Raw genomic sequence first — 113330 nt, forward strand, 5'->3', positions numbered from 1 at the left:
GCAAATCGCCGCTGATCGTGTTCGAAGACGCCGACCTGGATCGTGCCGCCGACATCGCGATGATGGCCAACTTCTACAGCTCCGGCCAGGTCTGCACCAACGGCACTCGCGTGTTCGTGCCCAAGCACCTGCAAGCGGCGTTCGAAGCCAAGATCGTTGAGCGTGTTGCCCGTATCCGCGTCGGCGACCCGCAAGACGCCAACACCAACTTCGGTCCGCTGGTCAGCTTCGCCCACATGGAAAGCGTGCTGGGCTACATCGCCAAAGGTAAGGAAGAAGGTGCCCGCGTACTGTGCGGCGGCGACCGCCTGACCGACGGCGATTTCGCCAAAGGCGCCTTCGTGGCCCCGACCGTGTTCACCGACTGCACCGACGAGATGACCATCGTCCGTGAAGAAATCTTCGGCCCGGTGATGAGCATCCTCACCTACGAAACCGAAGAAGAAGTGATCCGCCGCGCCAACGACACCGACTTCGGCCTGGCCGCGGGCCTGGTGACCAAGGACCTGAACCGCGCCCACCGCGTGATTCATCAGCTGGAAGCGGGCATCTGCTGGATCAACGCCTGGGGCGAATCCGACGCGAAGATGCCGGTCGGTGGCTACAAGCAATCCGGTGTGGGCCGTGAGAACGGCATCAGCTCGCTGAACAACTTTACCCGCATCAAATCGGTACAGGTTGAGCTGGGCGACTACGCCTCGGTGTTCTAAGACCCGAGCCTTGCGTTGCCTTTGAGGCCGCCATCGGGGGCGAGCCCCCTCCCACCTTTGACTGTGTAAACCCGATCAAATGTGGAAGGGGGCTCGCCCCCGATGAGGCCCGACCTGACCACACTTCAAAGAGGGTGCATTTATGTCCCAAGAATACGACTACATCATTGTGGGTGCCGGCTCCGCCGGTAACACCCTGGCGACCCGTCTGACCGAAGACGAAGGCGTCACCGTCCTGCTGCTGGAAGCCGGCGGCCCCGACTACCGCCTCGATTTCCGTACCCAAATGCCGGCCGCCCTGGCCTTTCCGCTGCAAGGCCGCCGCTACAACTGGGCCTACGAAACCGATCCGGAGCCACACATGGACGGCCGTCGGATGGAATGCGGTCGCGGCAAGGGCCTGGGTGGCTCTTCGCTGATCAACGGCATGTGCTACATCCGTGGCAACGCCATGGACTACGACAACTGGTCGAAGCTTCCGGGCCTGGAAGACTGGAGCTACCTCGATTGCCTGCCGTATTTCCGCAAGGCCGAAACCCGCGACATCGGCCCGAACGACTGGCACGGCGGCGATGGCCCGGTGAGCGTGACCACGCCTAAAGCGGGCAATAACCCGCTGTTCCACGCCATGGTTGAAGCAGGCGTGCAGGCCGGTTACCCGCGCACCGAAGACTTGAACGGCTACCAGCAGGAAGGCTTCGGCCCGATGGACCGTACCGTCACGCCTAACGGCCGTCGCGCCAGCACCGCGCGCGGTTACCTGGACATAGCCAAGAAGCGCTCCACACTGACCATCGTCACCCACGCCCTCACCGACAAAGTGTTGTTCGAAGGCAAGCGTGCCGTTGGCGTGCGTTACCTGATCGGTGCCGCCGAAGAGCGCGTTGAAGCCCGTGCGCGTAAAGAAGTGCTGGTGTGCAGCGGCGCAATCGCTTCGCCGCAACTGCTGCAACGCTCCGGCGTGGGCCCGGCCAAACTGCTGGAAAGCCTCGACATCCAGGTGGTCCACGACCTGCCTGGCGTCGGCGAAAACCTGCAGGACCACCTTGAGCTGTATCTGCAATATGCGTGCACCCAGCCGGTGTCGCTGTACCCGTCGCTGCTCTGGTACAACCAGCCGGCCATCGGTGCCGAATGGCTGTTCAACGGCACCGGCATCGGCGCCAGCAACCAGTTCGAAGCGGGCGGTTTTATCCGGACCCGTGAAGAATTCGAATGGCCGAACATCCAGTACCACTTCCTGCCGGTCGCGATTAACTACAACGGCAGCAACGGTGTGAAAGAGCACGGTTTCCAGGCGCACATGGGCTCCATGCGCTCGCCGAGCCGTGGCCGCGTGCAACTGAAGTCGAAGAACCCACGGGACTACCCGAGCATCCTCTTCAACTACATGGCCACCGAGCAGGACTGGCAGGAATTCCGCGACGGCATCCGCCTGACCCGTGAAATCATGCAGCAGCCGGCACTCGATCCCTACCGTGGCCGCGAAATCAGCCCGGGCATCGAGGTGCAAACCGATGAGCAGTTGGACAAGTTCATCCGCGAGCACGCCGAAACCGCGTTCCACCCGTCCTGCTCGTGCAAGATGGGCGACGACGAGATGGCCGTGGTCGATGGCGAAGGCCGCGTGCACGGCATGCAGGGTCTGCGCGTAGTCGATGCGTCGATCATGCCGATCATCACCACCGGCAACCTGAACGCGCCGACGATCATGATCGCCGAGAAAATCGCCGACAAGATCCGTGGCCGCCAGCCGCTGCCGCGCAGCACTGCCGACTACTACGTGGCCGGCGATGCGCCGGTGCGTGGCAAGCCGTTGCGTGAAGTGGGGCCGACTGCGCAGTAACTGATTCACTGCGGTGCCTTCATCGGGGGCAAGCCCCCTCCCACATTTGAATGTATTCACAAATCAAGTGTGGGAGGGGGCTTGCCCCCGATAGGGCCCGATCAGGCACTGCAAACCTTGCCTCTACACTTTCCTTGATCAGCCCCCAGCCCAGGCCTACTCTGTTTGCCTGCCCGCGCTGAGCCGCCCACAAGGAAGGCCCCATGTTCGAACACCACGCCACACTCAAAAAGCATTTCAGTGCCCTGCGCACCACCGCCGACTTCTTCTCCCTGCGCTACGTGCGCGAATCCGGCCAGTACCTGTCGGTGCGCAAGAACGTCGCCGAACCGCCCCACCTGAACCACGACGAAGGCGTCATGCTCACCGTGCGTGTCAACGGTGCGGAGGCCTACGCCGCCACCCACGATATTTCCCTTGCCGGCCTGCAAGCCGCCCTTGGACGCGCCGAGCAGCAAGCCCGCCTGATAAAACCGCACGCCCTGCTCGACCTGCGCGACCAACAGGTGTCCAGCGACGTCGCCGACTACCTGTCGCCCAATATTGAGCAAGCCTTCCCGTCCCTGAGCGACTGCTACCAACTGCTCGGCGATGAGTCCTCTGCCGTGCCCCAGGACGAGCGCCTGGTGAACTGGGAAGTCAGCCTCGGCCTGACCCATGTCGAGCAGATCTACCTCAACAGTGCCGGCGCCGAACTGCGCCAGGCCCAGCGGTTTGTGTTCCCCGGCGTCAATGTCACGGCCTACGACGGCAACGACAGCCAGTCGCGCACCCTCGGCGGCAGCAACTTCGGCCAGCAAGGCGGGTTTGACGTGATCAGCCGCTTCGGCCTGGTCGGCGCCGCGCCGCGCATTGCCGACGAAGCCCTGCAACTGCTGCTGGCGCCAAATACGCCCCAGGGCCCGCGCGACCTGCTGCTGATGCCCGACCAGATGATCCTGCAGATCCACGAGTCCATCGGCCACCCGCTGGAACTCGACCGTATCCTCGGCGATGAGCGCAATTACGCCGGTACCAGTTTTGTGAAGGCCAGCGACTTCGGCCAGCTGCAATACGGCTCCAAGCTGTTGAACGTGACGTTCGACCCGGACATTCCCGAGCAACTGGCCAGCTACGGCCATGACGACGACGGCACCGCGGCCAGCAAGCAATTCCTGATCCGCGAAGGACTGCTGCTCAAGCCGCTGGGTGGGGCGTTGTCGCAGTTCCGCTCGGGCATGGGCGGCGTGGCCAACAGCCGCGCCAGCAGCTGGAACCGCCCGCCGATCGACCGCATGGCCAACCTGAATATCGAAGCCGGCGATAAGAGCCTGGCGCAACTGATTGTCGGCATCGAACACGGCATCCTGATGTCGACCAACCGTTCGTGGTCCATCGACGATGCCCGCAACAAGTTCCAGTTCGGCTGCGAGTGGGGCCAGTTGATTGAAAACGGCGAACTCAAGGGCGTGGTGAAAAACCCCAACTACCGGGCGATTTCCGCGCAGTTCTGGCGCAACCTCAGCGCCGTGGGCGACACCAGCACCTTCAAGGTATTGGGCACGCCGAACTGCGGCAAGGGCGAGCCCAACCAGGTGATCCGCGTCGGCCATGCGTCGCCGGCCTGTGTATTCAGCAACGTTGACGTATTTGGGGGAGATGCCTGATGAACACCTTCAAGGCATTGGTGCAGTGGCTCAAGCAGGCCATCACCGAAAAGGAACAATTTCACCTGGGCTACGCGGCGGAATCGTCCGAGTTCGTGCGCTTCAACCACGCCAAGGTGCGTCAGGCCGGCCAAGTGCAGCAGGCCAGCCTCAACCTCAAGCTGATCAACGATGGCCGCCATGCCGACCTCGGCATCACCCTGGCCGGCGAGCCCGAGCTGGATCGCCAGCGCCTCGCCGACGGCCTGCAGCAACTGCGCGAAACCCTGCCGCTGCTGCCGCATGACCCTTACCTGTTGCTCAACCACAACGCCTGGCAAAGCCACAACGAACAGGCCCGCCCCCTGCCCGACCTGGCCCAGGTGCTGGAAGAAATCAGCCAGGCGGCCGATGGCGTCGACCTGGTCGGCTTCTATGCCGCCGGCCCGATCAGCCGGGGCTTTGCCAGTTCGGACGGCGCGTTTGGCTGGCATCAGGCCAATAGCTTCAACTTCGATTTCAGCCTGTTCCACGCCAATGGCGAGGCGGTAAAAGCCAGCTACGCCGGCGACGCCTGGGACAGCGCCGAGTTCGCCCGACGCTTCCAGCTGGCGCGTGAACAGCTGGAATTCCTCGGCCGCCCGCTGCACCCATTGGCGCCCGGACAGTACCGCGCCTACCTCGCCCCGGCGGCATTGGAAGAAATCATTAGCATCATCACCTGGGGCGGTTTTTCCGCCCAGGCCATCGCCAGCAAAGGCAGCTCGTTGCAACGGCTGTATGCCGGCGAGCAGTCCTTGAGCCCGCTGGTGACGGTGAAAGAACACATCACCGACTCCCTGAGCCAGGCGTTCTCCAGCGAAGGCTACCCGCGCAGTGACGTCACGCTGATCAACGCCGGCCAGGCCGACGGCCAACTGGTGAACTCGCGCAGCGCCGCCGAATATGGCCTCAGCGCCAACGGCGCCAGCGGCGACGAATCACCCAGCGCCTTGCAGATCGCAGCGGGCAACCTGGCCCAGGCCGATATCCTCAAGCAACTGGGCACCGGGCTCTACATCAGCAACCTGTGGTACCTGAACTACTCCGACCTGCCCGCCGCACGCCTGACCGGCATGACGCGCTTCGCCACGTTCTGGGTGGAAGACGGCGAGATCAAGGCGCCGGTCAGCACCATGCGTTTTGATGACAGCGTCTACCAGTTGCTCGGTTCGCAACTGGAAGCGCTGACCGCTGAGCGCGAACTGCTGCTGTCGGCCAGCACCTATAGCCAGCGCAATACCGCCTCCAACCTGTTGCCGGGGGCCTTGGTAAAACGCCTGACCCTGACCCTGTAAATACAAACCCCCTGTGGGAAGGGGCCTTGCCCCCTCCCACATTGTCCTGTGCTGATTTCAGACACCTCGGTTTCGGCCCTTCCTACCGTAAATTCTCTTCCTCCCAGTCTGCACGGGCAGCCTGTTGTCGCCTGTGAAAAACCTCGTTATAACGGTTAGTGGCCCCCCGCCACCCCACCCACGAGAGCATGACCTTGCCCGGGAAGGGCAAGCTGGAGCGTTGACATGAACCATGGAAGTTTTGTCATAGAAAAGCTGTTCAAGCACTACAACGTTCATGTTGAGCAGCTGGGAAACGATTCGGAAAAGAAGACCATCCTGATGGTCAATGGCGCACTCTCCACCACACGTTCATTCGCGCGTACCAGCAAGTGCCTGGCCAAGCATTTCAATGTGCTGTTGTTCGACCTGCCCTTCTCGGGTTATTCCCGCGAACACAACACCGACCTGGACCTGGTGACCAAGGACGACGAGGTGCAAATCCTGCGCGCCCTGGTCGAACGCTTTCAGGTCAATCACCTGGTCTCGGCCTCCTGGGGTGGCATCTCGACGCTGCTGACCCTGGCACACAACCCGCCGTCCATCGAAAGCTCGGTGGTGATGGCCCTGGCGCCCAACCTCAACCAGGCAATGCTCGACTATGTAGAGCGCGTGCGGGTGCTGATCGAGGCCGATGACAAATCCGCTGTCGGGCACCTGCTCAACGAGACCGTGGGCAAATACCTGTCGCCCCGGCTCAAGCGCAACAACCACCGGCACCTGTCGAACATGGCCACCACCGAGTACCGCCAGGCGCGCTTTCATATCCACCAGGTGCTGGCGTTGGGCGATGGCAACTACCTGCCGGCGCTGCGGCAGATCGAAACCCCGGTGCACTTTCTCAATGGTGCGCTGGACGAATACACCCCCGCCGCCGAGGCCCGACTGTTCAAACACTACGTCGACCGCAGCAGCTTTGCGGTGGCCGAACACACCGGGCATTTACTCGACCTGGAGTCCCGCGAGGCGGCTTTGGCGGTGCACCGTGCGTTGTTGGATTTCCTGGTGGGAGAGCACGCGAACTTGTCGGACTTAGACGAACCGCCAGTGGGAAAAGGAGCGACGAATGGCGCATAATCGCCGACACATAGCCGGCTAACAAAAAGGTACCCCATGCCAGATCGTGCCCCTCTCGATGCCAAGACCGCCCGCTGGCTCCCCTGGGTGGTAGCGATTGCCTTCTTCATGCAATCGCTGGATGGGACGATTCTCAACACTGCACTGCCGGCCATGGCCCGAGACCTGGCGGAAAACCCGCTGCGCATGCAAGGGGTGGTGATCGCCTACATGCTCACCGTCGCCTTGCTGATCCCGGCCTCGGGCTGGATCGCCGACCGCTTCGGCACCAAGAAAATCTTCTTCGGCGCGATCATGCTGTTCAGCATCGGCTCCTTGCTGTGCGCGCTGTCCAGCAGCCTGACCATGCTGGTGGGCGCACGGGTCATCCAGGGGCTGGGTGGTGCGCTGATGCTGCCGGTCGGCCGACTCGTGGTTCTACGCGCCTACCCCCGCTCCGAGCTGGTGCGGATCATGGGCTTCATCACCATCCCCGGCCTGCTCGGGCCCTTGCTCGGCCCGACCATGGGCGGCTGGATGGTGCAGTACCTGACGTGGCACTGGATCTTCCTGATCAACCTGCCGGTGGGCATGATCGGTTGCTACGCCGTGTGGAAGTTCATCCCCGACCTGCGCGGCAGCGAGCGCACGCGCTTCGATGGCATCGGTTTTCTATTGTTCGGTGCGGCGATGGTGCTGATCACCATTGCCATGGAAGGCTTGGGCGAGCTGCACCTGCCGCACCTGCGGGTGATGTTGCTGCTGTTCGGCGGGTTGGCGTGCCTGGCGGCGTATTGGCTGCGCGCCGGGCATATCGATAACCCACTGTTCTCACCGGCGCTGTTCAAGACCCGCACCTTTGCCGTGGGCATCCTCGGCAACCTGTTCGCGCGCCTGGGCAGCGGCGCCTTGCCGTTCCTGGTGCCGTTGCTGCTGCAAGTGGCCCTGGGTTATTCACCGTCCCAGGCCGGCATGAGCATGCTGCCCCTGGCGGCGGCGGCGATGTTCGCCAAGTCGGTGGCGCGCCCGTTGATCGAACGTCTGGGTTATCGCGTGGTGCTGACCGGCAACACCCTGGCCCTGGGCATCATGCTGGCGAGCATGGGCCTGGTCAGCGAACAGACGCCCTACCCGCTGCTGCTGGCCATGCTGGCGGTGCTGGGGGCGATCAACTCGCTGCAATTTACCGCGATGAACACCGTCACCCTGATCGACCTCGACGACGCCCAGGCCAGCAGCGGCAACAGTTTGCTGTCGGTGGTGGCGCAACTGTCCCTGAGCCTGGGGGTGGCCTGCGCCGGTGCGCTGCTCGGCGGGTTTACCGCCGAAGCGGGCAACGACGGCGTGAGCACGGTGCTCGGCGCGTTCCAGCTGACCTTCCTCACCGTGGGCATCATGGCGATGCTGGCGGCGGCGATCTTCCTGCAACTGTCGCCCCAAGACGGCAAACGGGCGGCCAACCCGGAACAGCATATCGAGCATTAACGGGCGTCTCGTCTAGAACTTGCAGGGAAATTCCCACAGGGCTGGTACACTGCGCGACATTTTGTTTTGCAGAGCCAGTCCCGTGACTACCATCGCCACCGCTTTTAATACTTTGCCCCTGTCCGCCGCCATGCTGGCTAACCTCGACTCGCTGGGTTATGTCGAGATGACGCAGATCCAGGCGCAAAGCTTGCCGGTGATCCTCAAGGGGCTGGACCTGATTGCCCAGGCCAAGACCGGCAGCGGCAAGACCGCTGCGTTCGGCATCGGCCTGCTGAACCCGATCAACCCGCGCTACTTCGGCTGCCAGGCCCTGGTGATGTGCCCGACCCGTGAGCTGGCCGACCAGGTCGCCAAGGAAATCCGCCGCCTGGCCCGCGCCGAAGACAACATCAAGGTCCTGACCCTGTGCGGCGGCGTGTCCCTCGGCCCGCAGATCGCCTCCCTTGAGCACGGCGCCCACGTGATCGTCGGCACCCCGGGCCGTATCCAGCAACACCTGCGCAAAGGTTCGCTGGTGCTGGACGGCTTGAACACCCTGATCCTCGACGAAGCCGACCGCATGCTTGACATGGGCTTCTACGACGCCATCGAAGACATCATCAGCAAGACCCCGCCGCGCCGCCAGACCCTGCTGTTCTCGGCCACCTACCCGGTGAGCATCAAGCAGCTGGCCTCGAAGTTCATGCGCGCGCCGCAGCAAGTGAAAGCCGAAGCGTTCCACTCCGACGACCAGATCGAGCAGCGTTTCTACGAGATCTCCCCGGAAGAGCGCATGGACGCCGTGACCAAGGTGCTGGCGCATTTCCGCCCGGCTTCCTGCGTGGCGTTCTGCTTCACCAAGCAGCAAGTGCAGGAAACCGTGGATCACCTGACGTCCAAGGGCATTTCCGCCGTCGGCCTGCATGGCGACCTGGAACAGCGCGACCGTGACCAGGTGTTGGCGATGTTTGCCAACCGCAGCACCTCGGTGCTGGTGGCCACCGACGTCGCCGCCCGCGGCCTGGACATTGACGCGCTGGACATGGTGATCAACGTCGAACTGGCCCGCGACTCGGAAATCCACATTCACCGCGTGGGCCGTACCGGTCGCGCCGGTGAGACCGGCATCGCTATCAGCCTGGTGGCGCCGTCCGAAGCGCACCGCGCCCAGGCCATCGAGCAACTGCAGAAGTCGCCGCTGAACTGGGACCAACTGGACAACCTCAAGCCGCAAAGCGGTGGCCCGCTGCTGCCGGTGATGAGCACCCTGTGCATCGCCGCCGGCCGTAAAGACAAGGTGCGCCCAGGCGACATCCTCGGCGCATTGACCGGCGAAGCCGGCATCCCCGGTGCCCAGGTCGGCAAGATCGCGATCTTCGACTTCCAGGCCTTCGTGGCCGTGGAACGCGGCATCGCCAAGCAGGCGTTGCAGCGTTTGAACGACGGCAAGATCAAAGGCCGTTCGTTGCGTGTGCGGATCCTGTAACACGATCTCCGACCTATATGGAGATCCAATGTGGGAGGGGGCTTGCCCCCGATTGCAGTGTGTCAGTCAGTACATCTGTCACTGATACACCGCCATCGGGGGCAAGCCCCCTCCCACATTTGACTGTATTCCAATTCAGAATTTGTATGAGGACATTGCTGTGCGCTCGACCGAAGTTGTGATCATTGGCGCCGGCGCCGCAGGCTTGATGTGCGCACTGACCGCCGCCGGGCGTGGGCGCAAGGTGATGTTGCTCGACCATGCGAACAAGGCCGGCAAGAAGATCCTGATGTCCGGCGGTGGCCGCTGCAATTTCACCAACCTGTACACCGAGCCGGCCAACTTCCTGTCGCACAACGCGCACTTCTGCAAGTCGGCCCTGGCCCGCTATACCCAGTGGGACTTTATCGGGCTGGTGGCCAAGCACGGCGTGCCGTACCACGAGAAGAAACTCGGCCAGCTGTTCTGCGATAACAAATCCAGTGACATCCTCGGCATGCTGTTGGACGAGTGCATCCAGACCGGCGTAAGCCTGCACCTGGACACCTCGATTGAAGAAATCGCCAAGGTCGACAGCGGCTACCAGTTGCAGACCACCTTGGGTGAACTGCGCTGCGAATCCCTGGTGATCGCCACTGGCGGCCTGTCGATCCCGACTCTGGGCGCCACCGGTTTTGGCTATCAAGTCGCCAGGCAGTTCGGCCATGAGCTGTTACCGACCCGCGCCGGGCTGGTGCCGTTCACCATCACCGACCAGCTCAAGGACTTGTGCGGCGAGCTGTCCGGGACCTCGGTGGATTGCCTGGTCAGCTGTAACGGCCAGAGCTTTCGCGAGAACCTCCTGTTTACCCATCGCGGCCTCAGCGGCCCGGCGATTCTGCAGATTTCCTCCTACTGGGAGTCCGGCGACACGGTGGAGATCAACCTGCTGCCCGACCACGACGCCCACACCTGGCTGCAACAGCAGCAGGTCGAACGCCCCAACAGCGAGCTGAAAACCCTGCTGGGTGAAATCTTCACCAAGAAGATGGCCAACCTGCTAGCGGAAACCTGGTTCGTGTCCAAGCCCATGAAGCAGTACACCCACGCCGAAGTGGCCGACATCGCGCAAAAACTCTCGAGCTGGCAACTGGTGCCGGCCGGCACCGAGGGCTACCGCACGGCCGAGGTGACCTTGGGCGGGGTAGATACGCGGGAAGTGTCGTCCAAGACCATGGAGTCGCTGAAAAGCCCGGGCTTGTACTTTATTGGCGAAGTGCTGGATGTGACCGGGCACCTGGGCGGGTTTAACTTCCAGTGGGCGTGGGCGTCGGGTTACGCCGCAGCGCAGTACGCCTGAAGAATGTGGGAAGGGGCTTGCTCCCTCCCACATTTTGATTTGCGGTATGCCTGAGAATAATTTGCTGTCAGATGTGATCACCACCCTTGCCGTGGCGTCACTGATGGCTCAATTTAGCGGCATCGTCCCGGAAGACTCCAGACTTCATGTCATCGACCTCGTTCAAGCAGTCCATGCGGCGCCTGTGGGCGCTGGATAAATTCAGCTACAGCATCCGGGTGTTCATCGCCCTCACCGGCAGCATGACGCTGTGCTGGTATCAGGATGAGATGACCCTGCTGATCCCGCTGTTCCTGGGGATTATCGCCAGCGCCCTGGCCGAGACCGACGACAGCTGGCAAGGCCGCCTCAACGCCCTGGCAGTGACGCTGGTGTGTTTCAGCATTGCCGCGCTGTCGGTGGAGCTGCTGTTCCCCTACCCCTGGATTTTCGCCATCTCCCTGGCCCTGGCCACGTTCTGCCTGACCATGCTCGGCGCCTTGGGCGAACGCTATGGTGCGATTGCTTCTGCCACCTTGATCCTGTCGGTCTACACCATGATCGGTGTGGACCAGCGCGGCGGCGCCGTCAGTGATTTCTGGCATGAGCCGTTGCTGCTGGTGGCCGGTGCCGCCTGGTACGGCGCGTTGTCGGTGCTGTGGCAGGCGCTGTTTTCCAACCAGCCGGTGCAGCAGAGCCTGGCGCGGTTGTTCCGCGAGCTGGGGCGTTACCTCAAGCTCAAATCATCGTTGTTCGAACCGATTCGCCAACTGGACGTGGAAGCTCGCCGCCTGGAACTGGCCCAGCAAAATGGCCGGGTGGTGGCGGCGCTGAATGCGGCGAAGGAAATCATCCTGCACCGTGTAGGCAATGGCCGACCGGGCTCGAAGGTCAGTCGCTACCTCAAGCTGTACTTCCTGGCCCAGGACATCCACGAACGTGCCAGCTCGTCCCACTATCCTTACAACGCCCTGGCCGATGCGTTCTTCCACAGCGATGTGCTGTTCCGCTGCCAACGCCTGCTACGCCAGCAAGGCAAGGCCTGCCAGGCCCTGGCCGAGTCGATCCAGCTGCGCCAGCCGTTCATCTATGACGACAGCTTCGCCGAAGCCCTCAGCGACCTGAATGCTTCCCTGGAACACCTGCGCATCCAGAGCAACCCGGCATGGCGCGGCCTGCTGCGTTCGTTGCGCGCCCTGGCGGCCAACCTGTCCACACTCGACCGCCTGCTCGGCGACGCGAGCAACCCCGATGCCCTGGCCGACGCCACCGACAGCAACCTGCTGGACCGCGCCCCACGTAACCTGAAGGAAATGTGGACGCGCCTGCGTACGCAACTGACGCCGACGTCGCTGCTGTTCCGCCATGCGCTGCGCCTGTCCCTGGCGCTGACCGTCGGCTACGGCATGCTGCATGCGATCCACGCCTCCCAGGGCTACTGGATCATCCTCACCACGCTGTTTGTTTGCCAACCGAACTACGGCGCCACGCGGCGCAAGCTCGGCCAGCGGATCATCGGCACCGCCATCGGCCTCACCGTGGCGTGGGCGCTGTTCGATCTGTTCCCAAGCCCGCTGGTGCAGTCGATGTTCGCCATCGCCGCCGGCCTGGTGTTCTTTATCAACCGCACCACCCGCTACACCCTGGCCACGGCAGCCATCACCCTGATGGTGTTGTTCTGCTTCAACCAGGTGGGCGATGGCTACGGGCTGTTTTTACCAAGGCTGTTCGATACCTTGCTCGGCAGTTTGATTGCAGGCCTGGCGGTCTTCCTGTTCCTGCCGGACTGGCAAGGTCGGCGCCTGAACAAGGTGCTGGCCAACACTCTGACCTGCAACAGCATTTACCTGCGCCAGATCATGCAGCAATACGCCGCCGGCAAGAGCGACGACCTGGCTTACCGCCTGGCCCGGCGCAATGCCCACAACGCCGATGCGGCGCTGTCCACCACCCTGGCGAATATGCTGATGGAACCTGGTCATTTCCGTAAGGAAGCGGATGTGGGCTTCCGCTTCCTGGTGCTGTCGCACACATTGCTCAGCTACCTGTCGGGGCTCGGCGCACACCGCGAAACCCAGCTGCCGGCCGAGGTGCGTGAACACTTGATCGATGGCGCCGGCAATAGCCTGGCGGCGAGCATTGATGAAATCGCCACGGGGCTGGCGAACAAGCAGCCGATTGCGATTCAGAGCGATGCCGAGGAGGCCTTGGCGGCGGATCTGGAGCAGATGCCGGATGAGATTGATGAAGGGCAGCGGTTGGTGCAGACGCAGTTGGCGTTGATATGCCGGCAGTTGGGACCGCTGCGCACCTTGGCGGCGCATTTGATCAAGGACACCAGCGCGGCTTAGTCCGCTATCGGGGGCAAGCCCCCTCCCACATGTTGACTGTGTTCACAAATCAAAACTGTGGGAGGGGGCTTGCTCCCGATGAGGCCCACAGGCATTACATGCCATGGGCCTTCATCAACCGCGCATAACTGCCATCGGCCTTCATCCTGGCAATCTCGCGGTCAAAACCGGCAACGATCTGCGCATGCTCAGGGTGCTTCAGGCTGACCAGAATATGCAGGCTGTTTTCGCTCAGCGGCGTGGGTAAGAATTCCACCGAATTGCGCACCCGCGCCGATTCCCGCGACAGGTAATAGCGCGCCACATACTCATCCTCCACCGTCAGCCGCACCCGCTGCGCCGCCAGCATGCGCACCGCCATGGCGAAGTTATGCACCGGCACTTTCTGCAACTGCACATCCCCATCGAACGCCGCCGAATAGGCATAACCGCGCACCACGGCAATGGGATAGTCGTGCAACTGTTCCAGGTTCTGAAATTCAATGGGATCGTCACGGCGCTTGATGAAACGCACGCGATTGAGCAGGTATTCACCGGAGAACTGCCCCAAATGCGTACGCGCCTCGTCGTACCAGGCGTTGACCAGCACGTCATAACGCCCGTCGCCCACGCCCATCAGCGCCCGCGCCCAGGGCACCTGTTCGAAGTCACTGGCGTAACCCGCGCGGGCCAAGGCCGTGGTGACAATGTCGGTCGCCAACCCACCATTGATCAAGGTGGAATCGGTAAAGGGTGGCCAGGCATCCGCGACCAGGCGCAAACGCTGTGCGTACACAGGCATCGCCAGCAAAAACACTCCAATCAAAGCAACGGCACGAGACAATCGCGGCATGCTCAACGTCCTTGGGGGGCAGGCGGTGGCCTTAGCTCAGGCAGTGCCTGAGGTTCTAACATTAGCTCAGATTACACAAAGAAACGGACGTCGAGAGCACTCAATGATGGCAAATTGATTTCATTCACAAAAATAGTTGATTTAGACACCGCTGCCCGTCGCGCTTACTATCCAGAACAGACATTTACGTGAGAACACACCATGACAGTCGATTGGGTCTGCAAGCATCACACTGACCTGGGCAAGGAGCAGCTGTACGCCATTTTGCGTTTGCGCGGCGAGGTCTTCGTTGTCGAACAGAAGTGCATCTACCAGGACATCGACGGGCAAGACCTGGCGGGCGATACCCACCACCTGATGGCTTGGAAAGACGACGAACTGGTGGCCTACCTGCGCCTGCTGGACCCGGAGTCCCAGGGCGGCGACGTGGTGATCGGCCGGGTGATCGTTGCGCCGGTTGCACGGGGCACCGGGCTGGGGCACCAGATGATGGAAGAAACCCTCAGGCAGATTGAGGATATCTGGCCCGAGACGCCGATCTTCCTGTCAGCCCAGGCACATTTGCAGGGGTATTACGGGCGGTATGGGTTTGTGGTGGCGGGTGAGGAGTACCTGGAGGATGACATTCCACATATCGGAATGCGGCGCGCTTGAGACTGCCATCGGGGCGGTGCGACGATTCGACAAGCCCCCTCCCACATTTTGAATGTATTCACCGTTCAAACTGCGGGAGGGGGCTTGCTCCCGATAGCGTCGGCCCAGCCACCGCTGAACTCAGGGGTAATCCAGAACCCGCTTGATCTGACTGAGATTCCCCTCGATCCACCCCCGATCAATCGCGCCCCAGTCGCGAATCCGATAGTGCCCGGCATGGTTGCGGGCCCCCTCTTCCTGCTCGAACTCACACACGATATCCAAGTCGGCCAGCGCCGCAATCGTGTCCTGCGCGGTGCGCCGGGGCATGCCGGTGACGTCGGTCAATGCCGGGACGCTGCTGGCCAACCCACTGTCGATCAGGTACGCCACGTACAGGCGGCGGTAGAAGCTGCTTTTGGTCTTGCTCACATCCATGGTCAGTCGCCTTGTGCGGTCAGGGTTTGCCCTGCAGGTCGCGATACGTGAGGTACACCCGCAGGTCAAATTCCACCTGGTGGTAGCCGGGCATCATGTAGTCGCAGAGTTTGTAGAACGCTTTGTTGTGGTCCGATTCCTTGAAGTGCGCCAGCTCGTGAACCACGATCATGCGCAGGAATTGCGGTGCGGCCTCTTTGAACAGCGAGGCAATGCGGATCTCTTTCTTGGATTTGAGGTTGCCGCCCTGCACCCGTGAAATTGTGGTGTGCAGGCCAAGGGCGCGGTGGGTCAGGTCCAGGCGGTTATCGAACAGCACTTTGTCGATGGCCGGCGCGTTGCGCAGGTGTTCCTGCTTCAAGGCCTGGGCATAGGCGTACAGGGCTTTGTCGCTCTGCACCCCATGGCGGTCGGGGTAACGCTGCTCCAGATAGGCGCCCAACTGGTCCTTGGCGATCAGTTGGCGTACTTGCTCCTGGAGGGCTGCGGGGTAGGCCTGGAGGTATTTCAGCGCGGTCATTGGGGTCTGCAACAGGATTCGAATGGCGCCAGTGTAGCGAATTCAGCGCACGCGAGCGCGCGACCAGTCGAGCACTTCTTCGGCTATCAACGGCTGCGCCGCCCACGGCCCCTGGATAAACGGGCAACCCTGGGCCTTGAGCCACTGGGCCTGCTCCTGGGTTTCTACACCCTCGGCCACCACGACCACCTCAAAATGCCCGCACAGCTCGATAATGCTGCGCGCCATCGCCGCATCCCGCACCGAGCCCGGCAGCCGCGCAACCAATTGCGGATCAAGCTTGAGCGTGTCGAACGCCAGGTCGCGCAAATGCGCCAGGGAACACTGCCCCGAACCGAAGTCATCCAGGGCGATACGCACCCCGATACGGCGCAGCAACTTGAGCTGCTTGGCGGCCTCTTCCAGGTTACTCATCAGGCAGTCCTCGCTGATTTCCACCTCCAGCTGACGCCCCTGCAGCCCATGTCGCTCCAACACCTGCTGCAACTGATTGGCCAGGTTAGGCGTATTGAATTGGCTGCTGCTCAGGCTCACGCTCAGCACCAATTCATCGTCGAACGTCGCCTGCCAGGCCTGGCGCTGGGCCGCAACCTGCTGGTAAATCCAGGCGCTCAGTTGGCTGATCAGCCGCGCCTCTTCCAGCAACGGCAAAAAAAGCCCCGGCGGCACATCGCCGACGCTGGGGTGTTGCCAGCGCAACAACACCTCAACGCCGCGCAGGCGGCCATCCACCAGCGAGACCTGAGGTTGATAGACCAAGGTGAAATCCTTGTTCTGAATCGCCGTGCGCACGCTGTCTTCGAGCATCAGCCGCGAGCGGGCGCGCCCGTTCATTTCCTGGTCGTAATAGCGATACTGTTGACGGCCTGCGCGTTTGGCTTCGTACATGGCGATGTCGGCCGCACGCAACAACCCATTCAAATCCGAGCCACAGTCCGGGAAGGTGGCGATGCCGATACTGACGCCGAGCATGACATCCAAACCATCGACCTGCTGGCACGCAGAAACTCGCTCGATCAGTTTTTCCGAAATTTTTGCCGCCTGCTCCGGGAACTCAAGCTCCAGCAACGCCGTGAATTCGTCGCCGCCCATGCGGCCGAGAATGTCGTAGGAACGCAGACAGCCCTGCAATTGCTCCGAGACCCAGCGCAGAACCCGGTCGCCGGCATCATGGCCCAGGGAATCGTTGACCCGTTTGAAGCCGTCAAGGTCCAGGTACAGCAGCACCAGGGCCTGCTCTGTCCGCTCGCTGCGCAATAACGTGTTTTCCACCGCCTGGTAAAAACCGCGCCGGTTCAGCAGCCCCGTCAGCGGGTCGGTCACGGCCTGGAACTCCAGCTGCTGGTGCAGGTGGCGCACTTCGGACATATCCAGCACCGTCACCACCATGGCCTTCTGCTCAGCCGGCAGCGGCGCGCAGGACAACGCCACCGGCACTTGCTGGCCACGGCCGGTACGCAGGAGCGCATCGTGCAGGCGCCAGGTTTCACCCCGGCGATAGCCGGCGAACATCTGCGACTCCAGCCAGACGGGCACATGGGGTTTTTGCAGGAACCTCAGGAAGTCCTGGCCTTGCAGTTCCTGGATCGTGGCATTGAGCAGGCGCGAAATCGCCGGGTTGGCGTATTCGATCACGCCCTCTTCACTCACCACCAGGATGCCCTCGGCGGCGTTATCCAACACCGACGCATTGAACGCCCGGGCGGACTCCAGGTCATGGCTCAGGCGCTGCAAGGCCCGACGGTTGCGCTGGTGCTCCAGCAACGCCTGGACCTTAGGCTTGAGAATGTGCGGGTCGAAGGGTTTGAACAGGTAGTCGATGGCGCCGCTGGCGTAGCCTTCCAGCACGGCGGCGGGAGATTGGGCGTTGGCGCTTAGAAAGATGATCGGGGTCATGCGCGTGCGGTGACTGCCGCGCATCAAGCGGGCAACTTCGAAGCCGTCCATGCCGGGCATCATCACATCCAGCAGCACCAGGTCGACATCATGCTGCAGCAGCAACTCCAGGGCTTCCACCCCGGACGCAGCGGTCACCACCAGCCAATCATCGCGTTGTAGAAGCGCACACATGCTGATCAGATTTTCAGGGTAGTCATCGACCACCAGAAGAACCGAACTGCCATCGCCATGAGGTGGAGCGCATTCCATGCTAGGTCTCTTCCTTAGGTCTACTCCGGTCACTTCTGAGAGAAAACCCGGACAAACATTGAGGCCTCACTCTAGCCCCGGTTCCTGAAAATCAGAAGTGACGTGGATGCCATCATTGCGCCAAAGTTCAGTCAGCCGACTAACGGTCAACCTCTACAGCCCACGTTTCATGGGAAACATGGCTTTTTGGCATTCCTTTGGCGCCAATAAATTGCCAGTAAATGTTTAACAACTGGCCGACCACCGCCTATAAAGAACCTGTCAGGCCCCCGGGCCAAAGCCTTCACCCCCTGTAAAAGGCCAACGCCATGATCGACCTCTCCACCTGGAACCTGAGCATTCCGGTCGGCTCCCCGCCCGCCACCATCGACACCCCAAAACTGATGAGCGGTTTCAACGACCAATACTTCCAGGCCGAAGGCAGCAACGTGCAATTCTGGACACCGGTCACCGGCACCCGCACCGAAAACGCCGTGTACCCACGCAGCGAACTGCGCGAAACCTACGCCGACGGCCGCCTGCGCAACTGGACCTACCCCGAAGCCGATAACTTCCTGCGCGCCACCCTCGCGGTCAACCAGGTGCCCTCCAGCGGCAAGATCGTCATCGGCCAGATCCACGCCTACGACAGCCAGAAACCGCTGATCAAACTCGAATACCAGTTCAAGGAAAAGACCCAGACCGGCAACATCGTCGCCAAGGTGCGCATGCGCCCGGATGAAAATGAAAGCCGCGTGATCATCGTCGCGTCCAATGTGCCGCTGGAGAAAAGCTTTACCTACGTGATCAACCTCAACAAAGCCGGGCTGCTCAGCGTGTACGCCGCCGACAGTGAGTGGAACGAACGCATCGGTGCAGCGTGGGCGGCCAAGCCGCTGTACTTCAAGGCGGGCGCTTATGTGCAGGACAACAGCGGGGACAGCAAGGAAGGCGCAAAGGTGACGTTTGCGAAGTTGGATATTGATCACGAGTGAAGGGACTGGCCTCATTTCGAGCAGGGATTGTCTGATCAGCACTAGGACCATTCCTTGGTAAACGCCCTCCAACACCTTAGGACTCGGTGCTGGTCCTACACGCCTGCAAGCTGATCAAATTCCAGCGACAAAAAAGCCCGCATCGCTGCGGGCTTCTTTTGTAACGCCTGAGGCTTAGTTCACCTTAGCGTTCAACTCACCTTTCAGGTAACGCTGGTACATCGCTTCCAACGAAACCGGCTTGATCTTCGACGCATTACCGGCAGTGCCGAAGGCTTCGTAGCGAGCGATACACACATCACGCATCGCGGTCACGGTTGCGCCGAAGAATTTACGTGGGTCGAACTCGCTCGGGTTGGTGGCCATCAGGCGACGCATCGCGCCGGTGGACGCCAGGCGCAGGTCGGTGTCGATGTTGACCTTGCGCACGCCGTACTTGATGCCTTCGACGATTTCTTCAACCGGTACGCCGTAGGTTTCTTTGATGTCGCCGCCGTACTGGTTGATGATCGCCAGCCATTCTTGCGGTACCGAGGAAGAGCCGTGCATCACCAGGTGGGTGTTAGGGATGCGCTTGTGGATTTCCTTGATGCGGTCGATGGCCAGTACGTCGCCGGTCGGTGGCTTGGTGAACTTGTAGGCGCCGTGGCTGGTGCCGATGGCGATTGCCAGGGCGTCCACTTGGGTCTTCTTGACGAAGTCGGCAGCTTCTTCCGGGTCGGTCAGCATCTGACTGTGATCCAGCACGCCTTCGGCGCCGATGCCGTCTTCTTCACCGGCCATGCCGGTTTCCAGGGAACCCAGGCAACCCAGTTCGCCTTCAACCGAAACGCCGCAGGCATGGGCCATGGCCACGGTTTGTTGGGTTACGCGCACGTTGTACTCGTAGTCGGTCGGGGTCTTGCCGTCTTCACCGAGGGAGCCGTCCATCATTACCGAGCTGAAACCCAGTTGAATGGAGCGCTGGCACACGTCAGGGCTGGTGCCGTGGTCCTGGTGCATGCACACCGGGATATGTGGGAATTCTTCGATCGCAGCGAGGATCAGGTGACGCAGGAAAGGAGCACCGGCGTATTTGCGCGCACCGGCCGAAGCCTGGACGATCACTGGGGAGTCGGTCTTGTCAGCGGCTTCCATGATGGCGCGCATCTGCTCAAGGTTGTTGACGTTAAAGGCTGGGACGCCGTAGCCGAACTCGGCTGCGTGGTCCAGCATTTGACGCATGCTGATAAGTGCCATTGTGTTGTCTCTCCCGGTCGAGGGTCGTTAATCGTGCAAGCCTGCCGTAGCGGCGGCTGCTATTCAAGTTATTGCAGGTCAGGCTTTGCATGCCTGGCGTGCTGAATCGTTATTGCTGATGTGGGAGGGGGGCTTGCCCCCGATGACAGCCTGTCAGTGATGACTCTGTTGGCTGATCCACCGCTATCGGGGGCAAGCCCCCTCCCACACATTTTGGTCTCATCGATGGTGAGGCCGCGTTCTATTTACTGGGCCTTGCAGCCGCGCCCGATCAAATCGTCGGTGGCAACCCAGTAAACCAGGCCTTCCTCACCTTTTGTGTGAAACGCCAACTGGTCGTTGCTGTACAGCACGCCCGAAGCCGCCACATCCTGTTTGAGGCGATAAACCTGGTCGGAACCGCCGAGGCGTACATCCACCTCACTGCGGGCCTGGTTGGCGAAGCGCCAGTTGACCTCGGCCTTGCTGTCGCAGGTCCAGGTGGTCCACTTACCTTCCGGCTCTGCTTTGTTGAACATGTTCATGCTGCTGCAACCGGCCAATAGGGCCAGGGCTGCCAGGGCGAAAACGCCTTTCATAGCCAATCCTCGCAGCGGGGCCAAAGGCCGCCGATGCCGTCGGTTAGTTGATCAGACCCGTCAAGGGCAACCCTGTTCCTGACCGTTGGGCGCAGAGTCATATCTCTCCAGCCGTTCGTTGCCGATACGCTTGTTGATCACCGGCATGGTCTCGGCTTGCCAGTCAGCCTGGTAGCAGGTTTTTTTCTGCTCCGGGGCAGGTTTCCCTGCCTGCGGCGCTGCGCTTGGCGTGCTGCCGCAGCCGGCCAACAGGCCCGCTGCGATCACCATTGCCAACGACTTGATCATGGGAATGCTCCTTTTCCGGATCACGAGCCTTAGCCTTTGGCTCGGGTTTCCAGCACTTCAACGGCCGGCAGGACTTTGCCTTCGACGAATTCGAGGAATGCGCCGCCACCGGTGGAAATGTAGGAGATCTGGTCAGCGACGCCATATTTATCGATGGCCGCCAGGGTGTCGCCGCCACCGGCGATGGAGAATGCCGAGCTTTCTGCGATGGCCTTGGCCAACACTTTGGTGCCATTGCCGAACTGGTCGAACTCGAACACGCCGACCGGGCCATTCCACAGGATGGTCTGGGAGGCTTTCAACAATTCAGCGAAGTTGGCTGCGGTTTGCGGGCCGATGTCGAGGATCATGTCGTCGGCGGCCACGTCGGCGATGAGCTTGACGGTGGCCTCGGCTGTTTCAGCGAATTCCTTGGCCACCACCACGTCCACCGGCAGCGGCACGCTGACCTTGGCGGCAATGGCGCGGGCGGTATCGAGCAGGTCCGGCTCGTACAGGGACTTGCCCACCGGGTGGCCTGCTGCAGCCAGGAAGGTGTTTGCAATGCCGCCGCCGACGATCAACTGGTTGCAGATCTGGCTCAGGCTGTTGAGCACGTCCAACTTGGTGGACACCTTGGAGCCGGCAACGATGGCAGCCATCGGTTGGGCCGGAGCGCCCAGGGCTTTGCCCAGTGCATCCAGTTCAGCCGCCAGCAATGGGCCGGCAGCCGCCACCTTGGCGAACTTGGCCACGCCGTGGGTCGAACCCTCGGCACGGTGGGCAGTGCCGAAAGCGTCCATCACAAACACGTCGCACAGGGCGGCGTATTGCTGGGCCAGTTCGTCGCTGTTCTTTTTCTCGCCTTTGTTGAAGCGCACGTTTTCAAACAGCACGATGTCGCCAGACTTAACGTCAACGCCGTCCAGGTAGTCAGCCACCAACGGCACGTCACGGCCCAGGGCCTTGCTCAGGTAGTCGGCTACCGGCTTGAGGCTGTTTTCGGCGGAGAACTCACCTTCGGTCGGGCGACCCAGGTGGGAGCAGACCATCACGGCCGCGCCTTTTTCCAGGGCCAGCTTGATGGTCGGCAGCGAGGCCAGGATTCGCGCATCGCTGGTGACAACACCGTCCTTGACGGGGACGTTGAGGTCTTCGCGGATCAGTACGCGCTTACCTTGCAGATCGAGGTCGGTCATCTTCAACACGGTCATGGGTGGCAGTTCCTGAATTACTGTTGAGGTTGTTTAGAGGCGATATGCAGATAATGTTCCGCAACGTCGAGCATTCGGTTGGCAAAGCCCCATTCGTTGTCGAACCAGGCCAGGATGTTCACCAGCCTCGGGCCGGAAACGCGGGTCTGGCTGGCATCGACAATTGCCGAATGCGGGTCATGGTTGAAATCACAACTGGCGTGGGGCAACTCGGTGTAGGCCAGCAAGCCTTTGAGCGGGCCGCTGGTGGCGGCGTCGCGCAGGATCCGGTTGACCTCCACGGCATCGGTGTCGCTGACGGTTTGCATGGTGATGTCCAGGCAGGACACGTTCACCGTCGGCACCCGTACGGCTTTGGCCTGGATTCGCCCGGCAAGTTCCGGCAGCAGGCGTTCAATGCCGCGGGCGAGGCCTGTGGACACCGGAATCACCGACTGGAACGCCGAGCGCGTGCGGCGCAGGTCTTCATGGTGATAGGCGTCGATCACCGGCTGGTCGTTCATCGCCGAGTGGATGGTGGTGATCGACACGTAGTCCAGGCCGATCGCCTGATCCAGCAGGCGCAACAGCGGCACGCTGCAATTGGTGGTGCAGGAGGCGTTGGACACCAGCAGCTCATTGCCGGTCAGGCAATCCTGGTTGATGCCGAAGACGATGGTGGCGTCGACATCCGCCTCGCTGGCCATCGGCTGGGAAAACAGCACACGCGGAGCGCCGGCATCGAGGAAACGCTGGCCATCGGCACGGGTGTTGTAGGCACCGGAGCATTCCAACACCAGGTCGACACCCAGCGCCGCCCAGTCGATGCCCTCGGGGGTGGCACTGCGCAATACTTTCACGCAGTCGCCGTTGATATGCAGACAATCGCCTTCGACCCGCACTTCGCCGGGGAAACGGCCGTGGGTGGAGTCAAAGCGTGTCAGGTATTCGATGCTGGCCATGTCAGCCAGATCGTTGATCGCGACAATTTCAAACCCGGCTGCCGCCCCTCGCTCGAACAGAGCACGCAAGACGCAACGACCAATGCGGCCGTAGCCGTTGAGTGCAACTTTGTAGGGACGCGGTTGGGGCATGGGGTTCTCGATCAAGGTTAGTTCGGTGTTGAATGCAGTATCGCCATCGCGGGCAAGCCCGCTCCCACAGTAGACCGAGATCCAAATGTGGGAGCGGGCTTGCCCGCGATAGCGCCAGTACAGACAACGCAGACTGACTTAGTCTTCCAGCAGCTCTTCAGCCTGACCCAGGATGTTTTCCAGGGTGAAACCGAACTCTTCGAACAACGCTGGCGCCGGCGCCGACTCACCGTAGGTGGTCATGCCGATCACGCGGCCTTCCAGGCCCACGTACTTGTACCAGTAGTCGGCGTGAGCCGCTTCGATGGCGATACGCGCGCTGACCTGCAACGGCAGCACCGATTGCTTGTAGTCGGCGTCCTGGGCTTCGAACACGCTGGTGCACGGCATGGACACAACGCGCACGTTACGGCCTTGGGCAGTCAGCTTGTCGTACGCCTGAACGGTCAGGCCCACTTCGGAACCGGTGGAGATCAGGATCAGCTCCGGCTCGCCGATGCAGTCCTTGAGCACGTAGCCGCCACGGCTGATGTCGGCGATCTGCGCGTCGGTACGCACCTGGTGTTGCAGGTTCTGACGGGAGAAGATCAGCGCCGAAGGACCGTTCTTGCGCTCGATCGCGTGCTTCCAGGCCACCGCGGATTCCACCGCGTCGGCTGGGCGCCAGCAATCCAGGTTCGGCGTGGTACGCAGGCTGGTCAGTTGCTCGACCGGCTGGTGCGTCGGGCCGTCTTCGCCGAGGCCGATGGAGTCGTGGGTGTACACATGGATCACACGCTTCTTCATCAGCGCGGCCATACGCACGGCATTACGTGCGTACTCCATGAACATCAGGAACGTCGCGCCGTAAGGCACCAGGCCGCCGTGCAGGGACACGCCGTTCATGATGGCGCTCATGCCGAATTCGCGCACGCCGTAGTACATGTAGTTGCCGCTGGCGTCTTCGGCCGAGACACCTTTGCAGCCCTTCCACAGGGTCAGGTTGGAACCGGCCAGGTCAGCCGAACCGCCGAGGAACTCAGGCAGCAGCGGGCCAAAGGCGTTCAGGGTGTTCTGGCTGGCTTTACGGCTGGCGATGGTCTCGCCCTTGGCCGCGACTTCGGCGATGTAGGCCGAGGCTTTTTCCGAGAAGTCGGCAGGCAGATCACCGGCCAGGCGGCGCACCAGCTCATTGGCCAATTCAGGGAACTCAGCGGAGTAGGCAGCGAAGCGCTGGTCCCACTCGGCTTCGGTGGCCAGGCCTTTTTCCTTGGCATCCCATTCGGCGTAGATGTCGGCCGGGATTTCGAACGGGCCGTGGTTCCACTTCAGCGCTTCGCGGGTCAGGGCGATTTCCGCGTCACCCAGTGGGGCGCCGTGGCAGTCTTCTTTACCTTGCTTGTTCGGCGAGCCGAAGCCGATGGTGGTCTTGCAGCAGATCAGGGTCGGCTGCGCGCTCTTGCGGGCGGTGTCGATGGCGGTCTTGATTTCTTCCGGATCGTGGCCGTCGACATTGCGGATTACCTGCCAGTTGTAGGCTTCGAAACGCTTAGGGGTGTCGTCGGTGAACCAGCCTTCGACTTCGCCGTCGATGGAGATACCGTTGTCATCGTAGAAGGCGATCAGCTTGCCCAGGCCCAGGGTGCCGGCCAGGGAAGCAACTTCGTGGGAAATGCCTTCCATCATGCAGCCATCACCCAGGAACACGTAGGTGTGGTGATCGACGATGTCGTGGCCAGGGCGGTTGAATTGCGCGCCCAGGACTTTTTCTGCCAGCGCGAAACCTACGGCGTTGGCCAGGCCTTGGCCCAGGGGGCCGGTGGTGGTCTCCACGCCTGGGGTGTAGCCGAATTCAGGGTGACCCGGAGTGCGGCTGTGCAGCTGGCGGAAGCTCTTGAGGTCATCGATGGTGACGTCGTAGCCGGTCAGGTGCAGCAGCGAGTAGATCAGCATCGAGCCGTGGCCGTTGGACAGCACGAAGCGGTCACGATCGGCGAACGACGGGTTGCTCGGGTTGTGCTTCAGGTAATCACGCCAAAGTACCTCGGCGATATCCGCCATGCCCATCGGGGCACCGGGATGGCCGCTGTTGGCTTTTTGCACGGCATCCATGCTGAGGGCACGAATGGCGTTGGCACGCTCACGACGGCTGGGCATCGCTGTTCTCCTGAGGATTTTGAAGAGTGAATGATTAAAAGAAACGGAAAAAAGGACCGGCATTTTCCCTCAGCCACCGCCTGCGGGCAATGACAGATAGTCACTTGCAGGTGTTTTTCCTGTGCTTTGGGCGGCAATCGCTTGCAGAAACCTTTAACCGCTTCGTCTAAAGGTTATAGCGGCTGCTTATAACCGCCACTTATCGACCAATATCAAAACTTTTTGATATTGGCCTTGCGAGGATACCCACCCGTCACTAGACTGCTGGTCTTATGAACCTACCCGTGCCCACCCTGCGTCCTGACGACGGCGAAGACCTGGCAGCCTTGTGCAAGGCCGCTGGCGACCCATTGCGTCTGAACGTACTGCGCGCACTGACCAACGATTCATTCGGCGTGCTGGAACTGGCACAGATCTTCGCCATCGGCCAGTCCGGCATGAGCCACCATCTGAAGGTGCTGTCCCAGGCCGACCTGGTCGCCACCCGCCGCGAAGGCAATGCGATTTTCTACCGCCGCGCCCTGCCCCACACCGACCTGCTCGGCGGCAAGCTGCACGCCGCCTTACTTGAGGAAGTGGACAGCCTGAGCCTGCCAAATGACGTGCAGTCACGCATCGGCCAGGTCCACGGGCAACGGGCCGCCGCGAGCCAGGACTTTTTCGCACGGGTTGCCGACAAATTTCGCGCCCAACAGGACCTGATCGCAGGCCTGACCCAATACCGCGACAGCGTACTGGCGCTGCTGGACAAGCTGAGCTTCAGTGAAGGGGCCACGGCACTGGAAGTTGGGCCTGGGGATGGCGGTTTCCTGCCGGAACTGGCGCGCCGCTTTCAGCAAGTCACGGCGCTGGACAACAGCCCGGCGATGCTCGAACTGGCGCGCCAGCTCTGTGAGCGCGAGGCGTTGGGCAATGTCAGCCTGCAGTTGGCTGATGCTCTGAGCAGCACAACGATCAAGGCCGATTGCGTGGTGCTGAACATGGTCCTGCACCATTTCGCTGCCCCCGCCGACGCCTTAAAGCAAATGGCCGGGTTGCTGCAACCCGGCGGTAGCCTGTTGGTTACGGATTTATGCAGCCACAACCAGAATTGGGCCAGGGAGGCCTGCGGTGATCTCTGGTTGGGTTTTGAACAGGACGATCTGGCCCGTTGGGCCACCGCTGCGGGACTCGTTCCCGGGGAAAGCCTCTATGTAGGTTTACGTAATGGTTTCCAGATCCAGGTCCGCCACTTTCAGCGACCGACTGGCGACACTCACCATCGGTAAATATCAGGAAAACATCGAGATGAGCGAATACTCCCTTTTCACCTCCGAGTCCGTGTCTGAAGGGCATCCGGACAAAATCGCCGACCAGATTTCTGATGCGGTGCTGGACGCCATCATTGCTGAAGACAAGTTCGCCCGTGTGGCGTGCGAGACTCTGGTGAAAACCGGTGTAGCGATCATCGCTGGCGAAGTGACCACTACCGCCTGGGTTGACCTGGAGCAGATCGTCCGTGATGTGATCACCGACATTGGCTACAACAGCTCCGACGTCGGCTTCGACGGCGCGACCTGCGGCGTGATGAACATCATCGGCAAGCAGTCGCCCGACATCAACCAGGGCGTCGACCGTGCCAAGCCGGAAGACCAGGGCGCCGGCGACCAAGGCCTGATGTTCGGCTACGCCAGCAACGAAACCGAGGTGCTGATGCCGGCACCGATCACCTTCTCGCACCAGCTGGTGCAGCGTCAGGCCGAAGCGCGTAAATCCGGCCTGCTGCCTTGGCTGCGCCCGGATGCCAAGTCCCAGGTGACCTGCCGCTACGAAGGCGGAAAAGTGGTCGGTATCGACGCCGTTGTACTGTCGACCCAGCACAACCCGGACGTTTCCTACGCCGACCTGCGCGAAGGCGTAATGGAGCTGATCGTCAAGCACGTGCTGCCGGCCGAACTGCTGAGCAAGGACACCCAGTTCCACATCAATCCCACCGGCCAGTTCATCATTGGCGGCCCGGTAGGTGACTGCGGCCTGACCGGTCGCAAGATCATCGTCGACAGCTACGGCGGCATGGCCCGTCACGGCGGTGGCGCGTTCTCCGGTAAAGACCCATCCAAGGTTGACCGTTCGGCCGCTTATGCCGGTCGCTACGTGGCCAAGAACATCGTAGCTGCCGGCCTCGCCGAGCGTTGCGAGATTCAGGTGTCCTACGCCATCGGCGTGGCCCAGCCTACGTCGATCTCGCTGAATACCTTCGGCACCGGCAAGATCAGCGATGACAAGATCGTCAAGCTGGTGCGCGAGATCTTCGACCTGCGCCCTTACGCGATCACCACCATGCTCGACCTGCTGCACCCGATGTACCAGGAAACCGCAGCCTACGGCCACTTCGGTCGTACCCCTGCGCAGAAGACCGTCGGTGACGACACCTTCACCACCTTCACCTGGGAAAAAACCGACCGCGCCAACGACCTGCGCACTGCCGCCGGCCTGTAAACGCTCACGGTACATAAAGCCTCGCCGGGTTTGCCCGGCGGGGCTTTTTTATTGCGGGACTCTCTTCACATTTTTTGGATCCAATGCTTGCAGGCGAAATAATGGCCCTCTAGAATCCGCGCCCTCTCGGGCCTCTACCTTATTTGGATATTGCCCTGCGCCAGCCCGGGATTCATAAGTGCGCAGGCAATCGAACATTGAGGTTTTTCATGCGCATCTCCCCGCTCGCCCCTGCCGCCCTTCTGATCAGCCTGTTCGCCCTGTCGGCCCACGCCGCCGACCTGAGCGCACTGAGTGGCGCCCTGGGCTCCCAGTTGGGTGTCAGCAACGCTGGCGACTGCCAAAAGCAATCCGCAGACCTGCAAACCAAGATCGATGCGGCCGAAGCCAGCAACGACAGCTTGAAAGTGAAGGCCTTCAAAGCGGCGCAAGACCAGATCAACAAAGGTTGTGACAAACTCTCTGAAGCCCAGGCCAAAGCCGACGCCAAGCAGCAAACCCAGGAAGCCAAGGCTGATAAGCCTGATGCCGTGAAAGCACTGGGCGGTCTGTTCAAGTAAGCCGAAACACCCGGTAAAAAGCCCCGCATCGTCGGGGCTTTTTTGTGGGTGAAGGGATCATTTAGGCTGGGCGCCCCTTTCGAGCAAGGATGCTCATGATGCGTTTATTGATTGCTCTTCTACTCAGCGCTCTACCCTTTTCGGCCTGGGCTGAAAACTGCCCCGATGAGGCCCGGACCCAGGTCGACACCCTGGCCGAACAAATCCGCCTGTGGGACGACAGTTACCACCGCCTCGGCCAATCCCACGTCAGCGATGAACTCTACGACCAGGCCCTCCAGCGCCTGACCCATTGGCGCCAGTGCTTCTCACAAGCCACCACCCAATCTGACAACCCACTGGCCAGCGCCCGGGGCACCTTGCCGCATCCGGTCGCCCATACAGGCCTGAAAAAACTGCTGGATGAACAAGCCGTCGGCGCCTGGCTGAACACACGACAAGACGTGTGGATTCAACCCAAGGTCGACGGCGTGGCGGTGACCCTGGTGTATCGCCAGGGCCAATTGAAGCAGTTGATCAGCCGAGGCGATGGCGCACTCGGCCAGGACTGGTCAGCCTCCGCGCGCAAGATCCCCGCCATTGTCCAGCAACTGCCGGAACCCATCGATCTGGTGCTGCAAGGCGAGCTCTACTGGCGCCTTGACGAGCATGTGCAATCGGCTCGTGGCGGGCTCAACACGCGCAGCAAGGTGGCTGGAATGATGAACCGCCGGCAGTTGAGCGACACCGACGCCGCCGGCATCGGCCTGTTTGTCTGGGCCTGGCCGAACGGCCCCGCTGCCTTTGCCGAACGCCTGGCCACCCTGGCACGCTGGGGGTTCACCGACAGCCAGCGCTATAGCCAGCCAGTCCAGAACATCGCCGAAGCCGGGCACTGGCGCACTTATTGGTACAACCACCCACTGCCCTTCGCCAGCGACGGGGTGGTGCTGCACCAGGCATTACGCGCACCTGCCGAGCGCTGGCAGGTCAGCGCGCCTTATTGGGCGGTCGCCTGGAAGTACCCCGCCTCCAAAGCCCTGGCTCTGGTGCGCCAGGTGCAGTTCAAGATCGGCCGCACCGGACGCATCACCCCCATTCTGGAACTGGAGCCTGTGCGCCTGGACGACCGCCGGATCAGCCGGGTCAACGCTGGCTCCTTGAAGCGCTGGCAGGCCTTGGATATTCGCCCGGGCGACCAAGTGTCCGTGAGCCTGGCGGGCCAAGTGATCCCTCGGCTGGACCAAGTGATCCTGCGCAATACCACCAGGGTCGAGCTGCCAGTGCCCGATCCTCGGGACTTTCACGCGTTGAGTTGCTGGCAGCTGGACCCCGGCTGCGAAGAACAGCTGCTCGCACGCCTTACCTGGCTGAGCGGCAACCAGGGCCTGGCATTGCCGCACATAGGCCGCGAGACGTGGAACATATTGATCCAGGCCGGTCTAATCGCAGGCTTTCTCGATTGGTTAACCCTGGATGCGGCAGAGCTTGCTAACATTGATGGCTTCGGTGAGCGCAGCCGCACGCGGCTGCTCCACAGCCTTCACAGCGCTCGGCAACGCCCCTTTGCACAATGGCTCAAGGCCTTGGGTGTACCGCCTGCGGCACGTAACAACCTGGAAGGCGACTGGCAGACGCTGGTCGCCAGAGACACCCAGGCCTGGCTGGCCATTGATGGCATCGGCCCGGGCCGCGCGGCGCAACTGAGCGCTTTTTTTCGCGACCCACACGTACAGACCCTGGCTGAAACATTACGCGTGGCCGGAATAGACGGTTTTTGAACCCAACCCAGCCACCTTTGAATCACAGCAGAATTCACCCTGCTATTTGCGCACCTGGAGCTCCACATGAAATTCCTCGCCCCTTTCGCCCTGTTGACCGTCGCAAGCTTCATGGCCACGCCACTGCTGGCCGCCGAAGAAGCCACCCCACTCACCGGCTGTGCCGCCAAACGCCAGGCCATCAGCACCCAGATCGAACAGGCCAAGGCCCACGGCAACAGCGACCAGCAAGCCGGCCTGGAAAAAGCCCTGAGCGAAGTCACCGCCAACTGCACGGATGCCTCCTTGAGGAAGGAGCGCGAAAACAAGGTACTCGACGCCAAGCACGAGGTCAGCCGCCGTCAGGCCGACCTCGACAAGGCGATGAAAAAAGGCGACGCGGACAAGATCAACAAGCGTAAGGACAAACTCGCCGAGTCACGCAAGGAACTGCAGGACGCCGTGGAAGAACTCGACCAGTAAAACCGGTCAGTGATCCCGAAATTGTTTATGGCAGGCACTGCAGGCATCTTCGACTTTCTGTACGGCAGGCGTAAGGTTGCTGGCCTTGTAGGGCTGCACCTGGCTGGCGATCACCAACTCACCGGTGGCCGCTTCCAGGTCGCGAGCCAGTTGCTGAAACTGCGCCTGCTTTTGCCACACGTCGTCCTTGGCACTGGTGTGATCCTCTTCGCGTACGCTCGGAAAGTGTTTCCACGGTTCATGGGACAGCGCATCGAGCTTGACCGCGCCTTCGGCGAATTTCGCGCCATCGAAGGGGATGCGCCCACGCAGCATGCCGCCCAGGTCTTCGCCGGTCTTGAGCATCTGCTTGAAGATCGCCTTACGCTGGCCCAGGGGCGAATTCGGGTCGACACCGCCGCAGGCGGACAGCGTCAGGCAGGCCAACAGCACAAGTGTAATTTTTTTAAAAGTCATGGTGGCTCAGGGTCACGGGAAACGGCGGCCAGTATCCTCGCCCCGCCCGTAAAGACCAATAGCCCTATTAATAATAAGGATTGCCCACAGGCGCTGCGGCGCAGGCAATCGCTTCAGGAACTGATTGCATGAATTTCACATTGAAACACTGGAGCCGCCGCCTGGCGTGGGCTCTGCCGATAATTGCACTGCTGGCAGGCTGTGACGCGGGCAAAGACGCCGGCAAAGATGAAACTGTTAAACCCCACGCCGTGGCCACCTACGTGAATGCCCCTTGGGAGGCTTTGCCGAGCGTGTCCGACTCCGACTTGCTGGCCGGTTTTGAATCCTGGCGCAGCGCCTGCCAACGCCTCAAGGCAGACCCGGTATGGGGCGCGACCTGTGCCGCAGCAGCCAGCGTGCCCGGCGATGCCGTAGCGGTGCGCGGGTTTCTCAAAGAGCGCCTGGATGTGTTCGGCCTGCGTTCGGCTGATAACACCCCCAACGGCTTGATCACCGGCTACTACGAACCGGTCTACCCCGGCAGCCTGACCAAGACCGCCACCGCCCATGTTCCCGTGTATGGCGTGCCGGACGACCTGATCATCGTCAATCTGGAAAGCATCTACCCGGAACTCAAGGGCAAGCGCCTGCGCGGTCGCCTTGAAGGCCGTGTGCTCAAGCCCTATGACGATGCCAGCGCGATCAACGGCCAAGGCTCCACCGCCAAGCCGATTGCCTGGCTGACCAACCCGATGGACCTGCAATTTCTGCAGATCCAGGGCTCGGGCCGCATTCAACTCAAGGACGGGCGCCAGCTGCGCGTCGGTTATGGCGACCAAAACGGCTACCCCTACCGCCCTATCGGCCGTTGGCTGGTGGAGCAAGGCGAGTTGAAGAAAGAAGACGTGACCATGGGCGCCATCAGCGCTTGGGCCAAGGCGCACCCGGAACGCATCCCGGAACTGCTGGCGAGCAACCCCAGCTACGTGTTTTTCAGCGCACGCCCCGACAGTAATGAAGGTCCACGCGGTTCGCTGAATGTGCCGTTGACGGCCGGTTACAGCGTGGCGGTGGATCGCAAGGTGATTCCGCTGGGCAGCCTGTTGTGGCTGTCGACTACCAAGCCCGACGGCTCGCCATTGGCACGCCCCGTCGCCGCGCAGGACACCGGCGGTGCAATCACCGGTGAAGTGCGCGCGGATTTGTTCTGGGGCACGGGTGATGCTGCCGGAGAGTTGGCGGGAAACATGAAGCAGCAAGGGCAGATCTGGATGCTGTGGCCCAAGGGCGCGGCATTGCCGCAGGTGCCGGATGCACCTACCGGAACCTGACATTCGCCGAAAACACCCCGTAGGAGCGAGCTTGCTCGCGAAAAACGTCAACGATAACGCAGCGCTTTCTGGCAGCCCGCGTCGTCTGTTCATTCTTCGCGAGCAAGCTCGCTCCTACATAAATCGGGTCAGATCGAGACGAAGAAGAAACTCGCAATCAACGCCATGCCCACCGCCCACACCAGCGAACGCAACATCGCCCAGTCGGCCAGGTAGCAAATGATGTACAGCAGGCGGCTGGTGATAAACAGCACGGCCAGCACATTGATGGTCACCAGTTCGGCCGTGCCGGCCAAATGGGCGATAATCACCGCCGCCGCAAACGCTGGCGTCACTTCAAAGCTGTTGAGCTGCGCACTGTGGGCCCGCTTGGCAAACCCGTCGAGTGTATCCAGGAAAGCACGCGGGTCGTGGTTCTGTCGTGGCCCGAACTTGCCGCCACTGAACTTGGCCACCCCCGTACACAGGTAAGGCAGAAAAATCGCGATCAACACACACCAGAAAGCAGCCGTCATCACTCATTCCTTTTGTAGTTTTATAAAGCGATTAGAGTTCTAGCACTAAAAACCCAATATCGCACCTAACCGCTATGAGCCGCGCGACACCGAAAGGTTCTACCGCACTTTCGCCCAAGACCTTGCAACCTCAAGCCGCCACTGCGGTCCATCCCCCCACTAACACTCCACCACCCACCGTCCAAGGACCCCGGATGCTTGAACTTGTCGCCGCCTTCATTTGCCTCACCACCCTGCTCACCTACGTGAACTTCCGTTTTATCGGCTTGCCGCCCACCATCGGTGTCATGGTCACGGCCCTGCTGTTTTCCCTGATCCTGCAAGGCCTGAGCCTGCTCGGCTACCCAGGCCTGGAGGAGCGCATCCAGCAACTGATCGGCCAGATCGACTTCGGCGACCTGCTGATGAACTGGATGCTGTCATTCCTGCTGTTCGCGGGCGCCTTGCACGTCAACTTGAACGACCTGCGCAGCTACCGCTGGCCCATCGGCCTGCTGGCAACCTTCGGCGTGTTGATCGCCACCGTGGTGATCGGCAGCCTGGCCTATTACATCTTCGCCCTGTTTGGCTGGCACGTGAGCTTCCTTTACTGCCTGCTGTTCGGCGCACTGATCTCGCCCACCGACCCCATTGCGGTGCTGGGCGTGCTGCGAACCGCCAATGCGTCGAAACCGCTGAAGACCACGATTGTGGGCGAGAGCCTGTTCAACGACGGCACGGCGGTGGTGGTGTTTACCGTATTGCTGGGTATCGCGCAGTTGGGCGAGACGCCGACCGTGGGCGCCACGGCCATGCTGTTCGCCCATGAGGCAATTGGCGGCGTGGTCTTCGGCGGGCTGATCGGCTACTTGGTGTACCTGATGATCAAGAGCATCGAACAGCACCAGATCGAAGTGATGCTGACCCTCGCCCTGGTGATCGGCGGCTCGGCGATGGCCACCGAACTGCACGTCTCCGCACCGATCGCGATGGTGGTGGCGGGGCTGATCATCGGCAACCTGGGGCGCAAGCTGGCGATGAACGACATGACCCGGCGCTACCTGGACGGCTTCTGGGAACTGCTCGATGACATGCTCAACGCGCTGCTCTTTGCGCTGATCGGCATGGAGCTGCTGCTGTTGCCGTTCAACTGGCTGCACGTGTTCGCGGCCAGTTTGCTGGCAGTGGCGATGCTGCTGTCTCGCCTACTGACCGTGGCCCCGGCGATCCTGTTGCTGCGCCGCTGGCGCACGGTGCCGCGCGGCACCATCCGTATCCTGACCTGGGGCGGTTTGCGCGGCGGGGTTTCAGTGGCACTGGCGCTGGCCCTGCCACTGGGTCCGGAGCGCGATCTGCTGCTGAGCATCACCTACATCGTGGTGCTGTCGTCGATCCTGGTGCAGGGCTTGACCATTGGCCGAGTCGTAAAGCGCATAGCCGAGCCCCAGTGAAGCTGTGAGCAATTACGTCGCTACATCACACGTTGCCTAAGGGCGCACTGCGATTGCCCAGGTGTTCAAGCAAGTGCCGCATCGCCAGTGGGCGCCGCGGCGTCGAGCTATGCATGACGACCAGATCCCGCGCATAGCGCGGCGCGTCGTCGACCGGCAAGACACACAGGCCATTGCGAGACATCCCTGCCCACTGCGGCACCAGTGATACACCCATGCCTTGGGCGACCAGTATGACGATGGTTTCCAAGGCATCCAGCTCACACAACACCTGCGGATCAAAGGACTGTTCATCGAGAAAACGCTGGGCAATCTGCCCACCCCACGAACGAGCGTCATAGCGGATGAATGGCCGCTCGCGCAGCAATGCTTCTAACGTTTGCGTGCCAAACCCAGCGGGGGCAATCAGTATCAGAGGTTCAGCCCGCAACAAGGTCGTCGCCAAAGCCTTGGGTGGCTGAAAGGGTGGCCTGACAAGAATCGCCGCGTCCAGCTCCTGGGCCAGCAATCTCTCATAGAGGCTTCTGGAGTCACCCGGTGTGATCTTCAGTCTCAGCCCTGGTGCCGAAAGCGCCAGTCGCTCAATCGCCCCCGGCAAGACCCCGGTCAATGCCGTCGAAATGGCACCGATCTTGATCTCTCCCGATAAGCCATCTTGGCTCAGGTCCTCCTGCAACTCGCGCGCCTGTTCAATGACCGCATGAATTTTTGGCAGCAACAGCAGGCACTGGTCTGAGGGCCATGCGGCATGCGCAGTGCGCATAAGCAGCGTGCACCCCAGTGTTCGCTCAAGCGTCTTGACCCGTTGGCTGATCGCCGCTGCGGTACGGTTTTCACGTCGCGCGGCCGCAGCAATGGAGCCGGTTTCAATGACGGCGACCAGACTTCTCAGGAATCGAACATCCATAAGTTTTCCTTTCGCTCAGACCAAGGCGAACCCGTTTTACCCGGGTACACGACCTGTTTAATTTGAGGGTTCTCCCACACAGAGATGCCCCCCATGAACAGACCTTTCCACGCTGCATATCATGTTTATGACCTAAATCAGGCGCGCATTTTTTATCGAGATGTTTTGGGCTGCACGGAAGGCCGTAGCAGCGAGACCTGGATCGACTTCGATTTTTTCGGGAACCAGCTTTCACTGCACTTGGGCACGCCGTTTCCCACCACACGTACCGGGCTGGTCGGTGAGCATCATGTCCTGATGCCGCATCTCGGCGTGGTGTTACCGCTTGAGGAATGGCTGACGCTTGCCGAACGCCTTACCCACCTGGGTACATGTTTCGAGATTCCGCCAGTGATCCGATTCGCTGGCGAGCCAGGCGAGCAACGCACGATGTTTTTTCTTGACCCCAGCGGCAACCCCATCGAGGTGAAAGGGTTCAAGGACTTCGCCGCGCTGTTCGCTCAATAAATCCCTGAAATCTACAACAATAAGGGGCACCTACATGACCACCAAAAAACCAACCAGCCTTGTGACTCGCATCATGATCGGTCTGGCCGCCGGGATAATCGTCGGCATCCTTCTCAACCAGTTTCCCGAACACAAGACGTGGTTCATTGACAATCTGCTGCAACCGGCAGGCGACTTGTTTATCAAGCTGATGAAGATGATCGTCGTACCTTTGGTCTTTGCTTGCATGACCGTCGGCATTGCCGGGATGGGAAATCCTGCCGCCTTGGGACGCGTTGGCGTGAAGACCTTCGTTTACTTCTTCACGATCACCAGTATTGCAATCGTCTTTGGTCTGATCGTTGGAAACGTCGTCGAGCCCGGCTCAGGTGCCGAATTTGGCAGTACGTTGCAGACGCCAGTAACAGAACTGGCCGCCAACGGCAAAACGCAGAATCTGGGGCAAACGCTATTGGCGATCGTGCCGGATAACATCGTCTTGGCCATGTCGCAGGGCAAGCTGCTCTCCGTGCTGTTTTTCGCCATCCTGTTCGGCTGCGCCTTGTCTATGCTGCCCGAGCAGCGCAAGGCCCCCCTGATCAGTGTGATGCAGGGCATCTCCGACACCATGTTCAAAGTCACCCATCTGGTCATGCATTACTCGCCGATCGGCATTTTCGGGCTGATCGCAGTTACCGTCGCCAGCTTTGGCCTCAGTGCCTTGCTGCCGCTGGCCAAACTGATCGGCACAACTTATGTCGCAGTGCTGTTATTTGCATTGTGCGTATTGGGCGCAGTTGCACGATTGGCGGGGGTCGGCTTTTTCCACTTGGTGCAAGAGATACGCAGTGAATTGTTGCTGGCCTACAGCAGCGCCGCGTCAGCAACAGTAATGCCTCAATTGATCGAAAAAATGGAGCGCTACGGTGCTCCGCGCCCTATTACCAGCATGGTTATCCCGCTGGGCTACTCGTTCAACCTGGATGGCGCATCGCTTTTTGCTGCGTTGGGCACGTTGTTCATCGCCCAGGCATATGGCATCGACCTGAGTCTGGCGGATCAGGGGATGCTGGTATTGATCATGGTGTTGACGTCAAAGGGCGCGGCGGGCGTGCCGGGTTTCATGTTTATCATCCTTACCGCGACCTTGACTGCGGCGGGTCTGCCCGTGGAAGGAGTGGCGATCATTGCAGGCGTGTATCGCCTGATGGATATGCCGGTCACAGCGTTGAATGTGCTGGGCAACGCGCTGGCGCCATTGGTGATTGCCCGGTGGGAAGGTCAACTGAAGGCACCTGACCGCACAATTGCCGCCGATTCTGCCAGCACGTCGCTCAAAGCCTGAAAGTCCTGATCCAGGTGCCTCGCAAAGAACGCGTTTGAGTCTTTGCGGGGCAATATCAGGCCTTTTTCTTACTCTGAGAAAGCTGCCCCCGTGCGCCGGAGTGAGTTGCAGAAGGTGCCTTGGTTTCGCTACGAATCTGCGCATGGCTGATCAGCGCAAAGATGAAGCTGCCACCGATGATGTTGCCGGCCAGTGTGGGGCCGGCAAACACGAGCCAGAAGTCTTTCCACGGCAGCTCACCGGCAAACACCAGGTATGACACTTCCGCCGAACCCACCACGATATGGGTGAAATCCCCCAGGGCCATCAGGTAGGTGATCAGAATGATGATCCACATCTTGGCGCTTTCCATCGAAGGGATCATCCACACCATGGTGGCGATCATCCAGCCGGAGACGATGCCCTTGGCGAACATCTGGCCGGCGTCGTTTTCCATGATCTTGCGCCCGATGTCCAGGAAGGCCATGTCGGTCTTGGTGTCGAAGATCGGCAGGTGCAGCATCACATACGCCACCAACAGCGTGCCGCACAGGTTGCCCACCAGTACCACACTCCAGAGCCTTATCAGCCGCCCGGCATTGGCCAGTGTAGGCTTGCTCATCACCGGCAACACGGCGGTCAGGGTGTTTTCGGTGAACAGTTGCTGACGCGCCAGGATCACCGCGAGGAAGCCTGCGCAGTAGCCGAAGCTGGCGATCACCTTGAACGCTTCGCCGTCCGGCAGGCGTGAATTGAGCAGCCCCATGGCCATCAACGACAGGCCCATGGTCAAGCCTGCGGCCAGGGCCGACCACCACAAGGCGGCGACGCTGCGCTCCAACTCCTGGTCGCCCTGGGTACGGATGATTTCGTGGAGCACCGCGGCGCGGGGTGGCTGGTTCTTGTCCACGTCCTGTTGCTCTTCCTGCGACAGGTTGGGGGTCTTGCCGTCTTCGTGGGTAGCCATGATGTTCCAGAGTCCGAGGGGTGCCTGTAGCTACGACATGCTGGCGCGGTAGCTGTTCAGTGACCAGACAACTAAACCGGCATGCGCCAAGCCTTGGCCATCTCCACAGTGGTGGAACTGGAAGGCGTGCTCCAGGGTTTGTTGCGCGCCTGGTATTTTTCGCTGAGGTCATCGAGCACACGGTTGAACGCGAGTGGCGAAGTGGCCTCGGCCAAGTCTCGGGCTGCGCGCTGTAACAGTTCAACATTCGACGCCGGCTGGCCTGGTCGGAACAACGATGGGTAGATGACCTCCCGCGTAAAGCTCTCGGCACTCACCGCGATATCGCGCCGCTTCATTTCAGCGACAGCGCAGGTCATGACCCTGGAAGAGGGTGAAGCATCACCGGCCCCCCGTTTGGCAGCCACTTGCAGCAACGCCTGGAAATTATGCTGGTCAGGGTCATTCAAGCGCCGTCCCAACCATTCGATTTTCTCGGGACTGCGGGCAAGTGCATCCAGATTACGAACTGCCGACGACAGCTTCGGTGTGAACAGCAAGCTATCATGGGACTTCTCGACCGCAGCAATCGCACGGTCCAGGGCGTGCAACACCTGCTTCGCTTCTTCTCGAAACATCAGCACACTGGTAGCGGCCGTGTCTTTCTGCAATGCCGGCTGCACACTGGCCAGTGTTTTATCATCCATCGCCAGCACCGCTTCATCCAGCGTACCGAACGAGTGAGACTCACGCGTCGTGGCACGACGCTGCAGATGCCCCTCCACCGCTTCACGCGCCCTCTCCTGCAGGTGCTGCTTGTACTCATCCTTCATGGTGAAGTTGACCGTACCGTTGAGCAGGCCGCGAAAATCGCCTTTTTCCGTATTAAGTGGCAACGCCAGCGTCTGGTCGGCAAATGCTTCGAGCCTTTTATCCTGGTAAGCCTCGGCGGCCGAGTGGGGTGTTCCCGTGATGCAGTCGACCAGGCTGCTGAAAAAACCGCCACGTTGGGCTGGCGCCCCGACGGGGTCTGACTCGAACTTGATGATCAGCGACTCAGACTTGCTCAGGGGGCTCTCGGAAAACAAACGGTCCACCACGCCTGACGCTGGTGTATTGAGCAGCAGGCCACCGTCCTGAAAGGCCGTGGTTTCAGATGCCATCTGGAAGCCATGCCCTTGTTCCACAGGACTTTTGAACAGTACGGGCAACGAACCCGAAATACGCGCGGCGCGGGCGACATCCATGTCCGGAGTCAAACTGCTGTTGAACACTACCAACTGTGGGCGCCCACCAAACATGCCAGTACCCGTGATATTGAGTTGCTTGACCGCTGGAATATTGCGACTTAACACCTCAAGGTCGGCAAACGTGGGCGCGCCACCTGCACTGAGCTTGTCAGCAATGCACATGACTTCGGCGGGACGGGTTTCTCTGGGAGTGTCGGCAATATGACCAAGAAGCGCCTTGCGCGACTCGTCGCGGATCATTTCCTCCAGCGGAACGGCAGCGGTTTTCAGACGTGGCAGCAGGGTCATCAGCAACTGGGAAATGTTGCCGGCCAGGCCCGGCAAGCGCCCCACATGCTTGCCAAGCGTCGAACTGGCTTCCTGCAACCAGGCCGTCACAGGGTCTTTGCTGTTCAGCAGACTGGGCAGATTGATGTTGTCCGACAGCCCATCGAATGCTGCCGCCCCCATGCCACTGGCAACCAAAGCTGCGGAAATCGCGCCGGCGGAGGAACCGGAGATCACCCGAATGCCTTCCAGTGTCCCTGCGTCTTCAAGTGCCTGCACGCCTCCCGAGAAAGCGACGCCCTTGGCCCCACCACCACTGAGCACCAAATGCGTGACGGGCGGCGGCGATAACACCACCTCCACCCGCCCTTGAGGATCGCGAAGGAGGGTCAGATTGCGCTCGCCGCCACTGTCCACCAACAACGTCTTCGCCGTGTGATCGGCGCTGACTCCGGCATTTCCATGCAAATGAGACTGAACAGGAGTGACCGGATTGAGCACTTTCATGCACTGACTCTCTCTGCGGGGGTGTAATCCTGAGTGACGAGAGAGCCTGGAAAAGATCCACCCGGAACAACCTGGCAACAGAAATCAAACCGGTGGCATGTAATTATTCGCGAATGTCATCTTCCTGGAACTGGTCCTTTACATACTTGATCTCGGTACGGCCGTGGGGCGCGGGCAAGCCGTCTTCGCCGAGGTTGACGAAGACCATCTTCTCTACAGTCAGGATGCTTTTACGGGTGATCTTGTTGCGCACTTCACAGGTGAGGGTGATGGAGGTGCGGCCAAATTCGGTGGCAGTGATCCCGAGTTCGATGATGTCGCCCTGTCGCGAGGCGCTGACAAAGTTGATTTCGGAAATGTATTTGGTCACCACGCGCTGGTTGCCCAGTTGGACGATGGCGTAGATGGCCGCTTCTTCGTCGATCCAGCGCAGCAGGCTGCCGCCGAACAGGGTGCCGTTGGGGTTGAGGTCTTCAGGTTTTACCCATTTGCGGGTGTGGAAGTTCATGGTCACTCCAAAGCGTCTTGCCAAATGATGGGCAACATCATGGCAGAGCCTGCCCCCAAGCTCTATGCGCCGTTGCCTATCAACCCCATGCGCGATCTGCATGCCGCCGACAGAAAGGCTTGGGAAGTATCGCGTACACGGCTATAATCGCCACCGCTTCAAAACGGTCATCTTCAGTTGATACCGTTTCTCCCGCCACCTGTCCGAGGGGCGCTGCAGCAGGTTCAACCTGTCAGGCTCGGATGGGGCGTTGTCCGGCCTGGTTGCCCTGGCCTGATACTAAACGCACAACGGCGCCCATTCGCACACTACGAATGGAGGCTCTTCATGAGCGCTGTAATTACGCCTGCAGATTTCAACGACTACAAAGTCGCCGACATGTCCCTCGCCGCCTGGGGCCGTCGCGAAACCTTTATCGCCGAATCCGAAATGCCAGCCTTGATGGGCCTGCGTCGCAAGTACGCCGCCGAGCAACCGCTCAAGGGCGCTAAGATCCTCGGCTGCATCCACATGACCATCCAGACTGCCGTACTGATCGAAACCCTGGTGGCCCTGGGCGCCGAAGTGCGTTGGTCGTCCTGCAACATCTTCTCGACTCAAGACCAGGCCGCTGCCGCCATCGCCGCCGCCGGTATCCCGGTATTCGCCTGGAAAGGCGAGACCGAAGAAGAGTACGAGTGGTGCCTGGAGCAAACCATCCTGAAAGATGGCGCGCCTTGGGATGCCAACATGATCCTCGACGACGGCGGCGACCTGACCGAGCTGCTGCACAAGAAGTACCCGCAGATCCTCGACCGCGTCCACGGCGTGACCGAAGAGACCACCACCGGCGTGCACCGCCTGCTGGACATGCTGGCCAAGGGCGAGCTGAAAATCCCGGCCATCAACGTCAACGACTCCGTGACCAAGAGCAAGAACGACAACAAGTACGGCTGCCGTCACAGCCTGAACGATGCCATCAAGCGCGGCACCGACCACCTGCTGTCGGGCAAGCAAGCCCTGGTGATCGGCTACGGCGACGTGGGCAAGGGTTCGTCCCAGTCCCTGCGCCAGGAAGGCATGATCGTTAAAGTCTCCGAAGTCGACCCGATCTGCGCCATGCAAGCCTGCATGGACGGTTTCGAAGTGGTTTCGCCGTTCATCGATGGCGTCAATGACGGCACCGAAGCAAGCATCGACAAGGCCCTGCTGGGCAAGATCGACCTGATCGTGACCACCACCGGTAACGTCAACGTCTGCGATGCCAATATGCTCAAGGCCCTGAAAAAGCGTGCCGTGGTGTGCAACATCGGTCACTTCGACAACGAGATCGACACCGCTTTCATGCGCAAGAACTGGGCGTGGGAAGAAGTGAAGCCGCAGGTACACAAGGTTCACCGTACCGGCGCTGGCGCTTTCGACCCACAGAACGACGACTACCTGATCCTGCTGGCTGAAGGCCGCCTGGTTAACCTGGGCAACGCTACAGGCCACCCAAGCCGCATCATGGACGGCTCGTTCGCCAATCAGGTACTGGCCCAGATCTTCCTGTTCGGCCAGAAATACGCCGACCTGTCGCCAGCCCAGAAAGCCGAGCGCCTGACCGTGGAAGTACTACCGAAGAAACTCGACGAAGAAGTGGCCCTGGAAATGGTCCGCGGCTTCGGCGGCGTGGTGACTCAGCTGACCAAGACCCAGGCCGACTACATCGGCGTGACCGTCGAAGGTCCGTTCAAGCCGCACGCTTATCGCTACTAAGTAATCAGCCCAACCTGCTCTACCTGTAGGAGCGAGCCTGCTCGCGAAAAACTCAAGGACACCGCGTACATCCTGTTTCTACGCGTTATCGTTGACGTTCTTCGCGAGCAAGCTCGCGCCTACAGTGCAGATGGGTTGCACAGTCGGCTTCTGAGTTTCAAAGGGTATGACCATGTCCCAAGACCGTCGCTACAGCTTCGAGTTCTTCCCCACCAAGACCGATGCTGGGCATGAAAAACTGATGGCGACTGCCAAGCAGTTGGCCACTTACAACCCCGACTTCTTCTCCTGCACCTACGGCGCGGGCGGTTCGACGCGCGATCGTACGATCAACACCGTGTTGCAACTTGAAAGCGAAGTCAAAATTCCCGCCGCTCCGCATTTGTCCTGCGTGGGCGACAGCAAGGCCGATCTGCGCGGCCTGCTCACCCAATACAAGGCCGCCGGCATCAAGCGCATCGTTGCCCTGCGTGGCGACTTGCCGTCCGGCATGGGCATGGCCAGCGGTGAGCTGCGCCACGCCAATGACCTGGTGAGCTTCATTCGCGAAGAAAGCGGCGATCACTTCCATATCGAAGTGGCCGCTTACCCGGAGATGCACCCCCAGGCGCGCAATTTCGAAGACGATCTGCAGAATTTCGTACGCAAGGCCAACGCCGGCGCCGACAGCGCGATCACCCAGTACTTCTTCAACGCCGACAGCTATTTCTACTTCGTCGAGCGTGTACAGGCCATGGGTGTGAACATCCCGATCGTGCCGGGCATCATGCCGATCACCAACTACAGCAAGCTGGCGCGCTTCTCTGACGCCTGCGGTGCAGAGATCCCACGCTGGGTGCGCAAGCAACTGGAAGCCTATGGCGATGACGTTAAGAGCATCCAGGCGTTCGGCGAGCAGGTGATCAGCAATATGTGTGAAAAATTGTTGCAAGGTGGCGCGCCAGGCCTGCACTTCTATACCCTGAACCAGGCTGAACCAAGCCTCGCGATCTGGAACAACCTTAAACTGCCACGCTAGGCTGGTTTAATCGCTGTACCCGGCCCTCGTTATTACGGGGGTTTTTTTCGTCTATATATCTCCGGAAAGGAAGCCTGCAGTACATGAATACAGCGTCCCCGACTCTCCGCCCGCAACTGGTGTACTTGGTATTCGGCGCCGAGACCTATCATCAGGAAGCCGTATTCAGCATCGCCAGTGCCCTGGCCCAACTGGGCGGCCCCCAGGACATGCCATTGGACATCCAGGTGTTCAGCGACAACCCGGCCCCCTATCGCGGCTTGCCGGTACAGGTTCACACGCTGGACGACGCCACGCGCAGACGCTGGAGCGAGCCCCACGGCTACCACTTCCGCACCAAACATGTGCTGTTGCGCCAGGTGCTGGAAACAGCGGAGCGCGCGCTGTTGATCGACACCGACACTTTTTTCCACGACTCGCCCATGGCGCTGTTCGAACGCGTCGCGCCCGGTACCGTGCTGTGCAATGCCTTCCAGGCCAAGTACGGCGACAACCGCGAAAGCGTGCTGTATGAAACCATGGCCAAGCACCTCGCAGACAAAGGCCTGGCCGACGACGACATGTGGCTGCTCAACTCCGGCGTCATGGGCCTGGCCCGGCAAGACGCGCACATCCTTGATCGCTCGATCGAGTTGATGGACGAACTGTTCCCGATGGCCCGGGGCGCCTACACCCTGGAAGAATTCTGCCTGTCAGTGGCCGTGTACCGCACGCTCAACGTGCGCCAGTGTCCCGACCTGATCCACCATTACTGGAGCCGCAAGCAGCTGTTCCGCGCCAAGGTAAAGGCGTGGATCACCAAGCACGCCGCAGACCCCATCTGCGCCAAGGCCCTGGCCGACACCCGCAATGTGTCTGCCCACCTGCCTCGTCCGCCGCGCCTGCAGCGCTTGATGTACAAGCTGATCACCCTGGCCTTGCCCAAACGCAAGCAGCAGTTCATCCGCGAAATCCTCTACGGCTGCTACGAGCACGAAAATGAATTCGACCAGGCCTGTGGCCCGGTCTGGTGGGACAAGGCCCTGCAGAATCAGGAAGAGCGGCAAAAATGCCCGGTCGACGCGCACCAGCTCGAACATTGGTTCGCCAACCCTGTGGTGCGCCTGATTCTGGGCGAGCGACGTGCAGCCATCTACGCACACCTGATGACTTCACCGACAAAATAGCGCTGCCCGCAGATGCGTGTGCCAGAGCTTCTCTTTAGCGCGCGGGCGTCGTAACCTCGGGGCATGCCCGTCATTCTGAAGCTGTTGACCGCTGCGCTTTTTACTTGCTTGAGCCTGGCCGCTTATGGCGAGAAATTGCGCATTGTCACCGAGCCCTGGGCGCCTTACGTGTATGAAGAACACGGCGCCATGCGCGGGCTGGACTACGAAACCACGGTGATCGTGTTCCAGCGCCTGGGGGTCGATGTGCAATGGCAGTTCCTGCCCTGGAAGCGCTGTCTGGCCATGCTTGACCAGGGCAATGCCGATGGCGCACTGGATATTTTCCACAGTCACGACCGCGACGCGCTGCTGCTGTACCCCAGCGAACCGTTGTCGGAAGTGGAGTTCGTGATGTTCTACGCCAACGAGCGCCCTTACCCGGTCCAAAGCCTTGACGACCTTGGCGGCCTGACTGTCGGCACGTCCCCAGGCTACCTGTACAGCGCCCCCTTCAGCGACTCTGCCGCGTTCAACCGCGAGCCGGCCCCCAGCCATGAGGCCAACTTCGGCAAATTGCTGCTGGGGCGCATCGACCTGGCGATCACCGACCGCCGGGTCGGCCAGCATGTGATCAAGACGCTGGGCCTGGAGGACAAGGTCAGCCAGGCTCCCGTTGTGGTCAGCCGCCAGCAGCAATACCTTGCCGTTCGCCGTGGCGCGGGGATGGACCTGCTGGTGCAACGCTTTGCCGCCGAACTCAAGCGTTTCAAACAGGAGCCGGCCTACGCCGCCTTGAGCGCCAAATATGGTGGAATCCAAGCCAAAACAGCGCCCGGAGGCACCGTTGAGCAGCAGGAAAGCAGCGCGCCGTGATTGCTCTGTTATACTCCGGCCTTTCCGCCAGGCTCACGCCCGGCCGCTGAGGTCCTGAAAAAGGCACCCAACCCCGCTACTGCGCAGCTTTCAGCCCGCGCGAGCCGGTGGAGTGCCCGCCAGACGCAGCAGGACCGGACGGGATTGCGCTCCCCTAAGCGCCATTCACGCCCGGCAAGATTATCCCTTTGGGCCAAGCCCTAACTAAAACAGGATTACTCATGTCCTTTGCTTCCCTCGGTCTCTCCGAGGCTTTAGTCCGCGCCATCGAGGCAGCGGGCTATACCGAGCCTACTCCGGTGCAACAGCGGGCTATTCCCGCCGTGTTGCAAGGTCGCGACCTGATGGTTGCGGCTCAGACAGGTACTGGTAAAACCGGCGGCTTCGCCCTCCCGATTCTGGAGCGGTTGTTCCCCAACGGTCACCCGGACAAATCCCAGCGTCACGGCCCGCGCCAACCGCGCGTACTGGTCCTGACCCCTACCCGCGAACTCGCCGCCCAGGTGCACGACAGCTTCAAGCTGTACGCCCGCGACCTGAAGTTCGTCAGCGCCTGCATCTTCGGCGGCGTCGGCATGAACCCACAGGTTCAGGCCATGTCCCGCGGTGTTGACGTGCTGGTGGCGTGCCCCGGTCGTTTGCTCGACCTGTGCGGCCAAGGCAGCGTCGATTTGTCCCACGTGGAAATCCTCGTGCTGGACGAAGCCGACCGCATGCTCGACATGGGCTTTGTCCATGACGTGAAGAAGGTCCTCGCCCGCCTGCCGGCCAAACGTCAGAACCTGCTGTTCTCGGCAACGTTCTCCCAAGACATCACTGCCCTGGCCGGCAAGCTGCTGCACAACCCGGAACGTATCGAAGTCACGCCGCCGAACACCACGGTCGAGCGTATCGAGCAACGCGTCTTCCGCCTGGCTGCCAGCCACAAGCGTTCATTGCTGGCGCACCTGATCACTGCCGGCGCCTGGGAACAGGTGCTGGTGTTCACCCGCACCAAGCACGGCGCCAACCGCCTGGCCGAGTACCTGGACAAGCACGGCCTCACCGCCGTCGCCATCCACGGCAACAAGAGCCAGAACGCCCGCACCAAAGCCCTGGCCGACTTCAAGGCCGGTGAAGTGCGCATCCTGGTCGCCACCGATATCGCCGCACGCGGCCTGGACATCGACCAGTTGCCACACGTGGTCAACTTCGAGCTGCCAAACGTCGACGAAGACTACGTGCACCGTATCGGCCGTACCGGCCGTGCCGGTCGTTCGGGTGAAGCCATTTCCCTGGTTGCTCCGGACGAAGAGAAACTGCTGAAAAGCATCGAACGCATGACCAAGCAGAAAATCGCCGATGGTGACCTGATGGGCTTCGATGCCAGCGCCGTTGAGGCCGAGAAGCCTGAAGTGCGTGAACGTCCGGACGTGCGCAACCCACGTAACCCACGCGGTCCAAAGGGCGATGGCCCGAATGGCGGCGGTGGTGGCGGTGGTCGTCGCGACAAGGGCAAAGACAAAGGCGGCAAGGAAAAAGCGCCCACCAACGGCCGTGGCGAACGCCCAGCCCGCGAGCAGAAGCCCCGTGAAGGCACCCCGGCCCGCGAACAGCGCCAGCCGAGCCAGCCGCCACGTGCCACAGCCGACCGCGCCCCCGACGAGTTCCTCGACGACGACGTGGATAACTTTGGTAACCGCGTTGACTACGTACCCCAGGCCAAACCAGCCCAGGGCCGTGGCCGTCGTCCAGGTGCTCCGGCGCCGGGCGCAGCTGCCGGGACTGGCGCTCCACGTGGCGGCCAGCCTCAGGGCGGTCGTCAGAACGGCCCGCGCAACAGCAGCGGCGGCACGACCGGCACCCCGCCGGCCAAGCGCAGCGGCCCGCGTAACGGTGCACCGCGTGACGGCCAGGCGCGTCGCGAAGATTCGCGCAGCAACAACCGCCGCCCGGCCCGTGATGACCAGCCGCGGCTGTCCGAGCCAGCGGTGCAAAACCCGCGTGGCGGCCCGGCGCCGAAGATCATCCACAAGGAGTCGAAGGCTGATCGCTTCCCGACACCTGAGCAGTTGGATCAACTGCCAGGCCGTCCTCGTGGTGAAAAACCGGCATTGCTGACCCGCAACCGCGAGGCATAAAAAAAACCCGTATCGCGAGATACGGGTTTTTTTTGCCTGTAGGAGCGAGCTTGCTCGCTCCTGCCTGCGAAGCATTACTTCGCTTTCACGCCTTCCAGCGAGATGTCCAGGTCGACAGTCTGGGAAGTCGGGCCTGGGCCTTTGATGCCGAAGTCGTTCAGGTCCAGCGTGGTCTTGGCGTTGAAGCCAGCACGTTCGCCGCCCCATGGATCCTTGCCTTCACCGTTGAACGTAGCCTTGAAGGTCACAGGCTTGGTCACGCCGTGGAAGGTCAGGTCGCCCGTCACGTCAGCAGTTTTTTCGCCGGTGGATTTAACCGCGGTGGACACGAACTTGGCGTCCGCGAACTTGGCAACGTCCAGGAAATCCTTGCTGGCGATGTGCTTGTCACGTTCAGCGTGGTTGGACCACAGGCTGGCGGTTTTCACGTCGACTGCGATTTTGCTGGCTTCAGGCTTGGCGGCATCCCAGCTGAACGTACCATCCCAGTCCTTGAAGGTACCGTGGATGTAGCTGTAGCCCAGGTGGCTGATTTTCCAGTCGATGAAGGCGTGTTGGCCTTCCTTGTCGATTTTGTAGTCAGCGGCCATCACCTGACCTGCAGACAGCAGCGCTGTACCGATTGCCAGAGCGGCGAGGGTCTTCTTCAACATGCTTTCTATTCCTTGTGAGTCGAGGTTGAACATCAGGCTTTGCGCCCCAGCATTCGCGTGAGGGTCGCATCACGATCGATAAAGTGGTGTTTCAACGCAGCCACGCCGTGCAAGCCGGCGAAGACTACCAACACCCAAGCGAGGTACAGGTGCACCACGCCAGCGGTGTCTGCCTGGTCCGGTAGACCGGAAACCACGGCAGGAATTTCAAACAGGCCAAACACCGGGATACCGACACCGTCTGCGGTGGAAATCAGGTAACCGGCGATCATCACGGCAAACAGCCCGAGATAAAGGAACGCGTGGCCGAACGCGGCACCGATGCGGGTCAAGCGGCTGTAACTGGCCAGCGGCGGAGGCGGCGGGCTGATCAGGCGCCAGACGATTCGTACCAGCATGATGGCGAACAGCGTGATGCCAATGCTCTTGTGCAGGTCCGGCGCTTCTTTGCGCCAGGCGCTGTAATAGTCGAGACCGACCATCCACAAGCCCAGGGCGAACAGGCCGAACACCACCAGGGCCACGCCCCAGTGCAAAACCATACTGACCCAGCCATAACGGGCCGGTGAGTTACGTAGCTGCATGTACTTAATCCCGTAAGAGCTGCGCCCAGACTAGCGATTTACCTATCGAATTAAAGCGGAAAATTTCGCTTTGAAATATCGAGAAATACGATCTGGAGCGTATGCACAGTAAGTTAACCAAGGATTAAGGACTATTCCTAAGAAACGTGACAGTCCGTCCTACGTTTACTCCGAATTCCCCACAATGGCTTGTGACCCGGGCCACCATTGCATAGGCTTGCGCGATTGTTTCACCTGCGCCGCTCGCAGGACCGCTTCGAGGAGATCACCGATGGGCTTGAACAACCAGTGGATGCAACGCGACCTCGCGGTGCTGTGGCATCCCTGCACCCAGATGAAAGACCACCAGCAACTGCCGCTGATCCCGATCAAGCGCGGGGAAGGCGTCTGGCTGGAAGACTTCGAAGGCAAGCGCTACCTCGACGCCGTCAGCTCCTGGTGGGTCAACGTCTTCGGCCACGCCAACCCGCGCATCAACCAGCGCATCAAGGACCAGGTCGACCAACTGGAACACGTGATCCTCGCCGGTTTCAGCCACCAGCCGGTGATCGAGTTGTCCGAGCGCCTGGTAAAGATGACCCCCGAGGGCCTGACCCGCTGCTTCTACGCCGATAACGGTTCGTCGTGCATCGAAGTCGCGCTGAAGATGAGCTTTCACTATTGGCTCAACCGTGGCCTGCCAAACAAAAAACGCTTCGTCACCCTCACCAACAGCTACCACGGCGAAACCATCGCCGCGATGTCGGTGGGCGACGTGCCGCTGTTTACCGAGACCTACAAGGCGCTGCTGCTGGACACCATCAAAGTGCCGAGCCCCGATTGCTACCTGCGCCCCGAGGGCATGAGCTGGGAAGAACACTCGCGCAACCTGTTCATGGCCATGGAGCAGACCCTGGCCGAGCACCACGACACCGTCGCCGCCGTGATCGTCGAGCCGCTGATCCAGGGCGCCGGCGGCATGCGCATGTACCACCCGGTGTACCTCAAGCTGCTGCGCGAGGCCTGCGACCGCTATGGCGTGCACCTGATCCACGATGAAATCGCCGTGGGCTTCGGGCGCACCGGAACCATGTTCGCCTGTGAACAGGCCGGCATCCGTCCGGACTTCCTGTGTTTGTCCAAGGCCCTGACTGGCGGCTACCTGCCGTTGGCCGCCGTGGTCACCACCGATGACGTCTACGACGCGTTCTACGACGACTACCCGACCCTGCGCGCCTTCCTGCACTCCCACAGCTACACCGGCAACCCGCTGGCATGCGCGGCGGCCCTGGCAACCCTGGATATTTTCGAAGAAGACAACGTCATCGAAAACAACAAGGCCCTGGCCCAGCGCATGGCCACCGCAACGGCGCACTTGGTCGACCATCCGCATGTGTCGGAAGTACGCCAGACCGGCATGGTGCTGGCCATCGAAATGGTCCAGGACAAGGCCACCAAGACCGCTTACCCGTGGCAGGAACGCCGTGGCCTGAAGGTATTCGAACACGCCCTGGAACGCGGCGCGCTGCTGCGGCCATTGGGCAGCGTGGTGTATTTCCTGCCGCCCTATGTGATTACGCCGGAGCAAATCGACTTCCTCGCCGAAGTTGCCAGCGAAGGCATCGACATCGCCACCAACAGCAAAGTCAGCGTGGCGGTGCCGAAGGACTTCCATCCCGGCTTCCGCGATCCGGGTTGATTGCCGGCACACCTACACCTTTTTCCAGAGAACAGAAATGAGACTGTCCCGCTTTTTCACCGACACCCCGCTGAGCCTCGGCGATCACGAACTGCCCGAAGCCCAGGCGCACTACATCAGCCGCGTACTGCGCATGGGCGAAGGTGACGCCGTGCAATTGTTCGACGGTTCCGGCCAGGAGTTCCTGGGCAGTCTGCTGGAAGTCGGTAAAAAACGCGTCACCGTGCAACTGACGGAAAGCTTCGCCGGCCAGGCCGAATCGCCGCTGCACATCCACCTCGGCCAGGGCCTGTCCCGGGGCGAGCGCATGGATTGGGCGATCCAGAAAGCCACCGAGCTGGGCGTCAACGCCATCACACCGATCTTCAGTGACCGCTGCGAAGTGCGCCTCAAGGACGAACGCGCCGACAAACGCCTGCTGCACTGGCGCCAGGTGGCGATCAGCGCGTGTGAGCAATGCGGGCGTTCGACGGTGCCGGTGATTCATCCGCCGTTGCTGCTGGCAGACTGGTTGAAGCAGGTCGAGGCGGATCTGAAGCTGGTGCTGCACCCGGTGGCCGAGCCAATGGTCAGCCATGCCAAGCCTGCGAGCCTGGCGTTTCTGATCGGGCCCGAGGGTGGGCTGACCGACAACGAAGTCGACACCGCCCAAGGCGCCGGCTTCCACGCCGCCCGCCTCGGCCCCCGCGTGTTGCGCACCGAGACTGCGCCCGTCGTCGCGTTGGCCGTCGCCCAACAACTCTGGGGCGACTTCTAACTGTGGGAGGTGATCAGTCCACCGGATCGCTGATCGGCTTGGCAATGATCGCCTTCAACTCACTGGTCATCGGGAATTCCAGGTTCAAGCCCTTGGGCGGAATCGGCTGTTCAAACCAGCGCTGGTAAATCCCGTTGATCTCCCCCGAGCGGTACAGGTCGCCGAGGGTCTCGTTGACCACCGCGAGAAACTGCGGGTCATCCTTGCGCACCATGCAGCTGTAGATCTCCCGCGACTGTTCCTCGCCCACCACCACCCAGTTATGCGGGTCGCGGGCTTTGGCGCGTTCGCCGTAGAGCAATGCATCGTCCATATAGAACGCGGCCGCGCGGCCCGTCTCGAGCATCTTGAATGCCTCGCCGTGGTCCTTGGCGCTGATGACGAACATATTGCTCTTGTGCTCGGCGTTGTAACGCTTGAGAAAACGCTCGTTGGTGGTGCCGGCGGTGGTCACCACGTTCTTGCCCCCCAGGTCGGCGAAGCCCTTGATGCCGCTGTCTTTAGCCGTCAGCAACTGGCCTTTCACGTAAATAAACCCGTAGGAAAACGCCACCTGTTTCTGCCGCTCGGCGGTCACCCCGGTGGAACCGCACTCCAGGTCGACAGTGCCGTTCTGCACCAGCGGAATGCGCGTCTGAGAGGTCACCAGGTTGTACTTCACCTTAAGGTCGGCCACCCCGGTTTTCTGCTGGATACGCTCGACGATCTTGCTGGCCAGGTCCACCGAATAGCCCATCGGCTTGCCGCTGTGATCGCCCACGTAGGAAAACGGCACCGACGCGTCGCGATAACCCAGGGTGATGGACTTGGCGTTGGCGATCTTGCCCAGCGTACCGTCCAGCGGCGCCTGATTGGCATGGGCGTGTGCCCCCAGCAAAAGGCCCAGGGTGCAGCCGGTCAACAGGATTTTTTTCATTGTTATTCTCCGTTGGTCTTTAACGTTATTTACGTACAGCTATCACGCTGATTTCCACCAGCACACTCGGCCGTGCCAGTTCCGCCTGCAAGGTGGTGCGCGTCGGCGCCATCCCCGGCGATAGCCAGGCGGCCCATACGTCATTCATCGGCGCGAAACCGCTGCCGATGTCTTTCAAGTAAATGGTCGCGTTCAGCAAATGATCCTTGTCACTGCCGGCCTGGGCCAGCAGCGCATCGACCTTGGCCAGCACTTCGCGGGTTTGCGTCGCCACATCCTGGCCTTCGCCGGGCACCTGGCCCGAAAGGAATACCAGATCCTTGAACGTGACGGCGCCGGACAGTCGGTCGTTGCTGCTGATTCGGTTGATGGTCATGGAAGCATCCTTATGCAGCGCGGGGCGCCAGGCCCTGCATATCAATGGAAGGTAGGTGGTGGTCGATCAGTTCGGCCAGTAATTGGCCGCTGCCACACGCCAGGGTAAAGCCGAGGGCGCCGTGGCCCAGGTTCAGCCACAGGTTGCGATAGACACTGGGGCCAATCAGCGGCACACCGGTCGGGGTGGCCGGGCGCATACCGGCCCATTCCACGGCATGGGCATAGTCGCCAGCTGTAGGAAATGTCTCGATCGCCTGACGTTTCATCAGCGCCAGGCGCTTGGGCTCAAGGCTGGCGTCAAAGCCGACGATATCCACCATAGCCGCCACCCGCAGTTGTTCGCCAATACGCGCGTAGACAATCTTGCGGTCGTAGTCGGTAATGCTCACATTCGGCGCTTGGTGCTGCGCGCCAATCGGCACGCTGAGGCTGTAGCCCTTGAGCGGATACAGTGGCAATGACAACCCCGGCAACGCCAACTCGGCGCTGCGATGACCGGCCGCGAGCACCAGGTGTTCCACTGGCATCACTTCGCCACCCAACTCGATGGCCTGCACCGCGCCACCCGCATGGCGAATCCCGGTGACCTTGCGCCCCAGCAAAAAGGTGCAGCGCCCCGACGCTTCAAGGCGTGCCGCCAGCTGTTGGCAGAAGGCATGACAGTCCGCCACTTCCTCATTCGGCGTGTAGATCCCCCCGACAAACTCCTCCGCCGCCTGCGCCAGCGCCGGCTCCAGGCGCGCACAATCCAGCGTCGACAGTACCTGTTGTTGCAGGATATCGGTGACCTTGCTGCGCGCGCGCTCAAAGGTGTCGGCATTACGAAAGGTCACCAGCTTGCCATTACGCCGCCAGTTGAAAGCGTCCAAGCGATCGTCGACGCGCCATTGCTGCAGGGTGTTTTGACTCAGGCTTGCCAGGCGTAGCAAATGGGCGGCATTACGCTTGTTCACCGAGCCCCGGCAGGCGCCGATAAAGGCGGCCATCCAGCGCCATTGCTGAGGGTCCAGGCGGGGGCGCAGCTTCAGCGGCGAGTCACCGCGCAGTAACCAGCCAATCGCCTGCAGCGGCACTCCCGCATCAGCCAGCGGTGCGACATAGCGGTAGGACAATTGCCCGCCATTGGCGAAACTGGTTTCGCTGCCCAAGGTGTCGCGCGCATCGATCACCGTCACTTCATGGCCGGCACGCACCAGCGCATAAGCACTCGCCAGGCCGATAACCCCACCGCCAATGATGCAAACCTGCCTGGCCATCCCGACCTCCAGCCCTTGAATAAGTAGACTCAAGCGTAGGCGCAGGTGACAGGCCAGCGACAATGAATAAAGATGGACCACCTATAAACAAAGGTTATGGACTTGCCATGCGCTTGCGTCATATCGAAATCTTCCAGGCCATCCGCCAGACCGGCTCCGTCAGTGCGGCTGCGCAGTTGCTGCATGTGTCGCAACCGGCGGTGACCAAGGTGTTGCAGCATGCCGAGTTGCAGCTAGGCTTTCCGCTGTTCCTGCGGGTGCGCGGTAAATTGCAGCCCACGCCGGAAGCCCTGGCGCTGGAAAGCGAGGTCGAGAAAGTCACCGAGAGCCTGCAAGGTGTGCGACGCCTGGCCAAGAGCTTGCGCCGCGCCCCAGGGCAAAGCGTGCGGGTTGGCGCAATCCCGGCGTTGGCGCTGTCGCTGTTGCCACCGGCGATTCTGGAATGGAAGCGCGACTACCCGGACATCGCGTGCGAGCTGTCCAGCGACCATAGCCGCGAGCTGGTGCAAAAACTGCTGATGCGTGAAATCGACCTGGCGTTGACCCTCAACTTCTCCGGCCATCCTGGGTTGACCACACAGGTGCTGGCCAATGGCGTGTTGGTGGCCCTGGCGTCGAAAAACTACTGGCCAGACGCAGCACTGCATCAGGCGCTGCCACTGGCTGAGCTGGCGGGTGCGCCGTTGATTGGCCTGTCCAGCGCTGACCCGCTGGCGGCGAAACTCGACAGCTACCTGGAACATGTCGACCCACCGCCTCGAGTGACGATTTCAGTGCAAACCTATTCCCTGGCCCGGGCGATGGTGGAATCCGGCGCCGGCTTGACGGTCATCGATCCGTTCACGGCGTTGGGCGCCTCAACGGCCACCACCTGCATCCGCACGCTCACACCGCCGCTGCCGATCACCCTCTACGCCCTGACCCGCGCCGATGAACCACCGCCGCATATGCTGGCAAACCTGTTGGAGATCCTGAGCAAGCGCGCAGGCGAGTTATTGGCGCGCCTCTAAGGACACCGCCCCTCCCACATTCAGAGCACGTAATGCATGATTGCCACAAAGTGCAGCAGGCTGCCGCCGATCACAAACAAGTGCCAAATCCCATGGGAATGCCGCAGGCGATCCTCCAGGGCGAAGAAGATGATGCCGACGGTGTACAACACCCCGCCCGCCGCCAGCCAGGTAAACCCCGCCGTCCCCAGCGCGGCAATCAGCGGCTTGACCGCCACCAGCACGATCCAGCCCATCACCGCGTAGATCACGATGGACAGGATGCGCGCCTCGGAGCGCGGCTTGATCTCTTGCAGGATGCCGATCACCGCCAGCCCCCACACGATGCCGAACAACGTCCACCCCCACGGGCCTCTCAGCGTCACCAGGCAAAACGGCGTGTAGCTGCCGGCGATCAACAGGTAGATCGAAAAGTGATCGACCTTCTGCATGATCTCTTTTCGCCGCCCCTGGACGCTGTGGTACACGGTCGACGCGCTGTACAGCACCATCAGCGTAAAGCCATAAATCGCCACGCTGACGATCTTCCAGGGGCTGCCGTCCAGGCTCGCCACCACCAACATCCACACGGCACCAATACACGCCGCGACCGCACCGAGCAAATGGCTCCAGGCGTTGAATCGTTCCCCGTGATACATCTGTCACTGACCTCCTGTAGCCGCTGGGACTGGCTGGCAAGCGTCCAGCCTTGCGCATAAGAGTGCAAGCGTCTTGTGACGTTCCGAGGACGCCGCACGGTTTTGCGGGCACAATCGGACGCATTCGAACAAGAGCCCACGGCCATGCTGATCGACGAAGAATTCACCCTCAAAAAGCTGGAAATCTTCCTGGCATTCATGCGCACCGGCAACCTGGCCCGCGCCGCCGCCGAACTGCAAACCAGCAATGTCAGCGTGCACCGCGCCATCCACTCCCTGGAAAATGCCCTGCGCTGCCCGCTGTTCAAACACGAGGGCCGCAACCTCACCCCGCTGGAAAGCGCCTACGTGTTAGAAGAACGCGCGCAGAAACTGATCGCCGATGTGGTCGACAGCGTACGCCTGACCCGCGAAGCCGCCGGTTTCTCTGCCGAACGCTTCAAGCTCGGCTCGCTGTATTCGCTGACGGTCAAGACCGTGCCGCAACTGATCATGGGCCTGAAAATCAGGCGCAGCGAACTCAATATCGACCTGATCCTCGGCTCCAATTTCGACCTGCTGTACAAGCTCAAGAACATGGAAGTCGACGCGATCCTCATCTCCCTCGACGAACACGCCAACGACCCCGACTGCGAACAGATTGCGCTGTTCTCCGATGACATTTTCCTCGCCACCCCGGCCGACTCGCCCTTCGACCGCGACCAGGAAATCGACCTGGCCGACGTGCGCGATGCCACCTTCATCACCCTCACCCAAGGCTTCGCCACCCACCAGGACGGCAACCGCGTGTTCAAGCAGGCGGGGTTCGAGCCGAAGGTGGCGATGCAGGTGAATGACATCTTCACACTGCTGAGCATGGTCAGTTCGGGGGTGGGTTATGCGTTGCTGCCGGGGCGGATTGCGGCGGTGTATGAAAACCGCGTGAAGCTGATACCGCTGCAACCCCGGTATCGGTTGCAGCAGCATATCGGGGTGGTGTTTCTGAAGGCCAAGGAGCGTGATCCGAACTTACTGGCGTTGTTGGCGGAGTGTCGGATGTATGCCAATCGGCAGGGGACAGCCTGACACTCCGCGATTGGGGGGCAGGTCAGCCCACCAATCCGCGCATCATCAAAAACAACAGCGACGGCCCCAGCAAGCATCCCAGCGCCGTATAGAATGCCGCCGTCAGACAGCCATAAGGCACCAGCTTGGGATCAGTCGCCGCCAACCCGCCCGCCACGCCGCTGGAGGTGCCCATCAACCCGCCAAAAATCACCGCGCTGCGCGGGTTGTTCAAGCCGATCAGGGGCGCCACAAACGGTGTCATCACCATCACCAGAATGGCTTTGATCAACCCTGCGGCAATGGATAACGCCATCACCTCGGAACTGGCACCAATCGCCGCGCCGGTGACCGGGCCGACGATGTAGGTCACGGCACCCGCGCCAATGGTGGTAAGGCTCACCGCATCGGTATAGCCGAACGCCATGGCCACCCCGACCCCCGCCACGAATGAAGACCCCACGCCGACAAACAGCGCCAACACGCCGACGTATCCGGCGCGCTTCAACTCATCGACACTCACGCCAAAAGCGGTGGCAACGATGGCGAAGTCGCGCAGCATCGCCCCACCCAACAGGCCGATGCCCGACAACAATGGAATATCCACTACCCCTTTGGAGCCACCGGTGAAGGCACCGCCCACATACGACAGCACCAGCCCCAGCAAAATGGCGATGGCCGAGCCGTGCAGGCGGCCTTTGGTAAACGTGTCGGAAATCCAGTAGGACACCCACATGGTCAGGCCGATCACCGCGAAACCGCTGATCAGTCCGTAACCGGTGATCACTTTCATCATGGATTCGTACATGGCGATCACCCGGCTTCTTTGGTGGGAACAACTGCGCTCGGCTCATGGTTGCCGATACGCGTCAGTACGGGCACCAGGGCAAATCCCAATACCACGGCAACCGTCCCGGCCAATATCGCCATGGGCCCGCCACTGATGGCGCCATACACGTTCTGCTGGGCAGCCATGGCCACCACGATCGGGATATAAATCGCCGCCCAAAAGCTCACGCCCGGCTCCGATTTGCTGGTAAACCAGCCACGTTTGCTGAGATAACTGCCCAGGCCGATCAACAGCAGCATGGCGATACCCACCCCGCCTACGTTGGCCGGGATACCCATCCATTTACCCAGCAGCTCACCGACAAACAGGCCGGCCAACGTGCAGAGCGCCAAAAACGCCACACCGTAAATAATCATTGTTGTTGTCCTCGAAGTGCTCGATCGAAATTGTTGTTTTTGTGCTTCGACAGCCTTGGGTAGTGCTTTATCGGTGGCGGCGCTCCTCCTCTTCCAGCAGGGCCTGCAAGGTATCCAGGCGTGCGCCTTCGCAGGCGATCACCGTGCCTTGCTCGAACACGCGGCGTGACAGGCCGGTGAGCACGGCGCCCGGGGGCAGTTCGATTTGCAGGCGCACACCGCGCTCGTAGGCGCTTTGCACGGTGCCGCGCCAGTCAACGACGCGGCACATGTTGAAGGCCAGGTCGTCGCGAAGTTGTTCGGGGTTGTGGATCGGACGCGCGCGGGTGCTGCTCAGGTAGCTGATGCGCGGCGCCTTGAGCGGGACAAATGCCTGGGCCAGGGCCTCGGCCGGTTGCGCCAGCAGCGCGCAATGGGACGGCACACTGACGGCCAGGCGTTTGGCGATGCCATTGCCCTTGATGCGCGCGGCAACACGTTTCATGGCCTCGTCGCTGCCGGCGATCACGCTCTGGTTATCGGCGTTGATATTGGCCAGGTACACCGGGGTTTCGGGGCTGTGGATGTCGGCGAGGATTTTTTCGACGGTGGATAACTCCACGCCGATGATCGCGGTCATGCCGTAGCCGTGTGGATAAGCGTTTTGCATCAGTTGGCCGCGCAGGCTCACCAGTTTTACCGCCTCGGCAAACGCCAGGGCACCGGCGATGACCGCAGCCGGGTAGGCACCGATGGACAGGCCCGCCACGTAATCCGGGGTGCGATCCAACAGACGGGCGTGGGCCACGCCGGCAATCAACAGGCACAGTTGCACGGCGCGGGTACTGGCCAGGGCTTGCGCGGAATCGAGCAGGCGCACGTCTTCGCCCAGGGCATCGCTGGCTTCTTCCAGCACAGGTTCGGGCAGCGACTGGAGCATGCCTGGTCGCTGGGCACCCTGCCCCGGAAACACCAGTAGGTTGCTCATGCCACGGCCTGCCAAGGGTCGAGCACAAGATGCGCGCCGCTGGCGGTTTTCAGCAGCACACGGCGTGAGCCGCTGGCCCATTCGCGCAAGGCGACGGCGCCGAACGGGGTTTGCAGTTGCAGGTCGACGGCGCACTCAGCCCTATCAAGCATCGCCAGGAGATCTTCGGCATCACCTCGGGCCAAAGGCTCGGGCGTGCGCAGCATCAAATCCAGATCACTCTGGGCATGCAGCGCTTCAACCCCACAGGCCAACTCGAAACCCGCGCTGCCTGTGACGCCCCACGTCTCCTGCGCCAGCACCGGCCGCAGTTGGTCGAGCGCGCGCAACGCGGGTAAATCCCTCGGAGAGATCACCCCGCGCAACGCTTCCGGTATCACTCGCCGCTGCACTGCCGCCAGCGGCATCCGCGCGGCAAAACGTTGCTCACGCAAACGCCCGCGCACGCCGACCGCCACATAACCCGGTTCGGCAATGGCGCGGCGCACTACCACCGGGTGGCCGGCGCCAAGCGCCTCCAGCACCCAGGCCGGTGCATCGGCGGGCACATGCGCCGGGGTCATGCCCCAGAGCAAGTCGTGGGCGTTCACCATTGTTCCCGCAGCAGTTGGCGAACGTGGCTGGAGGCTGCGCGATTTGTCGCGCCGAGGCGCCCGCGCAAATCGGTGCTGCCGACATCCTTGATCGCATGCACCAGGCAATCAGTGACCCGCGCTACATCATCCGCGGTGGGCTGTTCAATCTGGCTGACCGACAAGGTCTCCCACAGCAAACCGAGGCTGGCATAGCTGTCGATGTCATAGGCCATGGGCGGCACACTGGCGGCCAGGGCTTCCAGCTCTTCGACGCTGCGCAAGGTCACCCGCGCGGCCGACGCCTTGCCCATGGCGTGCACCATCACACCGGGATCGCGCAGGGCGATCAGGCGGTTGGCCTGGTAACCGTGGGCCAGGAACGCACCGGACATGGCCTTGCCCACCAGCAGCGCAATCACCGGGTGGCCGGCGAGGCGAGCGCGGGCATAGCTGTCGGCGGCAGCGGCCAGGGCCTGATGGATGCCGAGGGCCTCTTCGCGACGGCCGTAGGCTTGGCTGGGCACATCGACGATGGCGATGATCGGGCGCTTGTCGCCGCGGGCGATGGCCTCATCGACGGCCTTGGCCAGGCCCCAGCCTTCGAGCAGGCCGACTTCGCCATTGCGCGCTCGAGGGAAGCGGTTTTGCGCGTCGGTAACCACGGCGACAAAGCGCACCTTTTGCTCACCCAATACACCGTCGGCAACCCTCAGCGACGCCGGCAAACCTTCTACAGGTGGAGCGCCGGCGCTCAATGCGTTGAACCACTGCAAGCCTCTCATGAGCGTTCTCCTTGATACAGCTCGCGCACCGTCGCCGGGTCGATTTGCGGTACGGCGTCCAACTCGGCCAAGCGAGTGAGGTAATAATCAGCCTGGCGACTGCGTTGTTGGGCGGGCACACCTTGCTGCAACAACGCGCTGACAGTCTGCTGGATCTGCGCCGCATCGTCGGCCACGTAACGGTCGGCCAGGCCGCTGTTGAAACGCTGTTCGCCGCCCGTGAGGCTCCAGATAAAGGGACGGTCGCGGGAGTCGTATTCTTCCAACCCAGCTTCCTGTTCGATCACCTGCGGACCATTGAGCCCCAGACGCGCTTCGCGGGTCACGACGAGGTAACTGCACAGCCCGGCCGCGATGGACATGCCGCCGAAACAGCCAACGCTGCCCGCCACTACGCCGATCACCGGCTGGTACTGGCGCAGGTCGACAATCGCCGCGTGTATATCGGCAATCGCGGCCAGGCCGAGGTTGGCTTCCTGCAAGCGCACGCCGCCGGTTTCCAGCAGCAGCACCGCGCGGGTCGGGATGCCCTTGCGGTTGTCTTCGGCGGCCAGTTCCAGGGCGCCGGCGATTTTCGCGCCGCCCACTTCACCGAGACTGCCGCCCTGGAAGTTGCCTTCAATGGCTGCAATCACCACAGGCAAGTCGCCGATGCTGCCCTTGGCGATCACCACCCCGTCATCGGCCTGGGGCACCACACCTTGGCGGCTGAGCCAGGGCGACATGACGCGCTGGAACGGGTCGATCAGTTCGCGAAAGGTGCCGGCATCCAACAAGGCCTTGGCCCGCTGCCGCGCACCCAGTTCCACGAAGCTGTGTTTAGCGAGCAAGTCAGTCATGGCCGATCTCCTCGAAACCCTGCTCCAGGCGCAGGCGCACCACGCCGGGGGTGGCGCCGAAATCGTGAATATCAATGTTCAGGGCCGGCGGTGTCTGCTCTTGGAAGATGCGTTCGAACAGGTGTTGCCAGCGTTGTTCGGCGCCATTCACCGAGGTCTGTACCTGGATGGTCAACGTGCCGGCCGTGCCTGGTTCCAGCAGCACTTCCAGGTCGCCCGAGCCGACGCAACCCACCAGCGCACGGCCTTTTGGCGGCTGCCCGGCGGGAAATTCAAAGGATAAGGTTTCCATCACAACGCTCCGTCGAGGCGGTCGATAAACAGGCAGGCGGCCAACAGGTCGGCGGCGCCGCCGGGGGAGGCATTCAGGGCCAGCAGTTGGTGGTCCAGCTCATGCAATTGGCGGCGCCCGGCGAGGCTTGCACTGCCGCCGGCGTCGAGCACGGCCTGGGCACCGCGCTGCATGGCATGCAGGCCTTCCAGGCCGGCGCGATAGAGCACGCAGGTGTCGGCCAGGTCGGTCATGATCGCGAGCAAAGCGTCCAGGCGCGCGTTCTGTTCACCAGCGTTTTGTTGGCGGCTTTTGTGCAGTTGCGGCAGGCCGCGCTGCAGCACCGACGGGAAGCCCAGTTGCGCTTCTTCACGGGCACCGCGTGCGCCGTAGCGCAGGGCAACCTGGGCGCCGTGGCTCGCGGTTTGCGGCGCGTAGCGGTCGTTAAGCAGCGCGAGTCTGGCGGCATTCAGCGGTATGGCGCGGGGTTCCAGCGCCGCCGCTGCGGTCAGCAGGCCGAGGGCCCAGATCGCGCCACGATGGGTGTTCACGCCATGGGTGGTGGCGAGCATCGCTTGTTCACCTTCGCGCCCGATACGGCCGAGGGCTTCGCGCAAGGGCAAGCCGACTTCACCGAACTCAAGCGCGGCCTCCGCCATTTCCTTGAACATCGGCCACAGCGACAGCGCCGACGCGTGCATCAGCCCCAGGTGCAAATCACTGTGGGCGCCGTTGCCGCGACGGTCCACCAGGGCGGGCTTGGGCGACAGGTCGGCTTCATCGATCAGCGCATCGACGGCCATATCCGCCAGGCGATCCGCGAGGCTGAGTTCGTGCAGTTTAAGGGCGCGCATTTACCAGCTCCTGAATTTGGCGGGCGGGTTGTACAGGCCACCGGACCACTCCACCAGGTCGGCCACGCTCTTGGCGGCCAACAACTCGCGGGTGGCGTCGGTGCGGCGGATACCCAAGTCTTCGGGCAAGGCGATCAGGCCTTCGCGGCGCATGCGCGCGGTGTCCTTGGGGTTATGGCGCATGCCGATGGCGGTCACCCCGGCGACGGCGGCGATCATCGCCTGGCGCTCTTCCAGGGACCGCGCCTTGTACAGGTAGGCGATGCCTTCTTCGGTGAGCAGGTGGGTGACGTCGTCGCCATAGATCATGATCGGCGCCAGGGGCATGCCGCTTTTACGCGCCACTTCCACGGCGTCGAGGGTGTCGACGAAGGTGGGCTTGCCGCCTTCCTGGAAGGTCTCGACCATCTGCACCACGAGCTTTTTGCCGCGCTCCAGCAGCGCAACCGGCGCATCGTCGTGACGCATATCCAGCCACGCCGGCGTGCCATGGCGGCGACCGCGCGGGTCGTGGCCCATGTTCGGCGCCCCACCGAAACCGGCGAGGCGGCCACGGGTCACGGTGCTGGAATGGCCGTCGCCGTCGACTTGCAGGGTGGCGCCGATAAACAGGTCCACCGCGTACTGGCCGGCCAATTGGCAGAACATCCGGTTGGAGCGCATCGAACCGTCGCGGCCGGTGAAGAACACATCCGGGCGGGCGGCGATGTAGTTCTCCATGCCCAGTTCGGTGCCGAAGCAATGCACGCTTTCCACCCAACCGCTTTCGATGGCGGGGATCAGCGTGGGGTGCGGGTTGAGGGTCCAGTTGCGGCAGATCTTGCCCTTCAGGCCCAGGGATTCGCCGTAGGTGGGCAGGATCAATTCGATGGCGGCGGTGTTGAAACCGATGCCGTGGTTGAGCGATTGCACATTGTGTTTTTCGTAGATGCCACGGATCGCCATCATCGCCATCAACACATGCACGGGTTTGATATGGCGCGGGTCGCGGGTGAACAGCGGCTCGATGTAGAACGGCTTGTCGGCCACCACCACAAAATCCACCCAACTGGCGGGGATGTCGACGCGGGGCAAGTCGGTGACGTCATCCACCAACTGATTGACCTGCACGATCACGATGCCATCGCTGAAGGCGGCGGGTTCGATCAGCGCGGGAGTGTCTTCGGTGCTGGCGCCGGTGTAGATATTGCCGGCACGGTCGGCCATGAAACCGGCGGAAAGTACGACGTTGGGAATCAGGTCCACCACCAGCCGTGCATAGAGTTCGATGTAGGTATGGATCGCACCGATTTCCAGCAGGCCGTCTTCGAGCAACTGGCTGATGCGCAGGGATTGCGTGCCGGCGAAGGAAAAGTCGAGTTTGCGTGCGATGCCCTTTTCAAACAGGTCCAAGTGCTCGGACCGCCCGACGCTGGGCATGATCATGTGCAAATCGTGGAGCTTGGCCGGGTCGGCCTTGGCCAGGGAGCGCGAGAGGAAGTCGGCTTGCTTCTGGTTGTTGCCCTCCAGCACCACACGGTCGCCGGGAAGGATCAGCGCCTCAAGTGCCTCGACGATCCTGTCGCTGGGTAACACGGCCCCGTCGGCGTACTGCTTGACCCGCCCGAGCCGCCGCTGCTTCTCGTCGCGCCGCCGCGTCCAGCGCGAGTCGGGGTTTATTGTTGTTGTCATGGTCGCTCCACGAGGTTTGCTGTCGTGGGCTGTACCTTAGGAGTGATTCAGGGGGCCATCAATCAAGCTGGGCGACGGATCATTACGGCTGGAGTAATGGAGCATCAGCAAACGCTAAGCTGAGCCCAGTGAAGGGCTGATCTGCTCCAGCGCCCGATCCACCAACAACTGCCCCAACTCGACACCCAGCAGGTCCGAAGACCTCCTGCGCGCAGCCGCCATAAAGCAGCGAGCACAAAAAACGCCCGTTGGTTGGCTGGGCGTTTGTACGCCTAAACAGTTCCGTCGGACTTGCAATTGCGTGTCATCGTTTTTTGCGATGACGGGTACGAAGAGCCGGCGCGCTGACAGCACGCGACAAGTTCATGCACAGCGCAAAATCCTGCTGGGAAAATCCGAGAGCCCACCCACCGGGCTCTCCCTGCGCAGATTGTCAGGCGCGCTTGCGCTGGGCCCAACCCCAACTCAATCCCAGCACGGCCGCCAGGCCGGAAGCGCACAGCACGCTCAGTTTGGCGGCGGAGAGCAGGCTGGCATCGTTGAACGCCAATGAGGCGATAAAGATCGACATGGTAAAGCCGATACCCGCGAGCAAACCCACCAGCACCACGCCGGACCACGTCACACCCTGCGGCAACTGGCACAACCGCGATTTGACCAGCAGCCCGCAGGCCAGGATGACACCGACCGGCTTGCCCACCACCAATGCCAGGATCACCGCGATGAAGACGTGCTGGGACATCACCTCGTCGAGGTTTGCGCCGGCCAGGTTCACCCCGGCGTTGGCCAGGGCAAACAACGGCATGATGCCGAACGCGACCCAGGGATGCAGCGCGGTCTGGATACGCTGCACGGGCGAGAGCATTTCGCGCTGCGCCTGGCGTATCTGCTTGAGGGGTTGATGCACCGCCTGCGGGTCCTGGCCCTTTGCAGAAAACTTGTCGACCAATTCGTGGAAGTTGCGCTGCAGGCTTTCCAGTGGTCGCTCGCGCATCGGCATCGAGCGCACCGGGCTCATCAGGCCGAGCAGCACGCCGGCTAGCGTGGGATGTACGCCGGTCTTGAGCAGACCGTACCAGACGATCGCACCTGGCAGGATGTACAGCACCATCTTGCTGATCCCCATGCGCTGGAACAACAGGACCATCAGCACCCCGCCCAAGGCAATCACGACGCCGCTCAAATCGAGGCTGGCGGTGTAGAACAGCGCGATGATCAGGATGGCGACGATGTCATCGATAATCGCCAAGGCCAGCAACAGAATGCGCACGCCGCCGGGAATTGACTTGCCCAACAACGCCAGCACGCCCACCGCAAAGGCGATGTCCGTCGCGGTCGGCACGGCCCAGCCATGGCTGGCCTCAGTGCCGTGGTTGATCGCCAGGTAAATGAGGGCCGGTACCACCACGCCCCCCAAGGCTGCACCCAGCGGCAAGACGGCCATCTTGAAACTGGCCAAGGCACCTTCGTGGATTTCCTGGCGTATCTCAGCCCCAACCACCAGGAAGAAAATCGTCATCAGACCGTCGTTCACTAGAAAGTGCAGCGACCTGGAAACACTCCACTCGCCAAAACCCAGGGTTATCTGGGTATGCCAAAGGTGTTCATAGCTGGCGGCATAAGGACTGTTGGCCCAGGTCAGGGCCACAAGGGCCGCCACCAGTAGCGCGATACCGCTGACCGCTTCGATATGGGAAAACCGCTCCAGAGCAGACAGGGCACGCTCGGCCAAGACTTGCGGACGGGGAATGGTGGGCGATAGCGGTTTTTTTTCAGGCACGGGTGCACTCCGATGGCGGCCCGACCAACGCTTGAATTTAACCTGCAATGCGCAACACGCGACACCGCACCCGCAGCGATGATATGAAGCCGAGGCAGCGGGTGCAAACCCTATGAGGCGTCTCGAATGCAACGTTGGCGGATGCGCCACTTAATCGGCAACGGATCACAAATGGTAAGGTTGGGAACGTCGGCCATTTGAGACGGCTTTTTTCCCTTACTTTCATCTCCGAGGTTCCATGCAGATCGAGTTACAGGAGATTCGCGACCACCTTCACCGTTTCCCGCCTTTCGATGCGCTGCCGCTTGAATCGCTCGAGGCTATCGCCCGTCGCATCGAGGTCAGTTACTTCAAGGCAGGCGCCGACATTCTTGAAGCGGGCGCGGTTGTCCAGCATCTGCATTACGTGCGCAGCGGCGCCGTGGAAATCTACCGACGCAACGGCGAGCTCTATAACCGCCTGGTCGAGGGCGATCTCTTCGGCCAGGCCGGCTTGTTGCGCAGCAATAAAGTGCGCTTTCCGGCCAAGGCGCTGGAAGACAGCCTGATCTACTTTATCCCCGCCGAGTTGTTCGCCGAATTGTGCGCACAACACGATACCTTTGCGGACTTCGTCGAAGCCGAAGGGCACTCCCGGCTTAAGAGCGCAGTGGAGTCCCAGGGACGGGCGAGCGAGCTGATCCAGCTGAAAAGTCGCGCGCTGATCTCGCGCTCCCTGGTGTGGGTGAGCGCCGACACATCCGTGCACGAAGCCGCCAAGGTGATGACCGAGCAAAGCGTTTCATGCGTCGTCGTGATGGCGCCTGGCGACGGGCCGCACGCCAAGATGGTGGGCCTTGTGACCGACCGCGACCTGCGCACCCGCGTAGTCGCAGCGGCGCGCAGCGACACCGCCACCGCGATCAGCGAGGTCATGACCTCCGATCCCGCAGCGATACAAGCTGACGATTCGGTGTTCGAAGCCATGCTGGTGATGCTGCGCCGCAATATTCATCACCTACCGGTGATGCACAAGGGCCGCACCCTGGGGCTGATCAACTTGTCGGACATCATCCGCTACGAATCCCAGAGCAGCCTGTACCTGGTCAATCGCATCTCCAACCAAACCTCGGTCGAAGGCCTGCGCGAACTGCTGCGCGATCTACGCGGCACTTATATCCGCATGGTGCGTGATGGCGCTACCGCGCACATGATCGGCAGCGCCATTTCCGGTATCGGCCGAGCGTTCACCCAGCGCCTGCTGGAGCTGGCCGAAAAGCGGCTGGGACCGCCGCCGGTACCGTACTGCTTCATGGTGCTGGGCTCGATGGCACGCGATGAGCAATTGCTGGTCACCGATCAGGACAACGCCCTGGTGCTCGACGACAGCTTCGACCCGGCACTGCACGACGAGTATTTTCGCAGCCTCGCCGCCTTTGTCAGCGACGGCCTCGCGGCGTGCGGTTACAGCTATTGCAAAGGTGGCATCATGGCGACTAACGATCAGTGGCGTCAGCCGCTACGCGTGTGGCGTGCCTACTTTGAGCAATGGATAGAAAAGCCCAACCCCGCCACGCTGCTCAATAGCTGCATCTTTTTCGACCTGGACGGCGTGTATGGTCAGCTTGAACTGGTGCAGACACTCAAAACGCTGTGCGCGCAAAAATCCAGTCGACATCCAGCGTTTCTGCATGCCATGGCGCGCATTGCCCTGAACCGCACGCCACCCTTGGGGTTTTTCCGCACGTTCGTGGTCGAAACGGATGGGCGGCAAAAACGCATCATCAATCTCAAGGGGCGCGGCACCGCGCCGCTCACCGACCTGATTCGCATCCATGCCCTGGCCTGTGCCAGCACCGCGCAGAACTCGCTTGACCGGCTTGAGGCGATCAGCAGCACCCAACTGATACAACCGGAAGCCGTCGAGCATCTACGTTATGCCCTGGAGTTTCTTTCCATGGTGCGCATCCGCCACCAGGCTGAAGCCATGGAACAAGGCGAAACGCCAGACAACTACATCGAGCCGGAGCGTTTTTCCTCCAGCGAGCGGCATAACCTCAAGGAAGCTTTCCAAGTGTTGAGCAATGCGCAGAGCTTCCTGCGGTTTCGCTATCCGGCAAAAGGACGGCCAAACCCGTGAAGCATTCTTCAACGCCTGGGCCTTGCACGCATCTGGATTGGGCGAGCCGGTTCCGGACCCTGGCGCAGGAAGCACGCCATCCGAGCCTGCAAAAATTCTATCGCGCCGGGACGGTCGCACCGCAGACGCCGATAGAACAGGTGCAACTGTTGGCCATGGATGTGGAAACCACCGGCCTCAACCCCAACGCTCACAACATTGTGAGCATCGGTCTGATCCCATTTACGCTCAAGCGCATACGCTGTGGGCAAGCGCTCTACTGGGTCATCAAACCGCCGTCAGAGTTGAACGAACACTCGGTGACGTTCCATCACATTACTCATTCGGACGTATTGCATGCGCCCCCGTTGTCCGAGGTGCTGGACGCATTGCTCGAAGCCATGGCCGGCAATGTAATGGTGGTGCATTACCGGAATATCGAACGCGGTTTTCTGGACCAGGCACTGCGCCGCCAGTTGGGCGAGGGCCTGCAATTTCCGGTCATCGATACTATGCAACTGGAAGCGCGCATGCACCGTGGCAACCGAAGCTGGCTTGACCGGCTGCTGCGCCGTGCGCAGCCATCGATCAGGCTCGCCGATAGCCGCGAGCGCTATCATCTGCCCAGCTATCACGCCCACCACGCGCTCACCGATGCGCTGGCCGCGGCGGAATTGCTCCAGGCGCAGATCGCCCATCACTACTCGCCCGACACGCCGATCCAGACGCTATGGGATTGAAGCACCGCGCCCAAAAAAAGGTGCGCCCTGAGCGCACCTTTTATTCACAGCGTTAAATTCAGGACCTTGGTTCCGACATCAGCCCCTTGACCAGGGAAATACAGCCCAGCATCAGCACGATGGCGAACGGCAGGCCCGTGGAAACCGCCATGGCCTGCAGCGCGACCAGACCGCCGCCAAGCAACAAGGCAATGGCGATCACGCCTTCGATGACCGCCCAGAACACGCGCTGCGGTACCGGCGCGTCAACCTTGCCGCCTGCCGTAATGGTGTCAATCACCAACGAACCGGAGTCTGAAGAGGTGATGAAGAACACGATGACCAGGATAATCCCCAGGAACGAGGTGATTTCCTTGAGCGGTAAATGCCCCAGCATGGCGAACAGCTTGAGCTCCAGCACGGCATCCTTGACGCCCATGAAGCCTTGGAGCGTGGTCTGGTCAATGGCGGTGCCGCCGAAGGTGGTCATCCACAATACCGACACCAGCGAAGGCACCAACAGCACCGAGATCAGGAACTCACGCACGGTACGGCCACGGCTCACGCGGGCGATGAACATACCGACAAACGGTGACCAACTGATCCACCAGGCCCAGTAGAACGCAGTCCAACCCTGGGTGAACTCAGTGTCGGTGCGGCCGAAGGGGTTGGACAGCGCAGGCAGGTACTCGGCGTAAGTCACCAGGTTGTGGAAGAAACCGCTGAAGATAGCCAGGGTCGGGCCCACGATGATGATAAACAGCAACAGCAGCAAGGCCAGCCCCATGTTGATCTGGGACAGCATCTTGACGCCCTTGTCGAGGCCGGACAGCACCGACCACAGGGCGATCAGCGTGATGCCGATAATCAGCACCACCTTGCTCAGGTTCGTCGACTGGATACCAAACAGGTATTCGATACCCGCAGCCGCCTGTTCCGCGCCGATCCCCAAGGATGTCGCGAGGCCGAACAAGGTAGCGAACACGGCCAGGATATCAATGATATGCCCCGGCCAGCCCCACACACGCTCACCCAGCAACGGGTAGAAAATCGACCGTATCGACAGCGGCAAACCCTTGTTATACGAAAACAGCGCCAACGACAGCGCGACAATCGCATAGATCGCCCAAGGGTGCAGGCCCCAGTGGAATATGGTCGCGGCCATTGCCAGGTCGGCGGATGCCTTCATATCCCCCGCGGCACCGCCCAGCGGCGCCCAATCGGTGCGCACACCGTTGGGATCAAGGGTCACACCGCCCATCGACGCCGCATAATGCGACATGGGTTCAGCGACCCCGTAGAACATCAAGCCAATGCCCATGCCGGCGGCAAACAGCATTGAAAACCAGCCCACGTACGAATGGTCCGGCTTCGCGTCCCGGCCCCCGAGGCGAACCTTGCCCAGCGGTGAAACGATCAGCGCAAAGCACAGCACCACGAAAATATTGGCCACACTCATGAAGAACCAGGCCAGGTGAGCGGTCAACCAATTGCGTATCGCACTGAACAGCGGCTCGACTTCGTTCTGCAAGGCCAGCGTCAGGATGACGAACAGCACGATCGTCGCCGCCGAAATAATGAAGACCTTGCCATGGATATCCAGCGAAAAAGAAAACTCGCCTTTGATGTTGTCTTGCCCGATTACATAATCGGTATCAATCAGGTTGGCGGCCCCGCTCGGAGCAGGGATACCCTCCTCGCCCGAGGAATGAGGGTTGGCTGGTAGATCAGCCATAGGTTTTTCAGCCATACAGGCCTCCTTGAAAGTGGTGTGCGGTCGCGCGCACCCTTATCTGCTCCGCTGTTCCTATGGTTAACGAGAGATGCTAGGCGAACATCCTACAAGCTTCGCCGCACATATGTGCAAACACACTTTAAGACTTATCGATAATCAGGACCGGATCGCCGCGCCTCAAGCCAATCCAGACTCGACCAGTAACGCCTCCAACCCCATCAAATCCGGCACCTTCGCCACATGCTCCCCCACCTGCACCGCTGCCAGTTCCAATGGGCACAGCGGCACGTCCACATAGCTCAATTCGCTATCGAGCTTGTACGAGCGCGGAATTCCCTGGATCACCACTGCAATAAACTTCAACGTCGGCCGCCCGCCCAGCGCATTCAACACCACGATCCGCGAGCGTTCGCCGGTCACGCTGGCCTCGCCGCACACCGCTTCAAAGCTGATCAACGGGATTTGCCGATCCCGCCACGTCACTTGCCGCAAATACCACGGCGGTGCGTCGCTGGCCGGTTCGCCGCGTTGGAAGTCGATCAACTCGGCGATGGCGACGTTGGGCAGTACCAGGTGGCGGTCGGCCAGGGGCAGGAGCAGGCCGGTGAGTTGGCTGGTGCGGTGGTCAAGCACGGGATTTGCTCCAGTAGGCGATGCTCTCGAGCAGCACCGATTCCTGGTACGGCTTGCCCAGGTAGTCGTTGACGCCGATGGCCATGGCACGGTCGCGGTGTTTCTGGCCTGTGCGGGAGGTGATCATGATGATCGGCAGGCGCATCAGCCGGGGGTCGTTGCGCACATGGATGGCGACTTCGAAGCCGTCCATGCGCGGCATTTCGATGTCGAGCAGCATCAGGTCGGGCGTATGTTCCTCGAGCACGGCCAGGGCGTCGATGCCGTCTTTAGCGGTGAGTACGTTCATGCCGTTGCGCTCCAGCAGGCGGCTGGTGACTTTGCGCACGGTGACCGAGTCGTCCACCACCAGCACCAGCAGCGGGCGCTTTTTCAGCGGGTCGTTGAGAATCAACGGAGCATCCACCGGCTGCGCCGGCAAGGCCGGTTGCCGGGCGCGGATATGCGCCAGCAAGTCGATAATCAAGACCACGCGCCCATCACCCAGGATGGTCGCGCCGGATAACCCCTGCACCCCGGAAAATTGCGGGCCCAGGCCCTTGACCACAATCTCCCGGGTGCCGGCCATGGCGTCCACATGCACCGCTACGCGGCGCTCATTGCACTGCACCAGCAACACCGGCACGGGTTGATATTGGCCCAATAGTTTCGGGCGGCCGACGGTGTGCAGTAGGTCACCCAGGTAAAACAACTCGTAGCGTTGGCCGGCATATTCATAACGCGGCGGATCCTGCTGGTAGTGCCCCGCCAGTTCATGGGGCAGCACACGCACCAACCCTTCGATGGTATTGAGCGGGATCGCGTATTGGTCGTCTGCGCACTGCACCATCAACGCCCGGTTGACCGACACGGTAAACGGCAGGCGAATGCGAAAGTGCACGCCCTCCCCCGGCGTCGAGTCAATGACCATCGAGCCACCGAGCTGGCGCACTTCTTCGTGCACCACGTCCATGCCCACGCCACGCCCGGAAATCTGCGTGATCTTTTCCGCGGTGGAGAACCCCGGCTGCAGGATGAACTGCAACACATCACGGTCGCTCATCTCTTGATGAGGGGCGAGCAAACCGCGCTTGATCGCCTTGCGCCGCACCGCTTCCAGAGGCACACCGGCACCGTCGTCGCGCATGTCGAAAACGATATCGCCGCCTTCGTGGGTCAGGTCCAGGGTGATGCGGCCCTTCTCCGGTTTGCCGGCCAGCAACCGCGCATCGCGTGATTCCAGGCCATGGTCGACGGCGTTGCGCAGCATGTGTTCCAGCGGCGCCGCCATGCGCTCCAGCACGTTGCGGTCCATCTCTCCCTCGGCATTGCCGACGATGAACTCCACGTCCTTGCCCAACTCGCCCGCCACCTGGCGCACGATGCGCTTAAGGCGCGGCAGCATGCGCTCGAAGGGCACCATGCGCGTGCGCATCAGGCCTTCCTGCAACTCGGTATTGATGCGCGCCTGTTGCTGCAACAGGTCATGGGCATCTTCGTTGCGGCGGTCGAGGGTGTCCTTGAGGTCGAGCAGGTCGGAGGCGGATTCGGACAGCGCCCGGGACAGTTGCTGCAACTGCGAATGACGGTCCATTTCCAGCGGGTCGAATTCTTCGTAGCCCAGGCGCTCGGCCTCGGCCTGTTGACGGCTGAGAATGCGCCCCTGGGTTTCGGTATCGAGGCGACGCAGTTGGTCGCGCATACGCTCGATGGTGGTTTCCACTTCATGCAGGGCAATGCGCGCGTCGTTGACCTGCTGCTCGATACGGCCACGAAAGATCGACGTTTCCCCCGCCAGATTGACCAGGTCGTCGAGCAGGTCGGCGGAGATTTTCACCATGTCGGCGGCGGGATCAACCACCGCATCGGCCTTGCCTGCGGGCAACGCCAATGGCACCACTGGCTCATCGCTGGGGTGAACCAGGCTCTTGATCCGTTCGATAAGCCTGTCCACCGAGCCCACCGGCAGCCCATCCGCCACGGCGTCGATCATCTGTGCCAGGCGGTCGTGGCAACCTTGCAGCAACGCGAACAGTTCGGCGGACGGCGCGAGCAAACCGGCGGACAGCCCTTCGTAGAGAAATTCCAGCTCATGGGCCAGGTCACCAATCGGTCCGATCTCGACCATGCGTGCGCCGCCCTTGAGGGTGTGCAAATCACGCAGCAGGGTTTCCACTTCCTGGCGATTGTTCGGCTCGGCCTGCCAGCGCAGCAAGGCGCTGCCGGAGCTGTCGAGAATGTCGGCGGCTTCTTCGAGGAAGATGTCCAGCAACTCCGGGTCGGTGCCCGGCGTTTCCGCAGGTGGGGCGGCCTGTGCAGCCGGCATGCCGCCCTGGCGTAGCGCGCGCAACCTGGCGACCAGCTCGGCACTGTCGCTCAAGGGTTGATGGTGCTGCAGCTCCTCCAGTTGCAAGGCCAACCGCTCATGGCTGGCCATCAGCACCTGAGACAGCTCGCTGGAGTAGCTGTAGCGCCGATCCACCAAGCCTTCGTACAAGCACTCCAACTCATGCGCCAGGTCGCCCACCGGCCCGATGTCGGCCATGCGCGCGCCGCCCTTGAGGGTGTGCAGGTCGCGCTGCAGTGACGACAACGGCGCCGCACTCTCCGGCTCCAGCAGCCAGCGTTTCAGGGACTGCCCCGCACTGTCGAGGATATCCACGGCTTCTTCGAGGAAGATCTCCACGAGCTCATCGTCGATCGCTGTTTCATGCTGCAGTTGCGCCGTGGCGGCGCCCAGTTCAGAGATGCTCAGGGCGCGGCTGCCGTCGCTTTTGATCAGGCCGGTGGCAGCAGGGTCCAGAGCATCGTCCAACAGTTCGCGCAGGGCGTTTACGCGGGCCGGTGCAGGGATGATTTCCTGGCCGGCGGCCAATTGATCGAGCATGTTGATCAGCGCTTCATGGGCCTGCTCGGCCTCATGGAAAAACCGCTCGCTGACCGCCAGGCTGCTTTCTTCCACGGCGCCGTAGAGGTCGAGCAAGGCTTCGCAGAGTTCATCGATGGCGTGCAGGTCGGCGACGTGCGCGCCCTCCCCCAGCGTGGTCAATTCATCCAGCAACGCGGTGAGTTCCTGGCGTTCGCCGGGGTGTTGTTGCCAGCGGCGCAGCAGGCTTTCGGCGTCGAGCAGAATGTCCATGCCCTGGGCCAGGAAGTTGGCGATCAGTTGCGGGTCGCGCTTGATTCGCGAGCCCGTGTTGGGTGCGTCCAGCTGCGCGGCGAGTTGATGGTCGAGCAGGGCCTGGGTACGGTGGATCAAGTCATCCGCCCCCTTGATCGGCACCAGGGGATCGCGGTCCAGTTGGCGCAACCCACGCTGGAACAGGCTTTCGGCTTCCAGCAGCAACTCGACTTCGTCCAGGTCCAGCGGCAGGCGATGAGCTTTGTATTCGCGGGTCAGGTGATCCAGTGGGCGTACCAGCTCGGCAATGGGCAGCACACCGGCCATGTAGGCGCTGCCCTTGAGGGTGTGCAGGGCGCGTTGCAGCTCATCGCTGACTTGCAGCGGCACATGCTCGGCGGCCTGTTGCAGGAAGTGGTTGAGGCTGTCCAGATGGCTCTGGGCTTCGTTGCGGAATATCTCCAGCAACATCGGATCGTGGGGTTCGGCGGCCGATGCGGCAGCGCCGTTGGCCCAGGCGTGGGCACGGGCGGCCAGCGCGTCGACCTCATCGCGCTGGTGTTGGTCGCCCGTCGCGAAGTCGGCGATCAATTCCGGCAGCAGGGCCACGGCGTCATCCAGCACCTGCTGTATCTCGGGGCCGAGGGCTACGCTGCGCTCGAGCACACGGTTCAGCAGGTTTTCCACGGCCCAGGCCAGCTCCGCCAGCACCAGGGCACGCACCATGCGACCGCTGCCTTTCAAGGTGTGGAAGGCGCGGCGCATTTCGCCCTGGGCAGTTTTGTCTGCGCTGTTGGGCAGGTGGCGGTGCAGCACCTCAAGGACTTCGTCGGTTTCTTCGAGGAAGACGTCGCGCAGTTCATCGTCGATGGGCGCTTCATCGGCCGGCGGCGGCAGCAGGCTACCGGGGCGTTGCAAGGCAGGCGGATTGAGGCGCGAAGTGGGGTTGGCCAGTGCGTCGAACTGGGACTGGCTGGGCGCAACCTCGCTCGACAGCGCGCCATCGGGTGCTGCCAGCGCCTGGCGCCAGGGTTTTTCGGCGGGCAGGTAGCCCAGCGCAGCCAGGCTTTGGGTGGCCAGTTCCAACACCCGTTCACCGGCTGCGTCAGGGTCCTGGAGCATGCGTTCGAGGTAGTACTCCAGGCTGCTGATCACGTCAGCGAAGTGCTCCAGTTGCACCTCCGACGGCGGGCGATCGCTGACCATCAACTGTTCGTCGACGTAATCGGTACAACCACGCATCAGGCTTGCCGCGCGGGGCAAGGGGATCATCGCCAGCGCGCCGCGCACCTGGCTCAGCAGTTCCGGCAGGGATTCCAGGCGCTGGCGGTCCCAATCGGCTTCGATACAGTCGATCACCAGCTCCTTGGCTTGCCGCAGGCACTGGCAGGATTCGCGGATGACCAACTGGTGGATCTGGGTCAGGTCGGTGGTGGGCAGACGGCTTTCTTCGTGGCCTTCCGGCTCGACGGTACCGACCATTCCCGCCAGCGTGGCTTCCACATAAAGCAGCGCGCCAGCGACGTCCATCAACACCGCGTCGTTGGGCTCACGATGCCCCTGGGCCAGGCTCAATACCACGGCCAACTGGTCGATGATGACTTTGCGCGGCTGGCCAAACCCCAGCACCGCAAGGGTATCGGCAATCTGTCGCAGGGGCGCCAGCAGCGCGTCGAGGTCGCTCGTGTGCTGGCGGTCGCTGCGCACGAACAGGTCGAGGCGCTCTTTGACCCGTACCAATTCTTCACACAACGCACCGAGCACCGAGCCCATGGCGTTACGATCCGGCCCGGCGAGGCGCGCGCGTTCGGCATCCACCACCGCGCTGTCGGGCAAGGCCTCATCCAGGCTGTAGCGTTCTTTCAAACTCTGCATGCGCGGGGTCGGTCGAGTGACTTTGGCGACGTAAAACAACAAGCTCTTGAGCAGCTCATCCGGTGCCGGCTGGTTGATCCCGCCAATGCCTTGTGCCAGCAGGCGCTTGAGCTGCTTGTCGCTGGCCTTGAGCAGGCTGCGCAGTGCCGGGCTGTTGGCGACCACGCCGGTGAGCATGCCCTCGACCAGCGCCGACGCCACTTGCCACAGCGGCAACAGCGGCGCGCCCTGGCACAGCGCTTCAAGGCGCGCGAACACCCGCGCCATGTCTTCCAGGTTGCTCGGGCCGTGGTCTTCACGCAGCAGCCCGGCGAGGGCTTGTTGCAGCAGTTGGTGCCACTGGCGCAGTTGCTCCTGAACGTCGGCCGGCGCGCGTTGGGCCAGGGCGTCCTCGGGAAGCGGCGCAATCGACAGCAGTTGCGGGCTGAACAAGCTGGTCTCCGACAGCAGGCTTTCACCGCGGGCACTGCGCAGGTCGTTGAGCAGCGGCAGCACCACCAGCGGTAAATCACGGCGGGCGCTGTGCACACGGTCGAGGTACAACGGCAGTTGGCCCAGGGCCTGTTGCAGCAGGCGGATACTTTCCTCGCGCTGGCTGACCTGCCCGGCCTGGAGCGCCAGGGCCAGTTCTTCGATCTCTTCGGCCAGCAGCGCCGCGCCGTAGAACTCGACCATTTGCAGCGCGCCATGCACCTGGTGGATGGCGGCCAGGCATTGGCTGATCACGTCATCGTCGCGGGTCTCGACAAACGCATCCAGCGCCGAACGGGCCTGTTTCAGGGTTTCGGCAATGTCGCCCTTGACCCATTCGAGGGCCACGTAGTCGTGCCGATCAACCATAACTGCTCCGCTTAGAATTCGTGGGTTGCTGGTGTTCTTGAAACAAATGGAGATCAAATGTGGGGGGGGGCAAGCCCTAATGCCCCCTCCCACATTTTGACTGCATTTCAATCATCAACCTGCTTGGCCGCAGGCAAGGTGAAACCCGACACCGACCTGCGCAACTGGCTCGCCATCTTCGCCAGGTTGCCGATGCTTTCAGCGGTGGCGGTGGAGCCCGATGACGTCTGCGTGGTGATCTGCTGGATCACGTTCATGGTCAGGGAGATCTGCCCCGCCGACGAGGTCTGTTGCTGCGCCGCGTTGGAGATGCTCTGGATCAGCGCGGCCAGGGTTTTCGACACGCCTTCGATTTCTTCCAGGGCCACCCCGGCGTCCTGGGCCAACCGTGCCCCCCGCACCACTTCGGTGGTGGTCTGTTCCATGGAGATAACGGCTTCGTTGGTGTCGGCCTGGATTGCGCGCACCAGGGTTTCAATCTGCCGCGTGGCCGCCGATGAACGCTCGGCCAGCCGCTGCACTTCATCGGCCACCACCGCAAAGCCGCGTCCGGCATCCCCGGCCATGCTGGCCTGGATCGCGGCGTTGAGGGCGAGGATATTGGTCTGGTCGGCAATATCGTCGATCAGGCTGACGATGTCGCCAATCTCCTGGGACGACTCGCCCAGGCGCTTGATGCGCTTGGCGGTGTCCTGGATCTGTTCGCGGATGTTGTCCATGCCGTGGATGGTGTTGTGCACCACCTCGTTGCCTTTGTTGGCGATTTCTACCGAACGCTCCGCCACCGCCGAGGATTCGGCCGCGTTGGCCGATACCTGGTCGATGGATTGGGCCATCTGGTTGATTGCGGTGGAGGCTTCGGCGATCTGCTGGGCCTGATGCTCCGACGCCTGGGCAAGGTGCATGGCGGTGGCCTGCGTCTCCTGCACGGCACCCGCCACTTGCCCGGCGGTGAGGTTAATGGTGGCCACCAGGTCGCGCAGTTGGTCCACGGAATAGTTGATGGAGTCGGCGATGGTGCCGGTGAAGTCTTCAGTCACCGAGGCGGTCACGGTGAGGTCGCCGTCGGCCAGGTCTTCGATCTCATCGAGCAGGCGCATGATCGCATTCTGGTTGCGCTCGTTCTTCTCGGCGGTCTCGTGCAGTTGGCGGTTGGTTTCGCGCACCATCACCAGGCCGATCAGGATGATCGAGGTCAACGCCAGCAGGCCCAGCACATACCCGCCGATGGTGTCGAAGCTGCGTCCGCTGGCCAGGTTTTCAAAACCGGTGGCCAGGTGCGAGGCTTCATCGAGCAGGGTTTGCGACAAGTTGAAAATATTGCTCGCCGAGGCGCGCACCTGGAACAGCTGCGGCGAGGTTTCGAGGATTTCATCCACGGAGCCGGAGACAAACTCGAACAGCTCGGCGATTTCCGCCAGCCGCGCACGGGCATCGTGGTCTTCGACCTGGGTGATGCGCAGCCCGGGGTTGCCGTTGAGCATGCCATTGAGCACCTGCCCGAAGCGATTGGCGTCGCGGCCAAAGGTATCGGCGGCCTGTACGGCGGTTTCGTCGCCGGCCAGCACGGTGTTGACCGCGCCCAGGATACGCTCGGCCAGCAGCGACTGGCGCTGGGCCACGGCCACTTGGCTGGCCGGCGCGCCACGTTGCAGCAGGATCTCGACGACCTTCTCCGATTCCATCTGCAATTGCGGGACGGTTTCGGCGAGGGTCGCGGCCACTTGGTGCAGGGACAGCACGGTCTGTTCGCTGGCGAGGATCGCGTCGGTGTTTTTCAGCAGCGCTTCCCAGTCCGTCTGCACCGCGCGCATTTCAGCGCGGACCGCATTGGGCGCAGCGGGCAGGCCGGTTTGCGGGTCGCCTTTTTTCAGGTAACCCCAGCGTTGGGCAAAATCGTTGCGCGCTTCGCCCAACAGCTTGAATGCGGCGGCCTTGCCGGCGGCGGCCTCGGTAGCGTTCTTGGCGATGCGTTGGGACAGCACGCGCAGTTCACCGGCGTGGCCGATGTACTGTTTGTCGTAGGTGGACTGGGTGTTGAGGTACGCGAAGTTGGCGAACAGCAGCATGATGAACACGATCAGCGCGATAAACAGCACGATGATCTGTGAGCGGCTGCGTGAGCCGGCCTGGGGTTTGGGCGTAGTCGCGGTGGTCATGCGGCGACATCCATGAAGCCAGGGGCCTGGGCCAGGGCGAAGGGGCTGAAGACCTGCCACAGCGGCTCACCATCGAAGTGACCCTGGATAAACGGCGCGCTGAGGCTGGTGTTCGCCAGCAAGGCGTCTTGTGCAAAATGCTGCATCCCCACCACCTCGTCTACCAGCAGCCCGACAAACAGATCGTTGTATTCCACCACCAACACCCGCCGTTGCTTGCGCGCCTTGGACAGCTCAAGGCCAAGGAAGCCGCCCAGGTCCATCACCGGCAGCAAACGCCCGCGCAGGTTAGCAACACCCTTGACCCAGGCCTTGACCCCGGGCATTAAAGTGCAGCGTGGCTCATGCAGGACTTCGGCGACTTCGCCCATGGGCGCGACATACCAATGCTGCCCAAGGCGAAAGCCAATCCCGCTCCAGCGTTGCAGGCGGGTTTCCTGGGATGGCAGGTCGGCGGCCAGCAGGCGGCAGCGGCGGTCGATGTCCAGCAGTAACTCGAAGGCGGTTTGCGACTCGGTCATGATGGCGTGCCGTCAGCCGGCCAGCACCTTGTTCAGGGTGGCGATCAGGGTTTCCTCGTCCACAGGCTTGGTCAGGTAATCCTTGGCGCCCTGGCGAGTACCCCACACCTTGTCGGTTTCCTGGTCTTTAGTGGTGATGATGATCACAGGGATGTGCTCGGTTTCCTTGTCTTTGGTCAGTTGGCGCGTGGCCTGGAACCCATTGAGGCCCGGCATCACGATGTCCATCAATACCGCGTCAGGTTTTTCCTGGCGGGCAAGCGCCACGCCATCGCCGCCGTTGGCGGCCTTGAGAACCTCGTGACCATGCTTTTCGAGCATGCCGGTCAATTTGTACATTTCGGTCGGCGAATCGTCGACGATCAGAACTCGTGCCATGGTTTTCCCCGCTACATTGGTCAGCGCCGGCCCTTGTGAGGCGACGTCAGTGTGCTTGTTCCACTGCGGCGAACCCAGGCACATAGGCCTTGATCGCACTCAGCAGTTCTTCCTTGCTGAAAGGCTTGGTCAAAAACTGATCGACACCCACGATGCGCCCCTTGGCCTTGTCGAACAGGCCGTCCTTGGAGGACAGCATGATCACCGGGATCGACTTGAACACCGGGTTGTTCTTCACCAGGGCGCAGGTCTGATAGCCATCCAGGCGCGGCATCATGATGTCGACAAAGATAATGTGCGGGTGATGATCCACAATCCGGGCCAGGGCATCGAAACCGTCGATGGCCGTGATGACATCGCAGCCCACGTTCTTCAACAGCGTCTCGGCGGTGCGGCGGATCGTTTTCGAATCGTCGATTACCATCACTCTCAAGGCGTTGGAATGCTGTTCCATATCTGCTCTACCATCGCCACAGCGAATCGGTTTTCGGTGCGTACTGCCTGATGTTGCACAGGATGAGCGCCGCAGGCCTTGGATTTCAAGGGCTGCTGCGCCGTGGCAGTCTTTTTAGCACAGTCTCGGGGAGCAATCTATCGAGGCACCCGCCCGGTGGTTTTTCCTTGACCCACAACAACCGCAGCGCCACTCTGACGCCACTTTTATGCGCCCTAATTTGCTAGAGGAAATCCCCCATGAGCGTTCGCGTCGGCATTGTCATGGACCCTATCGCCAGCATTTCCTATAAAAAGGACAGCTCGCTGGCCATGCTCCTGGCCGCCCAGGCCCGCGGCTGGACCCTGTTCTATATGGAACAGCGCGACCTTTACCAGGGCGACGGCGAGGCCCGTGCACGCATGCGCCCGCTGCAGGTGTTTGCCAACCCCGAGAAGTGGTTCGAACTGCAGGACGAAATCGACAGCCCCCTGAGCGACCTCGACGTGATCCTGATGCGCAAGGACCCGCCGTTCGACATGGAGTTCGTCTATTCCACCTATCTGCTGGAGCAGGCCGAGCGCGCTGGCGTGCTGATCGTCAACAAACCCCAGAGCCTGCGCGACTGCAATGAAAAGCTGTTCGCCACGTTGTTCCCGCAGTGCACGCCGCCTACCGTGGTCAGCCGCCGCGCCGATGTGCTGCGTGAATTCGCCGCCAAACACGGCGATGTGATCCTCAAGCCGCTGGACGGCATGGGTGGCACCTCGATCTTCCGGCACCGCGCCGGCGACCCCAACCTGTCGGTGATCCTCGAAACCCTGACCGCCCTGGGCACCCAGCAGATCATGGGCCAGGCCTACCTGCCGGCGATCAAGGACGGCGACAAACGCATCCTGATGATCGACGGCGAGCCGGTGGATTACTGCCTGGCGCGTATCCCGGCGGCGGGCGAGACCCGTGGCAACCTGGCGGCCGGCGGTCGTGGCGAAGCGCGGCCGTTGTCCGACAAGGACCGCTGGATCGCCAGCCAAGTTGGTCCGACCCTGCGGGAAAAGGGTTTGCTGTTTGTTGGCCTTGACGTGATTGGTGAAAACCTCACCGAAATCAACGTCACCAGCCCGACCTGCATTCGCGAGATCGACAACGCATTTGGCACCAACATCGGTGAAATGTTGATGGCTGCCATCGAGCGCAAGCTGCAGGCCAAGTGATATAGAACAGCCGGACACACACCAACATTGCGCTATCATGCCCGACCTGTGAAACGCGCGATGTTGGTTTTCTTGTCATGACACTCCCGTCCGATCTGCCCCCCGAACTCTCCCACAGCGGCGTGCGCCCGGCTGATCGGCTCGGATTTACCCTGTTCCTGGCCGCGTTGATTCACCTGGCATTGATCCTCGGCGTGGGTTTCACCATGGTCGAGCCCAAGCAGATCACCAAGACCCTGGAAATCACCCTCGCCACGTTCAAGAGTGAAAAGAAGCCCGAGAAGGCGGATTTTCTTGCCCAGGACAACCAACAGGGCAGTGGCACCCTGGACAAAAAGGCGATACCCAAGACTACCGAAGTGGCGCCTTTCCAGGACAACAAGGTCAATAAGGTCACACCGCCGCCGGCGCCCAAGCCTGAAGTCAAACAGGCCACGCCCAAGCCCACGGTGACCACGGTCGCACCCAAGCCGCAAAAAGCCCCGGTCCAGCGCGAGAAAACCAAGACCGAGCCGCAGCCGGAGCCCGTGAAGCCGGCGCCGACGTTCGATAGCTCGACACTGTCTGACGAAATTTCCAGCCTGGAGGCCGAACTGGCCCATGAACAACAGCTTTATGCCAAGCGTCCGCGCATCTATCGCTTGAACGCGGCCTCGACCATGCGTGACAAGGGCGCCTGGTATAAGGACGAGTGGCGTAAGAAGGTCGAGCGCATCGGTAACCTCAACTACCCGGAAGAGGCACGGCGCCAGCAGATTTACGGCAATTTACGCCTATTGGTGTCGATCAACCGCGACGGTACGTTATATGAAGTGCAGGTGCTGGAGTCGTCCGGTCAGCCGCTGCTGGACCAGGCCGCCCAACGCATCGTGCGCCTGGCCGCGCCCTTTGCCCCGTTTACCGGGGACTTGAACGATGTGGACCGCCTGGAAATCATCCGCACCTGGAAGTTTGCCAAGGGTGACCGCCTCTCCAGCAACTGAAAGCGCCCTCCTACAGAAAAGCCGACAGCACTGTATTCGGGTCACGTCCAGCTTGTCAGTTCGCCCCTCCAACGCCACACTAGCGGACATGAAAAATGTCAGCCCGACCTACCTCAAGCACCAATTCCTGATCGCCATGCCCCATATGGCCGACCCGAACTTTGCGCAGACCTTGACCTACATCGTCGAGCACACGGCCAATGGTGCCATGGGGTTGGTGGTGAACCGCCCGCAGGCGCTGAACCTGGCCGATATCCTTGAACAACTGCGCCCGGAGGTCGACCCACCGGCCCGTTGCCAGGGCGTACAGATCTACATCGGCGGGCCGGTGCAGACCGATCGCGGCTTTGTGCTGCACCCGACCGGACCGAAGTTCCAGGCCACGGTGGACCTGGACGGGGTCTCACTGTCCACCTCCCAGGACGTGTTGTTCGCCATCGCCGACGGTGTAGGCCCTGAGCAAAGTGTGATCACCCTGGGTTACGCCGGCTGGGAAGCCGGGCAGCTGGAAGCCGAACTGGCCAGCAATGCCTGGCTGACCTGCCCGTTCGATGCCGACATCCTGTTCAATACCGCAAGCGAATTGCGCCTGGAAGCCGCCGCGGCCAAGCTGCGGGTCAACCTCAGCCTGCTGACCAGCCAGGCGGGGCACGCCTGATGGCCTTGCGTCTGATCCTCGGCTTTGACTACGGCACCAAGCAGATCGGCGTAGCGGTTGGCCAGGTGATCACCGGCCAGGCCCGCGAGCTGTGCACCCTCAAGGCCCAGAACGGCATACCGGACTGGAACCAGGTCGAAGCCCTCATTAAAGAGTGGAAGCCCGACGCCGTGGTGGTCGGCCTGCCCCTCAACATGGACGGCACCCCCAGCGACATGTGCCTGCGCGCCGAAAAGTTCGCCCGCCGCCTTAACGGCCGCTACAACCTGCCCTTCTATACCCACGATGAACGCTTGACCACCTTTGAAGCCAAGGGCGAGCGCCGCGACCGTGGCGGCCAGAAGGGCAGTTACCGCGACAACCCGGTGGACGCCATTGCCGCCGCCTTGCTGTTGCAAGGCTGGCTGGATGAAAACACTGCTTTATTTGAATCCTGACTGACGCGGCTTGCCGCGTCTTCTTACGTTTGAGCCCGGACCTTGTCGTCGCCCCCGCCGCGCAAGGCCTTGAAGGAGCCACCATGAGTCTGCCAAACCCCGCCGAACTGATCCGCCAGATGGCGGTTAGCCTCAAGACGCACCTGGAACACCGTGGCATCAGCGAACCGCGCTTTATCGGTATTCGCACCGGCGGTGTGTGGGTCGCCCAAGCGTTGCTGGACGAACTGGGCAGCGACTCACCCTTGGGTACCCTGGACGTGTCCTTCTACCGCGACGACTTCAGCCAGAACGGCCTGCACCCACAAGTGCGCCCGTCCGCCCTGCCGTTCGAGATTGAAGGCCAGCACCTGGTGCTGATCGACGACGTGCTGATGAGCGGCCGTACCATACGCGCCGCCATGAATGAATTGTTCGATTACGGGCGCCCCGCCAGCATCACCCTGGTCTGTCTGCTGGACCTGGAGGCAGGCGAACTGCCTATCAGCCCGGACGTGGTTGGCGCCACGCTGTCCCTTGAGGCCAGCCAGCGAGTAAAATTGTCCGGTCCCACGCCGCTCGAACTCGAACTGCAAGACCTTGCCCTTTAAACCGCCTTGTAAAGAGTCCCCGCGATGACGCCTCTAGATGCCAAGCGCCCGCTGCAGCTCAATGCTCAGGGCCAGTTGCAACACTTCTTGTCCCTCGACGGTTTGCCCCGCGAACTGCTCACCGAAATCCTCGACACCGCCGACTCGTTCCTCGAAGTGGGCGGCCGGGCGGTGAAGAAAGTCCCGCTGCTGCGCGGCAAGACCATCTGCAACGTGTTCTTCGAGAACTCCACCCGTACACGGACCACCTTTGAACTGGCGGCCCAACGGCTGTCGGCCGACGTGATCACGTTAAACGTGTCCACCTCGTCGGCGAGCAAGGGCGAGACCCTGCTCGACACCCTGCGCAATCTGGAAGCCATGGCCGCCGACATGTTCGTGGTGCGCCACGGCGACTCCGGTGCCGCCCACTTCATTGCCGAGCATGTATGCCCGCAGGTGGCGATCATCAACGGCGGCGACGGCCGTCACGCCCACCCGACCCAGGGCATGCTCGACATGCTCACCATTCGTCGGCACAAGGGCAGCTTTGAAAACCTTTCGGTGGCCATCGTCGGCGACATCCTGCATTCGCGGGTGGCACGCTCGAACATGCTGGCCCTGAAAACCCTGGGTTGCCCGGACATTCGCGTGATCGCGCCGAAAACCCTGCTGCCCATCGGCGTCGAGCAATACGGCGTGAAGGTCTACACCGACATGACAGAAGGCCTCAAGGATGTGGACGTGGTGATCATGCTGCGCCTGCAGCGCGAACGCATGTCGGGGGGTCTGCTGCCGAGCGAGGGCGAGTTCTACCGCCTGTTCGGCCTGACCACCGCACGCCTGGCCGGCGCCAAGCCGGATGCCATCGTGATGCACCCGGGGCCGATCAACCGAGGCGTGGAGATTGAGTCGGCGGTGGCCGACGGTAACCAGTCGGTGATTCTCAACCAGGTCACGTATGGCATCGCCGTGCGCATGGCGGTGTTGTCCATGGCCATGAGCGGGCAAACCGCGCAACGTCAATTCGAGCAGGAGAAGGCCCAGTGAAGCTCAGCATTCTCGGCGCCCGAGTCATCGATCCGGCCAGCGGCCTGGATCACATTACCGATCTGCATCTGGAAGCCGGCAAGATCATCGCCATCGGCGCCGCCCCCCGTGATTTCAGCCCCAGCGAGACGATCGATGCCAAAGGTCTGGTGGCCGCACCTGGACTGGTGGACCTGAACGTCGCCCTGCGCGAGCCGGGCTACAGCCGCAAAGGCAATATCACCAGCGAGACCCGCGCGGCCGCAGCCGGTGGCGTCACCAGCCTGTGCTGCCCACCGCACACCAAACCGGTGCTCGACACATCGGCCGTGACCGAGCTGATCCTCGACCGTGCGCGCGAAGCCGGCAATTGCAAAGTGTTTCCCATCGGCGCCCTGAGCAAAGGCCTGGAAGGCGAACAACTCGCCGAACTGATTGCCTTGCGCGACGCCGGTTGCGTGGCGTTCGGCAACGGCCTGGAGAGTTTCCGCAGCACCCGCACCCTGTGCCGCGCCCTGGAATATGCGGCCACCTTCGACTTGACGGTGATCTTCCACTCCCAGGACCGCGACCTGGCCGAAGGCGGCCTGGCCCATGAAGGTGCGGTCGCCAGCTTCCTCGGCTTGCCGGGCATTCCGGAAACCGCTGAAACCGTAGCCCTGGCCCGTGACCTGCTGCTGGTGGAACAAAGTGGCGTGCGCGCGCACTTCAGCCAGCTGACCAGCGCCCGGGGCGTGGCCCTGATCGCCCAGGCCCAGGCCCGTGGCCTGCCGGTGACGGCGGACGTGGCGTTGTATCAATTGCTGCTGACGGACGAGGCGCTGATCGACTTCTCCAGCCTTTACCACGTACAACCGCCGCTGCGCACACAGGCCGATCGTGACGGTTTGCGTGCGGCAGTCAAATCCGGTGTGGTCTCGGCGATTTCCAGCCACCACCAGCCCCACGAGCGGGATGCCAAGCTGGCACCATTTGGCGCGACAGAGCCGGGCATCAGCAGCGTGGAGCTCTTACTGCCACTGGCGATGACGTTGGTGGAAGACGGTTTGCTCGACTTGCCGACCCTGCTGGCACGCCTGAGCACCGGCCCGGCCAAGGCCTTGCGCCTGCCGGCGGGGAAACTGGCGGTAGGTGCGGCGGCAGACCTGGTGCTGTTTGACCCGGCCGGTTCCACGGTTGCCGGGGAGCACTGGCTGTCCAAAGGTGAGAACTGCCCGTTCATCGGCCATAACCTGCCGGCGAGCGTGCGCTACACCTTGGTGGACGGGCGCATCAGCTACCAGGCTTGAGCCTTAAAAACTGTAGGAGCGAGCTTGCTCGCTCCTACAGGTTATTTATGATCTACCGGCCGCCATTGCGCTCGGCATTGCGGATCGAAACCTGGGTATTCAACGTCCAGAAGTCATACAGCACCCCCACCAGGAACAAACCGCCGGTCAGCAGGTAGATCAGTCCGGTGACCCATTTGCCCTGGTACATGCGGTGCACGCCGAATACCCCCAGAAACGCCAACAGAATCCAAGCGACGTTGTATTCGATAGGGCCAGCGGTAAAACGCAGGTCCGCTTCTCGGTCCATGGCCGGGATCAGGAACAGGTCGATCAGCCAGCCGATCCCAAGCAAACCCAGGGTGAAAAACCAGATCGTGCCGGTCACCGGCTTGCCGTAATAGAAGCGATGGGCCCCGGTAAACCCGAAAATCCAGAGCAGGTAACCGATCACCTTGCTGTGGGTGTCTTGCTGCGGACCAACCTGTTGATAGGTGTTCATGGAGTACCTCATTTGCTTCGATAGATAAATTTTTTCACTTTCTTTGTGACTTTTTTACAGGCGCCCGACGTACGGCAAATGGTATCTTCCCTCCCCTGAAAGCCTTATGCCACCTGACTTGTGTAGGACAATCGCGGCGAATCGTCGCATTTTTCCTGAGTTTGACCCCAAGGTTCAGTCGACAAACGGCCTGAGAACGACACAAAAAGCTGTTATAAAGTTGCGCGCAAACCCATAAGAGCCACGCCTAATGCGACCATTTTTCAAGACATGGCTAACCATTTGCCTATTAATGCCACTGGCCGCCCACGCCACCAATCGTGAGCAACGACTTCCAAACGTCAACGGTTTCACCCCTAAAGTCCACAGCACGCCAAGCACCGCCAAATCGGCAAAGCCGACCGTCAGCCGCCCGACTCAACTGAGCAAGGCCCACGGTAAGGCAGTTCCAGGCCTGATGGCAGTCAACACCAAGCAGAGCAGCACCGTCCTCAGCCGCGCCGTAAACGTGCTGGGTACTCCTTATCGTTGGGGCGGCAGCAGCCCAAGTAAAGGGTTCGACTGCAGTGGCCTGGTGAAATATGCGTTTAACGACGTAGCCGCCGTGGATCTGCCGCGCACCTCCAACGCCATGGCCGCCGGCCATGGGCAGAAGGTTGATCGCAAGGACCTGAAACCGGGTGACCTGTTGTTCTTCAAACTGAAGAGCCGCCAGGTGAACCACGTTGCCATTTACCTGGGCAACGACCGCTTTATCCACGCACCACGTCGTGGCAAGTCGGTCAGTATCGACACGCTGAAAAAGCCGTTCTGGAACAAGAACTACGTGATTGCCAAGCGGGTTCTGCCGAAAGAGCAGAACAGCAACCTGCGGATCGTGCAACGCTGATCTTCAGCTGAAATGCAGCAGTAGCAGCAGTAAATGTGGGAGGGGGCTTGCTCCCGATAGCAGTGGGTCAGGTACAGATACGCTGACTGATCCACCGCTATCGGGAGCAAGCCCCCTCCCACATTTGATTTGTGTCGTCCACAAACCCTCAGATATCCCCAGGCACCCTTGCCTTCTCCCGCGCCTCCTCCCCGCTGATCACGCCTTCCGTGACCAACGCCTTCAAGCTCATATCCAGCGTCTTCATGCCCAGCGCACCGCCGGTCTGAATCGCCGAGACTATCTGCGCCACCTTGTCCTCGCGGATCAAATTTCGAATGGCTGGCGTGCCCAGCATGATTTCATGGGCCGCCACCCGCCCGCCGCCAACCTTCTTGACCAGTACCTGAGACACCACCGCCTGCAACGACTCCGACAGCATCGAGCGGACCATGGCCTTTTCCCCCGCAGGGAACACGTCCACCAGCCTGTCCACGGTCTTTGCCGCCGAGGTGGTGTGCAGGGTGCCATATACCAGATGTCCGGTCTCAGCGGCCGTCAGGGCCAGGCGGATGGTTTCCAGGTCGCGCAACTCGCCCACCAGGATCACATCCGGATCTTCCCGTAACGCCGAGCGCAACGCGGTGGAAAAGCCATGGGTGTCGCGATGAACCTGCCGCTGGTTGATCAGGGCGATTTTCGGCGTGTGGATAAATTCGATGGGGTCTTCCAGCGTGAGGATGTGCTGGCGCCGATGCTGATTGAGGTAATCGATCATCGCCGCCAGGGTAGTGGACTTGCCGGAGCCGGTGGGGCCCGTCACCAGCACCAGGCCGCGCGGAAGCAGGGCGATACGCCGGAACACCTCCCCCAGGCCGAGATTTTCCAGGCTCTGGACCTCGGCCGGGATGGTGCGAAACACCGCACCCATGCCGCGATCCTGCTGGAACACATTCGCCCGGAACCGCGCCACGCCTGGCAGCTCGAAGGCAAAATCCGTTTCAAGAGATGTTTCGAAATCCTTTTGTTGGTAGCGGTTGAGCAGCGGGCTCAATAAATCCGCCACTTGCGGGGGTGAAAGCACCGGCCAATCCAACGGCCAGACCTCACCGTCAATGCGCAGCATGGGTGCCACACCGGCCGACAAATGCAAGTCGGAGGCGCCGCGACGCACGCCGGCCACCAGTAATTCAGTGATATCCATAGGGCTTTCCATTTCCAGTAGAATGCCGCGGACTCCATATCCACGGGCGCATCTTGAATGTCGACGATAGCAGACAATATCGGCCAGGTTAGCCAGCGCATCCGCGCCGCAGCCGACGCCGTGCAACGTGACGCACACAGCATCCACCTGCTGGCCGTGAGCAAGACCAAACCCGCCCAAGCCCTGCGCGAAGCCTATGCCGCCGGGATGCGTGATTTTGGCGAAAACTATCTGCAGGAAGCCCTGGGCAAACAGGCCGAATTAACCGACCTGCCCTTGAGTTGGCACTTCATCGGCCCCATTCAATCGAACAAGACTCGTGCCATCGCCGAGCACTTCGCTTGGGTGCATTCCGTGGACCGCCTCAAAATTGCACAACGCCTGTCCGAGCAACGCCCGGCCGACCTGCCGCCGCTGAATATCTGCATCCAGGTCAATGTCAGTGGCGAAGCCAGCAAGTCCGGCTGCACACCCGCCGACCTGCCGGCCCTGGCCAATGCCATCAGCGCCCTGCCGCGCCTGAAGCTGCGGGGCTTGATGGCAATTCCCGAGCCGACGGAAGACCGGGCCGAGCAAGATGCAGCGTTCGCCCGCGTGCGCGACCTGCAAAACAGCCTGAACCTGCCGCTCGACACTCTTTCCATGGGCATGAGCCACGACCTTGAGTCGGCCATCGCCCAAGGCGCCACCTGGGTGCGGATCGGTACCGCCCTGTTTGGCGCCCGCGACTACGGCCAGCCATGAAATGGCTGACATCCATCTAAGTAAGGACCTGTCATGAGCAACACGCGTATTGCCTTTATCGGCGCCGGCAACATGGCGGCCAGCCTGATCGGTGGCCTGCGGGCCAAGGGTCTGGACGCCGCGCAGATCCGCGCCAGCGACCCGGGCGCCGAGACCCGTGCCCGCGTCAGCACCGAGCACGGTATCGAAACCTTCGCCGATAACGCCGAAGCCATACAAGGTGTCGATGTGATCGTGCTGGCGGTCAAGCCACAGGCCATGAAGGCTGTGTGCGAAAGCCTGCGCCCAAGCCTGCAGCCGCACCAACTGGTGGTGTCGATCGCCGCCGGCATCACCTGCGCCAGCATGAACAACTGGCTCGGTGCCCAGCCGATCGTACGCTGCATGCCCAACACCCCGGCGCTGCTGCGCCAGGGCGTGAGCGGTTTGTATGCCACCCACGAGGTGACCGCCGAACAGCGTGCCCAGGCCCTGGAACTGCTGTCCGCCGTGGGCATTGCCCTGTGGCTCGAACAGGAGCAGCAACTGGACGCGGTCACCGCCGTCTCGGGCAGCGGCCCGGCTTACTTCTTCCTGCTGATCGAAGCCATGACCGCCGCCGGCGTAAAACTCGGCCTGCCACAGCAAGTCGCTGAGCAACTGGCCGAGCAAACCGCCCTGGGCGCCGCGAAAATGGCCGTCTCCAGTGAGGTGGACGCTGCCGAGTTGCGCCGTCGCGTTACCTCCCCGGGCGGCACCACGCAGGCTGCCATCGAATCATTCCAGGCCGGGGGCTTTGAAGCCCTGGTGGAAAAAGCACTGGGTGCCGCAGCACATCGTTCGGCTGAAATGGCCGAGCAGCTGGGCAAATAGTCGTACCCCTACGAAGGAATAAATGATGCTTGGACTCAATGACGCCGTCATCTTCATCATCCAGACCTTGGGCAGCCTGTACCTGCTGATCGTGCTGATGCGTTTTATCCTGCAATTGGTGCGGGCAAACTTCTACAACCCGCTGTGCCAATTCGTGGTGAAGGCCACGCAACCGCTGCTCAAGCCCCTGCGTCGGGTGGTCCCGAGCATGTTAGGCCTGGACATGTCGTCGCTGGTACTGGCATTGCTGCTGCAGATTCTGCTGTTCGCGCTGGTCCTGATGCTCAAAGGCTACCTGCCTTACACCGTGCTGCTGTTGCCATGGGCACTGATCGGGCTCTTCTCGTTGTTTTTGAAGATCATCTTCTGGTCGATGATCATCAGCGTGATCCTGTCCTGGGTCGCACCGGGTAGCCGTAGCCCAGGTGCCGAGCTGGTGTCTCAGATCACCGAGCCGGTGCTCGCGCCGTTCCGTCGCTGGGTCCCCAACCTCGGCGGCCTGGATATTTCGCCGATCTTCGCGTTTATCGCGATCCAGCTGATACAGGGCTGGGGAATCCCGTACCTGGCTGACTTCGCGAACATGCCCAAGTTACTGTTCGGGCTGATCTGACAGGCGGAGCAAATGCAGGGGGGGGGACGATTCGACCTGCTCCCTCCCACATTTGGCCTTTGCTTGCCGCTGGATGCATCGGTCTTTAGACTTACGCCTCATTTAAACGAGAGCAGGGTCGATGCCAACTGCCTTTCCCCCCGATTCTGTTGGACTGGTCGTGCCCCAAGTGGCGCACTTCAGCGAACCGCTGGCCTTGGCCTGTGGTCGTTCGCTGCCTGCCTATGACCTGATTTATGAAACCTACGGCCAACTGAACGCCACGGCGAGCAACGCCGTGCTGATCTGCCACGCCCTCTCCGGCCATCATCACGCCGCTGGTTTCCACAGCGTTGACGAGCGCAAGCCCGGCTGGTGGGACAGTTGCATCGGCCCCGGCAAGCCCATCGACACCAATAAGTTCTTTGTGGTCAGCCTGAATAACCTCGGTGGCTGCAACGGCTCCACCGGCCCCAGCAGCCTCAACCCGGAAACCGGCAGGCCGTTCGGCGCCGACTTCCCGGTACTCACCGTGGAAGACTGGGTGCACAGCCAGGCACGCCTCGCCGACCTGTTGGGCATCCAGCAGTGGGCCGCCGTGATCGGCGGCAGCCTGGGCGGCATGCAGGCTCTGCAATGGACCATCACCTACCCGGATCGCGTGCGCCATTGCCTGGCCATCGCCTCGGCCCCCAAATTGTCGGCGCAGAACATCGCCTTCAACGAAGTGGCGCGCCAGGCCATCCTCACCGATCCCGAGTTCCACGGCGGTTCGTTCCAGGAAGCCGGTGTGATCCCCAAGCGCGGCTTGATGCTGGCACGGATGGTCGGGCATATCACCTACCTGTCCGATGACTCCATGGGCGAGAAATTCGGCCGTGGCCTCAAGAGCGAGAAGCTCAACTACGACTTCCACAGCGTCGAGTTCCAGGTGGAAAGCTACCTGCGTTATCAGGGCGAGGAGTTCTCGGGGCGTTTCGACGCCAACACCTACCTGCTGATGACCAAGGCTCTGGACTACTTCGACCCGGCAGCCAACCATGACGACGACCTGGCGAAAACCTTCGAGGGCGCCACGGCCAAGTTCTGCGTCATGTCGTTTACCACCGATTGGCGCTTCTCGCCGGCCCGCTCCCGAGAGCTGGTGGATGCCTTGATGGCTGCGAAAAAAGACGTCTGCTACCTGGAGATCGACGCTCCGCAAGGCCATGACGCCTTCCTGATCCCGATCCCGCGTTACCTGCAAGCGTTCAGCAACTACATGAACCGAATTACTTTGTGAGAACGCCATGAGAGCCGACCTGGACATCATCCAAGACTGGATCCCCGCCGGCAGCCGCGTGCTTGACCTGGGCTGCGGCGATGGCGAACTGCTGAGCTGGCTGCGGGACAACAAGCAAGTCACCGGCTATGGCCTGGAAAACGACCCGGACAATATCGCCCAGTGCGTGGCCAAGGGCATCAACGTGATCGAACAGGACCTGGACAAGGGCCTGGGCAACTTTGCCAGCAACAGTTTCGACATCGTGGTGATGACCCAGGCCCTGCAAGCGGTGCACTACCCGGACCGCATTCTCGACGAAATGCTGCGCGTGGGCCGCCAGTGCATCATCACCTTCCCCAACTTCGGGCACTGGCGCTGCCGCTGGTACCTGGCGACCAAGGGCCGTATGCCGGTCTCGGATTTCCTGCCGTACACCTGGTACAACACGCCGAACATCCACTTCTGTACTTTCGAAGACTTCGAAGCCCTGTGTGGTGAGCGTGAAGCCAAGGTGATCAACCGCCTGGCCGTCGATCAACAGCACCGTCACGGCTGGGCAAGTAAGCTATGGCCCAATCTGTTGGGCGAAATTGGTATCTACCGGGTCAGCAGCCCTGGCCTGACGGATCACAAGATTGCCGTCTAATCATTTTCAAGAGGGACGATCATGAGTCGCTTGGCCATTTTTCTACTGACTGCATGCCTGGGCGCCAGCGCCATGGCGGCGGACACTATCGACGCTAATCGCAAGAAAGACTTCGGTGACATCACCGTTCATTACAACACCTTCACCTCCAGCTTCCTGCAGCCGGAAACCGCCCAGAAAGTTGGCGTGGTGCGCAGCAAGGAGAAAGGCTTGATCAATGTGACCGTGATCAAGGGCGTAACCCCGGTGGCAGCTCAGGTGACAGGCACCATCAAGGACCTGGGCGGCAAGAGCGAGATTTTGACGTTCAAGCAAATCGACGAGAAAGGCGGGATTAATTACCTCGCGCCGTACTCTGTGACACAGCGGGAATACAAGACGTTTACCATCAATGTTGAAACCGGCGGCAAAGCCCATAGCTTCCAATTCAACCAGGAACTGTTTCCGGCGGAATGATGAACCTTACTCAACTCGTACTGGCCAGCCATAACGCCGGCAAGCTCAAAGAACTCCAGGCAATGCTCGGCGACTCCGTGCAGTTGCGCTCGATCGGCGAGTTCAGCCAGGTGGAGCCGGAAGAGACCGGCCTGTCGTTCGTCGAGAACGCCATCCTCAAGGCGCGCAATGCCGCACGCATCTCGGGCCTTCCGGCGCTGGCCGATGACTCTGGCCTGGCGGTGGACTTCCTCGGCGGCGCGCCGGGCATCTACTCGGCGCGTTATGCCGATGGCAAGGGCGACGCGGCCAACAATGCCAAGCTGCTGGACGCCCTCAAGGACGTGCCGGACGCGATGCGTGGCGCGCAGTTCGTCTGCGTGCTGGCCTTGGTGCGACATGCCGATGACCCGCTGCCGATCCTCTGCGAAGGCCTGTGGCACGGGCGCATCCTGCATGCGGCCAGTGGCGAGCACGGTTTTGGTTATGACCCGCTGTTCTGGGTGCCGGAACGCAATGTTTCCAGCGCTGAATTGAGCCCGGCCGACAAGAACCAGATCAGCCACCGCGCCCGCGCAATGGATTTGCTGCGCCAACGCCTGAGCTTGAAATGACCCAGAACACCTCCGCGCAGCCGCTGATCCACGGTGGCGCGCAAACACCACGGGCGGCCATGCCGGTGCTGCCGCCCCTGGCGCTGTATATCCACATTCCGTGGTGCGTGCGCAAATGCCCTTACTGCGACTTCAACTCCCACACCGCCAGCAAGGTGCTGCCGGAAGAAGAGTATGTCGACGCCTTGCTGGCCGACCTCGATCAGGACCTGCACGCGGTGTATGGGCGCGAACTGAGTTCGATCTTCTTCGGCGGCGGCACGCCAAGCCTGTTCAGCGCTGCGGCGCTGGGCCGATTGCTCAAAGGCGTGGAAGCACGCATCCCGTTTGCCGGCGACATCGAGATCACCCTGGAAGCCAACCCCGGTACTTTCGAGCAAGAAAAGTTCGTCGCTTACCGCACGCTGGGGATCAATCGGCTGTCCATCGGTATCCAGAGCTTCCAGCAGGAAAAGCTCGAGGCCCTGGGTCGCATCCACAACGGCGACGAAGCCGTACGCGCCGCCGGGATGGCACGCCAGGCCGGGTTCGATAACTTCAACCTGGACCTGATGCACGGTTTGCCCGATCAGTCCCTGGAGGACGCGTTGAGCGACCTGCGCCAGGCCATCGCACTGAAGCCGACGCACCTGTCCTGGTACCAGTTGACCCTGGAACCCAACACCGTGTTCTGGAACCAGCCACCGGCGCTGCCGGAAGACGACACCCTGTGGGACATCCAGGAAGCTGGCCAGGCGCTGCTGGCCGAACACGGTTACGCACAATATGAAGTGTCGGCCTACGCCCAACCCGGGCGCCCGGCGCGACATAACCTCAACTACTGGAGCTTTGGCGACTTTATCGGCATCGGCGCCGGCGCCCACGGCAAGCTCAGCCACCCCGACGGGCGCATTGTGCGCACCTGGAAGACCCGCGCACCGAAGGACTACCTCAACCCGGCCAAAAGCTTCCAGGCCGGGGCGAAGGAGCTGACCAACGAAGAGCTGCCGTTCGAGTTCCTGATGAACGCCCTGCGCCTCACCGAGGGCGTCGACGCCACGCTCTACGCCGAGCGCACCGGCCTCGATCTGGCGAGCCTTGACGAGGCGCGGCGCGAGGCAGAACAAAGTGGCTTAATGCAGGTCGAACCGTCACGCCTGGCGGCCACTGATCGCGGGCAACTCTTTCTCAATGACCTGTTGCAGAAGTTTTTGAGCTGATCGCTCTAAGGAAATCGAATGGATTTGGTACTCGACCTGCTCGCCACCGTATCCCGCTGGAGCCGCAGCAACCTGTCGGAAATCTCCCTGGCCCTTGTGGGCTGTTTGCTGGTGCTGTTTGGCGCCGACATCAAGGGCTGGGTCGAAGCACGCCTGGGCAGCGTTGCCGGCGCGTTGCGCGTACCGTTGATGGCCCTGCTGTGCATGATCGGCAGCGGTGCGGCGCTGATCTACGCCACGCCGTGGATTGTGCGGGGGTTGAGCCAGTTCAATAACTACAGCCTGGCGCCGGTGCTGGTGGTGGTGCTGGTGTTGATTGGCGTCGTCGCCGATCGCCGCTGACCTCAAATCCAACACAAAACAACTGTGGGAGGGGGCTTGCCCCCGATAGCTGAGGGTCAGTCGACATCAAAGTGACTGATCCACCGCTATCGGGGGCAAGCCCCCTCCCACATTGAATTGCATTTCAAGTCAGTGGCGAGTTACGCCAGCTTCTCGAACTTCAAATCCCAAACCCCATGCCCGAGTCGCTCGCCACGACGCTCGAACTTGGTGATCGGGCGTTCGGCCGGGCGCGGTACGCATTTGCCGTCTTCCGCCAGGTTGCGGTAGCCAGGGGCAACGTCCATCACTTCCAGCATGTATTCGGCGTACGGTTCCCAGTCGGTGGCCATGTGCAGGATACCGCCGACTTTCAGCTTGCTGCGCACCAGCTCCGCGAAGGAGGCTTGGACGATGCGGCGCTTGTGGTGACGGCTCTTGTGCCATGGATCGGGGAAAAACAGCATCAGGCGGTCGAGGCTGTTGTCGGCGATGCAGCGGTTGAGCACTTCGATCGCGTCGCAGTCATAAACCCGCAGGTTGGTCAGGCCTTGAGTCAGAACGCCATTGAGCAGCGCACCGACACCCGGGCGGTGGACTTCCACGCCGATAAAATCCTGTTCCGGCGAGGCAGCCGCCATTTCCAGCAGGGAGTGCCCCATGCCAAAACCGATTTCCAGGGACCGCGGGGCCGAACGACCAAACACCTGGTCATAGTCCACCGGCGCGTCGGCCAGGGGCAGGACGAACAGCGGCGTACCTTGCTCCAGGCCTTTTTGCTGGCCTTCGGTCATGCGGCCGGCGCGCATCACAAAACTCTTGATGCGGCGGTGCTTGGACTCGTCGCCTTCTTCCACGGTGTTCGGCGTTTCGTTTGATTCAGTCATCAATGGCTCTTACTTGATCAGACCATCCAGCGGCGAAGAGGCGCTGGCGTATAGTTTTTTCGGCATGCGCCCGGCGAGGTAGGCCAGGCGGCCGGCGACGATGGCGTGTTTCATGGCTTCGGCCATCAGCACCGGTTGCTGGGCGTGGGCGATGGCCGAGTTCATCAGCACCGCGTCGCAGCCCAGTTCCATGGCGATGGTGGCGTCGGAAGCGGTACCGACACCGGCGTCCACCAGTACCGGGATCTTGGCTTCTTCGAGGATGATCTGCAGGTTGTACGGATTGCAGATGCCCAGCCCGGAACCGATCAGGCCGGCCAGCGGCATTACGGCGATACAGCCGATTTCGGCCAGTTGGCGGGCGATGATCGGGTCATCGCTGGTGTAGACCATCACGTCGAAACCTTCCTTGACCAGGGTTTCAGCGGCCTTGAGGGTTTCGATCACGTTGGGGAACAGGGTTTTCTGGTCGGCCAGCACTTCCAGCTTCACCAGGTTGTGGCCGTCGAGCAGTTCACGGGCCAGGCGGCAGGTGCGCACGGCTTCGACGGCGTCGTAGCAACCGGCGGTGTTCGGCAGGAAGGTGTAGCGATCCGGCGACAGCACTTCGAGCAGGTTCGGCTCGCCTTCGATCTGGCCGAGGTTTGTGCGGCGCACGGCAAAGGTCACGATCTCGGCGCCCGAGGCTTCGATGGCCAGGCGGGTTTCTTCCATGTCGCGGTACTTGCCGGTGCCGACCAGCAGACGGGACTGGTAGGTACGACCGGCCAGGACGAAGGGCTTGTCGCTACGAACGATGCTCATGGGAAATCCTCGAAATGGGGTGAGGTTCTGCAGAATCCGGGGCTACATAAACGTGCGGGACTAGCCGCCGCCGATGGCGTGGACCACTTCGACCTGGTCACCGTCGGTGAGCGCGGTCTCAGCATGCAGGCTACGCGGGACGATATCCAGGTTGAGTTCCACTGCGACGCGACGCCCGGTCAGGTCCAGGCGGGTCAGCAGGGCCGCAACGGTTTCACCGTCGGGCAGTTCAAGGGATTCGCCGTTCAACTGAATGCGCATGCCACGGGCCGCCATCGATTTTAGGGGCCAGCATTCTAGCTCGATTGGGACCTGAAGGTCAGCTCCAAGCGTCAAGCGGTCAGCTGCAAGCGCCAGGCAGCCAAGCCCAGGAAGAACCAACCCAGCAGGAACGCCAATCCGCCGAAGGGCGTGATGATGCCGAGTTTGCTGATCCCCGTGGTGGTCAACACGTACAGGCTGCCGGAGAACAGCAGGATACCGACGACAAAGGACACGCCTGCCCACGTCACCAGGCGCCCCGGAATATGCGCCAGCAGCAGCGCTACGCCGAACAGCGCCAGGGTGTGCACCAACTGATAGGTCACGCCGGTGTGAAAGATCGCCAGGTACTCGGCGCTCAGGCGGCTTTTCAGGCCATGGGCGGCGAACGCACCGAGGGCGACACCGGTGAAGCCGAAAAAGGCAGCCAGCATCAGAAAGCTACGCAGCATGAGGAACTCCAGTCAGACTCATTGGGCAGGGTCTGTATAATGGCCCGCTCAACGGGTTCGGCCAAGCCATCTCTATGCTGCGTGTCCTCTTCAAACGCTTTCTCAACGTCGTGAAATGGTTTGCCATTGGCAGTGTTCTGCTGGTGCTGCTGTTCCGTGTCGTCCCGCCGCCCTTCACCGCATTGATGGTGGAGCGCAAAGTCGAATCCTGGTTCGACGGCGAACCCATTGACCTGCAACGCACCTGGGTGCCGTGGGAAGAAATCTCCGACGACCTGAAAGTGGCGGTGATGGCCGGTGAAGACCAGCGCTTCCCGCAGCATTGGGGCTTTGATTTCGGCGCCATCCAGGCGGCGCTCCTGCACAACGAACGCGGCGGTTCGATCCGTGGCGCGAGTACGCTGAGCCAGCAGGTGTCGAAAAACCTGTTCCTGTGGGCGGGTCGCAGTTATTTGCGCAAAGGCCTGGAGGCCTGGTTTACCGCGCTGATCGAGGTGTTTTGGCCCAAGCAGCGGATTCTTGAGGTGTACCTCAACAGCGTGGAATGGGATGAAGGCGTGTTTGGCGCGCAAGCGGCTGCGCGACATCACTTTGGCGTGAGTGCCAAGGGATTGTCCCGGCAGCAGGCCAGCTACCTGGCGGCGGTGTTGCCTAACCCTCGGGTGTGGAGTGCCAGTCATCCGACCGCGTACGTGGCGCGGCGAGCGGCGTGGATTCGCCAGCAGATGAGCCAGTTGGGTGGGGATGGTTATCTGGTGGAACTGAACAACTCTCGCAAAGCGCCTTGGTCCGACTGATACAACACAAAACAAATGTGGGAGGGGCTTGCCCCCTCCCACACTTTTAAGCAGCGATGGATAGTTTCAGCTTGTTCATCGCGCTCTTTTCAAGCTGACGAATCCGCTCGGCCGACACGTTGTACTTCTGTGCCAGGTCGTGCAGCGTAGCTTTTTCTTCCGCCAGCCAGCGCTGGTAGAGGATGTCACGGCTGCGGTCGTCCAGTACTTCCAGCGCTTCGTGCAGGTTGTGGTTGGAGTTGTCGCTCCAGTCGGCATCTTCCAGTTGACGCGCCGGGTCGTACCGGTGGTCTTCCAGGTAGTTGGCCGGCGATTGGAAAGCGCTGTCGTCGTCCGCTTCCGCGGCCGGGTCGAAGGCCATGTCATGGCCGGTCAGGCGGCTTTCCATCTCGCGCACTTCACGGGGCTCCACGCCGAGGCTTTCAGCCACGCGGTGGACTTCCTCGTTGTTCAGCCACGCCAGGCGTTTTTTCTGGCTGCGCAGGTTGAAGAACAGCTTGCGCTGGGCCTTGGTGGTCGCGACTTTCACGATGCGCCAGTTGCGCAGGATGAACTCGTGGATTTCCGCCTTGATCCAGTGCACGGCAAACGACACCAGGCGCACGCCCATTTCAGGGTTGAAGCGCTTTACAGCCTTCATCAGGCCGACGTTGCCTTCCTGGATCAGGTCAGCCTGGGCCAGCCCGTAGCCGCTATAGCTACGGGCGATATGTACGACAAAACGCAGGTGGGCGAGCACCATCTGCCGAGCCGCCCCCAAATCCTGCTCATAGTAGAGACTCTCGGCCAGTTCACGCTCCTGCTCGGGGGTCAGCAATGGAATGCTGTTGACCGTGTGCACATAGGCTTCCAGGTTCGCACCCGGGACCAAGGCATAAGCAGGTTGCAAAGAAGTGGTCATACGAAAAAACCTCCGACTCACATAACTCGTGCAGTTCAGCACTGCGAAAATTGACCGGGAACCGTAGGACAAGTTCCCTAAACCACTGATACGGTCAATACAAACGAAACCACATTAATCTGACATTAACTACTTCGGTGCCAGCTCACGTAAATGCCGTGCGACCGCAATCCAGGCACCGATATAACCCAACAATACCGCGCCAAGCAAGAGCGACAGACCATCGGCCACCGGTACCCCGGCCAAGGCAAAATCACTGCCATACAAGCCGGCAAGCCCAACGACTGCGTCGTTCAGCCAGTTCAGGCCGAACGCCAGCACGCCCCAGGACAAAATCCCCGCACCCAGGCCATAAAGCGCGCCCATGTACAGAAAAGGCCGACGCACATAGCTGTCCGTGCCGCCGACCAGTTTAATCACTTCTATCTCGGTGCGACGGTTTTCAATATGAAGACGAATGGTATTACCTATCACCAAAAGTAATGCAGACACCAACAGCACCGTCAGGCCGAACACAAAGCGGTCGCCCAGCTTGAGGATCGCCGCCAGGCGCTCTACCCAGACTAGATCAAGTTGCGCCTGTTGCACCTTGGGCATCTCTGCGAGTTTTTGTCGCAGGGCTTCAAGGCCCGCCTTGTCGACTTCATTCGGCGTCACCAGGACCACACCCGGCAACGGGTTCTGCGGCAGCTCCTTAAGCGCCTCGCCCAGGCCGGACTGTTGCTGGAACTCCTCAAGGGCCTGGTCGCGACTGACGTACTCGGCGTCCGCGACGCCCGGCATGTTCTTGATATCGTCCCGTAGCGCTTCGCCTTCCTTGGTACTGGCATCCAGGTTCAGGTACAGCGAAATCTGCGCCGCACGCTGCCAGGAGCCACCCAGGCGCTCGACATTATTAAGCAGCAACGACAAGCCCATCGGCAGGCTCAGGGCCACGGCCATCACCAGGCAGGTAAAAAAGCTGCCGATCGGCTGCTTGCCCAGGCGACGCAGGCTGTCCAGCAGGCTGGCGCGATGGCTTTCGATCCAGGCGCGCAGCAGGGTGCTGAAGTCCGGGCCGTCATCGTCGTCGTGTTTTTTCTTTTTCGGTTGCGGATCGGCCGGTTTCGGCGCCACGCGCTCGGAAACCTTGGGGCTACGTGTCGCACTCATACGCCAGCCTCCCCGTCACCGATCAGGCGACCGCGTTGCAGGGTCAGCATGCGGTGGCGCATACGTGCGATCAGCGCCAGGTCATGGCTGGCGATCAGTACGCTGGTACCCAGACGGTTGATGTCTTCGAACACACCCATGATCTCGGCCGCCAGGCGCGGGTCGAGGTTACCGGTGGGTTCGTCCGCCAGCAGCAAGGCCGGGCGGTGAACGATCGCGCGGGCAATGCCGACGCGCTGTTGCTGGCCGGTGGACAGGTCGCCGGGGTAGAGGTCGGTCTTGTCCGACAGCGCCACGCGCTCCAGGGCCGAATCCACGCGCTTGACGATTTCGGCCTTGGACAACCCAAGAATCTGCAACGGCAAGGCAACGTTGTTGAACACCGTACGATCAAACAGCAACTGGTGGTTCTGGAACACCACGCCGATCTGGCGGCGCAGGAACGGGATCTGCGCATTACTGATGGTGGCCAGGTCCTGGCCCGCCAGCAGCAATTTGCCGGTGGTTGGGCGCTCCATGGCCAGCAACAGGCGCAACAGCGTACTTTTGCCGGCCCCCGAGTGACCGGTGACAAACAAGAACTCGCCGCGACGCACTCTAAAGCTCAGCTCATGCAAGCCGACATGCCCGTTGGCATAGCGTTTACCGACCTGTTCGAATCGAATCATGAACGCTCCCGCTCGGCAAACAGTGCCTGTACAAAGGGTTCGGCTTCAAAGGTGCGCAGGTCGTCGATGCCTTCACCGACGCCGATATAACGAATCGGCAACCCGAACTGCTTGGCCAGGGCGAAGATCACGCCGCCTTTGGCCGTGCCGTCGAGCTTAGTCAACGCCAGGCCGGTCAGTTGGACCGTCTGGTTGAATTGTTTGGCCTGGCTGATGGCGTTCTGGCCAGTACCGGCGTCCAGCACCAGCAGCACTTCGTGCGGGGCGTCTGCGTCGAGTTTGCCGATCACGCGGCGGACTTTCTTCAGCTCTTCCATCAGGTTGTCTTTGGTGTGCAGGCGACCGGCGGTATCCGCAATCAGCACGTCGATGTTACGAGCCTTGGCGGCTTGCACGGCGTCGAAGATCACCGAGGCGGAATCGGCACCGGTGTGCTGGGCGATGACCGGGATCTTGTTGCGCTCACCCCAGACCTGCAATTGCTCGACGGCAGCGGCGCGGAAGGTGTCGCCGGCGGCGAGCATGACTTTTTTGCCTTCCGACTGCAGCTTCTTGGCCAGTTTGCCGATGGTGGTGGTCTTGCCGGCGCCATTGACGCCCACGACCAGGATCACGAACGGCTTGTTCGGGGTGATCACCAGTGGCGCTTCCACGGGCTTGAGCATCGCCGCCAGCTCGGCCTGCAAGGATTTGTAGAGGGCGTCGGCATCGGTCAGCTGCTTGCGCGCGACCTTCTGGGTCAAGCTCTGGATGATCACGGCGGTGGCTTCGACGCCCACGTCGGCGGTCAGCAGACGGGTTTCGATGTCTTCCAGCAGTTCGTCGTCGATCACCTTTTTGCCGAGGAACAGGCTGGCCATGCCTTCGCCGATGCTGGCGCTGGTCTTGCTCAGGCCTTGCTTGAGGCGGGCGAAGAAGCCGGTCTTGCTGGTTTCGACAGGAGCGACGGACGCGGGCTCGACGGGCGATTCGATAACGGCGGGAGCGGCAACCACGACGGGAGCCGGCTCAACCACTGGCGCGACAACCGCAACGGGGGCCGGCTCGATCACAGCTACAGGCGTAGGCTCTTCGATCACGACAGGAACCGGCTCGATAACCACCGGAATCGGCGGCGTCACATGCTCGGCCTGCACGTCGTCAACCAGCGCCACGGGCTCTTCGGCCACCGGCAGTTCCGGCCACGGCTTATGCTCGGGCTCAGGTTCCGGCACCACTTCGGCCACCGGCTGCAACACCGGCTCAGCCATCGGCAACACGACCGGCGCCGGCGCTTCGACTACCGGTTCGGCTTCTACTATAGGCTCGGGGATCGGCTCAGCTTGAACCTGTGGCTGTTCAGCGACGGTTTCCTGCGGCTTTTTGCGCAGCCATCCGAACAGGCCTTTCTTCTCGCCAGCCGCAGCTGGGGTCTTCTTGTCGTCGTTGGAACCAAACATGGAGACGGCTATCTCAAGGTAGCGACGCGCCAAGGGGCACATCGGTAAATAAAATTCGATGCGTAACAGACTGTTTTTTAGCCAGCTCGTTCATGCGCAACATTTTGTAAGGCCTAAATAGGGCCTTAACAAGACAGCCATAGTGGCCGTCCCTAGGTCGGATCAGTATCCTAGCACCTCCTCGCCCGCCGACGCTAAGACCAAGCGGGCAGCCCAACAGGTTTAAAAACGAATGAATGCTCTAGCCCGCCACGCCGCAGGCCTGCTGCTCAGCACAGTTTGTCTGCCACTTTCAGCCTTGGCTGCCGACCCACAACCCACCCATGAATTCACCCTGGATAACGGCCTCAAGGTGGTCGTGCGCGAAGACCATCGCGCGCCGGTGGTGGTTTCCCAGGTCTGGTACAAGGTCGGTTCGAGCTACGAAACCCCGGGCCAGACCGGTTTGTCCCACGCCCTGGAGCACATGATGTTCAAGGGCAGCGCCAAGGTCGGCCCCGGCGAAGCCTCGCTGATCCTTCGGGACCTGGGCGCCGAAGAAAACGCCTTCACCAGCGATGACTACACCGCCTACTATCAGGTGCTGGCCCGTGACCGCCTGGGCGTTGCCTTTGAGCTGGAAGCCGACCGCATGGCCAGCCTGCGCCTGCCGGCCGACGAGTTCAGCCGCGAAATCGAGGTAATCAAGGAAGAACGCCGCCTGCGCACCGACGACAACCCGATGTCCAAGGCCTTCGAGCGCTTCAAGGCGATGGCTTTCCCGGCCAGCGGCTACCACACACCGACCATCGGCTGGATGGCCGACCTCGACCGTATGAAGGTTGAGGAACTGCGCCACTGGTACCAGTCCTGGTACGTGCCGAACAACGCCACCCTGGTAGTAGTCGGCGATGTGACCCCGGACGAGGTGAAAAACCTCGCCCAGCGCTACTTCGGCCCGATCCCCAAGCGTGACGTACCGCCCGCCAAGATTCCGATGGAGCTGGCCGAGCCCGGCGAGCGCCTGCTGACCATGCATGTGCAGACCCAATTGCCGAGCGTGATCCTGGGCTTCAACGTACCTGGCCTGGCCACCGCCGAAGACAAGCGTTCGGTCCAGGCCCTGCGCCTGATCTCGGCCCTGCTGGACGGCGGCTACAGCGCACGGATCTCCGAACAGTTGGAGCGTGGTGAAGAGCTGGTTTCCGCCGCATCCACCCACTACGACGCCTATACTCGCGGCGACAGCCTGTTCACCCTCTCGGCCACTCCGAACCAGCAAAAGAAAAAAACCGTTGCCCAAGCCGAAGCCGGCCTGTGGCGCCTGCTGGAAGAGTTGAAGGCCAAGCCACCGACCGCCGAAGAACTGGAGCGCATCCGTGCCCAGGTCATCGCCGGCCTGGTGTACCAGCGTGACTCGATCACCAGCCAGGCCACGGCCATCGGCTCGCTGGAAACCGTGGGCCTGTCCTGGAAACTCATGGACACCGAACTGGCCGACCTGCAAAGCGTGACCCCGGAAGATATCCAGAAGGCCGCACGCACCTATTTCACCCGCGAACGTCTGAGCGTCGCCCATGTTTTGCCTGAGGAGACCGCTCATGAGTGATCGCAAAAGCAGCCGCCTGATCCTGCCGGGCCTGATCGTCGTCACCCTGGTCGCAGCGAGTGCCGTGTATTTCCTGCGCCCAAGTGAGTCCGTCGCCAGCCAGGCGCTGGACAAGGCGCAATCGGCCAACAAACTGCAATCCCTGGCGGAGCTTGACGGCAAGGCGCCGACCAACCGCAAGCTCGACGTGCAAACCTGGACCACCGCCGAAGGCGCCAAGGTGCTGTTCGTCGAAGCCCATGAACTGCCGATGTTCGACATGCGCATCCTGTTCGCCGCCGGCAGCAGCCAGGACGGCAACGTGCCGGGCCTGGCACTGATGACCAACGCCATGCTCAATGAGGGCGTGCCGGGCAAGGATGTGAGCCAGATTGCCAGTGGTTTTGAAGGCCTGGGCGCCGACTTTGGCAATGGTGCTTATCGCGATATGGCGCTGGTGTCCCTGCGCAGCCTCAGCGACAGCGCAAAACGCGACGCCGCCCTGGCGCTGTTTGACGACGTCATCGGCAAACCGACCTTCCCCGCCGATTCCCTGGCGCGGATCAAGAACCAGATCCTCGCCGGCTTTGAATACCAGAAGCAGAACCCCGGCAAACTGGCGAGCCTGGAGTTGTTCAAGCGCCTGTACGGCGATCACCCCTACGCTCACCCGAGTGAAGGCACGCCAGAAAGCGTTCCGAAGATTACCCTCGCACAGTTGCAGGCGTTCCACGCCAAGGCTTATGCGGCGGGTAATGCCGTGATTGCCGTGGTCGGTGATTTGACCCGCGCCGAAGCCGAAGCGATGACCGCCAAAGTGTCGGCCTCGCTGCCCAAGGGCCCGGCCATGGCGAAAATCGCCCAGCCGACCGAGCCGAAGCCCGGCCTGAGCCATATCGAGTTCCCGTCCAAACAGACTCACCTGCTCTTCGCCCAATTGGGCATCGACCGCGCCGACCCGGACTACGCAGCGCTGTCCCTGGGCAACCAGATCCTCGGCGGCGGTGGCTTCGGCACCCGTTTGATGAGCGAAGTGCGCGAGAAACGTGGCCTGACCTACGGTGTATATTCCGGCTTCTCGCCGATGCAAGTGCGTGGCCCGTTCATGATCAACCTGCAAACCCGCGCCGAAATGAGCGGCGGCACCTTGCGCCTGGTCGAAGACGTGCTGGCCGACTACCTCAAGACCGGCCCGACGCAAAAGGAACTGGATGACGCCAAGCGCGAGCTGGCCGGCAGCTTCCCGCTGTCCACTGCGAGCAACGCCGATATCGTCGGGCAGCTGGGCGCCATGGGTTTCTACAACCTGCCGCTGAGCTATCTGGAAGATTTCATGAAACAATCCCAGGCACTGACCGTAGAGCAGGTCAAGGCTGCCTTGAACAAACACTTGAGCGCCGACAAGATGGTCATCGTGACCGCCGGCCCAACGACTGCGCAAAAGCCACTACCGCCCCCCACTGATAAACCTGCCGAGCAGCCGCTCGGGGTTCCGGAGCATTAATGGCCAGTTCATCTCGCCCGAAAAAACCTGTCCACAACGTGCATAACGGTGTGGGCCAACTGCGCATCATTGGCGGTGAATGGGGCAGCCGCAAGCTGAGCTTCCCCGACGTCGTGGGCCTGCGCCCAACGCCGGATCGCGTGCGTGAAACCCTGTTCAACTGGCTCGCGCCTTACATTGCCGGCGCCAAGGTGCTGGACCCGTTCGCGGGCAGTGGCGCGCTGTTCCTGGAGGCGCTGTCCCGTGGCGCGGCCCAGGCCCAGGCGCTGGATGCCAGCAATGTCGCGGTGTCCAGCCTCAAGGAACACCTGGGCACCCTGCGCTGCACCAACGGCCAGGTGCAGACCGCCGACGCCCTGCGCTACCTGGAAACCCAGGCTGCCAGCGCCTACGACGTGGTGTTCCTCGATCCGCCGTTCAACCAGAACCTGCTGCCGACCGTGTGCGCCTTGCTGGAAGAACGCCAGTGGCTGGCGCCGGATGCGTGGATATACACTGAAAGCGAGACCGCGCCATCTACCCTGGGCTTGCCGGGCGCCTGGCGCCTGCACCGGGAGCAGAAATCCGGTCGTGTGTATTACGCGTTGTGGCATCGATTGGTCGAAAGCGTCGCCTGATTTTTCAGACTGGCTTCAATTGTGGTGAGCGGGCTTGCCACAGACTGAGAGTTTCATGACACCGTCCTTCGACCTCTTCACCCCCGCCTTCGGCCTCGGCAACCCTCACCTGCAAACACTGTGGGGGCCGCTGTGGCGCCCTACCACCCATATCGAACGCCAACGCGAACGCCTGTGGCTGGAAGACGGCGACTTTCTCGACCTCGACTGGCATGGCCCCCATGACGCGCAGGCGCCGTTGGTGCTGGTGCTGCATGGGCTGACCGGCTCATCCAATTCCCCCTATGTGGCCGGCCTGCAAAAAGTCCTCGCCGCCCAAGGCTGGGCCAGTGCGGCCTTGAACTGGCGCGGCTGTTCGGGCGAGCCCAACCTGTTGGCGCGCAGCTATCACTCGGGCGCCAGCGAAGACCTGGCCGCCGCCATTGCGCATCTACGCGCCAAGCGGCCGCTGGCGCCGCTGTATGCGGTGGGTTATTCGCTGGGGGGCAATGTGCTGCTTAAGCACCTGGGGGAAACCGGCGAGGCATCCGGGCTGCAAGGCGCGGCGGCGGTGTCGGTGCCGTTTCGCCTGGACCAGTGTGCGGACCGCATCGGGATAGGTTTCTCGCGGGTTTACCAAAAGCACTTCATGCGTGAAATGCTCGCGTATATCCGCGTCAAACAAAGCCGTTTTTTACAGGATGGCCGCGCGGACGGGCTGAAGGCCCTGGAAGCGCTTGGCTCGCTGGAGAAGATGCGCACCTTCTGGGACTTCGATGGCCGGGTCACCGCGCCGCTGCACGGGTTCTTGAGTGCCGAGGACTACTACCGCCGCGCGTCGAGCCGCTACTACCTGGGTGCTATACGCACGCCGACGCTGATTATCCACGCTGCCGATGACCCGTTCGTATTCGCCCACAGCTTGCCCGAGACCAGCGAGCTGTCGGCCTGCACCGAGTTTGAACTGACGGCCAAAGGTGGGCATGTGGGCTTCGTCGATGGCTCACTGAAACGCCCCAGCTACTACCTAGAGCGGCGCATCCCCCAATGGCTACTGGCACACCACGGTTGAACATGTGGGAGGGTTTACCCCACCGGGAACTCAGTCACCCGTAGCAATTGCCCGCGCAGGATCAGTAATCCACTCGCTCCACGACCCCGCATACAACTTGCCCAACGGGTAACCCGCCAGGCTGAGGGCGAACAGGTTGTGGCAGGCCGTCACGCCCGAGCCGCAATACGCCACCAGTTCTTCCGGCGAGCGGCCCTGCAACTGCGCGGCGAAGCGTTGCTTGAGTTGCTCGGCCGGGAGGAAACGCCCGTCACTGCCCAGGTTTTCGTTGAACGCCGCACATTGCGCACCGGGAATGTGCCCGGCAATCGGGTCGATAGGCTCCACCTCGCCGCGAAAGCGCGGTTGGGCGCGGGCATCGATCAGGGTCAGGCCGGGTTGGCCCAGGCGTTTTTGCAGGTGTTCGGCATCCAGCAGCAGGCGATTGTCCGGTGTACCGGCAAACGTCCCGCGCTCGACGACCGGCGCATCCAGGCTCAACGGGAAACCCGCCGCATGCCAGGCCTTGAGCCCCCCATCCAGGATAAATACGCCGTCGCGCTTGCCCAGCCAGGCCAGCAACCACCAGGCGCGGGCGGCATAGGCACCAGGACCGTCGTCGTAAAGCACCACGTCGGTATCGGCACTCACACCCCACGCCCGCAGTTGCTCAGCGAAGGTATTCGCTGCCGGCAATGGGTGACGACCGGTCACACCTTTGATTACCGGCCCACTAAGGTGGCGCTCCAAGTCAGCGTACTGCGCACCTTCGATATGCCCTTCGGCGTAGCTGCAACGCCCGTAATCCGGATCTTCCAAGGCAAAACGGCAATCCAGGATCACCCACCCCGCCGACGTCTGGCGCTCGGCCAATTGCTGGGGGCTGATCAGTTGGGCAAGCGGCATGATGGACTCCTGTGAACAGATTCGGGAAAGGTCCTACTTCACGTCTTCCAGTGCCTGGTTCAACGGCACGTAAAACTCTTTGAACAATGCATCCACCGCCTCTTTCGCCTGGGGCGTAACGAAACCCGCCTCCAGCACCAGCACCTGGTACACCCCGCGTTTGATGGCTTCGGCACTCAGGTGGGCGGAGTTTTCATTGGTGGTGCACAAGAAACGCACCCAGGAAGTGAGGATGATCCAGGCATTGAGGGTCAGGGCTTCGGTTTGCACCGGGTCCATATTCAGGATGCCCGCATCGACAAACCCCTGGTAGATGGCGCCGCCCTGGATCAGGCAACGCTGGGAAAAACGCCGATAGCCGGTGGCCAGTTCCGGGTCGCTCTCCAGCAGGTGCTCAAGGTCGCGGTGCAGAAAACGGTAGCGCCACATGCCGGCCAGTAAGGCCTGGAGGTAGAAGCGCTTGTCTTCCACCAACATGGCTCGCCCCTGGGGCGGACGCAGGAAAGTGTCCACCAACGCTTCATATTCGCGGAACAGCACAGCGATGATCGCCTGCTTGTTGGGGAAGTGGTAGTACAGGTTGCCCGGCGAAATTTCCATATGGGCGGCGATATGGTTGGTGCTGACACTGCGCTCGCCCTGCTGGTTAAAAAGCTCCAGGCTGGTTTGCACAATGCGTTCGCTGGTCTTTACTCGTGGTGCCATAGGGGAATCAGCTTCTGTACACGTGATAGAACATCTTACGGCCTATCCTTGCCAGGATAAATCTGCATGTTGCTGCAATGTTATTTGACAATTTAGAGTAATGACTCTAAAAATCCAGGCAGACCAATAACAATCGGTGCTGCGCCATGTCTGCCAACGTTGCCTACCTGCAAGATTCCCAGGCGCTGGATCAACTCCAGGACCTGTTCGACGCCCAACGCCGCGCCTACGCCGCCCACCCGATGCCACCAGCCGCACAGCGCCAGCAGTGGCTCAAGGCCTTGCGGGATGTGCTCAGTGACGAGCGCCAGGCACTGATCAATGCGATCAGCCAGGATTTCAGCCACCGCAGCGCCGATGAAACCCTGTTCGCCGAATTGATGCCCAGCCTGCATGGCATTCACTACGCCAGCAAACACCTCAAGGGCTGGATGAAACCTTCTCGCCGCGCTGTAGGCCTGGCCTTCCAACCCGCGTCAGCCAAAGTCATTTACCAACCCCTGGGCGTGGTCGGCGTGATCGTGCCATGGAACTACCCGCTGTACCTGGCCATCGGTCCACTGGTGGGTGCGTTGGCAGCGGGAAACCGGGTAATGCTCAAGCTCAGCGAATCCACGCCCGCTACCGGCGAACTGCTCAAGACCTTGCTGGCCAGGATTTTCCCCGAGGACCTGGTGTGCGTGGTGCTCGGCGAGGCCGAAGTGGGCATGGCGTTTTCCAAGCTGCGCTTCGATCACCTGCTGTTTACCGGGGCTACCAGTATCGGCAAACACGTGATGCGCGCCGCTGCCGAGCACCTCACGCCAGTCACCCTGGAACTGGGCGGCAAGTCGCCGGCCATCGTCTCCGCCGACGTCCCACTCAAGGACGCCGCCGAACGCATCGCCTTCGGTAAAGCCTTGAACGCCGGGCAAACCTGCGTGGCCCCGGACTACGTGCTAGTGCCGGAGGACCGCGTGGAGGGTTTCGTCGAGGCCTACAGCAAGGCGGTTCGCGGGTTTTATCCGACGTTGGCCGACAACCCGGACTACACCGCCATCATCAATGAGCGGCAACTGGCCCGGCTCAATGCCTACGTCAAGGACGCTACAGACAAGGGCGCCACCCTGATCCCGCTGTACGACCAAGGCCAGGCACGGCGCATGGCCCATAGCCTGCTGCTGAATGTCAGCGACGACATGACGGTGATGCAGGACGAAATCTTCGGCCCGGTGCTGCCGATCGTGCCTTATCGCGGCATCGACCAAGCCTTTGCCTACATCAACCAACGCCCTCGCCCGCTGGCCCTGTATTACTTCGGCTACAACAAACGCGAACAGGATCGGGTACTCCACGAGACCCATTCCGGCGGCGTCTGCCTGAACGACACCCTCCTGCACGTGGCCCAGGACGACATGCCCTTTGGCGGCATCGGACCGTCAGGCATGGGCCACTACCACGGCCATGAAGGGTTCCTGACGTTCAGCAAAGCCAAGGGCGTGCTGGTGAAACAGCGCCTGAACGCGGCGAAATTGATCTACCCGCCCTACGGCAAATCGATCCAGAAACTGATCCAAAAGTTGTTTGTCCGCTGACACCGCCACCCACGGGATAACAATAACAATGAACGCTAGCCTCACGGATTCACCCGCGCTGTCGCGGCGCGGCGTCTTGAAGATCGGCCTGTGCGCCAGCGCCTTCCTGGCCACGGCCGGGCTGGGCGCCAGCCTCAGCGGCTGCTCCAGCAGCACCCCGGCCAGCGGCTTTGCCATGTTGCGCAGCAGTGACTTGCCGTTCCTGCGCGCGGTGATGCCGGTGCTGCTCGAAGGCGTTGCCAGCGCCCAGGACGTGGTCGCCGGGATTGAAGACACGCTGAAAAAACTCGACTACAGCCTGCAGCACCTGTCGCCGGAGATGTTCAAGCTCACCCAGCAACTGTTCGATGTGCTCGGCATGGGCATTACGCGCGGCCCGTTGACCGGCATCTGGGGCAGCTGGGAAAACGCCAGCGCGGAGCAGATCCGCAACTTCCTGCACCGCTGGGAAAACAGCTACCTGAACCTGCTGCGCATGGGCCAGGGCTCGCTGCTCAAGCTGGTGATCATGGCCTGGTACTTCCGGCCCGCCGCCTGGGCGCATTGCGGTTACCCCGGCCCGCCGAAGATCTGATTTGCATCCCTCACAATAAAAACAAGAGACGACCCTGATGCCCGTACCCGATCTGTTCCGCGACGGCCTGGCCCGCGGCTGGAAAACCCACAATGGCGCCGCCCTCGACAGCGACCTGACCCTCGAAGCCGACGTGGCCATTATCGGCAGCGGCGCCGGTGGCGGCACCACCGCCGAAATCCTCAGCGCCGCGGGTTATAAAGTGCTGCTGATCGAAGAAGGCCCGCTCAAGACCAGCAGCGACTTCAAGCTGCTGGAAGACGAGGCCTACGCCAGCCTGTATCAGGAAGGCATCGGCCGCATGAGCAAGGACGGCGCGATCACCATCCTGCAGGGCCGCGCGGTGGGCGGTACCACGCTGATCAACTGGACCTCCAGCTTCCGCACCCCGGACGCCACTCTTAGCCATTGGGCCAGCGAGTACGCGGTAAAAGGCCACAGCAGCGCGGAAATGGCACCGTGGTTCGAAAAGATGGAGCAGCGCCTGGGCATCGCGCCGTGGGCCATCCCCCCGAATGCCAACAATGACGTGATCCGCAAAGGCTGCGAAAAGCTCGGCTACAGCTGGCATGTGATCCCGCGCAACGTACGTGGCTGCTTCAACCTGGGTTATTGCGGCATGGGCTGCCCGGTCAACGCCAAGCAGTCGATGCTGGTGACCACCATCCCATCCACCCTGGAAAAAGGCGGCGAACTGCTGTACCTGGCCCGCGCCGAGCAGCTCAAATACAGCGGCGACACCATCAGCAGCCTGGAATGCGTGGCGATGGACGCGCGTTGCGTGGCGCCTACCGGGCGCAAGATCACCGTGAAGGCCAAGCATTACGTGCTGTCGGGCGGCGGCATCAATAGCCCGGCGCTGCTGATGCGCTCGGATGCCCCCGATCCGCATTCGCGTCTGGGCAAGCGGACCTTTTTGCACTTGGTGAACTTCTCTGCCGGGCTGTTCGATGAGGTGATCAACCCGTTCTACGGCGCGCCGCAGTCGATCTATTCCGATCACTTCCAATGGCAGGACGGCACCACCGGCAAAATGTCCTACAAGCTGGAAGCACCGCCCCTGCATCCTGGCTTGGCCAGCACCTTGTTCGGCGGCTATGGCACACAGAACGCCTTGGACATGAGCCAATTGCCGCACACCCACGCCATGCTCGCGCTGTTGCGTGACGGCTTTCACCCCGACAGCCAGGGCGGCAGCGTGGATTTACGCGGTGACGGTACGCCGGTGCTCGACTATCAGGTTTCACCCTACGCCTGGGATGGTCTGCGCCGGGCCTTCCACAGCATGGCCGAAATCCAGTTCGCGGCGGGCGCCAAGTCGGTCAAGCCCCTGCACCATGACGCACGGTTCGTGAACACCTTGGCCGAGGCACGCAGCGTAATTGAGGGTTTGAATCTGGAATTGCACCGGACAACCCTGGGCAGCGCCCATGTGATGGGTGGCTGTGCCATGGGTGAAGATCCAAAAAACGCGGTGGCTGACAGCCTTGGTCGCCATCACCAGTTGCGCAACCTGTCGATCCACGACGGTTCGTTATTCCCCACCAGTATTGGGGCTAACCCGCAATTATCGGTATACGGATTAACCGCTCAACTGGCGACAGCCTTGGCCGAACGTCTGAAAACAGCGTGAAAAAACACGCTATTCACGGTGTCTATACGGCTTTCTTATGCATAAGTTGACTTGGCCGACCGGGATGGCTGCGATACCATCCGGTTCCCCAACGGACTCCGCCAGGACGACGCGATGAACCGAGTGTTGTACCCAGGTACCTTCGACCCGATTACCAAAGGCCATGGCGATCTGGTCGAACGCGCCTCTCGTTTGTTCGACCATGTGATCATCGCAGTCGCGGCCAGCCCCAAGAAAAACCCGCTGTTTCCCCTGGAACAGCGCGTGGAACTGGCGCGCGAGGTCACCAAGCACTTGCCCAACGTGGAAGTGGTGGGCTTTTCCACGTTGCTCGCGCATTTCGCCAAAGAGCAGAACGCCAATGTGTTCCTGCGTGGCCTGCGCGCGGTGTCGGACTTCGAATACGAATTCCAGCTGGCCAACATGAACCGCCAGCTGGCGCCGGACGTGGAAAGCCTGTTCCTCACGCCGTCGGAACGTTATTCGTTCATTTCCTCGACGTTGGTGCGTGAAATTGCCGCCTTAGGCGGGGATATCACCAAGTTCGTACACCCGGCCGTGGCCGATGCGCTGACGCTGCGCTTCAAGAAGTAATGTGGTGAGCGGGCTTGCCCCGCGTTGGGCTGCGTAGCAGCCCTAATAAAGACTCGCGTCGCCTCAGGTGAATAACCGGTCGTCTGGTTTTGGGGCCGCTTCGCTGCCCAACGCGGGGCAAGCCCGCTCACCACAGCTCGCACTGCGGGCGCCAATGCGGCACA

General features: G+C 61.6%; 108 protein-coding genes and 1 riboswitch (1 of these 109 running past the window's edge). Of the genes, 57 read left to right on the plus strand and 51 right to left on the minus strand.

From position 1 onward, the window contains the following. From betB to yccS, 9 genes are all read left to right on the plus strand, one after another. Positions 1–710, plus strand: the 3' portion of a protein-coding gene (gene betB / locus HDC32_RS18295; RefSeq protein WP_131699055.1) for a betaine-aldehyde dehydrogenase. Its footprint begins 763 nt before the window's first position; the window shows 710 of its 1473 coding nt (coding positions 764–1473); its start codon lies beyond the left edge, outside the window; the stop codon is at positions 708–710. Between the two features lie 142 nt (positions 711–852). After that, positions 853–2556 (plus strand): choline dehydrogenase, encoded by a 1704-nt coding sequence (betA, locus tag HDC32_RS18300; RefSeq protein ID WP_167657058.1) that lies wholly within the window; start codon positions 853–855, stop codon positions 2554–2556. Between the two features lie 203 nt (positions 2557–2759). Then, positions 2760–4202 (plus strand): TldD/PmbA family protein, encoded by a 1443-nt coding sequence (locus tag HDC32_RS18305; RefSeq protein ID WP_184745053.1) that lies wholly within the window; start codon positions 2760–2762, stop codon positions 4200–4202. Continuing rightward, on the plus strand, positions 4202–5518 hold the full coding sequence (locus tag HDC32_RS18310; RefSeq protein WP_184745055.1) for a TldD/PmbA family protein: 1317 nt from the start codon (positions 4202–4204) through the stop codon (positions 5516–5518). The genes HDC32_RS18305 and HDC32_RS18310 overlap by 1 nt, the downstream gene beginning before the upstream one ends. A 225-nt stretch (positions 5519–5743) precedes the next feature. After that, the gene (locus HDC32_RS18315) at positions 5744–6634 is read left to right on the plus strand and encodes an alpha/beta fold hydrolase (protein ID WP_184745057.1); all 891 of its coding nucleotides are present in this window, start codon (positions 5744–5746) and stop codon (positions 6632–6634) included. A 36-nt stretch (positions 6635–6670) separates the two neighbouring features. Beyond that, positions 6671–8098 carry a multidrug transporter subunit MdtD gene (mdtD, locus tag HDC32_RS18320; RefSeq protein ID WP_131699051.1) on the plus strand — a complete coding sequence of 476 codons (1428 nt, stop codon included), beginning with the start codon at positions 6671–6673 and terminating at the stop codon, positions 8096–8098. Positions 8099–8228: 130 nt separating this feature from the next. Beyond that, positions 8229–9566 carry an ATP-dependent RNA helicase DbpA gene (dbpA, locus tag HDC32_RS18325; RefSeq protein WP_233897098.1) on the plus strand — a complete coding sequence of 446 codons (1338 nt, stop codon included), beginning with the start codon at positions 8229–8231 and terminating at the stop codon, positions 9564–9566. Between the two features lie 160 nt (positions 9567–9726). Then, positions 9727–10905, plus strand: coding sequence for an NAD(P)/FAD-dependent oxidoreductase (locus HDC32_RS18330; protein ID WP_184745059.1), 1179 nt, complete (start codon positions 9727–9729; stop codon positions 10903–10905). A gap of 146 nt (positions 10906–11051) precedes the next feature. Further along, positions 11052–13235: a YccS family putative transporter gene (gene yccS, locus HDC32_RS18335; protein ID WP_131699049.1), complete on the plus strand. Its 2184-nt coding sequence runs from the start codon at positions 11052–11054 to the stop codon at positions 13233–13235. 94 nt (positions 13236–13329) lie between these two features. Here the strand turns inward: yccS and HDC32_RS18340 are convergent, their stop codons facing one another. Further along, positions 13330–14067: an ABC transporter substrate-binding protein gene (locus HDC32_RS18340; RefSeq protein ID WP_131699048.1), complete on the minus strand. Its 738-nt coding sequence runs from the start codon at positions 14065–14067 to the stop codon at positions 13330–13332. A gap of 201 nt (positions 14068–14268) precedes the next feature. Between HDC32_RS18340 and HDC32_RS18345 the strand changes: the two genes are divergently transcribed. After that, positions 14269–14721, plus strand: a complete 453-nt coding sequence (locus tag HDC32_RS18345; protein ID WP_184745061.1) for a GNAT family N-acetyltransferase — start codon at positions 14269–14271, stop codon at positions 14719–14721. A gap of 120 nt (positions 14722–14841) precedes the next feature. On the opposite strand, the gene HDC32_RS18350 is transcribed toward HDC32_RS18345, so the two are convergent. The 3 genes from HDC32_RS18350 to HDC32_RS18360 are packed head-to-tail and all read right to left on the minus strand — an operon-like array spanning position 14842 to position 17806. Continuing rightward, positions 14842–15138: a helix-turn-helix domain-containing protein gene (locus tag HDC32_RS18350; RefSeq protein ID WP_167656770.1), complete on the minus strand. Its 297-nt coding sequence runs from the start codon at positions 15136–15138 to the stop codon at positions 14842–14844. A gap of 19 nt (positions 15139–15157) precedes the next feature. Beyond that, on the minus strand, positions 15158–15658 hold the full coding sequence (locus tag HDC32_RS18355; RefSeq protein WP_027606033.1) for a M48 family metallopeptidase: 501 nt from the start codon (positions 15656–15658) through the stop codon (positions 15158–15160). Positions 15659–15700: 42 nt separating this feature from the next. Then, positions 15701–17806: a bifunctional diguanylate cyclase/phosphodiesterase gene (locus HDC32_RS18360; protein WP_131699045.1), complete on the minus strand. Its 2106-nt coding sequence runs from the start codon at positions 17804–17806 to the stop codon at positions 15701–15703. Positions 17807–18114: 308 nt separating this feature from the next. On the opposite strand from HDC32_RS18360, the gene HDC32_RS18365 reads away from it, so the two are divergent. Then, positions 18115–18780 (plus strand): polysaccharide lyase family 7 protein, encoded by a 666-nt coding sequence (locus HDC32_RS18365; protein ID WP_131699044.1) that lies wholly within the window; start codon positions 18115–18117, stop codon positions 18778–18780. A 174-nt stretch (positions 18781–18954) separates the two neighbouring features. Here HDC32_RS18365 and fba read toward each other — a convergent pair whose 3' ends face one another. The 6 genes from fba to tkt form a co-directional block, all read right to left on the minus strand. Next, positions 18955–20019 (minus strand): class II fructose-bisphosphate aldolase, encoded by a 1065-nt coding sequence (gene fba, locus HDC32_RS18370; protein ID WP_053128086.1) that lies wholly within the window; start codon positions 20017–20019, stop codon positions 18955–18957. A 245-nt stretch (positions 20020–20264) separates the two neighbouring features. Beyond that, on the minus strand, positions 20265–20597 hold the full coding sequence (locus HDC32_RS18375) for an MliC family protein (RefSeq protein WP_027606036.1): 333 nt from the start codon (positions 20595–20597) through the stop codon (positions 20265–20267). Between the two features lie 60 nt (positions 20598–20657). Beyond that, positions 20658–20885, minus strand: coding sequence for a hypothetical protein (locus tag HDC32_RS18380; protein WP_184745063.1), 228 nt, complete (start codon positions 20883–20885; stop codon positions 20658–20660). Positions 20886–20914: 29 nt separating this feature from the next. Continuing rightward, the gene (locus tag HDC32_RS18385; RefSeq protein WP_131697454.1) at positions 20915–22078 is read right to left on the minus strand and encodes a phosphoglycerate kinase; all 1164 of its coding nucleotides are present in this window, start codon (positions 22076–22078) and stop codon (positions 20915–20917) included. 17 nt (positions 22079–22095) lie between these two features. Continuing rightward, on the minus strand, positions 22096–23151 hold the full coding sequence (gene epd / locus HDC32_RS18390; protein ID WP_131697455.1) for an erythrose-4-phosphate dehydrogenase: 1056 nt from the start codon (positions 23149–23151) through the stop codon (positions 22096–22098). A 138-nt stretch (positions 23152–23289) separates the two neighbouring features. Then, positions 23290–25287: a transketolase gene (gene tkt, locus HDC32_RS18395; protein WP_184745065.1), complete on the minus strand. Its 1998-nt coding sequence runs from the start codon at positions 25285–25287 to the stop codon at positions 23290–23292. A gap of 272 nt (positions 25288–25559) precedes the next feature. Between tkt and HDC32_RS18400 the strand changes: the two genes are divergently transcribed. The 5 genes from HDC32_RS18400 to HDC32_RS18420 all read left to right on the plus strand — a co-directional run bounded on the left by HDC32_RS18400 (position 25560) and on the right by HDC32_RS18420 (position 30547). Further along, complete coding sequence (locus HDC32_RS18400) at positions 25560–26555, plus strand: ArsR/SmtB family transcription factor (protein WP_131697456.1); 996 nt, start codon at positions 25560–25562, stop codon at positions 26553–26555. A 19-nt stretch (positions 26556–26574) separates the two neighbouring features. Next, entirely contained in the window at positions 26575–27765 is a 1191-nt protein-coding gene (gene metK, locus HDC32_RS18405) for a methionine adenosyltransferase (protein ID WP_053128075.1), read from the plus strand. Between the two features lie 209 nt (positions 27766–27974). Next, positions 27975–28325 carry a DUF1090 family protein gene (locus HDC32_RS18410; protein ID WP_131697458.1) on the plus strand — a complete coding sequence of 117 codons (351 nt, stop codon included), beginning with the start codon at positions 27975–27977 and terminating at the stop codon, positions 28323–28325. 95 nt (positions 28326–28420) lie between these two features. Then, positions 28421–30085, plus strand: coding sequence for an NAD-dependent DNA ligase LigB (gene ligB / locus HDC32_RS18415; protein WP_184745067.1), 1665 nt, complete (start codon positions 28421–28423; stop codon positions 30083–30085). Between the two features lie 66 nt (positions 30086–30151). Next, entirely contained in the window at positions 30152–30547 is a 396-nt protein-coding gene (locus tag HDC32_RS18420) for a DUF1090 domain-containing protein (RefSeq protein WP_131697460.1), read from the plus strand. A 6-nt stretch (positions 30548–30553) separates the two neighbouring features. Here HDC32_RS18420 and HDC32_RS18425 read toward each other — a convergent pair whose 3' ends face one another. Then, positions 30554–31003, minus strand: coding sequence for a cytochrome c (locus HDC32_RS18425; protein WP_131697461.1), 450 nt, complete (start codon positions 31001–31003; stop codon positions 30554–30556). Between the two features lie 128 nt (positions 31004–31131). On the opposite strand from HDC32_RS18425, the gene HDC32_RS18430 reads away from it, so the two are divergent. Next, positions 31132–32316, plus strand: a complete 1185-nt coding sequence (locus tag HDC32_RS18430) for a murein transglycosylase A (RefSeq protein WP_131697462.1) — start codon at positions 31132–31134, stop codon at positions 32314–32316. 128 nt (positions 32317–32444) lie between these two features. On the opposite strand, the gene HDC32_RS18435 is transcribed toward HDC32_RS18430, so the two are convergent. Beyond that, positions 32445–32831: an MAPEG family protein gene (locus HDC32_RS18435; protein ID WP_131697463.1), complete on the minus strand. Its 387-nt coding sequence runs from the start codon at positions 32829–32831 to the stop codon at positions 32445–32447. Positions 32832–33025: 194 nt separating this feature from the next. On the opposite strand from HDC32_RS18435, the gene HDC32_RS18440 reads away from it, so the two are divergent. Then, entirely contained in the window at positions 33026–34261 is a 1236-nt protein-coding gene (locus HDC32_RS18440) for a sodium:proton antiporter (protein ID WP_184745069.1), read from the plus strand. A gap of 25 nt (positions 34262–34286) precedes the next feature. Here the strand turns inward: HDC32_RS18440 and HDC32_RS18445 are convergent, their stop codons facing one another. Further along, on the minus strand, positions 34287–35168 hold the full coding sequence (locus HDC32_RS18445) for a LysR family transcriptional regulator (protein ID WP_184745071.1): 882 nt from the start codon (positions 35166–35168) through the stop codon (positions 34287–34289). A 93-nt stretch (positions 35169–35261) separates the two neighbouring features. Between HDC32_RS18445 and HDC32_RS18450 the strand changes: the two genes are divergently transcribed. Together HDC32_RS18450 and HDC32_RS18455 are read left to right on the plus strand one after the other, a co-directional pair. Further along, positions 35262–35675 carry a VOC family protein gene (locus HDC32_RS18450; protein ID WP_184745073.1) on the plus strand — a complete coding sequence of 138 codons (414 nt, stop codon included), beginning with the start codon at positions 35262–35264 and terminating at the stop codon, positions 35673–35675. Between the two features lie 34 nt (positions 35676–35709). Further along, positions 35710–36999 carry a cation:dicarboxylate symporter family transporter gene (locus HDC32_RS18455; RefSeq protein ID WP_260403634.1) on the plus strand — a complete coding sequence of 430 codons (1290 nt, stop codon included), beginning with the start codon at positions 35710–35712 and terminating at the stop codon, positions 36997–36999. A gap of 55 nt (positions 37000–37054) precedes the next feature. Here HDC32_RS18455 and HDC32_RS18460 read toward each other — a convergent pair whose 3' ends face one another. The 3 genes from HDC32_RS18460 to HDC32_RS18470 form a co-directional block, all read right to left on the minus strand. After that, positions 37055–37945, minus strand: a complete 891-nt coding sequence (locus tag HDC32_RS18460) for a formate/nitrite transporter family protein (RefSeq protein ID WP_131697467.1) — start codon at positions 37943–37945, stop codon at positions 37055–37057. Between the two features lie 71 nt (positions 37946–38016). Then, on the minus strand, positions 38017–39948 hold the full coding sequence (locus tag HDC32_RS18465; RefSeq protein WP_184745074.1) for a patatin-like phospholipase family protein: 1932 nt from the start codon (positions 39946–39948) through the stop codon (positions 38017–38019). Between the two features lie 103 nt (positions 39949–40051). Then, positions 40052–40456, minus strand: coding sequence for an acyl-CoA thioesterase (locus tag HDC32_RS18470; protein WP_167656778.1), 405 nt, complete (start codon positions 40454–40456; stop codon positions 40052–40054). A 199-nt stretch (positions 40457–40655) separates the two neighbouring features. Then, a riboswitch (S-adenosyl-L-homocysteine riboswitch) is annotated at positions 40656–40762 on the plus strand. Between the two features lie 21 nt (positions 40763–40783). On the opposite strand from HDC32_RS18470, the gene ahcY reads away from it, so the two are divergent. The 5 genes from ahcY to HDC32_RS18495 all read left to right on the plus strand — a co-directional run bounded on the left by ahcY (position 40784) and on the right by HDC32_RS18495 (position 47352). Beyond that, positions 40784–42193: an adenosylhomocysteinase gene (gene ahcY / locus HDC32_RS18475; protein WP_053128057.1), complete on the plus strand. Its 1410-nt coding sequence runs from the start codon at positions 40784–40786 to the stop codon at positions 42191–42193. 172 nt (positions 42194–42365) lie between these two features. Then, positions 42366–43211, plus strand: a complete 846-nt coding sequence (gene metF / locus HDC32_RS18480) for a methylenetetrahydrofolate reductase [NAD(P)H] (RefSeq protein WP_131697470.1) — start codon at positions 42366–42368, stop codon at positions 43209–43211. A gap of 83 nt (positions 43212–43294) precedes the next feature. Beyond that, the gene (locus HDC32_RS18485; protein WP_145336887.1) at positions 43295–44377 is read left to right on the plus strand and encodes a hypothetical protein; all 1083 of its coding nucleotides are present in this window, start codon (positions 43295–43297) and stop codon (positions 44375–44377) included. Between the two features lie 63 nt (positions 44378–44440). Beyond that, on the plus strand, positions 44441–45232 hold the full coding sequence (locus HDC32_RS18490) for an ABC transporter substrate-binding protein (RefSeq protein WP_145336888.1): 792 nt from the start codon (positions 44441–44443) through the stop codon (positions 45230–45232). A gap of 221 nt (positions 45233–45453) precedes the next feature. After that, complete coding sequence (locus tag HDC32_RS18495; protein WP_131697472.1) at positions 45454–47352, plus strand: DEAD/DEAH box helicase; 1899 nt, start codon at positions 45454–45456, stop codon at positions 47350–47352. Between the two features lie 74 nt (positions 47353–47426). On the opposite strand, the gene HDC32_RS18500 is transcribed toward HDC32_RS18495, so the two are convergent. Then, entirely contained in the window at positions 47427–48005 is a 579-nt protein-coding gene (locus HDC32_RS18500) for a YceI family protein (RefSeq protein WP_131697473.1), read from the minus strand. 32 nt (positions 48006–48037) lie between these two features. Then, the gene (locus HDC32_RS18505) at positions 48038–48589 is read right to left on the minus strand and encodes a cytochrome b (protein WP_141607511.1); all 552 of its coding nucleotides are present in this window, start codon (positions 48587–48589) and stop codon (positions 48038–48040) included. Between the two features lie 271 nt (positions 48590–48860). Here HDC32_RS18505 and HDC32_RS18510 point away from each other — a divergent pair, with 271 nt between their 5' ends. Together HDC32_RS18510 and HDC32_RS18515 are read left to right on the plus strand one after the other, a co-directional pair. Beyond that, positions 48861–50267 (plus strand): adenosylmethionine--8-amino-7-oxononanoate transaminase, encoded by a 1407-nt coding sequence (locus HDC32_RS18510; RefSeq protein ID WP_131697475.1) that lies wholly within the window; start codon positions 48861–48863, stop codon positions 50265–50267. Positions 50268–50304: 37 nt separating this feature from the next. Further along, entirely contained in the window at positions 50305–51024 is a 720-nt protein-coding gene (locus HDC32_RS18515) for a 16S rRNA (uracil(1498)-N(3))-methyltransferase (RefSeq protein ID WP_131697476.1), read from the plus strand. Positions 51025–51037: 13 nt separating this feature from the next. On the opposite strand, the gene HDC32_RS18520 is transcribed toward HDC32_RS18515, so the two are convergent. From HDC32_RS18520 to HDC32_RS18530, 3 genes are read right to left on the minus strand one after another with little or no spacing between them, the layout of a single operon-like run. Beyond that, a complete protein-coding gene (locus HDC32_RS18520; protein WP_131697477.1) occupies positions 51038–51940 on the minus strand; it encodes a transporter substrate-binding domain-containing protein in 903 nt (300 codons plus the stop codon). A 25-nt stretch (positions 51941–51965) separates the two neighbouring features. Beyond that, positions 51966–52316 carry a RidA family protein gene (locus HDC32_RS18525; RefSeq protein ID WP_167656780.1) on the minus strand — a complete coding sequence of 117 codons (351 nt, stop codon included), beginning with the start codon at positions 52314–52316 and terminating at the stop codon, positions 51966–51968. A gap of 10 nt (positions 52317–52326) precedes the next feature. Then, the gene (locus HDC32_RS18530) at positions 52327–53574 is read right to left on the minus strand and encodes a D-amino acid dehydrogenase (protein ID WP_167656781.1); all 1248 of its coding nucleotides are present in this window, start codon (positions 53572–53574) and stop codon (positions 52327–52329) included. A 107-nt stretch (positions 53575–53681) separates the two neighbouring features. Between HDC32_RS18530 and HDC32_RS18535 the strand changes: the two genes are divergently transcribed. Continuing rightward, entirely contained in the window at positions 53682–54584 is a 903-nt protein-coding gene (locus HDC32_RS18535) for a LysR family transcriptional regulator (RefSeq protein ID WP_184745076.1), read from the plus strand. 20 nt (positions 54585–54604) lie between these two features. Here the strand turns inward: HDC32_RS18535 and trhA are convergent, their stop codons facing one another. Then, a complete protein-coding gene (gene trhA, locus HDC32_RS18540; protein WP_032884097.1) occupies positions 54605–55222 on the minus strand; it encodes a PAQR family membrane homeostasis protein TrhA in 618 nt (205 codons plus the stop codon). Positions 55223–55366: 144 nt separating this feature from the next. On the opposite strand from trhA, the gene HDC32_RS18545 reads away from it, so the two are divergent. Next, complete coding sequence (locus HDC32_RS18545) at positions 55367–56287, plus strand: LysR substrate-binding domain-containing protein (protein ID WP_131697482.1); 921 nt, start codon at positions 55367–55369, stop codon at positions 56285–56287. Positions 56288–56309: 22 nt separating this feature from the next. Here HDC32_RS18545 and madM read toward each other — a convergent pair whose 3' ends face one another. From madM to nhaA, 10 genes are all read right to left on the minus strand, one after another. Then, a complete protein-coding gene (madM, locus tag HDC32_RS18550) occupies positions 56310–57074 on the minus strand; it encodes a malonate transporter subunit MadM (protein ID WP_131697483.1) in 765 nt (254 codons plus the stop codon). Positions 57075–57079: 5 nt separating this feature from the next. Continuing rightward, positions 57080–57472, minus strand: coding sequence for a malonate transporter subunit MadL (gene madL / locus HDC32_RS18555; RefSeq protein WP_145336891.1), 393 nt, complete (start codon positions 57470–57472; stop codon positions 57080–57082). A gap of 67 nt (positions 57473–57539) precedes the next feature. After that, on the minus strand, positions 57540–58439 hold the full coding sequence (gene mdcH, locus HDC32_RS18560) for a malonate decarboxylase subunit epsilon (RefSeq protein ID WP_184745078.1): 900 nt from the start codon (positions 58437–58439) through the stop codon (positions 57540–57542). After that, entirely contained in the window at positions 58436–59032 is a 597-nt protein-coding gene (locus HDC32_RS18565; protein ID WP_167656782.1) for a malonate decarboxylase holo-ACP synthase, read from the minus strand. Before HDC32_RS18565 ends, mdcH begins: the two co-directional genes overlap by 4 nt. Continuing rightward, a complete protein-coding gene (gene mdcE, locus HDC32_RS18570; RefSeq protein WP_145336893.1) occupies positions 59026–59796 on the minus strand; it encodes a biotin-independent malonate decarboxylase subunit gamma in 771 nt (256 codons plus the stop codon). The genes HDC32_RS18565 and mdcE overlap by 7 nt, the downstream gene beginning before the upstream one ends. Continuing rightward, the gene (locus HDC32_RS18575; RefSeq protein WP_131697488.1) at positions 59793–60635 is read right to left on the minus strand and encodes a biotin-independent malonate decarboxylase subunit beta; all 843 of its coding nucleotides are present in this window, start codon (positions 60633–60635) and stop codon (positions 59793–59795) included. The genes mdcE and HDC32_RS18575 overlap by 4 nt, the downstream gene beginning before the upstream one ends. Continuing rightward, entirely contained in the window at positions 60628–60927 is a 300-nt protein-coding gene (locus HDC32_RS18580; RefSeq protein WP_032884109.1) for a malonate decarboxylase subunit delta, read from the minus strand. The genes HDC32_RS18575 and HDC32_RS18580 overlap by 8 nt, the downstream gene beginning before the upstream one ends. Next, the gene (locus HDC32_RS18585) at positions 60927–61760 is read right to left on the minus strand and encodes a triphosphoribosyl-dephospho-CoA synthase (RefSeq protein WP_145336895.1); all 834 of its coding nucleotides are present in this window, start codon (positions 61758–61760) and stop codon (positions 60927–60929) included. Before HDC32_RS18585 ends, HDC32_RS18580 begins: the two co-directional genes overlap by 1 nt. Next, positions 61761–63431 (minus strand): malonate decarboxylase subunit alpha, encoded by a 1671-nt coding sequence (mdcA, locus tag HDC32_RS18590; RefSeq protein WP_131697490.1) that lies wholly within the window; start codon positions 63429–63431, stop codon positions 61761–61763. A gap of 433 nt (positions 63432–63864) precedes the next feature. Next, on the minus strand, positions 63865–65211 hold the full coding sequence (nhaA, locus tag HDC32_RS18595; RefSeq protein WP_145336896.1) for a Na+/H+ antiporter NhaA: 1347 nt from the start codon (positions 65209–65211) through the stop codon (positions 63865–63867). Between the two features lie 238 nt (positions 65212–65449). Here nhaA and HDC32_RS18600 point away from each other — a divergent pair, with 238 nt between their 5' ends. Together HDC32_RS18600 and HDC32_RS18605 are read left to right on the plus strand one after the other, a co-directional pair. Beyond that, positions 65450–67330, plus strand: coding sequence for a DUF294 nucleotidyltransferase-like domain-containing protein (locus HDC32_RS18600; protein WP_131697492.1), 1881 nt, complete (start codon positions 65450–65452; stop codon positions 67328–67330). After that, positions 67327–68049: a 3'-5' exonuclease gene (locus tag HDC32_RS18605; protein WP_259244361.1), complete on the plus strand. Its 723-nt coding sequence runs from the start codon at positions 67327–67329 to the stop codon at positions 68047–68049. The genes HDC32_RS18600 and HDC32_RS18605 overlap by 4 nt, the downstream gene beginning before the upstream one ends. Positions 68050–68107: 58 nt before the next feature. Here HDC32_RS18605 and HDC32_RS18610 read toward each other — a convergent pair whose 3' ends face one another. From HDC32_RS18610 to pilG, 7 genes are all read right to left on the minus strand, one after another. Then, positions 68108–69778 carry a BCCT family transporter gene (locus HDC32_RS18610; protein ID WP_405046465.1) on the minus strand — a complete coding sequence of 557 codons (1671 nt, stop codon included), beginning with the start codon at positions 69776–69778 and terminating at the stop codon, positions 68108–68110. Positions 69779–69940: 162 nt separating this feature from the next. Continuing rightward, a complete protein-coding gene (locus tag HDC32_RS18615) occupies positions 69941–70396 on the minus strand; it encodes a chemotaxis protein CheW (RefSeq protein ID WP_131697493.1) in 456 nt (151 codons plus the stop codon). Further along, positions 70389–76211, minus strand: a complete 5823-nt coding sequence (locus tag HDC32_RS18620; RefSeq protein WP_184745080.1) for an Hpt domain-containing protein — start codon at positions 76209–76211, stop codon at positions 70389–70391. The genes HDC32_RS18615 and HDC32_RS18620 overlap by 8 nt, the downstream gene beginning before the upstream one ends. Positions 76212–76318: 107 nt before the next feature. Continuing rightward, complete coding sequence (locus HDC32_RS18625) at positions 76319–78370, minus strand: methyl-accepting chemotaxis protein (RefSeq protein ID WP_131697495.1); 2052 nt, start codon at positions 78368–78370, stop codon at positions 76319–76321. Next, a complete protein-coding gene (locus tag HDC32_RS18630; RefSeq protein ID WP_131697496.1) occupies positions 78367–78891 on the minus strand; it encodes a chemotaxis protein CheW in 525 nt (174 codons plus the stop codon). Before HDC32_RS18630 ends, HDC32_RS18625 begins: the two co-directional genes overlap by 4 nt. A 12-nt stretch (positions 78892–78903) precedes the next feature. After that, positions 78904–79269 carry a twitching motility response regulator PilH gene (gene pilH / locus HDC32_RS18635; protein WP_034116227.1) on the minus strand — a complete coding sequence of 122 codons (366 nt, stop codon included), beginning with the start codon at positions 79267–79269 and terminating at the stop codon, positions 78904–78906. Positions 79270–79315: 46 nt separating this feature from the next. Then, complete coding sequence (pilG, locus tag HDC32_RS18640; RefSeq protein WP_027606081.1) at positions 79316–79723, minus strand: twitching motility response regulator PilG; 408 nt, start codon at positions 79721–79723, stop codon at positions 79316–79318. Positions 79724–79962: 239 nt separating this feature from the next. Here pilG and gshB point away from each other — a divergent pair, with 239 nt between their 5' ends. The 7 genes from gshB (at position 79963) to HDC32_RS18675 (ending at position 85881) form a co-directional block, all read left to right on the plus strand. Beyond that, complete coding sequence (gshB, locus tag HDC32_RS18645; protein ID WP_053128013.1) at positions 79963–80916, plus strand: glutathione synthase; 954 nt, start codon at positions 79963–79965, stop codon at positions 80914–80916. A 77-nt stretch (positions 80917–80993) separates the two neighbouring features. Continuing rightward, on the plus strand, positions 80994–81899 hold the full coding sequence (locus HDC32_RS18650; protein ID WP_131697497.1) for an energy transducer TonB: 906 nt from the start codon (positions 80994–80996) through the stop codon (positions 81897–81899). Between the two features lie 88 nt (positions 81900–81987). Next, the gene (locus HDC32_RS18655; RefSeq protein ID WP_090401661.1) at positions 81988–82557 is read left to right on the plus strand and encodes a YqgE/AlgH family protein; all 570 of its coding nucleotides are present in this window, start codon (positions 81988–81990) and stop codon (positions 82555–82557) included. Beyond that, positions 82557–82994, plus strand: a complete 438-nt coding sequence (gene ruvX, locus HDC32_RS18660; RefSeq protein ID WP_005792259.1) for a Holliday junction resolvase RuvX — start codon at positions 82557–82559, stop codon at positions 82992–82994. The genes HDC32_RS18655 and ruvX overlap by 1 nt, the downstream gene beginning before the upstream one ends. Before the next feature lie 83 nt (positions 82995–83077). Beyond that, complete coding sequence (pyrR, locus tag HDC32_RS18665) at positions 83078–83584, plus strand: bifunctional pyr operon transcriptional regulator/uracil phosphoribosyltransferase PyrR (RefSeq protein ID WP_027606085.1); 507 nt, start codon at positions 83078–83080, stop codon at positions 83582–83584. Between the two features lie 24 nt (positions 83585–83608). Continuing rightward, positions 83609–84613 carry an aspartate carbamoyltransferase catalytic subunit gene (locus HDC32_RS18670; protein WP_131697499.1) on the plus strand — a complete coding sequence of 335 codons (1005 nt, stop codon included), beginning with the start codon at positions 83609–83611 and terminating at the stop codon, positions 84611–84613. Then, on the plus strand, positions 84610–85881 hold the full coding sequence (locus HDC32_RS18675) for a dihydroorotase (protein WP_145336900.1): 1272 nt from the start codon (positions 84610–84612) through the stop codon (positions 85879–85881). Before HDC32_RS18670 ends, HDC32_RS18675 begins: the two co-directional genes overlap by 4 nt. 52 nt (positions 85882–85933) lie before the next feature. On the opposite strand, the gene HDC32_RS18680 is transcribed toward HDC32_RS18675, so the two are convergent. Further along, entirely contained in the window at positions 85934–86362 is a 429-nt protein-coding gene (locus tag HDC32_RS18680) for a TM2 domain-containing protein (protein ID WP_131697501.1), read from the minus strand. A gap of 250 nt (positions 86363–86612) precedes the next feature. Between HDC32_RS18680 and HDC32_RS18685 the strand changes: the two genes are divergently transcribed. Further along, entirely contained in the window at positions 86613–87251 is a 639-nt protein-coding gene (locus HDC32_RS18685) for a C40 family peptidase (RefSeq protein ID WP_184745094.1), read from the plus strand. A 148-nt stretch (positions 87252–87399) separates the two neighbouring features. Here HDC32_RS18685 and HDC32_RS18690 read toward each other — a convergent pair whose 3' ends face one another. Further along, the gene (locus tag HDC32_RS18690) at positions 87400–88434 is read right to left on the minus strand and encodes a type IV pilus twitching motility protein PilT (protein ID WP_167656960.1); all 1035 of its coding nucleotides are present in this window, start codon (positions 88432–88434) and stop codon (positions 87400–87402) included. A 57-nt stretch (positions 88435–88491) separates the two neighbouring features. Between HDC32_RS18690 and HDC32_RS18695 the strand changes: the two genes are divergently transcribed. The 9 genes from HDC32_RS18695 (at position 88492) to HDC32_RS18735 (ending at position 95122) form a co-directional block, all read left to right on the plus strand. After that, a complete protein-coding gene (locus HDC32_RS18695; protein ID WP_131697504.1) occupies positions 88492–89178 on the plus strand; it encodes a YggS family pyridoxal phosphate-dependent enzyme in 687 nt (228 codons plus the stop codon). 33 nt (positions 89179–89211) lie between these two features. Beyond that, positions 89212–90030, plus strand: a complete 819-nt coding sequence (gene proC / locus HDC32_RS18700; protein WP_131697505.1) for a pyrroline-5-carboxylate reductase — start codon at positions 89212–89214, stop codon at positions 90028–90030. Between the two features lie 25 nt (positions 90031–90055). Continuing rightward, positions 90056–90643, plus strand: coding sequence for a YggT family protein (locus HDC32_RS18705; RefSeq protein WP_184745096.1), 588 nt, complete (start codon positions 90056–90058; stop codon positions 90641–90643). Between the two features lie 121 nt (positions 90644–90764). Beyond that, positions 90765–91904, plus strand: coding sequence for a homoserine O-acetyltransferase (locus HDC32_RS18710; protein WP_184745098.1), 1140 nt, complete (start codon positions 90765–90767; stop codon positions 91902–91904). A 7-nt stretch (positions 91905–91911) separates the two neighbouring features. Continuing rightward, complete coding sequence (gene metW / locus HDC32_RS18715) at positions 91912–92532, plus strand: methionine biosynthesis protein MetW (protein WP_017735309.1); 621 nt, start codon at positions 91912–91914, stop codon at positions 92530–92532. A 21-nt stretch (positions 92533–92553) separates the two neighbouring features. Continuing rightward, positions 92554–92988, plus strand: coding sequence for a DUF4426 domain-containing protein (locus HDC32_RS18720; protein ID WP_027606095.1), 435 nt, complete (start codon positions 92554–92556; stop codon positions 92986–92988). Beyond that, complete coding sequence (gene rdgB / locus HDC32_RS18725; protein ID WP_049711104.1) at positions 92985–93581, plus strand: RdgB/HAM1 family non-canonical purine NTP pyrophosphatase; 597 nt, start codon at positions 92985–92987, stop codon at positions 93579–93581. Before HDC32_RS18720 ends, rdgB begins: the two co-directional genes overlap by 4 nt. A 59-nt stretch (positions 93582–93640) precedes the next feature. Further along, positions 93641–94780 (plus strand): radical SAM family heme chaperone HemW, encoded by a 1140-nt coding sequence (gene hemW, locus HDC32_RS18730; protein WP_218571034.1) that lies wholly within the window; start codon positions 93641–93643, stop codon positions 94778–94780. An 18-nt stretch (positions 94781–94798) separates the two neighbouring features. After that, on the plus strand, positions 94799–95122 hold the full coding sequence (locus HDC32_RS18735; RefSeq protein WP_010207241.1) for a DUF3392 domain-containing protein: 324 nt from the start codon (positions 94799–94801) through the stop codon (positions 95120–95122). Positions 95123–95262: 140 nt separating this feature from the next. Here HDC32_RS18735 and trmB read toward each other — a convergent pair whose 3' ends face one another. The 4 genes from trmB to HDC32_RS18755 all read right to left on the minus strand — a co-directional run bounded on the left by trmB (position 95263) and on the right by HDC32_RS18755 (position 97505). Next, complete coding sequence (trmB, locus tag HDC32_RS18740; RefSeq protein WP_131697509.1) at positions 95263–95988, minus strand: tRNA (guanosine(46)-N7)-methyltransferase TrmB; 726 nt, start codon at positions 95986–95988, stop codon at positions 95263–95265. 9 nt (positions 95989–95997) lie between these two features. Then, on the minus strand, positions 95998–96792 hold the full coding sequence (locus HDC32_RS18745; RefSeq protein ID WP_131697510.1) for a thiazole synthase: 795 nt from the start codon (positions 96790–96792) through the stop codon (positions 95998–96000). Positions 96793–96852: 60 nt separating this feature from the next. Next, a complete protein-coding gene (gene thiS / locus HDC32_RS18750) occupies positions 96853–97053 on the minus strand; it encodes a sulfur carrier protein ThiS (RefSeq protein ID WP_167656957.1) in 201 nt (66 codons plus the stop codon). 71 nt (positions 97054–97124) lie between these two features. After that, complete coding sequence (locus tag HDC32_RS18755) at positions 97125–97505, minus strand: DUF423 domain-containing protein (RefSeq protein WP_131697512.1); 381 nt, start codon at positions 97503–97505, stop codon at positions 97125–97127. 74 nt (positions 97506–97579) lie between these two features. Here HDC32_RS18755 and mtgA point away from each other — a divergent pair, with 74 nt between their 5' ends. Continuing rightward, a complete protein-coding gene (gene mtgA, locus HDC32_RS18760; protein WP_131697513.1) occupies positions 97580–98302 on the plus strand; it encodes a monofunctional biosynthetic peptidoglycan transglycosylase in 723 nt (240 codons plus the stop codon). 46 nt (positions 98303–98348) lie between these two features. Here the strand turns inward: mtgA and rpoH are convergent, their stop codons facing one another. The 4 genes from rpoH to ftsY all read right to left on the minus strand — a co-directional run bounded on the left by rpoH (position 98349) and on the right by ftsY (position 102462). Continuing rightward, positions 98349–99203, minus strand: coding sequence for an RNA polymerase sigma factor RpoH (gene rpoH, locus HDC32_RS18765; RefSeq protein ID WP_003176698.1), 855 nt, complete (start codon positions 99201–99203; stop codon positions 98349–98351). Positions 99204–99332: 129 nt separating this feature from the next. Then, positions 99333–100355: a permease-like cell division protein FtsX gene (gene ftsX / locus HDC32_RS18770; protein WP_065923857.1), complete on the minus strand. Its 1023-nt coding sequence runs from the start codon at positions 100353–100355 to the stop codon at positions 99333–99335. Beyond that, positions 100352–101023, minus strand: coding sequence for a cell division ATP-binding protein FtsE (gene ftsE / locus HDC32_RS18775; protein ID WP_003234627.1), 672 nt, complete (start codon positions 101021–101023; stop codon positions 100352–100354). The genes ftsX and ftsE overlap by 4 nt, the downstream gene beginning before the upstream one ends. Continuing rightward, a complete protein-coding gene (ftsY, locus tag HDC32_RS18780; protein WP_184745100.1) occupies positions 101020–102462 on the minus strand; it encodes a signal recognition particle-docking protein FtsY in 1443 nt (480 codons plus the stop codon). The genes ftsE and ftsY overlap by 4 nt, the downstream gene beginning before the upstream one ends. A gap of 232 nt (positions 102463–102694) precedes the next feature. On the opposite strand from ftsY, the gene HDC32_RS18785 reads away from it, so the two are divergent. The 4 genes from HDC32_RS18785 to HDC32_RS18800 are packed head-to-tail and all read left to right on the plus strand — an operon-like array spanning position 102695 to position 107201. Further along, positions 102695–104050, plus strand: a complete 1356-nt coding sequence (locus HDC32_RS18785) for a pitrilysin family protein (RefSeq protein WP_167656954.1) — start codon at positions 102695–102697, stop codon at positions 104048–104050. Then, entirely contained in the window at positions 104043–105533 is a 1491-nt protein-coding gene (locus HDC32_RS18790) for a pitrilysin family protein (RefSeq protein ID WP_131697516.1), read from the plus strand. The genes HDC32_RS18785 and HDC32_RS18790 overlap by 8 nt, the downstream gene beginning before the upstream one ends. Further along, positions 105533–106150, plus strand: a complete 618-nt coding sequence (gene rsmD / locus HDC32_RS18795) for a 16S rRNA (guanine(966)-N(2))-methyltransferase RsmD (protein WP_131697517.1) — start codon at positions 105533–105535, stop codon at positions 106148–106150. Before HDC32_RS18790 ends, rsmD begins: the two co-directional genes overlap by 1 nt. A gap of 55 nt (positions 106151–106205) precedes the next feature. Continuing rightward, positions 106206–107201, plus strand: a complete 996-nt coding sequence (locus tag HDC32_RS18800; RefSeq protein ID WP_184745101.1) for a hydrolase — start codon at positions 106206–106208, stop codon at positions 107199–107201. A 30-nt stretch (positions 107202–107231) separates the two neighbouring features. Here HDC32_RS18800 and HDC32_RS18805 read toward each other — a convergent pair whose 3' ends face one another. Then, complete coding sequence (locus HDC32_RS18805) at positions 107232–108086, minus strand: sulfurtransferase (RefSeq protein WP_184745103.1); 855 nt, start codon at positions 108084–108086, stop codon at positions 107232–107234. A 33-nt stretch (positions 108087–108119) separates the two neighbouring features. Then, entirely contained in the window at positions 108120–108791 is a 672-nt protein-coding gene (locus HDC32_RS18810) for a TetR/AcrR family transcriptional regulator (protein WP_131697520.1), read from the minus strand. 146 nt (positions 108792–108937) lie between these two features. Between HDC32_RS18810 and HDC32_RS18815 the strand changes: the two genes are divergently transcribed. The 4 genes from HDC32_RS18815 (at position 108938) to coaD (ending at position 113166) form a co-directional block, all read left to right on the plus strand. Next, positions 108938–110365, plus strand: coding sequence for a coniferyl aldehyde dehydrogenase (locus tag HDC32_RS18815; protein WP_145336912.1), 1428 nt, complete (start codon positions 108938–108940; stop codon positions 110363–110365). Positions 110366–110393: 28 nt separating this feature from the next. Further along, on the plus strand, positions 110394–110939 hold the full coding sequence (locus HDC32_RS18820; protein WP_145336913.1) for a twin-arginine translocation pathway signal protein: 546 nt from the start codon (positions 110394–110396) through the stop codon (positions 110937–110939). Between the two features lie 37 nt (positions 110940–110976). Beyond that, positions 110977–112572 carry a GMC family oxidoreductase gene (locus HDC32_RS18825; protein WP_131697523.1) on the plus strand — a complete coding sequence of 532 codons (1596 nt, stop codon included), beginning with the start codon at positions 110977–110979 and terminating at the stop codon, positions 112570–112572. 114 nt (positions 112573–112686) lie between these two features. After that, positions 112687–113166, plus strand: a complete 480-nt coding sequence (gene coaD, locus HDC32_RS18830; RefSeq protein ID WP_003176711.1) for a pantetheine-phosphate adenylyltransferase — start codon at positions 112687–112689, stop codon at positions 113164–113166. Positions 113167–113330: the final 164 nt, after the last annotated feature.

The sequence above is a fragment of the Pseudomonas sp. JAI120 genome, assembly GCF_014207255.1.
Classification (GTDB): Bacteria; Pseudomonadota; Gammaproteobacteria; order Pseudomonadales; family Pseudomonadaceae; genus Aquipseudomonas.

What these genes read in the sequence shown, in the direction of transcription:
- HDC32_RS18510 (WP_131697475.1), top strand. Translation starts at nt 48,861, where the DNA reads ATGGGCTTGAACAACCAGTGGATGCAACGCGACCTCGCGGTGCTGTGG.
- HDC32_RS18385 (WP_131697454.1), bottom strand. Translation starts at nt 22,078, where the DNA reads ATGACCGTGTTGAAGATGACCGACCTCGATCTGCAAGGTAAGCGCGTA.
- HDC32_RS18455 (WP_260403634.1), top strand. Translation starts at nt 35,710, where the DNA reads ATGACCACCAAAAAACCAACCAGCCTTGTGACTCGCATCATGATCGGT.
- HDC32_RS18470 (WP_167656778.1), bottom strand. Translation starts at nt 40,456, where the DNA reads ATGAACTTCCACACCCGCAAATGGGTAAAACCTGAAGACCTCAACCCC.
- tkt (WP_184745065.1), bottom strand. Translation starts at nt 25,287, where the DNA reads ATGCCCAGCCGTCGTGAGCGTGCCAACGCCATTCGTGCCCTCAGCATG.
- HDC32_RS18460 (WP_131697467.1), bottom strand. Translation starts at nt 37,945, where the DNA reads ATGGCTACCCACGAAGACGGCAAGACCCCCAACCTGTCGCAGGAAGAG.
- HDC32_RS18600 (WP_131697492.1), top strand. Translation starts at nt 65,450, where the DNA reads ATGCAGATCGAGTTACAGGAGATTCGCGACCACCTTCACCGTTTCCCG.
- rdgB (WP_049711104.1), top strand. Translation starts at nt 92,985, where the DNA reads ATGATGAACCTTACTCAACTCGTACTGGCCAGCCATAACGCCGGCAAG.
- HDC32_RS18825 (WP_131697523.1), top strand. Translation starts at nt 110,977, where the DNA reads ATGCCCGTACCCGATCTGTTCCGCGACGGCCTGGCCCGCGGCTGGAAA.
- HDC32_RS18815 (WP_145336912.1), top strand. Translation starts at nt 108,938, where the DNA reads ATGTCTGCCAACGTTGCCTACCTGCAAGATTCCCAGGCGCTGGATCAA.
- pilH (WP_034116227.1), bottom strand. Translation starts at nt 79,269, where the DNA reads ATGGCACGAGTTCTGATCGTCGACGATTCGCCGACCGAAATGTACAAA.
- dbpA (WP_233897098.1), top strand. Translation starts at nt 8,229, where the DNA reads ATGCTGGCTAACCTCGACTCGCTGGGTTATGTCGAGATGACGCAGATC.
- HDC32_RS18490 (WP_145336888.1), top strand. Translation starts at nt 44,441, where the DNA reads ATGCCCGTCATTCTGAAGCTGTTGACCGCTGCGCTTTTTACTTGCTTG.
- HDC32_RS18670 (WP_131697499.1), top strand. Translation starts at nt 83,609, where the DNA reads ATGACGCCTCTAGATGCCAAGCGCCCGCTGCAGCTCAATGCTCAGGGC.
- ftsE (WP_003234627.1), bottom strand. Translation starts at nt 101,023, where the DNA reads ATGATTCGATTCGAACAGGTCGGTAAACGCTATGCCAACGGGCATGTC.
- HDC32_RS18820 (WP_145336913.1), top strand. Translation starts at nt 110,394, where the DNA reads ATGAACGCTAGCCTCACGGATTCACCCGCGCTGTCGCGGCGCGGCGTC.
- ruvX (WP_005792259.1), top strand. Translation starts at nt 82,557, where the DNA reads ATGGCCTTGCGTCTGATCCTCGGCTTTGACTACGGCACCAAGCAGATC.
- HDC32_RS18650 (WP_131697497.1), top strand. Translation starts at nt 80,994, where the DNA reads ATGACACTCCCGTCCGATCTGCCCCCCGAACTCTCCCACAGCGGCGTG.
- HDC32_RS18380 (WP_184745063.1), bottom strand. Translation starts at nt 20,885, where the DNA reads ATGATCAAGTCGTTGGCAATGGTGATCGCAGCGGGCCTGTTGGCCGGC.
- HDC32_RS18580 (WP_032884109.1), bottom strand. Translation starts at nt 60,927, where the DNA reads ATGGAAACCTTATCCTTTGAATTTCCCGCCGGGCAGCCGCCAAAAGGC.
- betA (WP_167657058.1), top strand. Translation starts at nt 853, where the DNA reads ATGTCCCAAGAATACGACTACATCATTGTGGGTGCCGGCTCCGCCGGT.
- HDC32_RS18545 (WP_131697482.1), top strand. Translation starts at nt 55,367, where the DNA reads ATGCTGATCGACGAAGAATTCACCCTCAAAAAGCTGGAAATCTTCCTG.
- mdtD (WP_131699051.1), top strand. Translation starts at nt 6,671, where the DNA reads ATGCCAGATCGTGCCCCTCTCGATGCCAAGACCGCCCGCTGGCTCCCC.
- HDC32_RS18745 (WP_131697510.1), bottom strand. Translation starts at nt 96,792, where the DNA reads ATGAGCATCGTTCGTAGCGACAAGCCCTTCGTCCTGGCCGGTCGTACC.
- HDC32_RS18340 (WP_131699048.1), bottom strand. Translation starts at nt 14,067, where the DNA reads ATGCCGCGATTGTCTCGTGCCGTTGCTTTGATTGGAGTGTTTTTGCTG.
- HDC32_RS18435 (WP_131697463.1), bottom strand. Translation starts at nt 32,831, where the DNA reads ATGACGGCTGCTTTCTGGTGTGTGTTGATCGCGATTTTTCTGCCTTAC.
- HDC32_RS18685 (WP_184745094.1), top strand. Translation starts at nt 86,613, where the DNA reads ATGCGACCATTTTTCAAGACATGGCTAACCATTTGCCTATTAATGCCA.
- proC (WP_131697505.1), top strand. Translation starts at nt 89,212, where the DNA reads ATGAGCAACACGCGTATTGCCTTTATCGGCGCCGGCAACATGGCGGCC.
- HDC32_RS18430 (WP_131697462.1), top strand. Translation starts at nt 31,132, where the DNA reads ATGAATTTCACATTGAAACACTGGAGCCGCCGCCTGGCGTGGGCTCTG.
- mdcE (WP_145336893.1), bottom strand. Translation starts at nt 59,796, where the DNA reads ATGAGAGGCTTGCAGTGGTTCAACGCATTGAGCGCCGGCGCTCCACCT.
- gshB (WP_053128013.1), top strand. Translation starts at nt 79,963, where the DNA reads ATGAGCGTTCGCGTCGGCATTGTCATGGACCCTATCGCCAGCATTTCC.
- ligB (WP_184745067.1), top strand. Translation starts at nt 28,421, where the DNA reads ATGATGCGTTTATTGATTGCTCTTCTACTCAGCGCTCTACCCTTTTCG.
- mtgA (WP_131697513.1), top strand. Translation starts at nt 97,580, where the DNA reads ATGCTGCGTGTCCTCTTCAAACGCTTTCTCAACGTCGTGAAATGGTTT.
- HDC32_RS18535 (WP_184745076.1), top strand. Translation starts at nt 53,682, where the DNA reads ATGCGCTTGCGTCATATCGAAATCTTCCAGGCCATCCGCCAGACCGGC.
- HDC32_RS18445 (WP_184745071.1), bottom strand. Translation starts at nt 35,168, where the DNA reads ATGGATGTTCGATTCCTGAGAAGTCTGGTCGCCGTCATTGAAACCGGC.
- HDC32_RS18680 (WP_131697501.1), bottom strand. Translation starts at nt 86,362, where the DNA reads ATGAACACCTATCAACAGGTTGGTCCGCAGCAAGACACCCACAGCAAG.
- HDC32_RS18360 (WP_131699045.1), bottom strand. Translation starts at nt 17,806, where the DNA reads ATGGAATGCGCTCCACCTCATGGCGATGGCAGTTCGGTTCTTCTGGTG.
- HDC32_RS18310 (WP_184745055.1), top strand. Translation starts at nt 4,202, where the DNA reads ATGAACACCTTCAAGGCATTGGTGCAGTGGCTCAAGCAGGCCATCACC.
- HDC32_RS18625 (WP_131697495.1), bottom strand. Translation starts at nt 78,370, where the DNA reads ATGACCACCGCGACTACGCCCAAACCCCAGGCCGGCTCACGCAGCCGC.
- HDC32_RS18400 (WP_131697456.1), top strand. Translation starts at nt 25,560, where the DNA reads ATGAACCTACCCGTGCCCACCCTGCGTCCTGACGACGGCGAAGACCTG.
- trmB (WP_131697509.1), bottom strand. Translation starts at nt 95,988, where the DNA reads ATGACTGAATCAAACGAAACGCCGAACACCGTGGAAGAAGGCGACGAG.
- ahcY (WP_053128057.1), top strand. Translation starts at nt 40,784, where the DNA reads ATGAGCGCTGTAATTACGCCTGCAGATTTCAACGACTACAAAGTCGCC.
- HDC32_RS18465 (WP_184745074.1), bottom strand. Translation starts at nt 39,948, where the DNA reads ATGAAAGTGCTCAATCCGGTCACTCCTGTTCAGTCTCATTTGCATGGA.
- rsmD (WP_131697517.1), top strand. Translation starts at nt 105,533, where the DNA reads ATGGCCAGTTCATCTCGCCCGAAAAAACCTGTCCACAACGTGCATAAC.
- coaD (WP_003176711.1), top strand. Translation starts at nt 112,687, where the DNA reads ATGAACCGAGTGTTGTACCCAGGTACCTTCGACCCGATTACCAAAGGC.
- metF (WP_131697470.1), top strand. Translation starts at nt 42,366, where the DNA reads ATGTCCCAAGACCGTCGCTACAGCTTCGAGTTCTTCCCCACCAAGACC.
- HDC32_RS18710 (WP_184745098.1), top strand. Translation starts at nt 90,765, where the DNA reads ATGCCAACTGCCTTTCCCCCCGATTCTGTTGGACTGGTCGTGCCCCAA.
- HDC32_RS18720 (WP_027606095.1), top strand. Translation starts at nt 92,554, where the DNA reads ATGAGTCGCTTGGCCATTTTTCTACTGACTGCATGCCTGGGCGCCAGC.
- HDC32_RS18520 (WP_131697477.1), bottom strand. Translation starts at nt 51,940, where the DNA reads ATGAAAAAAATCCTGTTGACCGGCTGCACCCTGGGCCTTTTGCTGGGG.
- HDC32_RS18355 (WP_027606033.1), bottom strand. Translation starts at nt 15,658, where the DNA reads ATGACCGCGCTGAAATACCTCCAGGCCTACCCCGCAGCCCTCCAGGAG.
- HDC32_RS18630 (WP_131697496.1), bottom strand. Translation starts at nt 78,891, where the DNA reads ATGACCGAGTCGCAAACCGCCTTCGAGTTACTGCTGGACATCGACCGC.
- HDC32_RS18495 (WP_131697472.1), top strand. Translation starts at nt 45,454, where the DNA reads ATGTCCTTTGCTTCCCTCGGTCTCTCCGAGGCTTTAGTCCGCGCCATC.
- thiS (WP_167656957.1), bottom strand. Translation starts at nt 97,053, where the DNA reads ATGCGCATTCAGTTGAACGGCGAATCCCTTGAACTGCCCGACGGTGAA.
- HDC32_RS18515 (WP_131697476.1), top strand. Translation starts at nt 50,305, where the DNA reads ATGAGACTGTCCCGCTTTTTCACCGACACCCCGCTGAGCCTCGGCGAT.
- yccS (WP_131699049.1), top strand. Translation starts at nt 11,052, where the DNA reads ATGTCATCGACCTCGTTCAAGCAGTCCATGCGGCGCCTGTGGGCGCTG.
- HDC32_RS18375 (WP_027606036.1), bottom strand. Translation starts at nt 20,597, where the DNA reads ATGAAAGGCGTTTTCGCCCTGGCAGCCCTGGCCCTATTGGCCGGTTGC.
- HDC32_RS18440 (WP_184745069.1), top strand. Translation starts at nt 33,026, where the DNA reads ATGCTTGAACTTGTCGCCGCCTTCATTTGCCTCACCACCCTGCTCACC.
- madM (WP_131697483.1), bottom strand. Translation starts at nt 57,074, where the DNA reads ATGTACGAATCCATGATGAAAGTGATCACCGGTTACGGACTGATCAGC.
- mdcH (WP_184745078.1), bottom strand. Translation starts at nt 58,439, where the DNA reads ATGAGCAACCTACTGGTGTTTCCGGGGCAGGGTGCCCAGCGACCAGGC.
- ftsY (WP_184745100.1), bottom strand. Translation starts at nt 102,462, where the DNA reads ATGTTTGGTTCCAACGACGACAAGAAGACCCCAGCTGCGGCTGGCGAG.
- hemW (WP_218571034.1), top strand. Translation starts at nt 93,641, where the DNA reads ATGCCGGTGCTGCCGCCCCTGGCGCTGTATATCCACATTCCGTGGTGC.
- HDC32_RS18350 (WP_167656770.1), bottom strand. Translation starts at nt 15,138, where the DNA reads ATGGATGTGAGCAAGACCAAAAGCAGCTTCTACCGCCGCCTGTACGTG.
- fba (WP_053128086.1), bottom strand. Translation starts at nt 20,019, where the DNA reads ATGGCACTTATCAGCATGCGTCAAATGCTGGACCACGCAGCCGAGTTC.
- HDC32_RS18690 (WP_167656960.1), bottom strand. Translation starts at nt 88,434, where the DNA reads ATGGATATCACTGAATTACTGGTGGCCGGCGTGCGTCGCGGCGCCTCC.
- rpoH (WP_003176698.1), bottom strand. Translation starts at nt 99,203, where the DNA reads ATGACCACTTCTTTGCAACCTGCTTATGCCTTGGTCCCGGGTGCGAAC.
- HDC32_RS18420 (WP_131697460.1), top strand. Translation starts at nt 30,152, where the DNA reads ATGAAATTCCTCGCCCCTTTCGCCCTGTTGACCGTCGCAAGCTTCATG.
- HDC32_RS18305 (WP_184745053.1), top strand. Translation starts at nt 2,760, where the DNA reads ATGTTCGAACACCACGCCACACTCAAAAAGCATTTCAGTGCCCTGCGC.
- HDC32_RS18500 (WP_131697473.1), bottom strand. Translation starts at nt 48,005, where the DNA reads ATGTTGAAGAAGACCCTCGCCGCTCTGGCAATCGGTACAGCGCTGCTG.
- HDC32_RS18735 (WP_010207241.1), top strand. Translation starts at nt 94,799, where the DNA reads ATGGATTTGGTACTCGACCTGCTCGCCACCGTATCCCGCTGGAGCCGC.
- ftsX (WP_065923857.1), bottom strand. Translation starts at nt 100,355, where the DNA reads ATGAGTGCGACACGTAGCCCCAAGGTTTCCGAGCGCGTGGCGCCGAAA.
- HDC32_RS18655 (WP_090401661.1), top strand. Translation starts at nt 81,988, where the DNA reads ATGAAAAATGTCAGCCCGACCTACCTCAAGCACCAATTCCTGATCGCC.
- HDC32_RS18565 (WP_167656782.1), bottom strand. Translation starts at nt 59,032, where the DNA reads ATGGTGAACGCCCACGACTTGCTCTGGGGCATGACCCCGGCGCATGTG.
- madL (WP_145336891.1), bottom strand. Translation starts at nt 57,472, where the DNA reads ATGATTATTTACGGTGTGGCGTTTTTGGCGCTCTGCACGTTGGCCGGC.
- metW (WP_017735309.1), top strand. Translation starts at nt 91,912, where the DNA reads ATGAGAGCCGACCTGGACATCATCCAAGACTGGATCCCCGCCGGCAGC.
- HDC32_RS18575 (WP_131697488.1), bottom strand. Translation starts at nt 60,635, where the DNA reads ATGACTGACTTGCTCGCTAAACACAGCTTCGTGGAACTGGGTGCGCGG.
- pyrR (WP_027606085.1), top strand. Translation starts at nt 83,078, where the DNA reads ATGAGTCTGCCAAACCCCGCCGAACTGATCCGCCAGATGGCGGTTAGC.
- HDC32_RS18365 (WP_131699044.1), top strand. Translation starts at nt 18,115, where the DNA reads ATGATCGACCTCTCCACCTGGAACCTGAGCATTCCGGTCGGCTCCCCG.
- HDC32_RS18425 (WP_131697461.1), bottom strand. Translation starts at nt 31,003, where the DNA reads ATGACTTTTAAAAAAATTACACTTGTGCTGTTGGCCTGCCTGACGCTG.
- HDC32_RS18610 (WP_405046465.1), bottom strand. Translation starts at nt 69,778, where the DNA reads ATGGCTGAAAAACCTATGGCTGATCTACCAGCCAACCCTCATTCCTCG.
- HDC32_RS18450 (WP_184745073.1), top strand. Translation starts at nt 35,262, where the DNA reads ATGAACAGACCTTTCCACGCTGCATATCATGTTTATGACCTAAATCAG.
- HDC32_RS18800 (WP_184745101.1), top strand. Translation starts at nt 106,206, where the DNA reads ATGACACCGTCCTTCGACCTCTTCACCCCCGCCTTCGGCCTCGGCAAC.
- HDC32_RS18785 (WP_167656954.1), top strand. Translation starts at nt 102,695, where the DNA reads ATGAATGCTCTAGCCCGCCACGCCGCAGGCCTGCTGCTCAGCACAGTT.
- metK (WP_053128075.1), top strand. Translation starts at nt 26,575, where the DNA reads ATGAGCGAATACTCCCTTTTCACCTCCGAGTCCGTGTCTGAAGGGCAT.
- HDC32_RS18705 (WP_184745096.1), top strand. Translation starts at nt 90,056, where the DNA reads ATGCTTGGACTCAATGACGCCGTCATCTTCATCATCCAGACCTTGGGC.
- HDC32_RS18805 (WP_184745103.1), bottom strand. Translation starts at nt 108,086, where the DNA reads ATGCCGCTTGCCCAACTGATCAGCCCCCAGCAATTGGCCGAGCGCCAG.
- HDC32_RS18315 (WP_184745057.1), top strand. Translation starts at nt 5,744, where the DNA reads ATGAACCATGGAAGTTTTGTCATAGAAAAGCTGTTCAAGCACTACAAC.
- HDC32_RS18620 (WP_184745080.1), bottom strand. Translation starts at nt 76,211, where the DNA reads ATGGTTGATCGGCACGACTACGTGGCCCTCGAATGGGTCAAGGGCGAC.
- mdcA (WP_131697490.1), bottom strand. Translation starts at nt 63,431, where the DNA reads ATGACAACAACAATAAACCCCGACTCGCGCTGGACGCGGCGGCGCGAC.
- HDC32_RS18755 (WP_131697512.1), bottom strand. Translation starts at nt 97,505, where the DNA reads ATGCTGCGTAGCTTTCTGATGCTGGCTGCCTTTTTCGGCTTCACCGGT.
- epd (WP_131697455.1), bottom strand. Translation starts at nt 23,151, where the DNA reads ATGCCCCAACCGCGTCCCTACAAAGTTGCACTCAACGGCTACGGCCGC.
- HDC32_RS18410 (WP_131697458.1), top strand. Translation starts at nt 27,975, where the DNA reads ATGCGCATCTCCCCGCTCGCCCCTGCCGCCCTTCTGATCAGCCTGTTC.
- HDC32_RS18585 (WP_145336895.1), bottom strand. Translation starts at nt 61,760, where the DNA reads ATGCGCGCCCTTAAACTGCACGAACTCAGCCTCGCGGATCGCCTGGCG.
- HDC32_RS18790 (WP_131697516.1), top strand. Translation starts at nt 104,043, where the DNA reads ATGAGTGATCGCAAAAGCAGCCGCCTGATCCTGCCGGGCCTGATCGTC.
- HDC32_RS18345 (WP_184745061.1), top strand. Translation starts at nt 14,269, where the DNA reads ATGACAGTCGATTGGGTCTGCAAGCATCACACTGACCTGGGCAAGGAG.
- HDC32_RS18505 (WP_141607511.1), bottom strand. Translation starts at nt 48,589, where the DNA reads ATGCAGCTACGTAACTCACCGGCCCGTTATGGCTGGGTCAGTATGGTT.
- pilG (WP_027606081.1), bottom strand. Translation starts at nt 79,723, where the DNA reads ATGGAACAGCATTCCAACGCCTTGAGAGTGATGGTAATCGACGATTCG.
- trhA (WP_032884097.1), bottom strand. Translation starts at nt 55,222, where the DNA reads ATGTATCACGGGGAACGATTCAACGCCTGGAGCCATTTGCTCGGTGCG.
- HDC32_RS18530 (WP_167656781.1), bottom strand. Translation starts at nt 53,574, where the DNA reads ATGGCCAGGCAGGTTTGCATCATTGGCGGTGGGGTTATCGGCCTGGCG.
- HDC32_RS18485 (WP_145336887.1), top strand. Translation starts at nt 43,295, where the DNA reads ATGAATACAGCGTCCCCGACTCTCCGCCCGCAACTGGTGTACTTGGTA.
- HDC32_RS18695 (WP_131697504.1), top strand. Translation starts at nt 88,492, where the DNA reads ATGTCGACGATAGCAGACAATATCGGCCAGGTTAGCCAGCGCATCCGC.
- HDC32_RS18810 (WP_131697520.1), bottom strand. Translation starts at nt 108,791, where the DNA reads ATGGCACCACGAGTAAAGACCAGCGAACGCATTGTGCAAACCAGCCTG.
- HDC32_RS18525 (WP_167656780.1), bottom strand. Translation starts at nt 52,316, where the DNA reads ATGACCATCAACCGAATCAGCAGCAACGACCGACTGTCCGGCGCCGTC.